Source organism: Rhizorhabdus phycosphaerae, from assembly GCF_011044255.1.
Lineage (GTDB): Bacteria > Pseudomonadota > Alphaproteobacteria > Sphingomonadales > Sphingomonadaceae > Rhizorhabdus > Rhizorhabdus phycosphaerae.
The window spans coordinates 3,542,692-3,656,164 of sequence record NZ_CP049107.1 but is presented as its reverse complement, the minus strand read 5'-3'; the positions used below and the strand labels follow the sequence as shown (position 1 = coordinate 3,656,164).

The 113,473-nt window shown below is 66.2% G+C and carries 102 protein-coding genes (2 of these 102 running past the window's edge); 67 read left to right on the top strand and 35 right to left on the bottom strand.

Annotated features, from left to right (window positions below):
• From G6P88_RS17015 to G6P88_RS16990, 6 genes are all read left to right on the top strand, one after another.
• Window positions 1-1,298: the 3' portion of an ABC transporter ATP-binding protein gene (locus G6P88_RS17015; protein WP_165324244.1), read on the top strand. The gene continues 394 nt to the left of window position 1, outside the view; 1,298 of the gene's 1,692 nt are visible here — the last part of the coding sequence; the start codon falls outside the window, past its left edge; the stop codon is at window positions 1,296-1,298.
• A complete protein-coding gene (locus G6P88_RS17010; protein ID WP_165324243.1) occupies window positions 1,282-2,346 on the top strand; it encodes an efflux RND transporter periplasmic adaptor subunit in 1,065 nt (354 codons plus the stop codon). Before G6P88_RS17015 ends, G6P88_RS17010 begins: the two co-directional genes overlap by 17 nt.
• Entirely contained in the window at window positions 2,343-3,743 is a 1,401-nt protein-coding gene (locus G6P88_RS17005) for a TolC family protein (RefSeq protein ID WP_165324242.1), read from the top strand. The genes G6P88_RS17010 and G6P88_RS17005 overlap by 4 nt, the downstream gene beginning before the upstream one ends.
• 108 nt (window positions 3,744-3,851) lie before the next feature.
• A complete protein-coding gene (gene rpe, locus G6P88_RS17000) occupies window positions 3,852-4,514 on the top strand; it encodes a ribulose-phosphate 3-epimerase (protein ID WP_165324241.1) in 663 nt (220 codons plus the stop codon).
• A 9-nt stretch (window positions 4,515-4,523) separates the two neighbouring features.
• On the top strand, window positions 4,524-6,245 hold the full coding sequence (locus G6P88_RS16995; protein ID WP_165324240.1) for a heparinase II/III family protein: 1,722 nt from the start codon (window positions 4,524-4,526) through the stop codon (window positions 6,243-6,245).
• 70 nt (window positions 6,246-6,315) lie between these two features.
• Complete coding sequence (locus G6P88_RS16990; protein ID WP_165324239.1) at window positions 6,316-6,843, top strand: glycine cleavage system transcriptional repressor; 528 nt, start codon at window positions 6,316-6,318, stop codon at window positions 6,841-6,843.
• 12 nt (window positions 6,844-6,855) lie between these two features.
• Here the strand turns inward: G6P88_RS16990 and G6P88_RS16985 are convergent, their stop codons facing one another.
• Complete coding sequence (locus G6P88_RS16985; RefSeq protein ID WP_165324238.1) at window positions 6,856-7,518, bottom strand: DsbA family oxidoreductase; 663 nt, start codon at window positions 7,516-7,518, stop codon at window positions 6,856-6,858.
• 28 nt (window positions 7,519-7,546) lie between these two features.
• Complete coding sequence (dinB, locus tag G6P88_RS16980) at window positions 7,547-8,677, bottom strand: DNA polymerase IV (RefSeq protein WP_206335806.1); 1,131 nt, start codon at window positions 8,675-8,677, stop codon at window positions 7,547-7,549.
• Window positions 8,678-8,802: 125 nt separating this feature from the next.
• Here dinB and G6P88_RS16975 point away from each other — a divergent pair, with 125 nt between their 5' ends.
• Window positions 8,803-9,267, top strand: a complete 465-nt coding sequence (locus tag G6P88_RS16975) for a hypothetical protein (RefSeq protein ID WP_165324237.1) — start codon at window positions 8,803-8,805, stop codon at window positions 9,265-9,267.
• Window positions 9,268-9,472: 205 nt separating this feature from the next.
• Here G6P88_RS16975 and G6P88_RS16970 read toward each other — a convergent pair whose 3' ends face one another.
• A complete protein-coding gene (locus G6P88_RS16970) occupies window positions 9,473-10,738 on the bottom strand; it encodes an MFS transporter (protein WP_165324236.1) in 1,266 nt (421 codons plus the stop codon).
• A 203-nt stretch (window positions 10,739-10,941) separates the two neighbouring features.
• Here G6P88_RS16970 and pgsA point away from each other — a divergent pair, with 203 nt between their 5' ends.
• From pgsA to G6P88_RS16920, 10 genes are all read left to right on the top strand, one after another.
• A complete protein-coding gene (pgsA, locus tag G6P88_RS16965) occupies window positions 10,942-11,493 on the top strand; it encodes a CDP-diacylglycerol--glycerol-3-phosphate 3-phosphatidyltransferase (protein ID WP_165324235.1) in 552 nt (183 codons plus the stop codon).
• 10 nt (window positions 11,494-11,503) lie between these two features.
• Entirely contained in the window at window positions 11,504-11,761 is a 258-nt protein-coding gene (gene moaD, locus G6P88_RS16960; RefSeq protein ID WP_165324234.1) for a molybdopterin converting factor subunit 1, read from the top strand.
• A complete protein-coding gene (locus G6P88_RS16955; protein WP_165324233.1) occupies window positions 11,758-12,213 on the top strand; it encodes a molybdenum cofactor biosynthesis protein MoaE in 456 nt (151 codons plus the stop codon). The genes moaD and G6P88_RS16955 overlap by 4 nt, the downstream gene beginning before the upstream one ends.
• Window positions 12,213-12,740, top strand: a complete 528-nt coding sequence (locus tag G6P88_RS16950) for a sigma-70 family RNA polymerase sigma factor (protein WP_165324232.1) — start codon at window positions 12,213-12,215, stop codon at window positions 12,738-12,740. Before G6P88_RS16955 ends, G6P88_RS16950 begins: the two co-directional genes overlap by 1 nt.
• The gene (locus tag G6P88_RS16945) at window positions 12,733-13,434 is read left to right on the top strand and encodes an anti-sigma factor (protein ID WP_165324231.1); all 702 of its coding nucleotides are present in this window, start codon (window positions 12,733-12,735) and stop codon (window positions 13,432-13,434) included. Before G6P88_RS16950 ends, G6P88_RS16945 begins: the two co-directional genes overlap by 8 nt.
• A 58-nt stretch (window positions 13,435-13,492) precedes the next feature.
• Window positions 13,493-14,176 (top strand): TetR/AcrR family transcriptional regulator, encoded by a 684-nt coding sequence (locus G6P88_RS16940; protein ID WP_165324230.1) that lies wholly within the window; start codon window positions 13,493-13,495, stop codon window positions 14,174-14,176.
• 183 nt (window positions 14,177-14,359) lie between these two features.
• Window positions 14,360-16,804 (top strand): TonB-dependent receptor, encoded by a 2,445-nt coding sequence (locus tag G6P88_RS16935; protein ID WP_165324229.1) that lies wholly within the window; start codon window positions 14,360-14,362, stop codon window positions 16,802-16,804.
• 68 nt (window positions 16,805-16,872) lie between these two features.
• Window positions 16,873-17,385, top strand: coding sequence for a nuclear transport factor 2 family protein (locus tag G6P88_RS16930; protein ID WP_165324228.1), 513 nt, complete (start codon window positions 16,873-16,875; stop codon window positions 17,383-17,385).
• A 23-nt stretch (window positions 17,386-17,408) separates the two neighbouring features.
• The gene (locus G6P88_RS16925) at window positions 17,409-18,170 is read left to right on the top strand and encodes an SDR family NAD(P)-dependent oxidoreductase (protein WP_165324227.1); all 762 of its coding nucleotides are present in this window, start codon (window positions 17,409-17,411) and stop codon (window positions 18,168-18,170) included.
• A 29-nt stretch (window positions 18,171-18,199) separates the two neighbouring features.
• Complete coding sequence (locus G6P88_RS16920) at window positions 18,200-19,537, top strand: aromatic ring-hydroxylating oxygenase subunit alpha (protein WP_165324226.1); 1,338 nt, start codon at window positions 18,200-18,202, stop codon at window positions 19,535-19,537.
• An 82-nt stretch (window positions 19,538-19,619) separates the two neighbouring features.
• On the opposite strand, the gene G6P88_RS16915 is transcribed toward G6P88_RS16920, so the two are convergent.
• Entirely contained in the window at window positions 19,620-20,306 is a 687-nt protein-coding gene (locus G6P88_RS16915; RefSeq protein WP_165324225.1) for a glutathione S-transferase family protein, read from the bottom strand.
• A gap of 32 nt (window positions 20,307-20,338) precedes the next feature.
• Complete coding sequence (locus G6P88_RS16910) at window positions 20,339-21,238, bottom strand: hydrogen peroxide-inducible genes activator (protein ID WP_165324224.1); 900 nt, start codon at window positions 21,236-21,238, stop codon at window positions 20,339-20,341.
• 105 nt (window positions 21,239-21,343) lie between these two features.
• On the opposite strand from G6P88_RS16910, the gene G6P88_RS16905 reads away from it, so the two are divergent.
• The 4 genes from G6P88_RS16905 to G6P88_RS16890 all read left to right on the top strand — a co-directional run bounded on the left by G6P88_RS16905 (window position 21,344) and on the right by G6P88_RS16890 (window position 23,743).
• Window positions 21,344-21,889 carry a peroxiredoxin gene (locus tag G6P88_RS16905; RefSeq protein WP_165324223.1) on the top strand — a complete coding sequence of 182 codons (546 nt, stop codon included), beginning with the start codon at window positions 21,344-21,346 and terminating at the stop codon, window positions 21,887-21,889.
• 132 nt (window positions 21,890-22,021) lie between these two features.
• Window positions 22,022-22,543, top strand: a complete 522-nt coding sequence (gene ahpD, locus G6P88_RS16900; RefSeq protein WP_165324222.1) for an alkylhydroperoxidase, AhpD family — start codon at window positions 22,022-22,024, stop codon at window positions 22,541-22,543.
• A gap of 163 nt (window positions 22,544-22,706) precedes the next feature.
• Entirely contained in the window at window positions 22,707-23,408 is a 702-nt protein-coding gene (epsC, locus tag G6P88_RS16895; RefSeq protein WP_165324221.1) for a serine O-acetyltransferase EpsC, read from the top strand.
• Entirely contained in the window at window positions 23,408-23,743 is a 336-nt protein-coding gene (locus G6P88_RS16890; protein WP_165324220.1) for a DUF2794 domain-containing protein, read from the top strand. Before epsC ends, G6P88_RS16890 begins: the two co-directional genes overlap by 1 nt.
• A 4-nt stretch (window positions 23,744-23,747) precedes the next feature.
• Here G6P88_RS16890 and G6P88_RS16885 read toward each other — a convergent pair whose 3' ends face one another.
• The 4 genes from G6P88_RS16885 to G6P88_RS16870 all read right to left on the bottom strand — a co-directional run bounded on the left by G6P88_RS16885 (window position 23,748) and on the right by G6P88_RS16870 (window position 27,536).
• Window positions 23,748-24,803, bottom strand: coding sequence for a hypothetical protein (locus tag G6P88_RS16885; protein ID WP_165324219.1), 1,056 nt, complete (start codon window positions 24,801-24,803; stop codon window positions 23,748-23,750).
• Between the two features lie 67 nt (window positions 24,804-24,870).
• The gene (phoB, locus tag G6P88_RS16880) at window positions 24,871-25,569 is read right to left on the bottom strand and encodes a phosphate regulon transcriptional regulator PhoB (protein ID WP_165324218.1); all 699 of its coding nucleotides are present in this window, start codon (window positions 25,567-25,569) and stop codon (window positions 24,871-24,873) included.
• Entirely contained in the window at window positions 25,569-26,267 is a 699-nt protein-coding gene (gene phoU / locus G6P88_RS16875) for a phosphate signaling complex protein PhoU (protein WP_165324217.1), read from the bottom strand. The genes phoB and phoU overlap by 1 nt, the downstream gene beginning before the upstream one ends.
• A gap of 69 nt (window positions 26,268-26,336) precedes the next feature.
• Window positions 26,337-27,536 carry an ATP-binding protein gene (locus G6P88_RS16870; RefSeq protein ID WP_226946620.1) on the bottom strand — a complete coding sequence of 400 codons (1,200 nt, stop codon included), beginning with the start codon at window positions 27,534-27,536 and terminating at the stop codon, window positions 26,337-26,339.
• 181 nt (window positions 27,537-27,717) lie between these two features.
• Between G6P88_RS16870 and G6P88_RS16865 the strand changes: the two genes are divergently transcribed.
• The 6 genes from G6P88_RS16865 (at window position 27,718) to G6P88_RS16840 (ending at window position 35,556) form a co-directional block, all read left to right on the top strand.
• Window positions 27,718-28,158, top strand: a complete 441-nt coding sequence (locus tag G6P88_RS16865; RefSeq protein ID WP_226946619.1) for a hypothetical protein — start codon at window positions 27,718-27,720, stop codon at window positions 28,156-28,158.
• Between the two features lie 19 nt (window positions 28,159-28,177).
• Window positions 28,178-28,477, top strand: coding sequence for an HPr-rel-A system PqqD family peptide chaperone (locus tag G6P88_RS16860; RefSeq protein WP_165324214.1), 300 nt, complete (start codon window positions 28,178-28,180; stop codon window positions 28,475-28,477).
• Complete coding sequence (locus tag G6P88_RS16855; protein ID WP_165324213.1) at window positions 28,465-29,331, top strand: HprK-related kinase A; 867 nt, start codon at window positions 28,465-28,467, stop codon at window positions 29,329-29,331. The genes G6P88_RS16860 and G6P88_RS16855 overlap by 13 nt, the downstream gene beginning before the upstream one ends.
• Window positions 29,328-30,353, top strand: coding sequence for a nucleotidyltransferase domain-containing protein (locus tag G6P88_RS16850; RefSeq protein WP_165324212.1), 1,026 nt, complete (start codon window positions 29,328-29,330; stop codon window positions 30,351-30,353). The genes G6P88_RS16855 and G6P88_RS16850 overlap by 4 nt, the downstream gene beginning before the upstream one ends.
• A 60-nt stretch (window positions 30,354-30,413) precedes the next feature.
• Window positions 30,414-34,835 (top strand): ATP-binding protein, encoded by a 4,422-nt coding sequence (locus tag G6P88_RS16845; protein ID WP_206335804.1) that lies wholly within the window; start codon window positions 30,414-30,416, stop codon window positions 34,833-34,835.
• 103 nt (window positions 34,836-34,938) lie between these two features.
• The gene (locus G6P88_RS16840) at window positions 34,939-35,556 is read left to right on the top strand and encodes a TetR/AcrR family transcriptional regulator (RefSeq protein WP_165324211.1); all 618 of its coding nucleotides are present in this window, start codon (window positions 34,939-34,941) and stop codon (window positions 35,554-35,556) included.
• Window positions 35,557-35,562: 6 nt separating this feature from the next.
• Here the strand turns inward: G6P88_RS16840 and G6P88_RS16835 are convergent, their stop codons facing one another.
• The gene (locus G6P88_RS16835; protein ID WP_165324210.1) at window positions 35,563-36,015 is read right to left on the bottom strand and encodes a MarR family winged helix-turn-helix transcriptional regulator; all 453 of its coding nucleotides are present in this window, start codon (window positions 36,013-36,015) and stop codon (window positions 35,563-35,565) included.
• A 77-nt stretch (window positions 36,016-36,092) separates the two neighbouring features.
• Between G6P88_RS16835 and hppD the strand changes: the two genes are divergently transcribed.
• Genes hppD through fahA form a run of 3 tightly spaced genes read left to right on the top strand, consistent with a single transcriptional unit; the run spans window position 36,093 to window position 39,758 of the window.
• Entirely contained in the window at window positions 36,093-37,169 is a 1,077-nt protein-coding gene (hppD, locus tag G6P88_RS16830; protein ID WP_165324209.1) for a 4-hydroxyphenylpyruvate dioxygenase, read from the top strand.
• 58 nt (window positions 37,170-37,227) lie between these two features.
• The gene (hmgA, locus tag G6P88_RS16825) at window positions 37,228-38,487 is read left to right on the top strand and encodes a homogentisate 1,2-dioxygenase (protein ID WP_425594498.1); all 1,260 of its coding nucleotides are present in this window, start codon (window positions 37,228-37,230) and stop codon (window positions 38,485-38,487) included.
• Window positions 38,484-39,758: a fumarylacetoacetase gene (gene fahA, locus G6P88_RS16820; protein ID WP_165324208.1), complete on the top strand. Its 1,275-nt coding sequence runs from the start codon at window positions 38,484-38,486 to the stop codon at window positions 39,756-39,758. Before hmgA ends, fahA begins: the two co-directional genes overlap by 4 nt.
• Window positions 39,759-39,788: 30 nt before the next feature.
• On the opposite strand, the gene G6P88_RS16815 is transcribed toward fahA, so the two are convergent.
• A complete protein-coding gene (locus G6P88_RS16815) occupies window positions 39,789-40,223 on the bottom strand; it encodes a nuclear transport factor 2 family protein (RefSeq protein ID WP_165324207.1) in 435 nt (144 codons plus the stop codon).
• 23 nt (window positions 40,224-40,246) lie between these two features.
• Window positions 40,247-41,575 (bottom strand): aromatic ring-hydroxylating oxygenase subunit alpha, encoded by a 1,329-nt coding sequence (locus G6P88_RS16810; RefSeq protein ID WP_165324206.1) that lies wholly within the window; start codon window positions 41,573-41,575, stop codon window positions 40,247-40,249.
• A 171-nt stretch (window positions 41,576-41,746) separates the two neighbouring features.
• On the opposite strand from G6P88_RS16810, the gene G6P88_RS16805 reads away from it, so the two are divergent.
• Both G6P88_RS16805 and G6P88_RS16800 read left to right on the top strand, forming a co-directional pair.
• Window positions 41,747-42,298: a VOC family protein gene (locus G6P88_RS16805; protein WP_226946618.1), complete on the top strand. Its 552-nt coding sequence runs from the start codon at window positions 41,747-41,749 to the stop codon at window positions 42,296-42,298.
• 19 nt (window positions 42,299-42,317) lie between these two features.
• Entirely contained in the window at window positions 42,318-42,758 is a 441-nt protein-coding gene (locus G6P88_RS16800; RefSeq protein WP_165324205.1) for a nuclear transport factor 2 family protein, read from the top strand.
• A gap of 119 nt (window positions 42,759-42,877) precedes the next feature.
• Here G6P88_RS16800 and nadS read toward each other — a convergent pair whose 3' ends face one another.
• A complete protein-coding gene (nadS, locus tag G6P88_RS16795) occupies window positions 42,878-43,168 on the bottom strand; it encodes a NadS family protein (protein WP_165324204.1) in 291 nt (96 codons plus the stop codon).
• 17 nt (window positions 43,169-43,185) lie between these two features.
• A complete protein-coding gene (locus G6P88_RS16790) occupies window positions 43,186-43,539 on the bottom strand; it encodes a type II toxin-antitoxin system RelE/ParE family toxin (RefSeq protein ID WP_165324203.1) in 354 nt (117 codons plus the stop codon).
• A gap of 165 nt (window positions 43,540-43,704) precedes the next feature.
• Here G6P88_RS16790 and G6P88_RS16785 point away from each other — a divergent pair, with 165 nt between their 5' ends.
• Window positions 43,705-44,607, top strand: a complete 903-nt coding sequence (locus G6P88_RS16785; protein ID WP_165324202.1) for a TauD/TfdA dioxygenase family protein — start codon at window positions 43,705-43,707, stop codon at window positions 44,605-44,607.
• Complete coding sequence (locus G6P88_RS16780; RefSeq protein ID WP_165324201.1) at window positions 44,604-46,307, top strand: N-acyl-D-amino-acid deacylase family protein; 1,704 nt, start codon at window positions 44,604-44,606, stop codon at window positions 46,305-46,307. The genes G6P88_RS16785 and G6P88_RS16780 overlap by 4 nt, the downstream gene beginning before the upstream one ends.
• A gap of 3 nt (window positions 46,308-46,310) precedes the next feature.
• Here G6P88_RS16780 and G6P88_RS16775 read toward each other — a convergent pair whose 3' ends face one another.
• Window positions 46,311-49,109: a porin family protein gene (locus G6P88_RS16775; protein WP_226946617.1), complete on the bottom strand. Its 2,799-nt coding sequence runs from the start codon at window positions 49,107-49,109 to the stop codon at window positions 46,311-46,313.
• A gap of 161 nt (window positions 49,110-49,270) precedes the next feature.
• Here G6P88_RS16775 and G6P88_RS16770 point away from each other — a divergent pair, with 161 nt between their 5' ends.
• The 6 genes from G6P88_RS16770 (at window position 49,271) to G6P88_RS16745 (ending at window position 56,954) form a co-directional block, all read left to right on the top strand.
• Complete coding sequence (locus G6P88_RS16770) at window positions 49,271-50,833, top strand: ATP-binding protein (protein WP_165324200.1); 1,563 nt, start codon at window positions 49,271-49,273, stop codon at window positions 50,831-50,833.
• An 85-nt stretch (window positions 50,834-50,918) separates the two neighbouring features.
• Complete coding sequence (locus G6P88_RS16765; protein ID WP_165324199.1) at window positions 50,919-51,953, top strand: helix-turn-helix transcriptional regulator; 1,035 nt, start codon at window positions 50,919-50,921, stop codon at window positions 51,951-51,953.
• A 115-nt stretch (window positions 51,954-52,068) separates the two neighbouring features.
• A complete protein-coding gene (locus G6P88_RS16760) occupies window positions 52,069-52,983 on the top strand; it encodes an alpha/beta fold hydrolase (RefSeq protein WP_165324198.1) in 915 nt (304 codons plus the stop codon).
• Between the two features lie 14 nt (window positions 52,984-52,997).
• A complete protein-coding gene (locus tag G6P88_RS16755; protein ID WP_165324197.1) occupies window positions 52,998-55,223 on the top strand; it encodes a TonB-dependent receptor in 2,226 nt (741 codons plus the stop codon).
• A 56-nt stretch (window positions 55,224-55,279) separates the two neighbouring features.
• Window positions 55,280-56,500, top strand: a complete 1,221-nt coding sequence (locus G6P88_RS16750; protein WP_165324196.1) for a spinster family MFS transporter — start codon at window positions 55,280-55,282, stop codon at window positions 56,498-56,500.
• Window positions 56,501-56,603: 103 nt separating this feature from the next.
• Window positions 56,604-56,954 (top strand): DUF952 domain-containing protein, encoded by a 351-nt coding sequence (locus tag G6P88_RS16745; RefSeq protein ID WP_206335803.1) that lies wholly within the window; start codon window positions 56,604-56,606, stop codon window positions 56,952-56,954.
• 6 nt (window positions 56,955-56,960) lie between these two features.
• On the opposite strand, the gene G6P88_RS16740 is transcribed toward G6P88_RS16745, so the two are convergent.
• Window positions 56,961-57,887 (bottom strand): DUF481 domain-containing protein, encoded by a 927-nt coding sequence (locus G6P88_RS16740; RefSeq protein WP_165324195.1) that lies wholly within the window; start codon window positions 57,885-57,887, stop codon window positions 56,961-56,963.
• An 18-nt stretch (window positions 57,888-57,905) separates the two neighbouring features.
• Window positions 57,906-59,639, bottom strand: a complete 1,734-nt coding sequence (locus G6P88_RS16735; protein ID WP_165324194.1) for a DUF885 domain-containing protein — start codon at window positions 59,637-59,639, stop codon at window positions 57,906-57,908.
• A 101-nt stretch (window positions 59,640-59,740) separates the two neighbouring features.
• Between G6P88_RS16735 and G6P88_RS16730 the strand changes: the two genes are divergently transcribed.
• Genes G6P88_RS16730 through G6P88_RS16720 form a run of 3 tightly spaced genes read left to right on the top strand, consistent with a single transcriptional unit; the run spans window position 59,741 to window position 63,235 of the window.
• Window positions 59,741-61,273, top strand: coding sequence for a peptide ABC transporter substrate-binding protein (locus tag G6P88_RS16730; protein WP_226946616.1), 1,533 nt, complete (start codon window positions 59,741-59,743; stop codon window positions 61,271-61,273).
• Entirely contained in the window at window positions 61,270-62,766 is a 1,497-nt protein-coding gene (locus G6P88_RS16725) for an ABC transporter substrate-binding protein (protein WP_165324192.1), read from the top strand. The genes G6P88_RS16730 and G6P88_RS16725 overlap by 4 nt, the downstream gene beginning before the upstream one ends.
• Window positions 62,767-62,800: 34 nt before the next feature.
• Window positions 62,801-63,235, top strand: coding sequence for a DUF4112 domain-containing protein (locus G6P88_RS16720; RefSeq protein ID WP_165324191.1), 435 nt, complete (start codon window positions 62,801-62,803; stop codon window positions 63,233-63,235).
• 72 nt (window positions 63,236-63,307) lie between these two features.
• On the opposite strand, the gene G6P88_RS16715 is transcribed toward G6P88_RS16720, so the two are convergent.
• The 4 genes from G6P88_RS16715 to G6P88_RS16700 all read right to left on the bottom strand — a co-directional run bounded on the left by G6P88_RS16715 (window position 63,308) and on the right by G6P88_RS16700 (window position 68,608).
• Window positions 63,308-63,487, bottom strand: coding sequence for a CsbD family protein (locus tag G6P88_RS16715; RefSeq protein WP_165324190.1), 180 nt, complete (start codon window positions 63,485-63,487; stop codon window positions 63,308-63,310).
• Between the two features lie 110 nt (window positions 63,488-63,597).
• On the bottom strand, window positions 63,598-64,344 hold the full coding sequence (locus G6P88_RS16710; RefSeq protein ID WP_165325256.1) for a DsbA family protein: 747 nt from the start codon (window positions 64,342-64,344) through the stop codon (window positions 63,598-63,600).
• 14 nt (window positions 64,345-64,358) lie between these two features.
• Window positions 64,359-65,732 (bottom strand): M48 family metalloprotease, encoded by a 1,374-nt coding sequence (locus tag G6P88_RS16705; RefSeq protein ID WP_165324189.1) that lies wholly within the window; start codon window positions 65,730-65,732, stop codon window positions 64,359-64,361.
• Window positions 65,733-65,815: 83 nt separating this feature from the next.
• Window positions 65,816-68,608: a ribonuclease E/G gene (locus G6P88_RS16700; RefSeq protein ID WP_165324188.1), complete on the bottom strand. Its 2,793-nt coding sequence runs from the start codon at window positions 68,606-68,608 to the stop codon at window positions 65,816-65,818.
• Window positions 68,609-69,086: 478 nt separating this feature from the next.
• On the opposite strand from G6P88_RS16700, the gene G6P88_RS16695 reads away from it, so the two are divergent.
• The 4 genes from G6P88_RS16695 (at window position 69,087) to G6P88_RS16680 (ending at window position 74,518) form a co-directional block, all read left to right on the top strand.
• Window positions 69,087-70,319, top strand: a complete 1,233-nt coding sequence (locus G6P88_RS16695; RefSeq protein ID WP_165324187.1) for an N-acetylmuramoyl-L-alanine amidase — start codon at window positions 69,087-69,089, stop codon at window positions 70,317-70,319.
• A 92-nt stretch (window positions 70,320-70,411) separates the two neighbouring features.
• On the top strand, window positions 70,412-72,886 hold the full coding sequence (locus tag G6P88_RS16690; RefSeq protein ID WP_165324186.1) for a penicillin-binding protein 1A: 2,475 nt from the start codon (window positions 70,412-70,414) through the stop codon (window positions 72,884-72,886).
• A 102-nt stretch (window positions 72,887-72,988) separates the two neighbouring features.
• Entirely contained in the window at window positions 72,989-74,116 is a 1,128-nt protein-coding gene (gene prfB, locus G6P88_RS16685; RefSeq protein ID WP_165324185.1) for a peptide chain release factor 2, read from the top strand.
• A 117-nt stretch (window positions 74,117-74,233) separates the two neighbouring features.
• Window positions 74,234-74,518, top strand: coding sequence for a hypothetical protein (locus tag G6P88_RS16680; protein WP_345719171.1), 285 nt, complete (start codon window positions 74,234-74,236; stop codon window positions 74,516-74,518).
• A 45-nt stretch (window positions 74,519-74,563) separates the two neighbouring features.
• Here the strand turns inward: G6P88_RS16680 and G6P88_RS16675 are convergent, their stop codons facing one another.
• Both G6P88_RS16675 and G6P88_RS16670 read right to left on the bottom strand, forming a co-directional pair.
• Window positions 74,564-75,088: a CAP domain-containing protein gene (locus G6P88_RS16675; RefSeq protein WP_206335802.1), complete on the bottom strand. Its 525-nt coding sequence runs from the start codon at window positions 75,086-75,088 to the stop codon at window positions 74,564-74,566.
• Window positions 75,089-75,126: 38 nt separating this feature from the next.
• The gene (locus G6P88_RS16670; protein ID WP_165324184.1) at window positions 75,127-76,299 is read right to left on the bottom strand and encodes a hypothetical protein; all 1,173 of its coding nucleotides are present in this window, start codon (window positions 76,297-76,299) and stop codon (window positions 75,127-75,129) included.
• A gap of 298 nt (window positions 76,300-76,597) precedes the next feature.
• Between G6P88_RS16670 and G6P88_RS16665 the strand changes: the two genes are divergently transcribed.
• The 5 genes from G6P88_RS16665 to G6P88_RS16645 all read left to right on the top strand — a co-directional run bounded on the left by G6P88_RS16665 (window position 76,598) and on the right by G6P88_RS16645 (window position 83,621).
• Window positions 76,598-77,755, top strand: coding sequence for an efflux RND transporter periplasmic adaptor subunit (locus tag G6P88_RS16665; RefSeq protein ID WP_206335801.1), 1,158 nt, complete (start codon window positions 76,598-76,600; stop codon window positions 77,753-77,755).
• 10 nt (window positions 77,756-77,765) lie between these two features.
• The gene (locus tag G6P88_RS16660; RefSeq protein ID WP_165324182.1) at window positions 77,766-80,912 is read left to right on the top strand and encodes an efflux RND transporter permease subunit; all 3,147 of its coding nucleotides are present in this window, start codon (window positions 77,766-77,768) and stop codon (window positions 80,910-80,912) included.
• The gene (locus tag G6P88_RS16655) at window positions 80,912-82,384 is read left to right on the top strand and encodes an efflux transporter outer membrane subunit (protein ID WP_165324181.1); all 1,473 of its coding nucleotides are present in this window, start codon (window positions 80,912-80,914) and stop codon (window positions 82,382-82,384) included. Before G6P88_RS16660 ends, G6P88_RS16655 begins: the two co-directional genes overlap by 1 nt.
• Window positions 82,385-82,427: 43 nt before the next feature.
• Window positions 82,428-83,153: a hypothetical protein gene (locus G6P88_RS16650; RefSeq protein ID WP_165324180.1), complete on the top strand. Its 726-nt coding sequence runs from the start codon at window positions 82,428-82,430 to the stop codon at window positions 83,151-83,153.
• 72 nt (window positions 83,154-83,225) lie between these two features.
• On the top strand, window positions 83,226-83,621 hold the full coding sequence (locus tag G6P88_RS16645; RefSeq protein ID WP_165324179.1) for an EF-hand domain-containing protein: 396 nt from the start codon (window positions 83,226-83,228) through the stop codon (window positions 83,619-83,621).
• 38 nt (window positions 83,622-83,659) lie between these two features.
• On the opposite strand, the gene G6P88_RS16640 is transcribed toward G6P88_RS16645, so the two are convergent.
• A complete protein-coding gene (locus G6P88_RS16640) occupies window positions 83,660-85,762 on the bottom strand; it encodes a malate synthase G (RefSeq protein WP_165324178.1) in 2,103 nt (700 codons plus the stop codon).
• A gap of 191 nt (window positions 85,763-85,953) precedes the next feature.
• On the opposite strand from G6P88_RS16640, the gene G6P88_RS16635 reads away from it, so the two are divergent.
• On the top strand, window positions 85,954-86,157 hold the full coding sequence (locus G6P88_RS16635) for a hypothetical protein (RefSeq protein ID WP_206335799.1): 204 nt from the start codon (window positions 85,954-85,956) through the stop codon (window positions 86,155-86,157).
• Window positions 86,158-86,161: 4 nt separating this feature from the next.
• On the opposite strand, the gene G6P88_RS16630 is transcribed toward G6P88_RS16635, so the two are convergent.
• On the bottom strand, window positions 86,162-86,866 hold the full coding sequence (locus tag G6P88_RS16630) for an anti-sigma factor family protein (protein ID WP_165324176.1): 705 nt from the start codon (window positions 86,864-86,866) through the stop codon (window positions 86,162-86,164).
• Window positions 86,863-87,354: an RNA polymerase sigma factor gene (locus G6P88_RS16625; RefSeq protein ID WP_226946615.1), complete on the bottom strand. Its 492-nt coding sequence runs from the start codon at window positions 87,352-87,354 to the stop codon at window positions 86,863-86,865. The genes G6P88_RS16630 and G6P88_RS16625 overlap by 4 nt, the downstream gene beginning before the upstream one ends.
• Before the next feature lie 123 nt (window positions 87,355-87,477).
• Between G6P88_RS16625 and G6P88_RS16620 the strand changes: the two genes are divergently transcribed.
• Together G6P88_RS16620 and G6P88_RS16615 are read left to right on the top strand one after the other, a co-directional pair.
• Window positions 87,478-88,773, top strand: coding sequence for a S8 family serine peptidase (locus G6P88_RS16620; protein WP_165324174.1), 1,296 nt, complete (start codon window positions 87,478-87,480; stop codon window positions 88,771-88,773).
• A gap of 100 nt (window positions 88,774-88,873) precedes the next feature.
• On the top strand, window positions 88,874-89,686 hold the full coding sequence (locus G6P88_RS16615; protein WP_206335797.1) for a hypothetical protein: 813 nt from the start codon (window positions 88,874-88,876) through the stop codon (window positions 89,684-89,686).
• A 115-nt stretch (window positions 89,687-89,801) separates the two neighbouring features.
• Here G6P88_RS16615 and G6P88_RS16610 read toward each other — a convergent pair whose 3' ends face one another.
• From G6P88_RS16610 to G6P88_RS16595, 4 genes are all read right to left on the bottom strand, one after another.
• Window positions 89,802-91,175, bottom strand: coding sequence for an alginate export family protein (locus tag G6P88_RS16610; RefSeq protein ID WP_165325253.1), 1,374 nt, complete (start codon window positions 91,173-91,175; stop codon window positions 89,802-89,804).
• Window positions 91,176-91,301: 126 nt separating this feature from the next.
• Window positions 91,302-91,886: a Smr/MutS family protein gene (locus G6P88_RS16605; RefSeq protein ID WP_165324173.1), complete on the bottom strand. Its 585-nt coding sequence runs from the start codon at window positions 91,884-91,886 to the stop codon at window positions 91,302-91,304.
• A complete protein-coding gene (gene mltA, locus G6P88_RS16600) occupies window positions 91,864-93,105 on the bottom strand; it encodes a murein transglycosylase A (protein WP_425594497.1) in 1,242 nt (413 codons plus the stop codon). Before mltA ends, G6P88_RS16605 begins: the two co-directional genes overlap by 23 nt.
• Complete coding sequence (locus tag G6P88_RS16595) at window positions 93,105-93,755, bottom strand: Tim44/TimA family putative adaptor protein (protein WP_165324171.1); 651 nt, start codon at window positions 93,753-93,755, stop codon at window positions 93,105-93,107. The genes mltA and G6P88_RS16595 overlap by 1 nt, the downstream gene beginning before the upstream one ends.
• 227 nt (window positions 93,756-93,982) lie before the next feature.
• Between G6P88_RS16595 and secB the strand changes: the two genes are divergently transcribed.
• The 3 genes from secB (at window position 93,983) to trpS (ending at window position 97,181) form a co-directional block, all read left to right on the top strand.
• Window positions 93,983-94,483 carry a protein-export chaperone SecB gene (gene secB, locus G6P88_RS16590; RefSeq protein WP_165324170.1) on the top strand — a complete coding sequence of 167 codons (501 nt, stop codon included), beginning with the start codon at window positions 93,983-93,985 and terminating at the stop codon, window positions 94,481-94,483.
• A gap of 66 nt (window positions 94,484-94,549) precedes the next feature.
• Window positions 94,550-96,127 carry a murein biosynthesis integral membrane protein MurJ gene (gene murJ / locus G6P88_RS16585; protein WP_165324169.1) on the top strand — a complete coding sequence of 526 codons (1,578 nt, stop codon included), beginning with the start codon at window positions 94,550-94,552 and terminating at the stop codon, window positions 96,125-96,127.
• A gap of 58 nt (window positions 96,128-96,185) precedes the next feature.
• A complete protein-coding gene (gene trpS, locus G6P88_RS16580; protein ID WP_165324168.1) occupies window positions 96,186-97,181 on the top strand; it encodes a tryptophan--tRNA ligase in 996 nt (331 codons plus the stop codon).
• Window positions 97,182-97,227: 46 nt separating this feature from the next.
• On the opposite strand, the gene topA is transcribed toward trpS, so the two are convergent.
• The 3 genes from topA to plsY form a co-directional block, all read right to left on the bottom strand.
• Window positions 97,228-99,816 (bottom strand): type I DNA topoisomerase, encoded by a 2,589-nt coding sequence (gene topA, locus G6P88_RS16575; protein ID WP_165324167.1) that lies wholly within the window; start codon window positions 99,814-99,816, stop codon window positions 97,228-97,230.
• A gap of 115 nt (window positions 99,817-99,931) precedes the next feature.
• Complete coding sequence (gene dprA / locus G6P88_RS16570; protein WP_165324166.1) at window positions 99,932-101,059, bottom strand: DNA-processing protein DprA; 1,128 nt, start codon at window positions 101,057-101,059, stop codon at window positions 99,932-99,934.
• The gene (plsY, locus tag G6P88_RS16565; RefSeq protein ID WP_165324165.1) at window positions 101,028-101,615 is read right to left on the bottom strand and encodes a glycerol-3-phosphate 1-O-acyltransferase PlsY; all 588 of its coding nucleotides are present in this window, start codon (window positions 101,613-101,615) and stop codon (window positions 101,028-101,030) included. Before plsY ends, dprA begins: the two co-directional genes overlap by 32 nt.
• 145 nt (window positions 101,616-101,760) lie before the next feature.
• Between plsY and murI the strand changes: the two genes are divergently transcribed.
• On the top strand, window positions 101,761-102,555 hold the full coding sequence (murI, locus tag G6P88_RS16560; RefSeq protein ID WP_165324164.1) for a glutamate racemase: 795 nt from the start codon (window positions 101,761-101,763) through the stop codon (window positions 102,553-102,555).
• A gap of 128 nt (window positions 102,556-102,683) precedes the next feature.
• The gene (gene hemA / locus G6P88_RS16555; RefSeq protein WP_165324163.1) at window positions 102,684-103,898 is read left to right on the top strand and encodes a 5-aminolevulinate synthase; all 1,215 of its coding nucleotides are present in this window, start codon (window positions 102,684-102,686) and stop codon (window positions 103,896-103,898) included.
• 34 nt (window positions 103,899-103,932) lie between these two features.
• Here the strand turns inward: hemA and G6P88_RS16550 are convergent, their stop codons facing one another.
• Complete coding sequence (locus G6P88_RS16550) at window positions 103,933-105,483, bottom strand: methyl-accepting chemotaxis protein (protein ID WP_165324162.1); 1,551 nt, start codon at window positions 105,481-105,483, stop codon at window positions 103,933-103,935.
• A gap of 278 nt (window positions 105,484-105,761) precedes the next feature.
• On the opposite strand from G6P88_RS16550, the gene rimP reads away from it, so the two are divergent.
• The 6 genes from rimP (at window position 105,762) to rbfA (ending at window position 112,010) form a co-directional block, all read left to right on the top strand.
• On the top strand, window positions 105,762-106,286 hold the full coding sequence (gene rimP, locus G6P88_RS16545) for a ribosome maturation protein RimP (protein ID WP_165325252.1): 525 nt from the start codon (window positions 105,762-105,764) through the stop codon (window positions 106,284-106,286).
• 6 nt (window positions 106,287-106,292) lie between these two features.
• The gene (gene nusA / locus G6P88_RS16540; protein ID WP_165324161.1) at window positions 106,293-107,897 is read left to right on the top strand and encodes a transcription termination factor NusA; all 1,605 of its coding nucleotides are present in this window, start codon (window positions 106,293-106,295) and stop codon (window positions 107,895-107,897) included.
• Window positions 107,898-107,903: 6 nt separating this feature from the next.
• Window positions 107,904-108,134 carry a tautomerase family protein gene (locus G6P88_RS16535; RefSeq protein WP_165324160.1) on the top strand — a complete coding sequence of 77 codons (231 nt, stop codon included), beginning with the start codon at window positions 107,904-107,906 and terminating at the stop codon, window positions 108,132-108,134.
• The gene (locus G6P88_RS16530) at window positions 108,121-108,858 is read left to right on the top strand and encodes a DUF448 domain-containing protein (RefSeq protein WP_165324159.1); all 738 of its coding nucleotides are present in this window, start codon (window positions 108,121-108,123) and stop codon (window positions 108,856-108,858) included. The genes G6P88_RS16535 and G6P88_RS16530 overlap by 14 nt, the downstream gene beginning before the upstream one ends.
• A 28-nt stretch (window positions 108,859-108,886) precedes the next feature.
• Window positions 108,887-111,487, top strand: a complete 2,601-nt coding sequence (infB, locus tag G6P88_RS16525; protein WP_165324158.1) for a translation initiation factor IF-2 — start codon at window positions 108,887-108,889, stop codon at window positions 111,485-111,487.
• A 112-nt stretch (window positions 111,488-111,599) separates the two neighbouring features.
• On the top strand, window positions 111,600-112,010 hold the full coding sequence (gene rbfA / locus G6P88_RS16520; RefSeq protein WP_165324157.1) for a 30S ribosome-binding factor RbfA: 411 nt from the start codon (window positions 111,600-111,602) through the stop codon (window positions 112,008-112,010).
• Window positions 112,011-112,026: 16 nt separating this feature from the next.
• Here rbfA and G6P88_RS16515 read toward each other — a convergent pair whose 3' ends face one another.
• Window positions 112,027-112,749 (bottom strand): HPP family protein, encoded by a 723-nt coding sequence (locus G6P88_RS16515; RefSeq protein ID WP_165324156.1) that lies wholly within the window; start codon window positions 112,747-112,749, stop codon window positions 112,027-112,029.
• Window positions 112,750-112,887: 138 nt separating this feature from the next.
• Here G6P88_RS16515 and G6P88_RS16510 point away from each other — a divergent pair, with 138 nt between their 5' ends.
• Window positions 112,888-113,473, top strand: the 5' portion of a protein-coding gene (locus G6P88_RS16510) for a thymidine kinase (RefSeq protein ID WP_165324155.1). Its footprint extends 14 nt past the window's final position; 586 of the gene's 600 nt are visible here — the first part of the coding sequence; its start codon is at window positions 112,888-112,890; the stop codon falls past the right edge of the window.

Genomic DNA, 113,473 nt, shown 5'->3' with positions numbered 1-113,473 from the left:
TGACGGTGCAGAAGGCGCTACCCAGCCTGATCATCGGCGGCTTCACCATCGCCCTCCAGGGCATCATCGGCCTGGCCGTCACGAGTTTCTACCATCCGTTCTTTCTCGCGTTCAACGCCGTGTTGGTGCTGCTCCTTTTCATCGTCTGGCAGTTCTGGGCGTCGGGCGCGATTTCCAGCGCCGTCGAAAAGAGCCAGGCGAAACACAGTGCGGCGCACTGGCTCGAAAGCGTCGGCAGTTCCAACGGCTTCTATAAATCGAGCCGCCACCTGACGCATGCCATCCAGCGTTCGGAAGCGCTCACGGCCGGATATGTCGCAGCCCATCGCAAACATTTCAGCTACACCTTCGCCCAAACGATCGCCCTGCTGTTCATCTACGCGCTGGCCAGCGCCACGCTGCTCGCGCTTGGGGGATGGCTGATCATCCGCGGAGAGCTGTCGATCGGTCAGCTCGTCGCGGCAGAGCTGATCCTTTCGGGGGTCTTTTACGGCATCTCGCAGTTCGGCACCTATCTCGAAGCGCTGTACGAGTTCGCCGCAGGCCTCGAGGAACTGTCGCTGTTCTGGGAAATCCCGCAGGAACAGGGGCAGACCGGCGGGACCGGACCGGCCGACGGATCGGTGAAGCTGCGGGGTGCCGAATATGGCGATCATCGCTTCGACTTTGCGATCGAAAGCGGGGAGCAGCTGGTCGTCATGGCAGCCGCGGGCGTGGAAGGCTCCCTGTCCCGCCTTCTCAAGCGCCACACCCTTGCCAGGCGCGGGATGGTCCTGATCGGCGGAGGGGATATTTCGGGTTTCGACATGTACCGGCTGCGCGCCGATATCATGGTGTTCGACCGACCCAGCTTCGTGGAGATGTCGATCCGCGACTATTTGCGCCTGGCCGCATCCGGTACGCAGGACGGCATGATCGGCGTGCTGGAGACGGTCGATCTGGCCGGGCGGATCAGCAGCCTCGAGAAGGGCCTCGATACGATCATCTCCAGTTCGGGCTGGCCGCTCTCGGTGGGCGAGCTGATGGCGCTCAAGCTTGCGGCGGCATTGCTCGCACGCCCCAAGCTGCTGGTGCTGTCCCCGCTCTATGATCTGTTGCCCCCGGACTGTCTGAACCGTGCTCTGGACAGGCTCCGCGAAAGCGGAACGACCGTGCTGCAATTCACCCGTCGTCCGGAAGGCATTGTGCGCGACGGCTATCTGTGGATTGGCGCAACCAGCCAGATGCGCTGCGAAACCGATGCCGACCTCATGGAAACGGCCAAGCGGGAAGGATCGGCAAATGCCCTTCAAGCCTGAACATATCCGGCATTTCCACACGCTCGCCTCGCTCCAGCCGCCGAGGATGGCGCGGGTCATCGCGTGGATACTGAGCGTTGCCATCGGGATCATCGCGATCCTGCTGTTCATCGTGCCCTGGGTGCAGACATCCGCCGGAACCGGGCAGGTCATAGCCCTGTCACCGCTCGACCGCGTCCAGCCGATTACCGCTCTGGTGCCAGGCCGGGTCGAGAAATGGTTCGTGCAGGACGGCCAGGTGGTCGCAAAGGGCGACAAGATTGCCCTGCTCGTCGACAACGACCCCAATCTTATTGCGCGGTTGCAGGCCGAACGGGCGCAGGTGGCGGCCGAAGTCGCCTCGGTCCAGCAGGCGATCGCGGTCGCGCAGCTCGATGTGAACCGCTCGGCACAGCTCTTTTCCGAGGGGCTGATCGCGCGGCGCGACTACGAAGCCACGCAGATCAAGGTCGCCGAACAGCAGGCAAAGCTGGCAGAATCGCGCGCCAAGCTGAACCGCGCCGACCTGGCCCTGAACCGCCAGTCCGCGCTGCTCGTCACTGCGCCGCGCGACGGACGGATACAGTCGATCAACGCGGTCGCCGGCGCCACGCTCGTCACCGCGGGCAGCCAGCTCGCGATGCTCGCGCCCGAAACCCCGGCACGGGTTATCGAGCTCATGATCGACGGCCGCGACATCGCGCTCGTCCGGCCCGGCCGGACGGTCCGCCTCGCCTTCGAAGGCTGGCCCGCGATCCAGTTCAGTGGCTGGCCATCGGTCGCGCAAGGCATGTTCGACGGGCGCGTCCGCTCGATCGACCCGTCGGCTCAGGCGACGGGCCTGTTCCGTGTCATCGTCGAGGAAGCCCCGGGCAAGGCCCCCTGGCCGGCGGCCGCCTATGTGCGGGTCGGCGCGAAAGTGCGCGGCTGGATCCAGATGGAAACCGTGCCGCTCGGTTACGAGCTGTGGCGCCAGCTCAACGACTTCCCGCTCGAGTTCCGCCGTCCCGCCCAGGAGTCCGAAGCCGGCTATCCTTCTGTCGCGACGAGCAAGGATCAGGGCAAATGATGCGTTGGCTCGTGACGGTGCTGGCAGCAATGGCGGCGCTCTTGCCGGCGCAGGTGGGAGCCGCTCCGCTGACGCTGGAGGAGCTGCTCCGCTCCTCCGCACAGCACGCGCCGGCCATCCTCGATGCCATCGCCAAACAACGCCAGATGGAGGGCCGCCGCCTCTCCGCGCAGGGCGCTTTCGACCTGCTGTTCGAAGCCGACGCGACCAGCCGGCTGACCGGCACCTATGACGGCACGATCATCGAGGGCAAGGCCAGTCAGCCGCTGCTGAGCAATGGCGGCGGCCTCTATGCCGGCTACCGGGTCTCGCGCGGCGACTTCCCCATCTATGAGGACAAATCCTTCACCAACCGGCTGGGCGAGGTAAAGCTCGGAGGCTATTTCGCGCTGCTCCGGGACCGTTTCATCGACGACCGGCGGGCGAAGCTGTCGCTGGCGGAGCGCGACATCGATATCGCCAAGCTCGACCGGGACATGGTGGCGATCGGGGTCCAGCGACGCGCGATCGACGCCTATCAAAACTGGGTCGCCGCAGGGCAGCGCGTTGCGATTTATCGCGACCTGCTGAAGCTTGCGACCGATCGTCAGCAATCGATCGAACAACAGGTAAAACGGGGCTCGCGGCCGGAGATTCTCGCGACCGAGAACCGCCAGAACATGATCCGGCGCGAAGCACTGCTGGTGCGCGCCGAGCAGGACCTGGCGGCTGCCGCTAACGCATTGTCGCTGTTTCTGCGCGACGAGGCCGGCACCCCGGTCGTGGTCGATCGCGGCCGGCTTCCAGAGAGCTTTCCGACCTTCAGGCTCCCGCCGACGAGCGCCCTCGAAGGCATGCCTGTGTCACGGCCCGATCTCGATGCCATATTGGTGCGCCTCGATCAGACACGCACCAGGATTCAGCTTGCCGAAAACGAGATGTCGCCCCGTCTCGACGTCCGCGCCGAGACCAGCAAGGACATCGGCCCCACCGGGCTCGGCGGGTCCAGCCGATCCCCCACCGAGACGATCGTAGGCCTGCGCTTTTCGGTTCCCCTGCAGAGACGCCAAGCGCGCGGGCGCATCGCCGAGGCCGAGGCCGAGGCGGAAAGCCTTGCCCTGCGCCGCAAGCTGCTCACCGAACAGATTCAGGTCGAGATCCGCGCCTTCTCGATCCAGGTCGACGCCACATCCAAGCTGGTCGGCCTGGCCGCCGACGAAAGCCGGCTGGCGAACCGCATGGCGGAGGCCGAGCGCCGCCGGTTCCAGCTGGGGGCGAGCGACTTCCTGCTGGTCAACCTGCGCGAGGAATCGGCCGCCGACGCGCGGCTTCGCCAGATCGACGCCGAATATCGGCAGGCTGCGTCCCGCGCCGAGCTGGTCGCGGCCACGGTCGACCGCGAACAGCTGGGGCTCTGAGCAGCGCCCCTCGATCACCGGCGATCTTCCCGATGGGAGACAGACGGTGTGCGTGGCACGACCCTCCGACCTTGCCCGCCCCTGCCCACATGGCTAATCGGAACGGATATGACCCAGCCCGTAAAGATCTCGCCCTCCATCCTCTCCGCAGACTTCGCCCGACTGGGCGAGGAAGTCCGGGCCATCGACGCGGCCGGCGCCGACTGGATTCACGTCGACGTGATGGACGGGCATTTCGTGCCGAACATCACGATCGGCCCGGCCGTCGTGAAGGCGCTGCGCCCGCACACGACCAAGCCGTTCGACGTGCACCTGATGATTTCGCCGGTCGATTCCTTCCTGGAGGACTTCGCCAATGCAGGCGCGGATATCATCACCGTGCACCCCGAAGCGGGGCCGCACACGCATCGCACCGTCCAGCGGATCAAGGCGCTCGGCAAAAAGGCCGGCATCTCGCTCAACCCGGCGACCCCGGCGAAGATGCTCGATTATCTGATCGAGGACATCGACCTCGTGTTGGTGATGAGCGTAAATCCGGGCTTCGGCGGGCAGAGCTTCATCGAAAGCCAGCTGCGCAAGATCGAGGCGATCCGCAAGATGATCGACAAGACCGGCAAGCCTATCGAGCTGGAGGTGGACGGCGGCGTCGATGCCAACACCGCGCCGCGCGTGATCGCGGCCGGAGCCACCGCTCTGGTTGCCGGCACGGCGACCTTCCGGGGCGGCCCCGACTGCTACGCCGCCAACATCGCCGGCCTCAGGAAAGGCTGAGCATAAGGCATGAGCGACGGGCCCGGCTTCGACGACGGCGTTGAGCCCGGCCGGCGCCTGATCCGCGTCGAGCATGACCGCAGCCATTCGCTCGCAGAGCGCGTCGCCGGACGGCTCCACGCTTTGTCCTGGCGCACGCCGGTTCACAATTTCCGGTTACGGGGCCGCTATCCGCTCAAGCTGCTCGACGTGCCGGTCGATCCGATCGAAGGGCTCGTACGCCTGGGCGGAGCGATGCTGGACGGCGAGATCGTCTGGCAGGGCGAGAGCGTCGCGATCGAGACGTTCGACTTCCGGCCCCGCACCATCTCCGCCGCGTTCAACGACCATCTCCAGAGCTTCGCCTGGCTGCGCGACCTGAGCGCGGCAGGCCCCCGGCTGCGGGTGGCGCCGATCGCCGAGTTGCTGACCCGGCGCTGGCTGGAGAATTGCGGCCGGCAGGTTCATGAAGCGGCCTGGCGTCCCGACCTGTGGGGGCGCCGCATCCTGTTCTGGGGATGCCATGCTCCGCTGATCGTCTCCACCGACGAGTTGCGCGGCCCGGTGCTGAACACGCTGAGCCGTGGTGCCAAGCATCTCGATCGCAGCGCAGAAAAGGCCGCCCCCGGCCTACCGCGCGTGGCAGCCTGGGCGGGCGTGACCGCTGCGGGACTGCTGATCCCGGGCGGCGAACTGCGCCAGCTCCACGGAGAACAAGGCCTCACCCGCGCATTGGAGGCGGCGCTCCATCCCGATGGCGGAATTGTAAGCCGCTCCCCGGTGGAGCAGATCGACCTTGTCGGCCTGCTCGCCATGCTGCGCAAATATTATGAGATGCGTGGCCAGCGATTGCCCGCACCGCTGCTGGACGCGCTCAACCGGGCCGTGCCACCGCTGCTCGGTCTCACCATGGGCGATGGCGGCCTGTCGAGCTGGCAGGGCACGGCGCCGATCGATGGGGGCCGGATCGACGCGGTGGTCGCGGGATCGGGGATCCGCGGTCGGCCGCTGCGGCAGTCGCGCGACTGGGGTTATCAGCGACTGGCGAACGGCCATACGCGGATCATCGTCGACGCCGCACCGCCGCCCGTGTCGCGCTTCGCACGCAACGCCTGCGCCTCGACGCTGGCTCTGGAGATGTCGGACGGGCCCTGGCGGCTGATCGTCAACTGCGGCGGCGGGCGCGGCGCGAACAATGCGCTCCACCCGGAGCTCGCCCAGGCGCTGCGCAGCACCGCCGCCCATTCGACGCTGGTGCTGGCCGACAGCAATTCGACCGCCGTCCATGACGACGGAACACTCGGCAAGGGCGTCACCGAGGTCGAGGTGGAACGGCGCGAGGACATGCAGGGAAGCCGCATCGACATGCGCCATGACGGCTATGTCCGGCGCTTCGGCTTCGCCCACCGGCGGGTCATCCAGATCGGCCAGGGCGGTCGGCAGGTGAAGGGCGAGGATCATCTCCTTCCCTCCGGTCGCCGCTCGAAACAGACCGAGACCAGCTACGCCATCCGGTTCCACCTCGCGCCCGATGTCGACGTTTCCGCGACGGCCGATGGCAGCGGGGCGCTGCTGCGCATCGCGGAAGGCGCGCTGTGGCGCTTCAGGGCGAGCGGCGGAGAGGTCGCTATCGAAGACAGCATATGGATCGATTCCCGCGGCAGGCCGCAGTCTATCCGCCAGTTGGTGATCGCCGGATCGGTCCCGGCCGAGGGCATCGAGATCGGCTGGAGCCTTCTGCGTTCGGAATGAAAGCGTGTCGGGCCACGGCATCACATAAGCGCTGCGGCTTGGCCGACAACAAAGAATGGAGAGTGAAGCCATGAACCAGAGCGTGATCCTGACGGTTGTCGGCAGCGATCGTCCCGGCCTGACCAAGGCCCTCGCCGATGCGGTCTATCAGGTCGGTGGGAACTGGCTCGAAAGCCATTTGTCGCGCCTCGGCGGGCAATATGTCGGGTCTGTACTGGTCGAGCTTCCGGCCGGACGCCTGGGCGATCTGGAAGCTGCTGCGCAGGCGATCGACGCGACCGGCCTGTCGGTTGCGATCTCTCCGTCAGTCGCCCCCGCCACCGACCGCGCCGGAGACGTTCTGGCGATCGAGATCGTCGGCCAGGACCGCCCCGGCATCGTCCGCGAGGTCACGACGGTGCTCGCGGGGCTTCACGTCAACATCGAGGGATTTTCGAGCGAGATCGAAGGCAGCGCCTGGTCCGGCTCTCCTCTGTTTCGCGGGCAGGCGCAGCTGCTGCTCCCGCCGGGACTGTCGGTCGATCGCCTGCGCGAGGCGCTCGAGGACATATCCGGCGAGATCATGGTCGACTTTCCCGATGGTCGCTCCAACGACTGAGCGAGAGAGCGCTCAGCTGGCGGCCTTCTCGGCGGCGATCGACCGCAGCGCTTTCTCGAACGCCTCGGGCGGCTGCCCGCCCGAGATGAGATAGCGGCCATCGACGACCACCGCCGGAACCGAGCTTATCCCCTGGCGCTGCCAGAGAAGCTCGGCCTCCCGCACGGCTTCTGCATAGGCGTCGGAATCGAGGATCGAAGCGGCCTGATCGCGGTCCAGCCCGACCCGGCCGGCCGCTTCGATCAGTGCATCGCGATCGGCGGGATTGCCGGCGTCGGTGAAATAGAGCGCGAACAGGGCGTGCTTCAGCGCCCTCTGCCGATCAAGGTCTTGCAGACCGGCCCAATGGAGCAGGCGGTGCGCGTCGAAGGTGTTGTAGATGCGGCTGTCCGGGCCCATCGCCATCACGAAACCGAGCGCCGCCGCCCTGCTCCGGATCATCTCGCGCAGATCAGCCGATTTTTCCGGGCTGCTGCCATATTTGCGCTGGATGTGCTCGCCGATATTCTCGCCCTCGCGCGCCATCCCGGGATTGAGTTCAAACGGCTGAAAGCGAATGTCCGCCTCGACCTCCCCCTGGAGCAGGTCGAGCGCCTGTTCGAGCCCGCGCAACCCGATGACGCACCAGGGACAGGAAACATCCGAGACGAAATCGATGGTCAGCGTGGTCGTCATGGTGGGCTCCCTCTGCCTTTGCAGCAGCTTAGGCCCATTCGAGCGCCAGCGCCAATTGCTCGGCGGTCACCGACAGCTCTTCCTCGCCTTCGCCCAGGTTGGACAGCGTCACGCCCAGAAGCCGCACGCCCTGCTCCACGGGCTCGAGCGGCGCGAGCAGTTCCAGCGCCGTGCGGTAGAGGCTGTCCGCATCGGAGACGGGAGCCGGCAATGTCCGCGCCCGGGTCAAGGTGCGGAAGTCGGCGTAACGCAGCTTGATCGACACGGTCCGCCCCGCCTTGCCGGTCCGCGCGGCATGGCGCGCCACGGTATCGCTCGACTCGCGCAGCGCTGCGGCGAGATCGTCATGGGCGAACAGATCGTGGAAGAAGGTATTCTCCGAGCCGATCGACTTGCGCACGCGATCGGGGCGGACCGGCCGATGGTCGATCGCACGCGCGGCCAGATAGAAATAGTCGCCGGACTTGCCGAACTGCTGCGCAAGAAACTCGCGGCTGCACCGTCGCAGATCGGCGCCGGTGTGAATCCCCAGCTTCTCCATGCGCGCCGCGGTGACCGGGCCGACCCCGTGGAAACGGCCCACGGCGAGCGGGGCAAGGAAGGCGAGCCCCTGGTCGGGCCGGACTACGCATAGCCCGTCGGGCTTGTTGTGGTCCGACGCCAGCTTGGCGATGAACTTGTTGTACGACACCCCGGCGGACGCCGTCAGACCGGTTTCGGCCTTGATCCTCGCGCGGATCATCCGCGCAACCTCGGTGGCGGTGGCCGCGCCCTGGTGATTGCTCGTCACGTCCAGATAGGCCTCGTCGAGCGACAGCGGTTCGATCAGATCGGTGAACTCGGCGAAGATCTCGTGAATCTGGCGCGACACCTCCCGGTAGACTTCGAACCGCGGCCGGACGAACAGAAGATCGGGGCACAGGCGGCGTGCAAGGCCCGACGCCATTGCCGAGCGTACGCCGAAGCGCCGCGCCTCGTAGCTCGCCGCCGCGACCACCCCGCGTTCGCGCGTGCCGCCGACGGCGACAGGCTTGCCGCGCAGCGACGGATCGTCACGCTGTTCGACCGACGCGTAGAAGGCATCCATGTCGATATGGATGATCTTGCGGCCGCCCTCCGCGGCGGTCGGTTCGAAAGAGGATGGCTCGGGCCCGTCCATGGAACAAAGGAGATACAGGCATGATGAACCTCATGCCAGCACCGACAGCAGCCATTCAGCATGCCGATGTCAGGAACCCTCGCTGTCCCCGGGCGTTTTATCGGCGAAATATATGGAGAAGAACTATGGCTACCAGGACGACCAGCACTGGCGCGCGTTCGACCGGGACCCGCGCGACCGCAAAGCGTAACGGCACCAAGACGGCGACGACGGCTCGTAAGCGCGCGGCGCCCAAGGCGGCACAGTCGAGCCAGCCCGAAACGCTCGCAGGCGAGGCGCAGAAGATGGTGCGTTCGGTGCGCACCCGAGCAAGCCGGGCAGCACGCAATGTTCCGACCGACCGGACCAGCCTCTCGATCGCGGCAGGCGTCATCGCCGGTCTCGTGGCTGCGGGCGTGGCCATTTTCATGAACCGCGACCGCGTGCGCAGCGTCATCCACGACGGCACCGACAAGCTGCGCAAGGCGACCGACGATCTCTCGCGCAAGGCGCATGAGCGGATCGACGAGGCGCGCGACAATATCGAGAAGCTTCGCCAGCGCAACGACACGACCGGCAATGGCGCGGATTCGGTCGCAGCGATGCACTGATCATGGTTCGTCCGTCCTTTCGCGGGACAGGACGGGCGGAAATATGCGGGCGGCATGGCTTTACGGCTTTGCCGCCCGTGTCGCATGTGGTGCCGATGCGGTTCGACCCAACCACCGATCGCTGGCGCTATGACCTGCGGCTGTTCCTGTTAGCCTATGTCGCCGGACTGATCGCTTTTGGCGCGCTGATCCCCTGATAAGCGGCTCAGTCGCAGGCCTTGTGCAGCCTCCAGGCCAGCAGCGACGCACCCAAGCTTCCCACCGCGACCATCAGCAGGGTTTCGGCGACCGAAACGCCGAGATGCACGAGCCCTGCCAGCAGCAGCGTTGCGGTCACCATCGCCCCGGAATTGACGATGTTGTTCGCCGCGACCGTGCGTGCTGTCTGGGCTTTCGCCACGGTGGTGGTGAGAAACGCATAGAGCGGGACGACGAAGATGCCGCCGGCGATCGCGACGCCCAGCAGATCGAACAGCACGCGCTCGGCATTGGGCATGGCCATGAACTCGGAGAGCCCCCGCAATGCGCCTTGCGGGTCGGGCCAATGGTGCGAAGTCCACCAGAGATCGCAGACGAAAGCGCCCATCACCAGCGCGGCGACCGGCGAACAGCGCGCCGACACCGCGCCCTTCAGGATACGGTTGATGGCGATCGAGCCGATCGCGACGCCCACCGAGAATATGCCAAGGAACATCGTCGCCACGTCCTGCTTCGCTCCCAGGACATTTTTGACCAGCGGCGGAAACTGCGCCGCCAGAATCGTCCCCTGCGCCCAGAAGAAGCTGATCGCGAGGATGGCGAGGAAGAGGCGGCGGACGTGCATCGTGTCCGACACCAACCGGATCGACGAGCGAATGACGTGGAAATCGACGCGGGCGTCGGTCGTCATCGGCGGTGCAGCGGGCACCTGTCGTCCGGCGAACCAGCCAAGCGCGGCGACCAGAAGCACGCCGACCGCCGCATGTTCGGACGCAATTATTCCGCCGGTGATCGTCCCTGCGAGAATGGCGATATAGGTCCCGGCCTCGACCAGCCCCGTCCCGGGAAGCACCTGATCGTCCTCCAGATGCTGGGGCAGAATCGCATATTTGATCGGGCCGAAGAAGGTGGAGTGCGCGCCCATCGACAAGAGCGCGATCAGCATCATCGGCACATTCTGGAGGATCAATCCGCCAGCACCCACCACCATGATCGCGATTTCGGCGGTCTTGACGATCCGGATGATGCGGGCCTTGTCATGGCTGTCCGCCAGCTGGCCTGCCATCGCCGAAAACAGGAAGAAGGGCAGGATGAACAGGCCACCGGCAACCGCCGAGAAGGCGGCTTCGCGCGCCGGATCGTTGTAGATCTTGTAGATGACCAGCATGATCATCGCGGTGCGGAAGAGATTGTCGTTGAACGCGCCGAGGAACTGCGTGACGAACAACGGCAGAAACCGCCGTTTGGCCAGAAGCCGGAAGGTCGGGGTCATGCGGGGATACTGCGCCTTATATTTCGTTTACGGGCATCTCTCGGTCACCCTCCCTTAGCCGACGGGAGCATCAAGGACCAAGCCGATAACGTGAAGCCATGTACGATATGTGACGCGCCTTTCTTCCCATAGGCTTAAGCTTTTATCGGCTGCGCAGCGGGGGGCTTATGTCGGCGCCGCTTCCGCGCTAGAGCAGGAGGCGCATGCTGACCCTGCCGAACATATTGACGCTGTCGCGCATCCTCGCGGTCCCGATCCTCGTCTTCCTGCTGTGGCCGGATCCCAGCCGGCTCGAATATGGTGTCGCCTTCGGCCTCTATTCGCTGATGGCGATAACCGACTATTTCGACGGCTATCTGGCGCGCGCGCAGGGCACCGTATCGAAGCTCGGCGTCTTCCTCGACCCGATCGCCGACAAGATCATGGTCGCGGCGGTCATCCTGATGCTGGTGCTGAACCGGGACGTGTCGGGCTATGCCACGATCGCCGCGCTGGTGATCCTGCTGCGGGAAATCGCCGTTTCGGGGCTGCGTGAGTTCCTCGCAGGCGTGCAGGTATCGATTCCCGTCAGCCAGCTCGCCAAATGGAAGACGACCTTCCAGCTGATCTCGCTCGGCGCGATCATCCTCGGCAATGCCCTGCCCGCCTGGGCCTGGATCGAGACGACCGGGCTGTTCTGCCTGTGGGCCGCCGCCGTCCTCACCCTGCTGACCGGGTGGGATTATCTGCGCGTCGGCATCCGGCATATGGATTGACCACCAGCCGATGACCATCGAGCTGCTCTATTTCGCAAGGGTGCGCGAAGCGATCGGGCGCAGCGCCGAAAGCGTTTCCCCTCCGGACGGCATCGCCACGATCGGTGCGCTGATCGCTTGGCTCGCCACCCGCGGCGGCGGCTATGCCGAGGCCTTTGCAGATCCGGCCCGCATCCGCGCCGCAGTCGGCGAGGACTTTGCCGATCTCGACAGCCCCATCGCCAATGCCAGGGAAATCGCCCTGTTTCCGCCGGTGACCGGGGGATGAGCGCCGCGCTGCACATCGATGTCCGCGCCGGCGACTTCGATCCGGGTGCCGAACTCGCCCGGCTGGAGGCGCTCGGCGGCGGCGGCGTGGCCAGTTTCACCGGCGTCGTTCGGGGCGGCAACGGCCTGGCGGCGTTGGAGCTGGAGCATCACCCTGCCATGACCCAGGCGATGATGACGCGGATCGCGCAAGAGGCCGCCACCCGCTGGCCGCTGCTCGGGGTAACCGCGATCCATCGTCATGGTCGCCTGCTGCCGGGGCAGCGCATCGTGTTCGTCGCGGCCGCCTCCCCGCACCGCGCCGCGGCGCTGGAGGCCACCGCCTTCCTGATCGACTGGCTCAAGACGCGCGCGCCCTTCTGGAAGAAGGAGCATTTCGCCGACGGGTCGAGCCAATGGGTCGATGCCCGCAAGGAAGATGACGAAGCCGCCGCGCGCTGGGAGAAACACTGATGGCAGCCGAGGATCTCCCGGATCTGCTTCTGGCGATCGCGCAAGGCGATCGGGACGCCTTCGCCCGCTTCTATCAGCGCACCTCGGCAAAACTTTTCGGGGTCATCCTGCGTATCTTACCCGAACGGTCGATGGCGGAAGACGCGATGCAGGATGCCTATGCGAAGATCTGGCGCAACGCCGCGGGGTTCGATGCCCAGCGCGGCAGCCCGATCACCTGGGCGGCGACGATCGCCCGCAACGTCGCCATCGACCTGCGTCGGCGCGAACGTCCTGCCGGCCGCCAACGCGACGATGATTTCGACTTCGACATGCTCGCCGACGGCGGCGTTTCGGCGGAGCAGCTTGCAGCGCTCCGGGTCTGTCTGGACCGGCTCGATCCCGACCAGCGTTCGCTGATCCTGTCGGCCTATCTCAACGGCGAGAGCCGCGAGGAACTGGCGGAGCGGCTCGGCCATCCCACGGGAACGATCAAGAGCTGGCTGCACCGCGGCCTCGCCCGGCTGAGGGGCTGCCTCGATGGCTGACGATCTCGACCCGATCGCGGGCGAATATGTGCTCGGCACGCTCGACGCCGAGGAACGGCGCGCCTTTCAGCGCAGGCTGCTGACCGATCCGGCCGCCGTCGCTGCGGTCGCGGCGTGGCAGGACCGGCTTGCCCCCCTGCTGCTGACGGTCGAAGCGGTCGAACCGCCCGCCAGCATCTGGGCACGCGTGGCGACCAGCGGGCAGCCCGCCAACGACAATGCCGTGGTGCGCCGCTGGCAAATGGCGACTGCAGCTGCAGTCCTCGTCGCCATGGGTAGCATCGGCATGGCTCTGCGACCTCCGCCACCATCCCCCGCCCCCGCCACGCAGGTTGCGGAGCGTGGAGGAGCGACAATTCAGTCGGTCGCTGCTCTCAGCGAAAAGGGCGGCACCCCGGCGCTGCTCGTGACCTATGACCAAGCCTCGGGCCAGCTTCAGGTGACCCCCGTCAACGTCGCGGACAAGCCAGGCCATAGCATGGAATTGTGGGTGATCGCGGGCAAGGCCGCGCCGAAGTCGATCGGCCTGATGCCCGACGACGGCAGCCCTGCGCTCGAACGGCTTCGGCTCGACACTGCGGAGGATATGACGATCGCCGTTTCGGTCGAGCCCAAGGGCGGATCGCCGACCGGCCTGCCGACCGGCCCGGTCGTCTATTCCGGCCAGATGGTGCGGCTTCCGACCAGGAGCTGAAGCGCCCGACGACGGCGCCGTCTTGGCAAGACGGTGATTAGCCGCCATGGCTCGCGCCATGTCCGCGCTTCCCAGAACCGCCAAGCTGACGCCGCGCAAGGCCGCGCGGCACGAACGCATCCTCGACGTGGCCTGCCGGCTGACCGGCCTCCACGGCCATGACGGCGTCTCGATGCGCACGATCGCCGCCGAGAGCGGGACGACCGAAAAGACGCTCTACAATGTCTATGGCAGCAAGAACCGGCTGATCGCCACGGCAGCGCGCGAACGCAGCGCCAAGCTGTTCGAGGCCGCCGTGGAAGCCGCGCCGGAAGGCGGATGGCCGATGCTGCGCACCTTTGCGCGGATGGCCGCCGAACTGACGCTCGCCGATCCCCCCATGGCCCGCGCATTGGCGACGGTCCTGCTCGAGCATTCGGATCTGGTGGGGCTCGAGGCGGTCTATGAAGGCCGCGTGGCGCTGGCGCTGGAACAAATGGCCGAAGCGGGCGATCTCGATCCGGCCTATCCGCACGCCCTGCTCATCCGGATGATCCGGCTCGGCGTGACGGCCGCCGTCCTGTTCTGGTCGAAGGACGAACTCAGCGACGCCGAGCTCGAACCCTATGTCGCCACCCGGATTGTCGAGACATTGCTGCCCTATGTCCCCGCACCTCGACAGCAACCCATGCGGGCCCTGCTCGACGACGCCCGCCAAAGGCTGGCCGTTGCACCAGCCAGAGCGCCCAAAACGGACCTGTGACTTTTTACAGTCTCCTGTAAAAATATTTGACGACTCCCCGGCGACGTGGTTCCTGACAGCCAGTCCGCAAAGCAAATGCTGACGTCGCGAGAGGGTGTTCTGAATCTGAGGGTGTTCGGCCGGGAAAGCCGTCCCCTCCCGCGCGTCCCGGACAGATAACAAGATTGTCTAGGGAGTGACGACATGCCTGAATACCGCCCCTTCGGCACCCTGATACGCAGCATGCTCCTGGGCAGCGCGATGCTGCTCCCGCTCGCAGCCGCGCCCGCCTTTGCTCAACAGGCCCCGGCCCCGCAGGCAGCAGCAGAAGAGGGCGGCCTCACCGAGATCGTCGTCACCGCCCGGCGGCGCGAGGAAAGCCTGCAGGACGTTCCCGTCTCGGTCACGGCGCTATCGGCCGCGCAGATCCAGAAATATGACATGACGAGCCTGGAGAAGATCTCCACCCAGACGCCGCAGTTCACCATCGGCCGCTCTTCCAATGGCTCGGGTGCCCAGCTGACGCTGCGCGGCATCGGCTCTTCCTCGACCTCGATCGGTATCGAGCAGTCGGTCGCGGTCGTGCTCGACGGCGTCTATTATGGCCAGGGCCGCGTGATCAACGAGGGCTTCCTCGACCTCGCCGGTGTCGAGATGCTGAAGGGTCCGCAGGCCCTGTTCTTCGGCAAGAACGCGACCGCCGGCGTGATCGCGATCCGCTCGGCCGACCCCACCTCCAAGCCCGAGTTCATGGGCCGCCTGGGCTATGAATTCCGGGGCAAGAATCTGGTCGGCGAAGCGATGGCCTCGGGCCCGCTGACCGACACGCTCGGCATCCGCGTCGCGCTGCGCGCGTCGAACATGTTCGGGGGCTATTTCAAGAATCGCGGCACCGACAAGACCTACAACACCTTCGACATCGCGACCGGCGTAACCACGCCGCACCTCGCCCGCGCCTCCACCCGCGACAATCCGGGAGAACAGGAACTGCTCGGCCGCGTGACGCTGAAGTGGGAACCGGTCGACCAGCTGACGATGACGCTGAAGGCCAATCTGTCGTCGAACGACACCGACAACAACAGCTGGAACTATGTGCCCTTCGCCTGCGCGGCCGGCACCTATGCGCTCAACCCGAACGTGAAGTGCGAGCGCAAGTTCAACGTCTACCAGAACAACATTCCGGTCGACATAGCCGGGAACCAGCCGTTCAGCCGCAAGGACGGCGCGCTGTATAACCGCTATCGCAGCTGGGCGGTCACCGGCACGGCCGAATATGCGCTGGACGGACTGACACTGACCTGGATCAACAATTATAACGAGAACAACAACCGCTGGTCGTGCGACTGCACCTTCGTCTCGTCGAACCTCGCGGCCGCGCCCTCTTCCGAAAAGTCGAAATATCACGCCTTCTCGTCCGAGTTCCGCGCGCAGACCAGCTTCGACGGCCCCGTCAACCTGCTCGCGGGCGCCTATTATCAATCGACGAAGCGCGACCACACCCAGACCGGCGCCTTCGCCAATATCGAGGATAGCTCGCAGCCGGCCAATCTGCGCTACCTTGCCTATCTGAAGCGGTCGGAAACCGAGGGCGAGACGCTGTCCGCTTATGGCCAGGTGTCGTGGAAGATCGTGCCGACGCTCGAATTCGCGACCGGCGTCCGCTACACGCACGAGACCAAGGACAGCTTCCTGGTCCAGCCCTATGTCAACGCCGCGATCCAGGGCATCTTCCTGCAGAACAGCACGATCTTCGGCGACCAGACCTTCAACAACTGGTCGCCCGAAGCCACGCTGACCTGGCAGCCGACCCGCGACATCACCGTCTATGGCGCCTACAAGACCGCCTATAAGTCGGGCGGCTTCTCGAACAGCGGCTTTGTCAGCGGCACCACCATCCCCAGCGACGTCGCCTTCAACCCGGAGCGCGCGCGTGGCTTCGAAGGCGGTATCAAGACGACCCTGTTCGACCGCCAGTTGCGCCTGAACCTGGGCCTCTACAGCTACAAATATCTCGACCTGCAGGTCGACTATTTCAACTCGGCGACCTTTGCCTTCATCACCACAAATGCCGGTTCGGCGCGGACCAAGGGCGTCGAGCTCGAATTCCAATATGCGCCCCGCGCGCTGGCCGGTTTCGACCTGCACGGCTCGCTCAACTATAACCGTGCCCGCTACGGCAGCTATATCGCGCCCTGCTATGGTGGCCAGTCGATCGCGGCCGGCTGCGACACGAGCTTCCAGGGTGCGCTCGGCCAGGACCTGTCGGGCAAGCCGACGGCCGTCGCCCCGAAATGGACCGGGTCGCTCGGTGCCAGCTACGACACGCCGCTGTCGGGCAATGCCATTCTCGGCCTGTCGGTCGATACGCGCTACTCCAGCTCCTATCTCGCCTCCAGCTTCGCCCACCCGCTGTCGCGCCAGCCCAAATATCTGACGATGGACGGCACGGTGCGGGTCAAGTTCGACGACAGCCGCTACGAAATCGCGCTGATCGGCAAGAATCTGACCAACCGCTTCGTGGTCGGCGGCGTGGTCGATGCGCCGAACACCGGTGTCGGCACCGGCACCAACGCCGCCACCCCGGCGGACCAGATCGGCTTCGTCTCGCTTCCGCGCACGGTGCAGTTGCAGTTGACCGCGCGCTTCTAAGGCTCCTCCCTGGTACCGGCCGCCGTCCAAAGCGGCAGCCGGTACCTTTTTCTTGCGAAGGACAAGGCATGGACGCACTGGAAATGCTGGTCGCCAAGGATGCGATCCGGGATCTGCAATCACGCTACATGCGCGGGCAGGACCGGCTGGATGCCGAGATGCAGCGCGACTGTTTCTGGCCGGACGCCACGACCGACTATGGCATCTTCAAGGGATCCGGCCACGACTTCGTCGCCTTCGCGCAGGACCTGCTCCAGGGCCACAAGGCGAACCAGCATCTGATCGGCCAGTCGCTGATTGAGATCGAGGGCGATATCGGCTTCGGCGAGGTCTATTATTTCGCCTTCCACCGCGTCGAGATCGACGGGCAGGACCGCGACATGATCATCGCCGGCCGCTATATCGACCGCTATGAGCGGCGCGACGGCGTGTGGAAGTTCGCGCATCGCACCGAACTGGTCGACTGGGGTCGAATGGACCCCGCTGCCGACGGCTTCCTCGCCGATTTGACCGGCATCATCATGGGTGCGCGCGGCGCCGAGGATCGCTCGGCGCAGCGCGACTGGCTCCGCACCGCCTGAATTACCACAAGGATCTTCGAACTATGACATTGCAAGGCAAGACGGCTCTGGTCACGGGCGCCGCATCCGAAATGGGCCTGGGCTTCGCGACCGCGCGGATGATGGCGCGGGCCGGGGCGAAGGTGATGATCACCGACATCGCCGCCGATGCGGTCGCCGCGCGTGCGGAGGAACTGCGCGCCGAGGGCCATGAGGTAGCAGCCCTGCCGCAGGACGTGACCGACGCCGCCGGCTGGGATGCGGTCGTCGCGGCGACGGTCGAGCGCTTCGGCGGGCTCGACATCCTCGTCAACAATGCCGGCATCGCGGTCCTGAAGTGGATGGACGCGCTGGAGCCAGCCGACTGGCAGCGCCAGATCGACGTCAATCTGAGCAGCGTCTATCTCGGCTGCCGCGCCGCGCTGAAGCAGATGCGCGTGCAGGGGCGCGGCGGATCGATCGTCAACCTGTCGTCGGTCGCGGGCCTCGTCGGCATCCCCGGCGCCGCCGCCTATGCCGCATCCAAGGGCGGCGTCCGGATCATGACCAAGGCGATCGCGATGGAGTGCGCCAAGGAGAATATCCGGGTCAATTCGGTGCAGCCCGGCGTGATCTGGACCGACATGCAGCAGGTCGCGATCAAGGACAATCCGGACCAGTATGACGCGATCAACGCCGCGATCCCGATGGGCCGCATGGGCGAGCCCGACGACATCGCCGCGATGATCAGCTTCCTCGCTTCCGATGCCGCCAAATATGTGACCGGCGGCGAATTCACCGTGGACGGCGGCCTGACCGCCCAGTGATGCACCCGACCATCTGAAGGAGTGCCGCCATGGGCCAGCCCGATCTCCATCCCCTGACCATCGACGGTCGCGATCCCGCCAATCTGCGCGGCGATCCGATCACCGGGGACCGCTACACCAGCCGCGACTTCATGGAGCGCGAATGGGAGCATATGTGGACGCGCATCTGGCACGTCGCCGGGCGCACTGCGGAACTGGAGGAGCCGGGCGACTATGTCGTGCACGACTTCCGGCACGAGAGCGTCATCTGCATCCGCCAGGACGACGGCTCGATCCGCGCCTTTTACAATGCGTGCGGGCATCGCGGCATGCGGCTGACCGATGCGAGTTCGAGCACCGAGGCCTTTCACTGCCCCTATCATGGCTGGAAATGGGGCAAGGACGGGCTGCTCGAACATGCCCAGGACGCGCATGATTTCCCGCAGGGCAATCCCTGCGGCAAGCTGCGCCTGCGCGAGCTGCGCTGCGACATATGGGGCGGCTTCGTCTGGTACACGATGGACGACGAGGCGCCAGCGCTGCTCGACTATCTCGCGCCCATTCCCGAGCTCTACAAGAACTACCCGATGGAGACGGCTGTCCGCGTCTTCTGGATGAAGATCAACCTCAACACCAACTGGAAGTTCGCGACCGACAATTTCTCGGAGAGCTACCACACCCGAACCGCCCACCCGCAGGTCCCGCCGTGGATCGACCAGGACGTCGATACCGCGCGGCACGAGATGTACCCCAACGGCCATGGCCGTACCGTGCAGCCGATGCGCCCCTCGCTCAGCGACCGCCTGCCCGAGGGCGTGCCGCACCCGTTCGATCATATCCTGCGCCAGTGGGACATCGATCCGGACACCTATCCCGATTACGAGACCAAGGCGATGCAGGGCTGGCTCGATCTGAAGGCGGCGAAGAAGCGGCTGTGGCGCGAGCGCGGCTATGTCCATTATGAGCATATGGACGACGAGGAGATCACAGACAGCCCGCACACGGTGATCTTCCCCAACGTCACGATCAGCTTCCTGCCCGACAATCTCATCTTCTTCCGGACCGAACCCCATCCGGAGGACCCCGGAAAATGCACCTTCGACCTGTGGTGCATGGCCTTCCCTGTCGAAGGGCAGACCGAAGTGGAATCGATCATGGCCGGCCCCCAGCCGCTGCGCGAGGCGGAGATGCAGGTCCGCGACTTCGACAATGGCCGCGGCGTGCCCGAAATCGAAGGGCAGATCGTCTATCAGGACATGATGCTGGCCGAAGGCATGCAACGCGGCATGCACTCACGCGGCTATCGCGACGCCTATCTGACCGGGCAGGAAACGCGGGTGCGCTTCTTCCACGAGGTGCTCAACGATTATCTCGAAGGGCGGCGCTGAAGGGGGGGCAATCGAGGCATCAGTTCGGACGAGGGTGCACTTCCCATGTTGCCGTGAAATCAGGATTGTGCACCAATTCCCCTTAGTTACTGTCTTCGTTTAATTGCCGAAGGTCCTGAAGGATAACCCCCGCCCGCAGAGCCTCTTCCTCATGCGGAGGGTCGCGATAGGGTTCGGCCAGTGCCGCCGAATACCATGCCTTCATATCCGGCAGATCGAGCAGGCGCCGGGCGTAGCTGTCGCATAGCTTGTCCAGCGCTATTCCATAGGTCTGGAAGCGGAAGGCGACCGGGGCGAAGAAGGCGTCCACGGCGGAGAAGTCGGGGCCGGCGAGCCAGGGTCCGCCGAAACGCGACAGACCTTCGCTCCACAGGCTCGCAATGCGCGCGATGTCGCGGTCGAGCGCAGGCGGCCGCTCTTTCAGCTGGACACGGATGCCGCAGTTCATCGTGCAGACCTCGCGTAAGGCCGAAAAGCCGGAGTGCATCTCGGCCGCCGCGCAGCGCGCCCAAGCGCGTGCCTCGCGATCGGCTGGCCAGACTGCTGGGTTTTGCTCGGCAAGATATTCGGCGATGGCCAGCGAGTCCCATATCACCGAGGTGCCATCCACCAGGCAGGGCACCTTCCCCGTCGGCGAAAAGGCGTCGAAGGCGCCCTCTCCGAACGGGACAAGGACCTCCTCGAACCGGATCCCCAGCTGGCGCATCAATATCCAGGGGCGCAGCGACCAGGACGAGTAATTCTTGTTGCCGATGAAAAGCCTGTACACCCCGCCCTCCCGGCTAGCGTCTTAACCCGCGCTTACTCCACACCCCGCAGCGCGTCCGCCAGCAGGCGGAACTCCTTCTCGCGCGGGCTGCCGCGGCGCCAGGCGAGGGCAATGCGGCGGGCCGGGTGGTCGGCGGAGAGGGGCTTGGCCTGAACATGGGTGTTCTCCAAAATGCCGGCATCCAGCGCCATCTTCGGCAGCAGGGTGACGCCCAGCCCATTGTCGACCATCTGCACCAGCGTGTGGAGCGAGGTGCCCAGCATCGCCGCCTCGGCGCGCAGCTCGGGGCGGTTGCAGGCCGCGAGTGCGTGGTCCTTCAGGCAGTGGCCGTCCTCCAGCAGGAGGAGGCGGCTCTCATCGATGTCGTCGGCGCTGATGTTCGCCGACAGCGCGTCCATCTCCCCCTCGGGATAGGCGACGAACAGCCGGTCGAGGAACAGGTCGACCGATTCCACGTCACCGCAATGATAGGGCAAGGCGAGCAACACGCAGTCGAGATGACCGCGATGGAGCGAGTCACAGGCGGCGCTCGTCGTCTCCTCACGCAGGTAGAGCTTGAGGTCGGGCCAGGCGGCGCGGAGCTTCGGCAGGATGCGCGGCAGCAGGAAAGGCGCGATGGTGGGGATGACCCCCATGCGCAGGTCGCCCGACAGCGGCTTGCCGGCCGCCCGCGCGAGATCGCCCAGTTCTTCCGCCTCGCGCAGCACGCGCTGCGCCTTCTCGGCGATGCGCAGCCCGAGCGGAGTGAAGCGCACGACGCGGCGGGTGCGCTCGACCAGAGTGATGCCGATCAGCGATTCCAGCTCGCGAAGGCCGGCGGACAGCGTCGACTGGGTCACGAAACAGGCCTCGGCCGCGCGGCCAAAATGGCCGTGATCCTTGAGCGCGACGAGATATTGCAGCTGCTTCAGCGTCGGAAGATAGGTTGCCATTCATCGCCTCTATCGATCAATTGGCGAGAAATAATCAATTTGCACGTTGACGTCCACCCTGCCATTCAGCCGGCTCCAACCTACCCTGTGCATAGGAGAATCATTGTGGCTCTTACCGTTGGTGACAAGTTTCCCGCCTTCGTCCTTCCGGTCCAGCAGGGGATTTCGGCTCTGCCTGCGGGCGAGACGATCGACACCGGCGACACCGGTGGCAAGTGGAAGGTCGTGTTCTTCTGGCCGAAGGACTTCACCTTCATCTGCCCGACCGAAATCATCGGCTACAATGAGCTGAAGAAGGATTTCGAGGATCGTGACGCCGTCCTGATCGGCGCGTCGACCGACACCGATTTCGTCCACTTCGCCTGGCGCAAGTCGGATGAGCGTCTGGCCGCCTGCGACTTCCCCTGGATCGCCGACAACCAGAAGAAGCTGTCGAACGCGCTGGGCATCGTCGATCCGGAGGCCGGCGTGACCTATCGCGCGACCTACATCGTCGACCCGCACAACGTGATCCAGCACGTCACGGTCAACGGCCTGAACCAGGGCCGCAACCCGGCCGAGGCGCTGCGCGTTCTCGACGCGCTGCAGACCGACGAGCTGTGCCCGTGCAACTGGAAGGCCGGCGAAGAGGTTCTGAAGCCGGCTGCCTGACCCCCTTTCCGGGCAGCCAGGCCGGGCCGCGTCATCGCGGCCCGGTGAAGGGGGGCGCGGCGGGTCGGTAGCCGATCGCCGCGCCCCTTTTTCTTGCCCGCCGATTTCACCCGAATAGTTGAGGAACATCCGATGTCGCTCAAGGAATTTTCTGACTCGCTGCCGGATTATGCCAAGGATATCCGGCTCAACGTCGGGTCGCTGCTCGGTGACCAGACGCTGACCGACCAGCGCAAATATGGCCTTCTGCTCGCCTGCGCGCATGGCACCGGCTACAAGCCGATCGTCGACGCAACCGAAGCCGAGGTCGCCGGCAAGCTGAGCCCGGAAGCCGCCAACGCCGCCCGCGCATCGGCCGCCGTGATGGCGATGAACAATGTCTATTATCGCTTCGTCCATCTCGCCTCGAACAAGGACTATGGGCAGATGCCGGCGAAGCTGCGGATGAACGTGATCGGCTCGCCCGGCATCGAAAAGGACGATTTCGAGCTGTTCAGCCTCGCCGTCTCGGCCATGAACGGCTGCGGCATGTGCATCGACAGCCATGAAAAAGTGCTGCGCCAGCATGGCGTCGGATCCGACGTGATCCAGACCGCTGCCCGCGTCGGCGCCGTCATGAAGGCCGCCGCGACGGTTCACGCGACCGCCGTCTGACCTCCGGCAGCGCCGGCCGTGCCTTGCGGCCGGCGCCCCGCAGACCCCGATCCTTCGGGCGCATCCGGCCCGCTCTACTACGTACCGCTCAGGAACATCTTTGCAGGCGGAACCTTCGCGCCTATATTGCGCTCTTGCCGGGAACGGGCCTGAAGGACCTGCGATGTTCGACTCTCTCATTTCCTATCTCGACTCGATCAAGGCCCGCGATCCTGCCCCGCGCTCTCGGTGGGAGATATTGCTCTACCCCGGCGTCTGGGCGCTGGGTCTGCACCGGGTCGCGCACTGGCTCTTCCAGGCCGAGCTGTTCTTCCTCGCCCGGTTCGTGAACCATGTCGCGCGCATGCTGACCGCGATCGATATCCATCCGGGCGCGCAGATCGGCCGCAACCTGTTCATCGATCATGGATTCGTGGTGATCGGCGAGACGGCGGTCATCGGCGACAACGTCACCATGTATCAGGGCTCGACCCTCGGTGGCACCAACCCTACCAACGGCCAGGGCGGCAAGCGCCACCCGACGATAGGCGACGGTGCAATCATCAGCCTCGGCGCCGCCATCCTTGGCCCGATCATGATCGGACCGCGGGCGCGGGTCGGCGCCAATGCGGTCGTCACCAAGGACGTTGCCGAGGGGCAGGTCGTGGTCGGCATACCCGCCCGGCCGATGCTGGTGGACGCGCGCGAATATCAGAAGGGCTTCGTTCCCTATGGCACGGCATGCAGCGAGCGCTTCGACCCGCAGACCCAGCAGCTGGAAATCCTTCGCTGCGAGCTGGAAACGCTGCGTGGCCGGATCGGTGAGCTGATCGACGAGCGTGACGCGGCGCGGGCGAAACTCGACGAGGACCGCGAACGCGCCTGATGGGCACCGTCGCTCCCTTCCCCGGCAAGCCGCTGCAGGTCGGCTTCGATCGGGTGGAATTGATGCGTATCCTCGACCTCTACGGGCGTATGGTCGCTGCCGGCCTGTGGAAAGATTATGCGATCGACCTCGGCAAGGAGGCGGCCTGTTTCGCGGCCTTTCGCCGGGCCGCCGAGCGCCCCGAATATCGCATCGAAAAACGCCCCGCCCTGCGCAACCGCCAGGGCATGTGGGCGCTGATCGGCGAAGGCGGTGCCGTGCTCAAGCGCGGGCAGGAACTGGGGCCGGTGCTCGCCCCGGTCGAACGCCGGCTGATGAAGCTGGTCGACGACTGAGGCGTCAGGCGGTCACCCGCCGGTCGATCATCGGCAGGCGCCTTGCAAGCGCATCCGGCAGACGGTCGACCACCCGCGCACGGGCGACGGTCCAGAAGGCGGAAAGCAGCAGCAGCGCCGATCCGATCACGAAGGCCGTGATGCCGAAACTGCCGCCATCGCCACTGCCCTGATCGATCAGATGTCCGATCGCGTAAAGCACATAGGCGAGCGCGGAGACCATCAGCGCGCGGCGGTCGATCGCCAGCGCCACGAGCCCGAGCAGACAGTAGAGCAGGATCACCAGCGGAGCGCCGATATCGCTGCGCGGACCGAAGGCCGAGAAGATCGGGTGGACCAGCATCGGCGCGGCGAGCAGGTGCAGCCAGAAGGCCACGTCCGACCGGCGTGTCGTCCGCGTGCGATCGCTCATGTCCCAGCGCATGGCGAGCGCGAACACCGCAATGCCTGCCAGGAAGATCAGCGGCGAGACATAGTCCACCACCGCCGGTACCGCCGCCAGCACGAGACCGATCGAGACCGCAGCGAGTGCAGCCGCAACGGCCGCGATCGTGATCGGGACCTGGAATCGGCGCCAATGCAGCCACACGCCACCGGCCGTCACGGCTGCCGAGGCCGCCACGAGCAGCGACATGACCCGGTCGTTGCCGTCGGGCACCAGACCGAGCAGCGACGACAGCAGCATCATCGTCCCGACGCCCAGCCCACCGGTGAAGGCCAGCAGAAGCAATATGCTCGGCAAGGCCATCCGGCGCCGACGGGTGAAATATTCGGCCAGCCCCCAGGCGCCGCCCGCGACCGCGAGGCCGGCGAGAGGCGATGGGGCGCCGCTCTGCGCAAGAAGGCGCACCGAATTGCCGATCCAGCCAAGTGCGACGAGCATGAGCGCGGCAGCGATCGCGACGAAGATGTCGTTGAAGCCGGTCAGGAAGCGGAAGCTCTCCTGATCGACCGCCGGCACCGCGCGCATCTCGGCGACATGCGTCCGAAAGGCCTCGGCGGCCTCCGGAGCCAGCACGCCCGCGACGACGGCGGAATCGATGTCGCTCTCACTGTACAAGGGCCATTCTCCTGCGGCGAAGACCCGCAGGATAGTCCAACCGTATTATATTAGCAATACAGCCAGGTCAGGACAGCCCCTCGCTGTCGAGCGCATAGCCCGCCGAACGAACCGTGCGGATCAGATCGGGCGCATCGGCGACGTTGATCGCCTTGCGCAGCCGCCGGATATGCACGTCGACGGTGCGCGGCTCGATGTCGCTGTCGCGGCCCCAGACCGAGTCCAGCAGCCGCTCGCGCGAGAAGACCCGGCCCGGATGCTCGAGGAAATGCTTGAGCAGGCGGAACTCGGTCGGCCCCAGGCTGATCGCCGCGCCGCCGCGCCGGACGCGGTGGCTGGCCGTGTCCATCTCGATATCGGCATAGGACAGGCGCTCACCCGCCAGCGCCGGACGCACGCGGCGCAGGACCGCGCCGACGCGAGCGACCAGCTCGCGCGGGCTGAACGGCTTGGTGACATAGTCGTCGGCGCCGGTTTCCAGACCGCGCACACGGTCCTCTTCCTCGCCGCGCGCGGTAAGCATGATGATGGGGACGTTGGCGGTGTCGCCCATGCGGCGCAGCTGGCGGCACACCTCGATGCCGGAGACGCCCTCGATCATCCAGTCGAGCAGCACGAGATCCGGCGGATTCTCGCGGGCGAGGAGAATGGCTTCCTCGCCGTCGGCGGTGCGTTCGACTTCGAAATCCTCGCGCTCGAGATGCCAGCTCACCAGTTCGGCCAGCGCCGCATCGTCTTCAACCAGCAATACCCGAGCGCGTGTCATCAACCGTCTCCAAGAAGGGGATCTTCGCCCTTCGTCCGCTCCGCCATCTGCCGCCCGGTGGCGGCAAAATAGACCATCTCCGCGACGTTGGTCGCGTGGTCGCCGATCCGCTCGATATTCTTGGCGATGAACAGCAGATGCGTCGACGCCGTGATATTGTGCGGATTTTCCATCATGTAGGTCAGCAGCGTGCGGAACAGGCTGTTGTAGAAATCGTCGACGGCGCGATCACGCTCCGACACCGCGACCGCCGCCTCGGCATCCCGCAGGACGAAGGCGTCGAGCACGTTGCGAACCATCTCCGCCGCGACACGGCCCATGGCGGGCAGCACCGACATGGCGTCCATGCCGCGCGCATCCTGCAGCACCGCGACCCGCTTGGCGATATTCTTGGCATAGTCGCCCATGCGCTCGACGACGCCAGCGATCTTCAGTGCCGCGAGCACCTCGCGCAGATCGTCCGCCATCGGCGCACGCAGCGCGATCAGGCGCACCACCTGACGCTCGACCTCGGCCTCGAGTTCGTCGATGCGCTGGTCGCCCTCGACGATCCGGGCTGCGGAATCCAGGTCGCGATGAACCAGTGCTTCAAGCGCGCCGGTGATCGCTGCCTCTGCGCGTCCGCCCATTTCGGAGATGAGCGCACGAAGCTGACCGAGATCCTCGTCGAACGCCTTGACCGTATGTCCGGTAACCATCGCTTTTCATCCCTCCGGTCCCGTTCGCCGGCGCCGCAATGGCGCGGCCTATGGGGGTAACGTGTTGCACTATGATGACAATGACCCGGGGGCGATAGCGGGAAATGTGACAGTCACGGTCGTCCCGACGCCGAGCTGCGAAGCGATGTCGAGCGTCGCGCGATGTCGCTCGACGATGTGCTTGACGATCGCCAGGCCAAGGCCGGTCCCGCCGATCGAGCGGCTGCGCCCGGAATCGACGCGGTAGAAGCGTTCGGTGAGGCGCGGCAGATGCTCGGGCGCTATGCCCTCGCCCTCGTCGGCCACCTTCAGGCGGACCTTGCCCTGCACCATATCGAGCGAGACCCGGATCGCCCCACCGGGCTTGCCATATTTCAGCGCATTGCCGATCAGATTGTGGAGAACCTGGCCGATCTGCACCCGGTCGGCACGCACCTCGGCGCAGGGCGATGCCTCTACCCTTATCCGGTCGGGATCGTCGCGCAGGCCGGAACGGATGACCCCGACCACCTCGTCGACGACCGCGCCGAGGCGGAGCGGCGTCTGCGGGATCGAGAAGCGGTCGGCCTCGATCCGCGACAGCGAGATCAGGTCGTCGACCAGCTGCTGCATGCGCTTCGCCTCGCCCATCATGATGCCGAGGAAGCGTTGCCGCACCGCCGGATCGTCGCCGGCGCCCCCCTCCATCAGCGTCTCGACGAAGCCCAGGATCGTCGCCAGCGGCGTCCGCAGTTCGTGGCTTGCATTGGCGACGAAATCGACGCGCATCCGTTCGGCGATCCAGCTGTCCGTCCGATCGCGCAGCGTCACCAGCTTGGCGCCCTCGCTGATCCGGCGGATGGTCATCATCCAGCGTCGATCGGCCTCGACCAGGCCGGCGATCTCCACCGGAGCCTCGGTCTCGCGGTCTGCGGCGATCAGTTCGGCCGCGGTCGGATGGCGGATCGCCAGACGGAAGTCGCCTTGCACCCGCTCGGCACCGAACAGGCGGCGCGCCGCCTGATTCGCATGGGTGATCCGCTGCCGCTCGACGATCAGGAGGACGTCGTCGACCGCATCGATCACGTCCTGCGTCCGGTCGACCAGCTGGACGACCGGCGGCGGCAGCAGAGCGGGCGCCTCGGAGGCTGGTGCCGAGGAAATCCAGGTGAGAAAGGCCGCGATCAGCCCGACGACCAGCGCCGAAACGAGAGGAGCGGAGAGCAGCCAGCCCGCGAACGCGACGACGACAAGGGCCAGCGCCGCGCGCGCCCCTCTCCTTCCCGTCATGTCGTTTTCCTGGCCAGCGTCGGGCAGGGCTTCATGCTTCATCCGATCCCGTCTACGCGCCGAATGTGAAATCTATCGGACATAAAAGCCAGAGGTCGTCGTAACCGAAATTGACATAAACTTTCTCGCCACCCGCTGGGAATGCCGGTAAGATGGCAGGACCAGTGTTTGGGGGATGGTGATGCGTAGCGAAGACGAACGGCCGGAGTGCCAGACGAAAGCCGGGGACGAGACCGTCCAGGCTCCGGACCTGGCGACACGCCGCTCGATGCTGCGCCTGTCGGCCCTTGGTGCAGCGGCAGTCTTCACGGTTCGCCCCGGCGCGGGCCTTGCCCAGGCCGCCGTTTCCGGCATCACATGTTCGATTCCCGTTCCCCAGACCAGCCAGGCGGGCAAATGGATCAAGAACGACGGCACGGTGGTGAACGCGAACACCGCCAACAGCTTCAAGCCGCCGTCGACGCCGCTGCGCGGCGAGGACGTCAAGAATTCGCTCGCTTATGGCACCCGCTATAGCGGCTACAATCAGAACGCGACCAATGCGTTCAACAACTATATCAAGAAGCTGACCATGGGTAAGCAGGGCTATACCTGCTATTCGTCGATCCAGAGCCGTCCCTGATCGCAAGATCCGTCGCGGGATGGTGACGAGCGCCCCGATCTACCGCACGGATTATCCGGACAGCTGCCGTATCGAGGCGGTGGACGGCATGGTGCTGATCTTTCACCGCCCGTCGGGCACCACGCACTTCCTCGACGTGCCGCTGCCCGACCTATTGTCCCTTCTCGCCGAAGCGCCCGGCGACGCGGACAGTCTCTGCGACAGGCTCTGCGCACGGCTGGGCATCGAACGGGACGGCGAGGCGCAGGCGGTGGTCGACCGGCGCCTCGACGAGCTGGCAGCCGCCGGCCTGGTCTGGATCGATCGATGCACGGTGTGACCGTCAGGATAGGCCCCGTCTCCTATCGGCTGGGGTCGCCCTGGCGAGCACCGCTGGACGCGATCCGTGCACTTTACGCAGACTATCCGGCACCACCGGACGGCATCGCGACGGTGACAGCGCGGATCGACGCACCGTCCCCTCTTCGCCGCTGGTTTCGTCCCCAGGTCTTGATCGAAGGGGATCATCGCCTCGACGGAACCGTGCCGATGGCGCTGCGCCACGGCCTGCTCGCGCTGGAGATGGCGATGAACATGCAGGTGGCGCTGGGCGAGCGCCGGCACCTGCTGATCCATGCGGCGGCGGTCGAACGCAACGGCCGCGCCATCATCCTGCCCGGCGAGTCCGGATCGGGCAAATCGACGCTCGGCGCGCTTCTGGGGGAGAAAGGCTGGCGATTGCTGGCGGACGAGTTCGTGATGATCGAGATAGACAGCGGGCTGATCCGTCCCTTTCCGCGCGCCATAAGCCTGAAGAACGAGTCCATCGCAGCCATGGAGGCGGTGGTCGCCGATCCGGGCCGCTTCGGTCCGCGTCTGACGGGCACGCCGAAGGGCGAACTGCGTCATTTGCGGCCCGCGCCCGATGCCATCGCCCGGATGGACGAGCCCGCCGAGCCGGCGCTGATCCTGTTCCCGACTTTCGGGCCCATGGCAGCGGTGGAAGGCGTCAGCCGGTCCGAGCTGTTCGCCCGCATCACCGAGGGATCGACCAATTACAGCGATCTCGGCGAGCCGGGCTTTCTCTGCCTGTCGCGCCTCGTCCACGCGGTCCCGGCGGTCCGCTTCGCCTATCCCGACGGGCCGACCGGCCTCGCCATCGTCGAGCAGTTCTGCGCCGAGGCGGGGCTGTGAGATCCGCGCTGCCGCTCGCCCGGGTGCTGGCCGACCCGGTGTCGGCGCTGTCGCTCGGCCCGGCGGACTGGCCGGCGCTGCTGTCGATCGCGCGGCTCGAGCGGCTCGACGGCAGCCTTGCCTATCGCCTCGCCGATCTTCCCCTGCCCCCGGCCATCGGTCGCTGCCTCGAAACCATCCGCTCGGCATCGGTGGTTGCCGAGCGGCAGGCGCTCTGGGAGGTAGAGATGGCGAGGCGCGCGCTGGCTTCGGCGGGCATATCGCCGATCCTGCTCAAGGGCAGCGCATTCGCCTTTGCAGGGCTGCCGCCGGCGCCCGGCCGGCAGGTCGGCGACCTCGACATTCTCGTTCCGCGCGACCAGCTGGACGCAGCGGAAGCCGCCCTGCTCCGGGCCGGCTATGCGTGGGTCAAGGACGATCCCTACACCCAGGCCTATTATCGCAACTGGATGCACGAACTGCCCCCGCTTGTGCACGAGGAGCGGGGCAGCATGATCGACCTGCACCACAGCATATTGCCGCTGACGGCACGCCGGACGCCCGACGCCGAAGCGCTCGTGCGCGACAGCATGGAGATCGCCGATGGCGTGCGGATCCTGGCGCCGACCGACATGATCGTTCACGCGGCCGCGCACCTCTTCGCCGATGGCGATCTCAGCGGCGGGCTACGCAACCTGTGGGACGTGGATCGACTGCTGCGCCTGTTCGGCAGCGACCGCGATTTCTGGCCATTGCTGCGCGAGCGTGCGGCGCTTCACCAGGTTCGAGGGCCGGTGGCTCTGGCGCTGCGGCTCGCTAACCGGCTTTTCGCAACCCCGGTAGAGCCCCGACTGGCGGGCCACGACAGGATGCGGGACATGCTGTTCATACACCGATTGCTGGCACGCGATGGGTGGGGACGCCCGACCCGCCCCTTCTCGCGCCTCGGCTTCTATGTCAGATCACATTGGATGCGGATGCCGCCCGCCATGTTGGCCCGGCATCTTTGGATCAAGTCGTTAAAAAGGCACGGAGCAGCGTAACATATCAGCCGGAACTTCCTTGACTTCGACGGGTTGGCAACGGTTCCGGGGGGAGAGCTGATGGCGGGTAGCGGCGATGGCGAAACCAGGACGCCCGATTTCGACGTCCTGGCCGGCGGCGGAGAGCTGGGCGCGCGGATGCGTGCCTTCGACTGGGCGTCGAGCCCGCTCGGACCGCCGGAAGACTGGCCGCAGAGCCTGAAGGCGACAGTCAGGATCATGCTCACGTCCCGCCAGCCGATCTGGATCGGTTGGGGACCTGAACTTACCTATCTCTACAACGACGCCTATAAATCGATCATCGGCGCGCGGCACCCTTGGGCACTGGGCAAGCCTACGGCGAGCGTGTGGGATGAAATCCGCTCGGATATCGAGCCCATGCTGGCAAAGGCGATGGGCGGCGACGAAGGCATTTATGTCGAGGAACAGCTCCTGATCATGGAGCGTAACGGCTATCCGGAAGAGACCTACTACACCTTCTCCTACAGCCCCATTCCCGATGACGACGGCCGCCCAGGCGGGATCATCTGCGCAAACAGCGACGACACCGCCAAGGTGATCGGAAAGCGCCAGCTGGCGTTGCTTACAGATCTGGCTGGCCGGGCGATGAAGGCGGAGACCGGGCGCGAGGCTTGCGAAGCGAGCGTCGCCGCGCTGGCCACCAACCCGCGCGACGTGCCGTTCGCGGTCCTCTACCTCGAAGCAGCCGAGCCGCAGACGTTCGAGCTCGTCGCCGCCTATGGCGTCCCCGCAGGATCGGCGCTCGCTCCGCAGCAGCTGCGCGACGGTACGCCTTACGTGGACGGTATTCCCTTTTCTTCCCAACGGACCGAACCCATCGTGATCGACCGGATTGCCGATCTGGTGGGCCCCGAGGCGAGTGCCGTATGGGGAAGACCCCCGCAGCGCGCGCTCATGATTCCCGTCGCGGCAGCCGAACGGCGGGGACTGCTGATCGCGGGCATAAGCCCGGTGCGCCAGCTCGACGCCGATTATCGCGACTTCCTCGCTCTGGTCGCGGGCCAGATCGGCACCGCCGTAGCCAAGGCCGACGCTTATCAGGCGGAGCGGCAACGGGCCGAGGCGCTGGCAGAGATCGACCGGGCAAAGACGATCTTCTTTTCGAATGTCAGCCACGAGTTCCGCACACCGCTGACGCTCATGCTCGGGCCGGTCGAGGAACTGCTCAAATCGACCGCAGGCGCACCGCGCGAACTGGCCGCCATGGCCCATCGCAACGGGCTTCGGCTACTTCGCCTGGTCAACACCCTGCTCGACTTCGCGCGTATCGAGGCCGGTCGGGTCGAAGGCCGTTTCGAGCCTACCGATATCGCCGTGGCGACAGCCGAGCTCACCAGCAACTTCCGCTCGGCTTGCGAGCAGGCGGGGCTCACCCTGGAAACCCGCGTCGGGCCCGTGCCCCAGCCGGTCTATCTCGACCGCTCGATGTGGGAGAAGGTCATGCTTAACCTGCTGTCGAACGCGTTCAAATATACGCTGCACGGCGGGATTGCAGTGGAGGTCCGCGCTGAAGACGACGAGGCGGTGGTCGTCGTCGAGGATAGCGGCGTCGGCATAGCGCGCGACGAACTGCCGCGGCTGTTCGACCGCTTCCATCGCGTGGAAGGTCAGCCCGGCCGCACGCAGGAGGGCACCGGAATCGGCCTCGCGCTGGTCAAGGAACTGGTCGGGCTGCACGGCGGGACCATCGCGGTCGAGAGCGAGGTCGGTCGTGGCACGCGCTTCACCATCCGCCTGCGTCTGGGCTGCACGCATCTCCGCCGCGAGCAGGTCGTCGCCCAGACGGCAACGCCCTATGCCACGGCAGTCACAGAGGCTTTCGTCGAGGAAAGCCTTCACTGGTCGCCACCGCCATCGCCCCCCGTGGACGGTGATCCGCTCGCCGCAGCCGATGCGGAGACGATCGCCCATATCCTGATCGCCGACGACAATGCCGACATGCGCGACCATATCGCGCGGCTGCTCAGGCAGGCGGGGTATGAGGCCGAAATGGCCGGCGACGGCGAGGCCGCGCTGGCCGCGATGCGCACTCGCAAACCCGATCTGGTGATCTCCGACGTCATGATGCCGCGCCTCGACGGCTTCGGCCTGCTCAGAGAGATACGAGGAGACGCCGAACTCCGCGCGACCCCCGTGCTGATGCTGTCGGCGCGGGCCGGCGAGGAGGCGACGGTCGACGGGATCGAGGCCGGAGCCGACGATTATCTGACCAAACCGTTCGCCGCGAGCGAGCTGATCGCCCGGGTCAGCGCCAATCTGTCAGTGGCGCGAACACGCATGGCCGTGGCGGAGCAGGTCCGTGCGAACGAGCTGCGACTGCGGCGCCTGTTCGAAAATGCACCGGGTTTCATCGCCATCCTCAACGGCCCCGATCTGGTCTTCGAGTTCGTCAACAAGACCTATGTCCGGATGTTCGGTAACCGCGACTATCTCGGCAGACCTTTTGAGGAGGTCTTCACGGAACTGGGTTCCAGCACGATCATCCGTAACGTCTTTCAGACGGGCGAGCGCTATCGCGCCGTAGCAGTGCCGGCGCGCCTCGAAGGCGGCATCAGCTATGCGCTGGACTTCGTCGTCGAACCGATCCGCGACGCGGACGGGATCGTGACGGGCGTGTTCCTGGAGGGCCATGACGTCAGCGAACGCAACCGGGCCGAGACGGCACTGCTCGAGGAAAGCCGGACGCTCGACACGCTCAACCGCAGCGGGATCGCGATCGCCGCCGAACTCGATCTGTCGCGACTGGTGCAGATGGTGACCGACGCCGGGGTCGACGTGACCGGTGCTCAGTTCGGCGCCTTCTTCCACGTGGTGGCCGGTGAGGGATCCGACAGCTACATGCTCTACAGCCTGTCGGGTGTGGATCGCTCAGAGTTCGAGCACTTCCCCATGCCTCGCCAGACGGGCGTTTTCGGCCCGACCTTCCGGGGCGAACGGGTCATCCGGTCGGGCGACATCACCCGGGATGCGCGCTACGGCAAGAATGCCCCCCATCGCGGTATGCCGGAGGGCCATCTGCCCGTCCGGTCCTATCTCGCAGCACCGGTCCGGTCGCGATCCGGGGAGATATTGGGGGGGCTCTTCTTCGGTCATGCCGAGCCGGACCGCTTCAACGAGCGGCATGAGCGCCTCATAGTGGGCATAGCGGCGCAGGCCGCGATCGCGATGGACAATGCGCGCCTGTTCGACGCTGGGCAACGCGAAATCTCGGAGCGCAAGCGCGCCGAGGAAGAGCTGCGCGAGCTCAACGACACGCTCGAACGGCGCATCGCCGAGGCGCTGGCCGAGCGGGAGGTTGCCGAGGAGGCGTTGCGCCAGTCACAGAAGATGGAAGCCGTCGGCCAGCTGACCGGCGGGGTCGCGCACGATTTCAACAATCTGCTGACGATCATCACCGGCAACCTCGACATCATGCTACGCGCCATGGACCGCGGCGACGAGGCACGCGTGCGCCGGGCGATCGAAAGCGCGCAGAAGGGCGCCGACCGCGCTGCTTCGCTGACGCAAAGACTGCTCGCCTTCTCGCGTCGCCAGCCGCTGGCGCCCAAACCTATCGATGTCGACCAGCTGGTCTCCGGAATGTCCGAACTGCTGAGTCGCGCGCTGGGCGAGACCATCTCGCTGGAGGTGGTCACCACCCCCGGCCTTTGGCGGGTGGAGGCCGATCCGAACCAGCTGGAAAACTGCCTGATCAATCTCGCGGTCAACGCGCGCGATGCCATGCCCGGCGGTGGCGCGCTGACCATCGAAACCGCGAACACCCTCCTCGACGAGAGCTACAGCGCCGCGCACGCCGAGGTCGCGCCGGGCCAATATGTCGTCATCGCCGTGTCCGATACCGGGGTGGGCATGTCACGCGAGGTCGTCGCGCGGGTGTTCGAGCCTTTCTTCACGACGAAGGAAGTCGGGCGCGGCACCGGCCTGGGCCTCTCGATGGTCTACGGGTTCGTCAAGCAGTCCGGCGGCCATGTGAAGATCTACTCCGAACCGGGATCGGGCACGACGATCAAGATCTACCTCCCCCGCCTGGTCAGCGACGTCGACCCGGCAGAGTGCGAAGGTGAAACGCTCCAGGACGGCCAGGGACATGACGAGGTCATCCTGGTGGCGGAGGACGACGACGATGTCCGCGCCTACACGGCCGAAATTCTGCGCGAGCTGGGCTATAATGTGATCGAAGCCCCCGATGGCGCGGCGGCCCTTGCGTTGATCCAGCAAGCCGACCAGCCGATCGACCTGCTGTTCACCGATGTCGTCATGCCCAACATGTCGGGCCAGGAACTGGCGGAACGCGCGCAGGCGATACGGCCCGGCCTCAAGGTTCTTTACACCAGCGGCTACACCCGCAACGCGATCGTCCATAATGGCCGCCTCGACGCGGGGGTGGAAATGATCGCCAAGCCCTTCACCTACCAGGCCCTTTCGGCGCGCGTGCGGCAGATACTGGATTCGACGAACTGACGAGGTGGCGGAAAACAGCGATGTTGAATAACAGGTACCGAGCTGTTACATGACAGAGTGACGACATTGAACGGCCACGAACGAGACGGGATTGCCTGTGCCAGTGACCAAAAAGGCCGTCTGCTGCGACGCTGACGGATCGCCGACCAAGAAGACCGCAGCCACCCGGGTGTTCGAGGCCGCGCGCGACCTGTTCTATCACCGTGGAATCCGCGCCGTCGGCGTCGACGAGATCGTCTGCAAGGCCGGCGTTACCAAACCCAGCCTTTACCGAGCCTTCGCGTCCAAGGACGAGCTGATCGCCGCCTGCCTGGAGGAAAGTGGCCGCGAGGGCCGCGCTGCGCTGTGCGAAGCTATCGAGACCGCCGGCAGCGACGCCGGCGACCAGCTTCGCGCCGTCGTCCGCTATTTCGCGGCCAAGGTTGCCTCCCCCGATTTTCGGGGCTGCCCGATGAGCAACACTGCGGTCGAGATCCCTGAACCCGGCCATCCGGGACGCGCGGTGCTCGAGAGCTGCAAGGCCGACATGCGAGCGACGATCGTCGAGATCAGCCGCCGCTTCGACACCGACCGGCCCGAGGATCTGGCCGACGGGCTTGTGCTGATCATCGAAGGCGGCATGGCCGCGCACCATATCTTCGGCAGCCAGGGGCCCTGTGCCGCGATGGTCTCGGCCAGCGACGCGCTGATCGACTCCTACCGGCTTCGCGCGCGCGCCTGACGAGGCCTAGCCGCCGCCCAGTTCCAGCGCCCGGGCTTCGATCGCACGCAGCATCCGCATGAAGTCTTCCAGTTCGCGCGCGTCGAAGCTGGAGAATATCTGCTCCTCGAATTGCAGCGCCTTGGGCGCGACCTGCGCATAGAGCGACTGCCCGGCCTCGGTCAGCGCCAGCAGGCGCGATCGGCGATCGGCACGGTTCGGCGCGCGCGTCACCAGCCCGCGATTGACCAGCGCGATCGTTGCCCGACTGACCGTCACCTTGTCCATGCGGGTCGCCGTGCAGATGCCCTGCTGCGTCACGCCGTCGCGCTCGGCGACGACCGCTATGACCCGCCACTCCGGAATTGAGAGATCGAACAGCGCCTCATAGGCCTTGGCGATCACGTCGCTGACGACGTTGGTCGTCACCGAGAGGCGATAGGGAAAAAACTGGTCGAGCACGAGGCGATCACTGGCCATGGGCGTTGGTAACATTTGACACGACTCGGTTCAAATCCCTATTAGTTTCGTTTGTTACCATATTCCGAGGAAGCGCCATGACCGATCCGTCCCTGGAACCGCACGCCAACCCGCTCGGCCTCGACGGCTTCGAGTTCGTCGAGTTCACCGGTCCCGATCCGCTGGCGCTGGCCGAACTGTTCGAGGCGATGGGCTTCACCCATCTCGGCAACCACCGGTCGAAAAATGTCCGCCGCTATCAGCAGGGCGACGTGAACTTCATCCTGAACATGGACGCGAGCGGCCAGGCGGCCGAGTTTCGCGAGGCGCATGGGCCGTCCGCCAACGCCATGGCCTTTCGCGTCCATGACGCGACCAAGGCGTTCGACAAGGCGGTCAAGCGCGGTGCCACGCCGGTCCAGGGGCCGGTCGGGCCGATGGAACTGAACATCCCGGCGATCAAGGGCATTGGCGGGTCCAACCTCTATCTGGTCGACCGCTATGGCGCGCAGGAGATCTACGATGTCGACTTCCGCCCGGTCGAGGGCATGGCGCGCGACCAGCGCTCGGTGGGTCTCCACACGCTCGATCACCTGACCCACAATGTGATGCGCGGGCGGATGAACCACTGGGCGGGCTTCTACGAGAGCGTCTTCAACTTCCGCGAGATCCGCTATTTCGACATCGAGGGAAAGGCGACCGCGCTGCTGAGTCGCGCGATGACCGCGCCCGACAACAAGATCCGCATCCCGCTCAACGAGAGCCAGGACGACAAGAGCCAGATCGAGGAATTCCTGCGCGAATATAAGGGCGAAGGAATTCAGCATCTGGCGCTGGCGACCGACGACATCTTCGCGACGGTCGACCGGCTGCGCGCCAACGGCGTCCGCTTCCAGTCGACCCCCGACACCTATTATGAGGCGATCGACCAGCGCCTGCCCGGCCACGGCCATGACATCGAGGAGATGCGCAAGCGCGGCATCCTGATCGACGGCGCGCCCGAGACCGGCGGCGGTATCCTTCTCCAGATCTTTACCGAGAATATGGTCGGCCCGATCTTCTTCGAGATCATCCAGCGCAAGGGCAATGACGGCTTCGGCGAAGGCAATTTCAAGGCGCTGTTCGAGTCCATCGAACGCGACCAGATCCGCCGGGGCGTGCTCAAGGTCGATTGAGCCTGCCCGCGCCCTTCAAATGTCCGATCGATCGGGGACTGCGATGAGCGACCAGTATATGACCGGCTTCGGCAACCATTTCGCGACCGAAGCCGTCGCGGGGGCACTGCCGATCGGGCGCAACTCGCCGCAGCGCCCCGCCTTCGGCCTCTATGCCGAACAGCTGTCGGGCAGCGCCTTCACCGCGCCGCGGTCGGAGAACCGCCGCAGTTGGCTCTACCGAATGCGGCCCGCCGCCAATCATCCGCCTTTCCGGCCTTATGAGGGTCGGGCGCGTCTCTGCGCCGCGCCTTATACCGAGGCGCCCGCCAACCCCAACCGGCTGCGCTGGGATCCGCTGCCCCTGCCCGTCGAGCCGACCGACTTCGTCGACGGGCTCGTCACGCTGGGCGGCAATGAGGGGATCGGCATCCATCTTTATGCGGCCAACCGCTCGATGGTCGACCGCGCCTTCTTCGATGCCGATGGCGAGTTGCTGATCGTGCCGCAGTCCGGTGCGCTGCGGGTCGTCACCGAAATGGGTGTCCTCGACGTCGAGCCGCTGCAGATCGGCCTGATCCCGCGCGGGGTGCGCTTTCGCGTCGAACTGCCGGACGGCGAAGCGCGCGGCTATGTCTGCGAGAATCACGGGGCAGCCTTCCGCCTACCCGACCTCGGCCCGATCGGCGCAAATGGCCTGGCCAATGTGCGCGACTTCGAGACGCCGGTCGCCTGGTTCGAGGATATCGACGCCCCCTGCGAACTGATCCAGAAATATGAGGGGCGTCTCTGGTCGTCCACGCTCGACCACAGCCCGTTCGACGTCGTCGCCTGGCACGGCAATCTGGCGCCCTGCCGCTATGATCTGCGCCGGTTCAACACGATCGGGACGGTCAGCTTCGACCATCCGGATCCGTCGATCTTCACCGTGCTCACCTCGCCCAGCGACACGCCCGGCACCGCCAATTGCGACTTCGTGATCTTCCCGCCGCGCTGGATGGTGGCGGAGGATACGTTCCGCCCACCCTGGTTCCACCGCAATGTGATGAGCGAATATATGGGCCTGATCGCTGGCGCCTATGATGCCAAGGCGGGCGGCTTCCTCCCCGGCGGCGGATCGCTGCACAACCGCATGTCGGGCCATGGCCCCGACCGTGCGAGCCATGAAGCGGCGACGAACGCCCGGCTCGCCCCGCACAAGATCGAGGACACGATGGCGTTCATGTTCGAAAGCCGCTCGGTGATCCGCCCCACCCGCTTTGCCCTGGAGACCCCGTTGATGCAGCTGGACTATGACGATTGCTGGTCGGGCTTCGCCAAGGCGGAGCTGCCGCGATGAGCATCGATGCGACCCATGATCCCGCGCTGACCAGCTGGGTGCCCGGCGCAGACGGTCATCCCGACTTTCCGGTCCAGAATCTGCCTTATGGCATCTTCTCGCTCGGAGATGGAGAGCGTCGCCCGGCGGTGGCGATTGGCGACAGCCTGCTCGACCTCCAGGCGATTTCCGGGCTGCTGCCGGTGGAGTTGCACGGACCGACGCTCAATGCGCTTTTCGCGATGGCACCCGAACGCCGGACGGCGCTACGCAACAAGCTGTCCGAACTGCTGTCGGTCGAGAGCCACCGTCCTGCGCTCGCGCCGCATATCCGCGCACAGGCCGACGTCACGCTGCACCTGCCCGCGACCATCGGCGATTACACCGACTTCTATGTCGGCATCCATCACGCGATGAACATCGGCAAGCAGTTCCGGCCCGACAATCCGCTGCTACCCAACTACAAGCATGTGCCGATCGGCTATCATGGCCGCGCTTCCTCGGTGCGTCCCTCCGGCGTGCCCGTCGTCCGGCCTAAGGGACAGCGCAAACCGCCCGAGGCCGAGACGCCGGTCTTCGGCCCGTCCGCGCGGCTCGACTATGAGCTCGAACTGGGCGTCTGGATCGGGCGGGGGAACGAGCTGGGCGATGCCATTCCGATCGAGGAAGCGCCCCGCCACATCGCCGGCTTCTGCCTGCTCAACGACTGGTCGGCGCGCGACTTCCAGGCGTGGGAATATCAGCCGCTCGGGCCCTTCCTCGCCAAGAATTTCCACACGAGCGTCTCGCCCTGGGTGATCACGCCCGAGGCGCTGGCCCCCTTCCGCACCGCCCAGCCGCCCCGCCCCGAAGGCGATCCCCGGCCCCTGCCCTATCTGTGGGACGAGGCCGACCAGGCGAGGGGAGCGCTGGGCGTCGAACTCCACGCTTATCTGACCACCGCGCAAATGCGCGAGCAGGGCCTCGCCCCGCACCAGCTGAGCCGGGGGCCCGCCTCCAACATGTACTGGACGGTGGCGCAGATCGTGACCCATCACGCGTCGAACGGTTGCGACCTCCGCCCCGGCGACCTGCTCGGGACCGGCACCATCTCCGCCCCCAGCGAGGACGGCTTTGGCAGCCTGATGGAGATTTCGCGCGGGGGCGCACAGCCGATCCGGCTCGAAAGCGGCGAGGAGCGCAGCTTCCTGCAGGACGGTGACGAGATCATCCTGCGCGCGACGGCCTCGGCGCCGGGCTTCGCGTCGATCGGCTTCGGGGAATGCCGGGCGGTGATCCTGCCCGCGCGCTAAGGTCGGGCGGGCGACACCGCCCGCGCCGCCTCACTCCATGTAGAAGATGCGATATTCGCGCCGGGTGAACAGCCAGCGCCCATCGATCTTCGCGAGCACGTCGTCATAGCGGCCGCGCACACGCTTCAGATCACCCGTCCCCGGCTCCTCGAAGATCTCCGAGGTGTAGCAGACCGCCTTTGCGCTATCGCCGTCCACCTCGATGCTGCCGGGGGTGGCGATATAGACCATCGGCTTGGTGCAGCCGTCGAGGCCGTAAGCCTTCATCGATTCGACCCAGGCGGAGACGATCGTCTCCTTGCCCGAAAAGCCGCCGAGATCGGGAAATTCGGGCAGCGCCCAATAGGCGTCGTCGGCCCAGGCCGTCGCCCACAGCTCGGCATCCTTGGTCATCACCGCATGGGCATAGCTTTCCATCAGCTCGCGGATCAGGATCCGGTCTTCGAGCGGGCCGGTATAGGGCATGGTCTGTCTCTCCTGCGTCGGGGTCAGCGCCGGCCTTCGAGCCAGTCGTTCAAGGTTTCGTGGAAGAAGCGGACGCGGGTCTCCTGCGCCGGCAGATAGGCGTCCTGATAGCCCAGCGAATGCATGCCCGCCTGCATGTCCTCGGCCAGTTCCATGTCCTGATACACGATCTGCCCCGCCAGTTCGGGAATGCCCCGGCCGCCGTCGAAGTCGCGATGCTCGCACTGCTCGACTTCGCGCAGCGGGCGCGTGCCGGCCATGATCGATTCCACCTCGGACTGGCCCTCGACCGGGAAAGCCATGCACCACAGGTCGAACCAGCATTTCTCCGGATCGTCGGGATGCGGCTCGCTGCGGAAGAAGATGAGGTTATCGGGCAGGAAGCTGATCGTGACGTTGGGGAAGATGACCGTGTGCGGGCTGTCGGTGATCTCCTCATCGTCCATATGCTCATAATGGACATAGCCGCGCTCGCGCCACAGCCGCTTCTTGGCGGCCTTCAGGTCGAGCCAGCCCTGCATCGCCATCTCCTCATAGGAGGCATAGCGCGACGGATCGATGTCCCACTGGCGCAGGATCATCTCGAACGGATGCGGCACGCCGTCGGGCAGGCGATCGCTCAGCGAAGGGCGCATCGGCTGCACCGTCCGGCCATGGCCGCGCGGCCACATTTCGTGCCGGGCGGTATCGACGTCCTGGTCGATCCACGGCGGCACCTGCGGATGGGCGGTGCGGGTGTGGTAGCTCTCCGAGAAATTGTCGGTGACGAACTTCCAGTTGGCGTTGAGCGCGATCCGGTACCAGGCGACGCGCACCGCCGTGTCCATCGGGTAATTCTTGTACAGCTCGGGCATCGGATCGAGATAATCGAGCAGGTCGGGCGCTTCCGGGTCCATCGTGTACCAGACGAAGCCGCCCCATGTGTCGCAGCGCAGTTCGCGCAAGCTGAGCTTCCCGCACGGATCGCCCTGAGGGAAATCATGCGCGTCCTGCGCCTGCTGGAGGACGCCGTCGATGCCCCAGCGCCAGCCATGATAGGGACAGGTGATCGCCTCGACCGACGAACTCTGGCGCACCATCCGCATGCCGCGATGCCGGCAGCTGTTGTAGAAGGCCCGGATCGATCCGTCATCCTGGCGGATGCAGATCACCGACTCCTTCAGGAAATTGTGGACGACGAAGTCGCCGGGTTCGGGAAGTTCGGCGGTGCGGCCGGCGACGTGCCAGATCCGCTTCCACAGCCGATCCCACTCCTTGGCCGCGAATTCCGCAGAATAATAGCGCTCCCCGCTGATCGGGTCGCCGCGTAACGCGGACGGGTCGCGCCCATCCAGCCTCTCGTCCAGGCTCATCTCTCTCTCCTGCTCCGCCGTCGCGGATATTCAGAGGAAGGTGCGGGATGCAGCCAGGGCTTGGTACTGGCAATAAGGTCAGATCACGGCCGCTACGGCATGGTCCACCTTGCCAGGCCAGAGACGCACCCACCGCAGAGTCGCGTCCGGAGAGAATGCCAGGAGAGTGATATGTCGATTTCGGTGACCCCGGGCGTGCCCGGACCGCACCTCATGCAGGCGGCTTTCATCGTCGAGGATCTCGACGCGGCGATCGATGCCTGGATCAGGACGACGGGCATCGGCCCCTTCTTCGTCGTGCCCCATATCGCCCTGGCCGAGCTCGACTATCGCGGGCAGCCCAGCCGCGATCTCGATTTCTCGGTCGCCCTCGCCCAATCGGGCGGTGTGCAGGTCGAACTGATCCAGCAGCATTCGGACGGCCCGTCCGCCTATCGCGACCTGATCGCCAAGGGGCAGCAGGGCTTCCACCATTTCTGCATCTACACCAGCGACTATGACGCGACCCGCGAACGCTATCTCGCAACAGGCGCCCAAAGCGCACTCGACGGCCTCTTCGGCGAGGTCCGCTTCTGCTATATCGACACCAGCCCGACGATCGGCTGCATGATCGAGCTGGTCGAGGAACATCCGCTGGAAAGCGCCTTCTTCGCCCGCGTCGCCGAGGCCGCACGCGACTGGGACGGCGTCACCGATCCCGTCCGCCTCGCCTTTCCCGCCTGACCCGAAGGAGCGGATCCCCATGCCGAACTGCCCGATCGAAGACCGTCTGGCGATGCAGGACCAGATGATCGCCTATGCCCATGCGGTCGACTCCATGCACGACATCGACGGCATCTGCGCGGTCTTTACCGAGGACGCCATATTCGACCTGACCCGCATCGGCCTGATCGAGCATCACGGCCATGCCGGCATCCGCGCGCTGTTCGAAAGCGTCTTCGCCTCGATGTCGCACCACGGCCATTATCTGTCGAACTTCGCCGTCACCGCCTACACCGCCGACCGCGCCTCGATGCGCGCCTATGTCGACGCCAAGGGCCTGGGCAAGGACGGCAGCTCGCTGAACGTGCTGGGCCGCTACTATTTCGATTTCCGCCGGACCGCCGATGGGTGGAAGGCGGAGCGCTACACGCTGGACCTGCTGCTTCCGCCGGCGGGGTCGCTCGACAAGATCAGGGCGTGAGGGGGAAGTAGGCGGCGCCGTCCTGAGTCACGGAATTACGCCGAATGACGTTGACACCGTAAACCCTGCTCGCCCTCCTCGTACCGTAGCCGACATCTAAGAGGCATGATCCCGAATGATCAGGCCGCGCGCAGTGCCTCTCGGGCTTCTCCCGGCAACTGGGCGATGACCGAGAGGTAGGCGCTGGCGGTGGCATCGGGCTGACGGCGGCCCTGTTCCCAGCCTTTGAGGGTCGCGAGCGGAATCCGGTAGGCGCTGGCGAACGCCTGCTGCGACAGGCCCAGCTCTTCCCGGATCGCGCGCACGTCGGGAACCTCGATGGTGTGGACGCGCGCCACCTTCCCCTTACCCTGAGCGTGCGCGGCAGCCTCTTCCATCGCCGCGATCAGGTCCTTGCCAAAGTCCGACATCGTCATGCTCCTTACACTCAATCCACCCCAGTGGCTTTTGGGCCCCTGATCGTCGCCGCGAAGGCGGCCACCGCCTTCTTCTCGTCCGCGCTCAGGTCCGTCGCCTGCGCCTTGACATAAGCCAGCAGCAGGTAGAGCGGACAATCGGGACGGTAGTAGAAATAGACCACCCGCGCTCCGCCACGCTTGCCGCTTCCCGAGCGCGCCCAACGTAGCTTCCTGACTCCACCGGTGCCGGGGATCACGTCGCCCGCCTGGGGGTTATGAGCAACAAAATCGACCAGCTCGGCCCGTTCCTCCTCGCTCCAGATCCTTTCGGCCGAGCGTGCGAAAGCCTGCGTCTCGACAACGGTGATCGGCCGGATCTTCACCGTGGCTATATACGTCAATGACGCCCAACGCGCAAGCCGATGCCGACCAAGGCCCGCTTCCCGCCGCAGCTTTGTACTGGGTCTGTCTGCTAATCCATTTGAACCATGCACTCCCCCGCCGCCGCGCCTATCATCCTCGCGACTGCCGAGGAGAGGATGCGCAGCATGGGATTCGAGCTTCGGCCGCTGGGCGGTCCGATCGGGCGGGAGCTTGTCGGGCTGGATCTCGAACGCGACGTGCCCGCTGCCACGGCAGCGGCGGTGCGGCAGGCGTGGCTCGACCATGGCATGCTGCTCGTGCGCGGGCCGGGGACGTCGCCCGAGGCGCAGTTGCGGCTCAGCCGCTGCGTCGGCACGCTCGAGCCGCATGTCATTCCGAAGTTCCGCCATCCGGACAATCCGGACCTGATCCTGCTGACCAACAAGGATGGGCCGTCGGGGCCGGTCTATGAGCATGACGGGGTGGCGATCCACGGGCGGATTCCGTGGCACAGCGACGGCGCCTTCGTCACCACGCCCAATGCCGGGGCGGTGCTGCGCATGGTGCAGCGGACGCGCGATGGCGGGCAGACGGGCTGGCTCGACCTCGCCGCCGCCTATGACGCGTTGGACGAGGCGACCAAGGCCGAAATCGAGGGGCTGGAGGCGGTCTATCTGTTCCGTGCGGGGCTGGAGGAGATGCGATTCAACAATCCCGGCGGCCGCCGGATCAGCCCGCGCAACGACAGCTATCCCGATTTTCCGCCGGTCGCCGTGCCGCTGGCCTGGGCGCATCCCGAGACCGGCCGCAGGCTGCTGGCGCTCAGCACGCTCAACGTCGACCGCATCCTGGGCATGGACCGCCCACGCAGCGATGCACTGATCCAGCGGCTGATCGAGCATATCGTCCAGCCGGCTTTCCATTATATCCATGACTGGCAGAACGGCGACATGGTGCTGTGGGACAATCGCACCATGCTCCACGCCGCGCTCGGCCATCCGGTCGACCAGATACGGATCGTCCACCGGACCACGATCAAGGGCACGCAGGCGACCGGGCGGCTGCTCGATGCGGAGGAAGCGGCATGAGCGATTTCGACCTGACGATCCGGGACGGCCTGATCGTCGACGGCAGCGGGGCCGAGCCTTTCCGAGCCGACATCGGCATAAGGGACGGGCTGATCGCGGCGATCGGCGACGATCTGCCCCCGGCCGCGCAGGACATCGACGCATCGGGCCTGATCGTCACGCCCGGCTTCGTCGACCTCCACACCCATTATGACGGGCAGGTAACCTGGGAGGAGCGGCTGACCCCGTCCTGCTATCATGGTGTCACCACGGCGGTGATCGGCAATTGCGGGGTCGGCTTCGCGCCCTGCCTGCCCGAGCGGCGCGAGTTGCTGATCCGGCTGATGGAGGGGGTCGAGGACATCCCCTATCCGGTGCTGGCCGAGGGGCTTCCGTGGAGCTGGACCAGCTTCACCGACTATCTCGATGTGATCGCGGCGCGGCGCTACGACATGGATGTCGCCGCCTATGTCCCGCACGCGGCATTGCGGGTCCATGTGATGGGCGAGCGCGGCGCCGCGCGCGAGGCGGCGACCGCCGAGGATCTGGCGGAGATGGCGCGGCTGCTGGGCGAGGCGCTCGACGCGGGGGCGCTGGGCATCGCCACGTCGCGCACCTTCTTCCACCGGTCGAGCGACGGGCAGGCCATCCCCACCTATGGCGCGGCCGATGCGGAGATGCTGGCGCTGGCGCGGGTTCTCCGGGACAAGGGCAAGGGCGTGTTCCAGATCGTCGAGGACGTCCATTTGCCCGACCGGTCGATCGCCGCCCTCGCCGATATCGCGCGCGAGGCGGAGCGTCCGCTCACCTTCTCGATGGGGTGCAGCAACAGCGGGCCCTATGCCTGGCCCCGCCTGCTCGAACAGCTGAGCGCGGCCAATGCGGGCGGCGCGGTGGTGAAAGCGCAGCTGATGCCCCGGGCCATCGGGATGCTGCTGGGCTTCGAACTTACGCTCAACCCCTTCTATACAACCGCCACCTATAAGCAGCTGTCGGCGCTGCCACTGGCCGAACGGCTGGCCCGGCTGCGCGATCCGGCGATCCGGGCGGCGATACTGGCCGAGCCGGTCGATCCCGATCCCGCGTTGGTGCTGGGCCGGATGGTGCGGCAGTTCGACACGATGTTCGTGCTGGGCGAACGGCCCGATTATGAGCAGCCGCCCGAGCGCAGCATCGCGGGCATGGCGGCCAGCCGTGGGATCAGCCCTGAAGCGCTCGCCTATGATCTGATGACCGAGGGCGAGAGCGGCGGGAAGCTCTACCTCGCCATGGCCAATTTCGCCGACGGCAAGCTCGACGCGGTCGGGGCGATGCTCGATCATCCCGATGTCGTGCTGGGCCTCGGCGACGGTGGCGCGCATGTCGGCACGATCTGCGACGCCAGCTATTCGACCTTCGCGCTGACGCACTGGGTGCGCGACCGGGCGCAGGGGCGAAAGCCGCTGGCCGACATCGTGCGGCGGATGACCTCGGCTACCGCTTCGATCGCCGGCTTCGATGATCGCGGCTTGCTGAAGCCCGGCCTGCGCGCCGACATCAACCTGATCGACCTCGACGCGCTCGCACTGCGCGAACCGGAACTGCGCTACGATCTTCCAGGCGGCGGACGGCGGCTGATCCAGCGCGCCGACGGCTATCGCGCCACCATCGTCAAGGGCGAGGTGGTCAGCCGCGACGGCGAGCCGACCGGCGCCCGGCCCGGCCGGCTGATCCGGGCCTGACCGTCAGAAGAAGGCCTTGCGAAACTCGATGCGGATCGCGCGGCCGACCGGATCGAGAAAGCTGCCCTGATAGCGCGACGGCGTGGCGCCGGTCGCGTCGCGCACGCGGGGCAGCGTGTCGAACAGATTGTCCACACGCAGCGAGACGCGCGCGCCCTGCGCCCAGTCGGCATTGGCGAGCGCCGGTATCTGGGCGAGGTTGACGAACAGCCGGGCATTGACTTTCGCCAGCGACCCGAAACGCAGATCGCCCGTGGGCGAACCCGGTGCCGCGTTCACCGTCGTCCCCTGCTGCCAGTTTCCGGTCAGGCGCAGGCCGAGACCATTGTTGGAATAGGTGAACTGCGCTTCCAGCTCATGGCGCGGCGTGCCGCCGGTCGCGCCGATCGCATCGCCGTCGAGCAGGTCGAGCACCGGCAGGCCCCGGCGAATGAGGATCTCTTCCTTCAGATGCCAGGTGTGGAACAGCGAGACCTGCAGCCGTCCGCCCTGCCCGCCGCCCGGACCACGAAAGCCCGGAGGGCCGCCGGGGCCGCCCGGTGCCTGCGGGCCGCCAGCCTGCGCAGGCCGATCGGGCGGCGGCGCACCAGGCGCGGCACCATTTTCGCCACCCGGCCTGCCGCCTGCCGCTTCGCCCCTTTTCGCGGCCTCCGCGCGCCGCTCGGCGAAGCGACGCGCCATCGCGCCCGAACGCATCGCGTCGATCACCGACTGGGCGGTCTTCAGCCTTTTGGTGAAGGTCAGCCCCCAGCGCAGCTGGCTCTGCTCCTGACGGTCGAAATTGACCGCGCGGCCGTCGATCCGGACCAGATCGCCATCCTCGTCGCGGACGAAGCGATCGGCGAAGGCGGCGGCGATGGCCGGGGTCGGCTCGGGGAAGCCCGCAATCGCGTTGCGGATGCGGCTGTGGACATAGTCGGCCGAGAGGGTGACATCCTCCTTGAACGGCTTGAGCGTGAGGCCGAGCTTCATCACCCGGCGCCGGTCGGCGAGAAGATCGGGATTGCCACCGCCCAGCTGGGCAATGTCTACCGTCACGCCCCGCAGATAGTCATAGGTCCGGACGTCGGGGGTCAGGACCAGCGGATTGCCGAGTTGCTGGACCGACGGCGCGTTGCGATCATGCGTCATCGAGAAGATCAGGCTGATTCCGTCGCGCGGCTTCCACGTCGTGCCATAGCCATAGGCGCCGAGCGCGCCGAAATCGGAATAACGATCGACCGCCGCGTTGACGTTGATCGACAGGTCGCCGATCGCCGGGAGAACATCGTTGCGGCGGCTGGTCAGCGGCAGGTCGAGGCTGACGCGGCCGTTGACGTCGGTTCGCGACAGGTCCGCCGTGCTGAGAATACCCGACCGGGTAGACCGGCTGTCGAGGCCGAGCGCGCTGAACCCGCCCTTGACGCTGGCGTTGAGCGGTCCCGCCGGCAGCTCGAGCAGCGGGCCGTTCGCAACCAGCTGAATGTCCCCGCTGTCCGAGGTCGAGCGCGCCCGATCGACGATGCGCGTGTCGAGATAGCCGCCGGCGATCGGGCCGAACGGATTGACCGACGCATTGCCCGCGAGGATCGCGCTTTGCAGGTCGGTCAGGTCATAGCCGCGCCAGGTCCGCGTGCGGCTGACGACATGGTCGTAATTGCCGGTCAGCGACAGCTTCCACTTCGCCACATCCTTGTCGAGCGAGAAGCCGAGATGCCCGGTCCAGCCGGAACTCGCCTGGGTCAGCGGATCGTCACCGAGATAGCGCAGCAGCGACACGTCGGTGCCGAAGGGGGAGAAGGGGTTGGACGACGGCAGCTGCAACGCCGAGCCGGGCAGGCCGCGCAGGCTGTCGCTGTCCGAGACGTTGAGATTGGCGTTGAGCGTCGCCGCAACATTGTCGAGGATCGTCCGCGAATAGACGCTGTTCACGTCGAGCGTGCGGGTGCGCGGGCGGATCGTGCGAAAGCGGCCGACATCGCTGCTGTTCGGACGGTTGGCGCCGGCCACGAAATCGGACAGCGCCGGTGCGCCGGACGCCGCACTGGCAGGCACGCCTGCCACGGTGACGGGCTGACCCGCCAATATGCTGAGCGCCGGATCGATTTCCGAGCCGCGCGTCGCGGCCTCGACATTGCCGACCGCGTCGAAGCTGCGGCCGCTGCGCGAGACCAGGTTGCGATCCGCCTCGGTGATGGCGGCGCTATGCTCATATTCGATGTTGACGTTGAGGCGCTGGTCGCGGCGGATGTGGAGCAGATTGACCTCCGCCTCGCCGGTTTCGGCCCCGCCCCGCGTCGAAAGCCCGCCCTCGACCTCGCCCGTGATCGCGCGAAAGCGGCGGCGCAACACGATGTTCACCACGCGCTGGTTGGCGCTGTAGCCATATTTGAGGGCGACCTCCTCGGGCAGGATGTCGACGCGCTCGATCGCCTCGGTCGGAATGTCGCGTATTTCGCGGAAGCCCGAAATGCGCCGGCCGTTGAGCAGGGTAACCGGTGCCTCGCCGCCCCGCCCCTGACCGCTGCGCGTCTGCGGTGCCAGTTCATCGAGCAGTTCGGCGACCGAATTGACGCCCAGCGCGCGGACGTCGCCGCCATTCAGCTGCTGGATCGGCGGAATATCGCCCGTCACCGCGCCACGCTGGCGCTGCCCGGTCACGAGGATAGGGTTGCTGTCCTCATAATCGGCTTCGTCACCCGACTCGTTCGGCCGCTGCTCGGTCCCCGTCGGGGCGGCCTGCTGCGCCTGGACAGCGTCGACGCCGCCCAGAAGGAGACCCAGTGCCGCGACGCCGCCATATCCAAAATTGCGCAAGCTCAACCTCTGTTCCGATACCGATTCCCGCTGTCGCTCATATCGCGGCTTTCTGACGGGATATGTCAGGACTGCAATATAGGCTGCACCCTTCCCCTTGTTTTGCTTCCGGTCCCGCGGCCTATGGTCTACCTTGCAACGAGCCGCGCAGCAGGGGTGTCACCGCGATGTTCGAGACGTTCCGTGAACTGGCCAGTGGCCGCTATGCGCCACATGGCTATTGCCTTCTGTGGGACCCATGGCTGGTCTGGACGATGGCGCTCTCCGATATCCTCATCGCCCTGGCCTATTTCTCGATTCCCGTAGCCCTGGTCATTTTCGTCCGCCGTCGCCGCGATGTGGCCTTTGGCGGGATTTTCTGGCTGTTCGCGCTGTTCATCACCGCCTGCGGGCTGACCCACCTGATCGCGCTCTGGAACCTCTGGAACGGCGCCTATGAACTGGAAGCCCTGGCGAAGGCGGTGACCGCGATTGCATCGGTGCTGACGGCGGCCTTGTTGTGGCCTCTTCTGCCAAAAGCCGTCGCCCTTCCGTCTCCGGCAAAGCTGCGAGCGGCGAACGCCGCGCTGCGCGAGGAGATCATCCAGCGCGAAAAGGCCGAAGCGGCTCTGGTCCAGTCCCGAAAGATGGAGGCGATGGGCCAGCTGACGGGCGGAATCGCGCATGACTTCAACAATCTGCTGCAGGTCATCGGCGGCAGCCTCGACCTGATCAGCGCCCGGTCGCGCGGTGACGAACGTCTCCAGCGGCTGAGCGGATCGGCGCTCGCCGCGCTCGAACGCGGCCGGCGGCTGACCAGCCAGCTCCTCTCCTTCTCGCGCATCCAGCGGATCGAGCTTCGGCCGGTGCGCCTCGACGAGATGCTCGCAGGGCTGAAGGAGCTGCTGGCCCGCACGATCGAACCGGCCATCGCCCTGGAATTTCGCACCGAGGACGCCCCGGAGGCCGTCATCACCGACGCCGTCCAGCTCGAGCTCGCCCTGCTCAACCTCGCCTTGAACGCCCGCGACGCAATGCCCGAGGGTGGCAGACTCACGATCACGGTCGATGCAGTGTCGATCTCCGGCCGCGACGACCTCGCCGACGGCGACTATGCCACCTTCAGCGTGACCGACACGGGAACGGGCATGGACGAGGCAACGCTGTCGCGCGCGTTCGAACCCTTCTTTACCACCAAGGCCGTGGGCAAGGGCTCCGGCCTTGGCCTCAGCATGGTTTTCGGCATGGCGACGCAGAGCGGCGGAACCGTGACGATCGATTCCGCGCCGGGACGGGGCACCACCGTGACCATCTTCCTGCGCCGGACGGCAGGCGGCGCAGCGGCGCCCGCCGAAGATCGATCCGCCTCGCCCCCGGATCGCCAGGCGCTGGAAGGGCTGCGCGTATTGGTGGTCGACGACGAGCCCATCGTGCGCGAAGTGGTCGCCGACATGCTTGCCGATCTCGGCTGCAAGGTGACGGTCGCGGACAATGGCCGGGCCGCACTCGAGCTGATCGAGCGCGATACGCCAACGGCCCTGCTGCTCGATTTCGCGATGCCCGACATGAACGGCGCCGATCTGGCGGAAGCGGCCCTGCGGCTGCATCCGACGATCAGGATCGTTTTCGCGACCGGCTTCGCGAAGTCCGATGCCATCGAAGCGGTGCTCGGCGACCGGGCGATCGTCCTACGCAAGCCCTTCTCCCCCAGTTCGCTTGCCCAGGCGCTCCAGGCGGCGCTGGTTCAATGACATTCGCAATGTCCCGACCTTGATACCGCCCGTCGGGCGGGACAAAAGCGAGCGGGTGAAAGAGAGCGCCATCACGCCCCGGGACATGGCAGCTTCGGCCCCATCGCTCACGATCGGGTCGGTGCGACCGCTGCTGTCGATGATGGAAGCGAGCGGTCTGGCTCCCGCCAATATCCTGCGCCGCGCCGCTCTGCCGGCAGACCTGTTCGAGGGTGCAGCGGCAGCGCCGCTTCGTCTCTCCGACTATTTCCGTATCTGCGAGCAAATGGCGCTCCAGGGCGGTGACGAGAGCTGCCACGTGTCGCTCAGGCCCCTCATGGTCGGCACATCCGATCTGGTGCAGTCCCGCCTGCGCGGGTGCGCCACCATCGGCGAGGTCATGGAGGTGCTGGCGAGCAGCTACAACATCATCCACGGCAACCGCTACAATCAGGTGCAAAGACGGGGCGGCAATATCAGCTACACCATCGACGACGCCGATTTCCCCTATGCGCTCGATCCGGACGACGCGTTCGTCATCCTCTCGCTCGAATGCCTGCTCGTCTATGTCCATGTGCTGATCGCCTCGCTCGCCCCATCCGGCGCATCGGTCAGTCTCCGTTCGATCCGGACAAGGGGGCCGGCGACGGAACGCGCGCATCTCGGCTTTCTCGGGGTCGCGATCAGGCCCTCGGCGGGTGCCTTCGGGCTCGACTATGACAGCGCGACCGGAGCGCTTCCCGCGGCCACGGCGGGCAGCCCCGTCCTCTCGGCACGGACGATATATGGCGGCGTGGCCGACATGCTCGACCGGCTGGAAATCATGGCGCCCGACGGGCTGGACATCGTCACGCGGGTCGAACGCGAACTGGCCGCCGGTCGCTTCGAGCAGAGCGAGGTCGCTTCGGCCATGGGCATGAGCGTCGCTACCCTGCGTCGCAGGCTCGGCGAAAGCGGCACCGCCTTCCGGATGGTGCGCGCAACCTTTCTCAATCAGCTCGCACGCGCCGCGCTCGCCGAAGGGAGCAGCATCGCGGACGTAGCCGAAAATCTGGGATTTTCGGACGGGAGAAGCTTCGCCCGCGCGTTTCGGCAATGGAATGGCATGGCGCCCGGAGACTATCGCGACGCATCCCGTTGAGCGAAATTGTCCCATAAAAGTTGATCCGAAGCGTCATCGACAGCATCCGTCCCCCGCTTATCCTTTAGGCAAGAATGCGGATTACGACCGCAGTACAGGGAGCAGGATCGTCTCGATGGGGCGCCATCAACTTATCTTTGCCGCATTGGCAGCCGCCTGCCTGGCGGGTGTGGGCGCAGCGCATCCCGAGCACCACTCGGGCGACGCCGTCACGGCTCCGGCGACGCCCGACCGCTTCCTGACCGTCGACGGTGTCCGCTTCCGTCTGCGCGACGAGGGTCCACGCCACGCGCCCGCGATCGTGCTGATCCACGGCTTCACCTTCAGCCTCGACAGCTGGGACGCCTGGGCCGCCGATCTGTCCCGTGACCATCGCGTGATCCGCTTCGACCTGGCCGGGCACGGGCAGAGTGGGCCCGATCCGGACGAGCGCTACGACACCGCCACCCGCGTCCGCCAGCTCGGGCTGCTCCTCGACGCGCTCCACGTCCGGAAGGCGACCGTCGCGGGAAACAGCTTTGGCGGTCTCGTCGCCTGGAATTTCGCGGCGAGCAGCCCGTCGCGCGTCGATCGGCTCATCCTGGTCGACAGCGCCGCCTTCTCGATCAACGGCGTGACCGAAAAGCCAGTCCCCGTGCCGCCCGCGATGCGCGCCTATCTGCTCGCCCCCACCCCTGCGGCGGTCGCCTATTCCACCGCTGCGATCTTCGCTCACCCCGAGCGGCTGTCCCCGGCGCGGCTCGACCAGATGCGCGCGCTGATCGCGCGCAACGGACCGGCGCTGGTCGCCCATCTCGAGCAGTTCACATTGCCCGACCCCAAGCCGCTCCTGACCAAGATCAAGGCGCCGACGCTGATCCTGTGGGGACGCGCCGACAAGGTCGTCCCGGTCGCGCAGGCCGATCAGCTGGCGGCGGCGATCCCGGGTTCGAAGCTCATCATCTACGACGATGTCGGCCACGCCCCCCAGGAGGAAGCCAGCGCCGCCAGCATCGCCGACGTCCGCACTTTTCTGAACGACAGCAAATGACCAGGGAGACTATCATGATCAACAGGACCAGGATGCTCGCACTCCTCTCCGCAGCCACGATGCTCGGCGGCGTGGCACTTCCGTCCGCTGCCTCAGCCCAGGCCGACGCGGCTCCTGCAGAGGCCGCAAATGAAGGCAATGGAGAGATCGTCGTCACTGCACGCCGGCGCGAGGAGAGCCTGATCGACGTGCCGATCTCGGTCACCGCGGTCAGCGGCGACACGCTCCTCCGTACCGGCGCGGTCGATATCACCGCGCTGCAGGACAAGACGCCGAACATGACGCTGCAGGTCGCGCGCGGCTCGAACAGCACGCTGATCGCCTTCATTCGCGGCATCGGCCAGCAGGACCCGGTGTGGGGCTTCGAGCCGGGCGTCGGCCTCTATGTCGACGACGTCTATGTCGCCCGCCCGCAAGGCGCGGTGCTCGATATCTTCGACATCGACCGCGTCGAGGTGCTGCGCGGCCCGCAGGGAACGCTCTATGGCCGCAACACGATCGGCGGCGCGATCAAATATGTCACCCGTCGCCTGGGCAACGAGTTCGAAGCGAAGATCCGCGGCTCTTATGGCAGCTACGACCAGCGCGACATCGTGGCGTCGGTCACGCTGCCGATCACCGAGGGCTTTTCGGTCGGCGGCGCCATTGCCTATTACAAGCGCGACGGCTTCGGTAAAAACCTGTTCACGGGGGCCGAGCATTATAACAAGGACGTGATCGCGGGTCGCGTCTCGGCCGAATGGACCGGCACCGACCGCCTCTCGATCCGCGTCGCCGCCGACTATACGCGCGACGATTCCAATCCGCGCCACGGCTATCGCCTGCTGCCCAACGGGGCGCTGCCCGATTTCCAGCCGATCGGCGACGTCTATGACACGCGCTCGGGTATCGGCGACGACAACCGCGTCGTCACCAAGGGCATCTCCGGCACGATCGAATATGAGCTGAGCGATGCCGTGACGCTCAAGTCGATCAGCGCCTATCGCAAGGGCCACACCGATACAGTCATCGACTTCGACGGCACGCCGGGTCCGGTGCTCGACATCCCGTCCTTCTACAAGGACAACCAGTTCACCCAGGAGGTGCAGGCGCTGATCCAGACCGATCGCGTGCAGGGCGTCGTCGGGCTCTTCTATCTCGACAACTCGGCGTCCGGCGCCTTCGACACGGTGATCGGCAACGCCCTGCTGACGACGCTGACCTCGGGCAAGGTCACGACCAAATCCTATGCGGCCTTCGCCGACTTCTCGGTCGACGTAACCGATCGCTTCTCGGTCTCGGTCGGCGGCCGCTACACCAGCGACAAGCGCGAAGGCACCGTGTTCCGGGCAGACTATGTCGGGCTGCGGTCGCCGCTGTTCGGCCGCCCGACGGCGGTTCCGTTCCGTATCCGGACCAACTACACCAATGACCGGACCGACAAGAAGTTCACGCCCCGCCTGTCGCTCAGCTACAAGCCGGTCGAGGACGTGAACCTCTACGCGTCCTGGTCGCGGGGCTACAAATCGGGCGGCTTCGACCCGCGCGGCGACGCCATCTTCACGCCGGGCACGGTCAACGGCTACAAACCCGAAACCGTCACCGCCTATGAAGCCGGCATGAAGGGCGCCTTCCTCGACCGCACGCTGTTCGTGAACGCGGCGGGCTTCTACTCGCGCTACCGCGACCAGCAGGTGACGACGCAGTTCCTGTCGGGGACGACGGTCGTCTCCTCGGTCGACAATGTCGGCAAGTCGCGCATCTATGGCTGGGAGCTCGAGGTCCGCGCGGTTCCCGATCGCGATTTCCAGGTCAACGCTTCGATCGGCTACACCAACGCCAAGTTCCAGCAGTTCCTGACGCTCGACCCGGTGACGCTGACGGTCAAGGATTTCGCCGACCAGCGCGTCTTCCAGAACACGCCGAAATACACCGCCAACGTCTCGGCGACGCTGGGCAAGGATGTCGACGGGGTGGGCCGTTTCACGATCACTCCGGCCCTGTCGTTCCGCAGCGCCTATTCGCTGTTCGAGGTGCCCAACCCGGTGCTCGACCAGAAGGCCTATGAGCTGGTCGATCTGTCGATCGTCTGGACTTCGCCCGACAAGCAGTTCTCCATCTCGGGCCATGGGCGCAACCTGTTCGACCGCAAATATCGGATCGGCGGCTATAATTTCCCCGGTGCGCTGCTCGGCAATTCGATCATCGGCTTCTATGGTCCGCCGCGCACCTTCACCATCACCGGCGAGGTACGGTTCTGATCGGGACATCTTTCCCCGGGGGTGGCGGGGCGGCGAAAGCCGCCTCGCCCGCTCTCGTGATGGCGATGCTGTTGCTCGCCTACACGCTGAACTTCATCGACCGCCAGATCATCGGCATCCTCGCGGTGCCGATCAAGGCCGACCTGGGTCTCAGCGACGCGCAGCTCGGCCTGATGGGCGGGCTCGCTTTCGCCCTGTTCTATACCGGGCTCGGCATTCCGATCGCGATGATGGCCGACCGCTACGACCGGTCGCGGATCATGACCGCGGCGCTCGCTGTATGGAGCCTGATGACCGCGCTCTGCGGACTCACCCAGAATTTCTGGCAGCTGTTCGTCGCCCGTCTGGGCGTCGGCGTCGGCGAGGCGGGCGGCGTCGCCCCGGCCTATACGCTGATCGGCGATCTGTTCCCGCCGGAGAAGCGCGCCCGCGCGCTGGCGCTCTATTCTTTCGGCATCCCGATCGGCAGCGCGTCGGGCATCGTCTTTGGCGGTGTCATCGCCACGCTGATCGACTGGCGCTCGGCCTTCTTCATCGTCGGCTTCGCCGGCCTTTTGCTGGCCCCGCTGTTCCGACGGGTCGTCCGCGATCCACGCGGCGACCGGCCGGCCGGCACCGCGCATGCCACGCTCGGCACGGTCCTCCGTCTGCTATTCCGCAAGCCGTCCTTCTGGCTGCTCAGCATCGGTGCCGCCTGTTCGTCGATGATGGGCTATGGCCTGTTCTTCTGGCTGCCGAGCTTCCTCGTCCGCAGCTTCGGGCTCAGCCTGCTCGACGCCTCGCTCGGCTATGGCGCCATATTGCTGACCGCCGGGCTCGCCGGCATCTGGATGGGCGGCGCGCTGTCCGACGGTCTCGCCGACCGGTCCAAGGCCTATTACGCGCTGGTCCCGGCCTTCGCGTTCATCGCCACCATCCCCTTCTACGCCATGGGCATTTCCGCAACGTCGCTGACCGCCGCGCTGGCTTTCCTGTTCGTGCCGACCGCATTGGGCCTCGTCTGGCTGGGACCGGTCGTCGCAGCCGTACAGGCCGTCGTGCCCCGCGACATGCGCTCGACGACTTCGGCCATCTTCCTGTTCGTCAACAACCTGATCGGGATCGGCGTCGGTACCCCGGCGATCGGCTGGATCTCCGACCTGCTCAAGGCGCGCTATGGCGACGAAGCGCTGCGCTATGCGATCCTGTCTGGCACCGCCTTCTACGTTGCGGCGACCCTTTTCCTGCTGCTTGCGGCGCTGCGCCTCCCCCGCGACTGGCATGAAGAAGAAGACTGAACCCCGAGGGATATGGGAAAGCCGCAGGCGATCGTCTATCGGTGATATACAATTAGGGTGCGGGGCCGCTTTCTCGCACCGCGAACGCCCCGAGAGCATCCCGATGAGCCAGATGATCTTCAAGATATTGCGCCCCGAGGAATGGGCTGCCTTCCAGGCCTCGGGGCGTTTCGAAGGCAGCGCCGTCGATCTCCAGGACGGCTATATCCATTTCTCGACCGCCGAGCAGACCAGGGAAACGCTGGCCAAGCATTTCGCCGATGCGTCGCGCGTCGCGATCCTGGCCGTCCGCGATGAGGATGTGGCCGCCGATCTCCGCTGGGAGCCATCGCGCGGCGGCGCGCTCTTCCCCCATCTCTATCGACCCCTCATGCTCGAGGAGATCGCTGCCTCGCAGGAGGCCGACCGCGAGGCGATCCTTGCGGGTGACGGTCCCTACTCGATCGACGCCTGAGCCACCTCAGAAGGCATAGACGAGCGAGGCGCGCGATACGGTGTCGGTGCGCTTCTGCCCTTCGGGCGCATCGCGCTCATATTGGACATTGTAGGACAGCCGCCCTTTGAGCGGGCCGAACAGCAACGTCTCGACCGAGGTGGTCGAGGTCGCGGTGCTATTGCCCTTCTCGACATAGAGCGCGACTTCCTGGGCCAGGGTCAGGCGCGAGATCGGCGTCCAGCGTAGATTGAGCCCTCCGCGGCCCGCCAGCCGCTTTTCGCTCTCGTCGGGACCGTAGAAGCTGGTGAAGCGAAAAGCCGGGCCGGCATCGATTTCGAGTCGGAAGCGCGTGCTGTCCGCCAGCACCACGCCGAGGCCCGCGCCAGCCGTCAGACGATGGCGATAACCGAGAAAGCGGTCATGCTCATATTGGGTGAGGCCGAAGGCGTAATAGGAGCGGCTGATCTTGTAGCGCGGCTGCCAGGCGACCACCGCCCGCTCGGTCGTCGCGACATTGTCCGTCTCCTGATAGTCGATCCGCGCCGACAGATCATGCTGCCAATCAAGGCCGGACCGCTTGAGCTTGGCCCCGCCATAGAGTCCGAGGGTGCGCGTATTGCCGGTCGACCAGCTGCCGCCGAGTTCGACCTGCCCGGTCCAAAGCTCTAGCAGACCCGCGCTGGCGAGGCGGTCTCGCTCTTGCTGCTCCTTGCGCGCTTTCGCTTCGGCCAAGGCGCGATCATGGTCGGCGACCAGCGCGTCGATCTCCTCGATGCTTCCGGGATTGGCCTTCTTGGCGACCGACACGACCGCCGCGATCGTCGCCGGCTCGTCGGAAGCGATCGCCGTTTCGATCATCGCGCGCACCGGCTCGGGCAATGGAGCCGCAATCGCCGGCCCGTGCGAGACGAGCAGCCCCACGGCGCATGTCAGCGCTGAATATATCCTCATGACGGACGCCGATGGCGATCAGTTCGGCAGAGGCCAAGGCCCCTTGCCGCCTTCGGCGATGAAACGATCGGTGCGCGCGGTGATCACCGGCAGCGGCACCGACCCCAGCGAGAGCAGCATGTCGTGGAAGGCGCGGATGTCGAACGTCGCGCCCAGCGCCGCTTCCGCACGCGCCCGCTCCTTCTCGATCTGCAGCATGCCCAGATAATAGGACAGCGCCTGACCCGGCCAGCCGATATAGCGATCGACCTCGGTCGTGATCTCATGCTCGCTGAGTGCGCTGTTGTCCCGCAGGAAGGCGATCGATTGCTCGCGCGTCCAGCCCTTGGAATGGATGCCGGTGTCGATCACCAGGCGGGCGGCCCGCCACATCTGGTAGCTGAGCATGCCGAAGCGGTCATAGGGCGTCTCGTACATCCCCATCTCGATGCCCAGCCGCTCGCAATAGAGCGCCCAGCCCTCGCCATAGGCCGAGATATAAGTGTAGCGCCGCCACTCCGGCCGCTCCTCATTCTCGGCCGCCATCGAGGTCTGCCAGCTGTGGCCGGGCGCAGACTCGTGCAGGGTGAGCGCGGTCAGCTGGAACAGCGGGCGCGAGGGCAAGTCATAGGTGTTGAGCAGGTAGCGATCCTGCCCGCCCCGCCCGGCCGTGTAGAAGGGCGCGATGTCATCGGGCACGGGCACGATGCCGAACCGCCCGCGCGGCATGCGCCCGAACCACTGGGCCGCCTTGCCGTCGAACTGCTTGGAAATCCACGCCGCCCGTTCGAGCAGCGCCTGCGGCGTTTTCACATAGAATTGCGGGTCGGTTCGCAGGAAGCGCAGGAAGGCCGGCAGGTCGCCCTCGAACTTCACCTCCTTCATGATGTCGAGCATCTGCGCGCGGACCTTCGCCACTTCCGCGAGACCGATGGCATGGATCTCCTCGGGGCTGAGGTCGACGGTCGCATAAGCGCGGATCTGGGCGCGGTAATAGGCTTTGCCGTCGGGCCATGCTTCCGCCGAAAGCCCCTCGCGCAGCTTCGGCAGATAGTCCTTGCGCATGAAGGCGAGCAGCTTGGCATAGGCCGGGATGATCGACGTCTTGATGATATTCTCGGCTTCGGCGCGCAGAGCATCCTGCCGCGCCTGCGGTATCGACGCCGGCAAGGTGCGGAACGGCGTAAACCACAGCGTGTCGCGCGGCGACTTCGCCTCCGCGATCAGCGCGATCGACTGGTCGCGCCCCGCCATAGTCACTCTGGGCGGCGTGAAGCCACGCTTCAGCCCGGCGCGCATATTCGTGCTGTTCTGATCGAAATAGCGCGGAATATCGCGCATCAGCGACAGCATCGCCTGCGCATCGGCCTCGGTCCGGATCGGCTGCCGCGCGACATAGCCCAGATCGGCCCAGAAGCTGCTGTCCGAGTTCAACGGCTTTTCGAAGTCGCGGAAGCGCTGGGTATCGAGCAAGGTTTGCACCTGGACGCGATAGACGCCATAATCCTCCTGCTTCGCAGGGGACAGGGTCGCCGGATCGATCATATCGAGCTGGCGAAGCACGTCGGTCCAGGTCGCCAGCCTTTCGCTCTGGGTCGCCGCGCTTTCGTCGGGAAGATGGCGGGGGATGCCGCCCTTGTTCGACTCCTCGCTCTGGAAGCTCTTCTGCCGCCACGCCCATTCCTTGCCGCTCAGCGCATCGAAGCGATCGTCGACGGGGTTGGCGTGGAGCGGAGTCGCCAGCAGCAGCGCGCAGCCCAGCAGCAGTCTCATTCATCGTCTCCTTTTGCCGAGCGCGGTATCTTGGCGACGGCCGGACTCATTTGCAAAGAAGGGTTGAGCCCGCATAGCGGATCGGTCCACATCGGATGAAGATGCGCTGGCTTTCGACCCTTTCACTGCTTCTCCTCGTCGCTTGCGGCCAGAGTGACCGAGGCGCGCCACCAGCGGAGCGCATAGTTCGGCTGGCCGACGACGAAGTCAAAAGCCTCGATCCCCAGAAAAGCACCGACCTTGCGACATTGCGCGTGGCGACCGACCAGTTCGAGGGGCTGACCCGCATCGACGGCACAGGTCGCGTGGAGCCTGGCCTTGCGCGAAGCTGGTCGGTCTCGCCCGACGGCCTCGACTGGTCGTTCGAGCTTCGACCGGGGCTGCGCTTCTCCGATGGTACGCCGATCGACGCAGCGGTCCTGGCGGGGAGCTTCGCGCGCCTGCGCGACCCGGCCCTGGCGTCGCCCGGTGCCGCGCTGTTCGACGCGGTGGCAAGTGTCGAGGCGGATGGCGCCACGCGGGTTCGCGTCCGCCTGCGCAATCCGATGCCGTCCTTGCCTGAACTGCTGGCGCTTCCCGCCGTAGCGGCGCTGCCGCTGCACAGAATCGCCGCTCGGGGAGAGGATTGGACGGCCGACCGTCCGCTCGTCACGTCGGGCCCCTATCGCCTGGTCGAGTGGCGACTCAACGAACGCCTCAGGCTGGAGCGCAACCCCCGCTGGCATTCGGGACGCGCGCCAACCGCTGCGGTGGAATGGCGGCCGGTCACCGATCGGCTGACCGCCCTTCGCAGCTTCGCAGCGGGTGAAGCCGATACGACCAACGACTTTCCCCAGACCCGCCTCGCCTGGATCGAGGAACGGCGCCCCGGCACCGCGCGTATCGCACCTTATAATGGAAGCTATTATTTCGTCTTCAACACGATCCGCCCGCCGTTCAACGATGTGCGGGTCCGCCGGGCGCTGTCGCTGGCCGTGGACCGGCGCTGGATCGCCGAGCGATTGATCGGGTTGGGCACCCAGCCAGCCTGGGGCGTGGTGCCCCCGGCCGTTGCCGGTGCTGCCGGGGCGTTGCGTCCAGCCGATTCAAGCTGGAGCAAGGCGCGCCGGCTGGCCGAAGCGCGGCGTCTCCTCGGCATGGCCGGCTTTGGTCCCAACCGTGCTCTCGTCTTCGACATCAGGTTCAACAGCGATGTCGACCATCGCCGCGTCGCGGTCGCCCTGGCGGCGATGTGGCGCCCCCTCGGGGTGACAGCACATCTGCTGAACAGCGAGGCCTCGCTGCATTTCGCGGGGCTCCGGCGACGCGACTTCGCCTTTGCGCGATCGGGCTGGATCGGGGACGTCGGCGCCCCCGAAAACTATCTCGCCATTCATCGCTCGAACGCCGGAGCGGTCAATTATTCGGGCTATGCCAGCCCCGCCTTTGATCGAGCGCTCGACCGCGCGATGGCGACAGCCGAACCCACCGCACGCGCGGCGGCGATGCGTGAGGCGGAGGCAATTCTCGTTGCCGATGCGCCAGTGCTGCCACTTTATCATTATGTCAGCCGCGCGCTGGTTGCCCACCGCGTCGCGGGATGGCACGACAATGCGCCTAATGTTCACCCCTCGCGCCTGCTGACCCTGCGATGAAGCCGCTTCTTCCTGCCCTGCTCATCGGGACGGTCCTGCTTTCGGGCTGCGACAGCGCCAGCCAGGACGAGCGCCTCGACGTGAGCGTGATCGGCCCGGCCGCACGCCTGCGCGATCCGGCGGACGGAATCGACCGAATGCCCGACATCGTCCTCGCGAGCGCGGTAGCCCAGGGGCTGGTCGGGCTGGACGAAGCCGGACAGGTCGTGCCCGGTATAGCGATGCGCTGGGCGATTTCGGACGACGGCCTCTATTATACCTTCCGCATCGCCGACGAGATCATCGATGCGGAACGGGTGGCCGCCCAGCTGCGCGGCCGGTTTCGCAAGCTCGACCAGTCTGATCCATCCGCCATCGCCGATGCCGTGCGCGAAGTGGTCGCGGTGACGCCCGAGGTGATCGAGGTTCGACTATCGGCTCCGCGTCCCGACCTGCTCGCCCTGCTGGCGGGGCCCGACTTCGCACTGGTCAAGAAAGCGGGCGGTACCGGCCCGCTACAGATCGACGGAAAAGTCGGACGAAGCGTGCTGCTCAAGCCGGGGAAGGACGAGGTCCGGGCCGAACAGGATGGGACCGATGAGAGCGTTCCAGACCGACGCCGCATTCGCCTTCGCGGCGAACGGGCGGCTCTCGCCGTCGCGCGCTATGCCGACGGCGGCGCCACGCTTGTTACGGGGGGAGGCTTTGCCGACATCATGTTCCCGGCCATCGCCAAGATTGCCCCGCGCGACCTTCACATTGATCCAGCCAACGGACTGTTCGGATTTCGGGTCGGCCGCGCATCGCCGCCGATGATGGCGGCCGAGATCCGCCAGGCCTTGTCGATGTCGCTAGATCGCGACGCGATAGGCACCAGGCTGGGCGTGACCGGATGGCGGCCGTCGCTGGAGATATTGCCACCCGGCCTGACCGATTTAGCGCAGCCCAGCCGGCCTTTCTGGGCGCAAGCCTTCGCCGATGTCCGGGGTACCGACCAGCGCGCGCTTGCCGCCCGCGTGGCGACAGCCCGGCGTATCATCGGCAACTGGCAGGCACGAGCGGACGAGACCGGAGCGCTGCGTCTCTCGGTAGCGCTGCCCGAGGGCCCCGGGGCGCGGATGCTGTTCGCCGAACTGCGCCGGCAATGGCGGGCGATCAACGTCGACCTTGTCCGCGCCGGCCCCGGCGAGGGCGCCGATCTGCGCCTGATCGACGAGGTCGCGCCGGTCGACCAGGCCGACTGGTATCTTGCCCATTTCCGGTGCGCGCGCGGGCGGCCCTGCAGCGAAGAGGCGGATACCGCGCTGGACGAGGCGCGCCGCTCCACCGACCCTGCCCTTCGTGCGCGTTTCATCGCCGAGGCCGAGCAGCGGCTGACCGCACTGGGCCCGTTCATTCCGCTCGCCCAGCCCGTCCGCTGGTCGCTGGCTCCACCGGGCCTGCGCGGCTTTCAGGCCAATTCACGGGCCATTCACCCGCTGGCCCCATTATTGCGGAACCAGCGCGACAGATAAGCGCTGAAACGGCATGACAGCGGATGACAAGACCATGCGGACAGCCTCAACGACGTTCGACGAGCTTCAGAAGCGCGTTCCGGGCATCTGCGCCGACCCCGCGTCCGTCCGCCGACGCATCGAGGCGATGGAGGGCCTGCTCGAACGCATGTTCGTACTTCCTGGGCTCAACCGCCCCGTCGGGCTGGACGTGATGCTGGATTTCGTCCCGGTCGTAGGACCGGCGATCGGCGCCATAATGGGCAGCTGGCTCGCCTGGGAGGCACGTAACCTGGGCATGTCGAAGTGGCAGATGGCGCGCATGTTCGGCAATGTCGGCATCGATCTTCTGCTGGGAGCCATCCCCTTCGTCGGCGCGATTCCCGACTTCTTCTTCCGGTCGAACAGCCGCAACCTTAAGATCATCAAGCGGCATCTGGAGAAACATCATCCGGCGCATGTCACCATCGACGGTGTAGTGCGCCGCTAAGCCCAGAGGCCGAGTACTGCCAGATCTTGCCGGGCAAGGAAGGGAAGGCGACCCCTCAGGGCCGCCCTCGAGTCAGAAGCGGTTGATCGCGCCCTTCACTTCGCCCTTGGCTTTCTGAAGGTCGCCCTTGGCTTCCTGGGCATCGCCTTCCGCGCGAATGTCCGGCCGATCCAGAGCATCGCCGACGGCGCGCTTCGCCTTGCCGGCCAGCTCGTTGGCGTGACCCTTGATCTTGTCGCTCATCTCACCCATCGCAACTCTCCACCAGACCGCGAGGCATTTCGACGGTCACAGGAAGAACGCCCCAAGGGGCGATGGGCTCCCTCCCAATTGGAAATGGCGGCTTCAGGCTGCGGCGAGGATCAGCTTTTCGCCCTCGCCCGGGCGTCGGCGACGGCCTGTTTCAAAGCATCATAGCCCACCGCGCCCTTCAGCATCTGACCATTGACGACGAAGGTTGGGGTCGCGAGCGAGTCGTCGATCCGGCCGGCGAGCGCCAGATTAGCCCGGATCTCCGTCGCGACCTCCTCGCCGTCCACATCCTTCTGAACCTGCGGCAGGTTGAGCTTCATCGAGCGCAGCACCGCCGAGACCTTGTCTCCATCGGGCCGTCCGGCGGCGAACATCTTCTGATGGAACTCGCGGAACGCGCCCTGTCGCGCCGCCGCCAGGCTGGCTTTCGCGGCGATCTCGCTGCCGGGGCCAAGGATGGGAATTTCGCGCCAGACGACCTTCAGCTTCGGATCGTCGGCCAGCAGCCGGTCGATGTCGGGCAGGCTCGTCCGGCAATAGCCGCACGCATAATCGGTGAACATCACCAGGGTGACATCAGCCTTCGGATCGCCGGCCCAGGCAGAGGCGAAGGGCTTTTCCAGCGCTTCCTTGTTCGCGGCATAGGCGCCCTGGCTCTGCTTCTCGCGATACCGCTCGATCGCCTGGGGAATGATCTCGGGGTGCTCGAGAATATAATCGCGGACGATCGCCTCGACGTCGGCCTTCCGCGAGATGCGCGGCGATGCTCCGGATTGGGCGTACCAGAGCGATCCGATGCCCACCGCGACGACGGCAGCCGTGACGAACGACACGGCCAGACGGTTGTTGTTCTGCATGATCTTCCCGATGTTCACCGCTTGCGGTCACGAGCGGAGGCGCGCGCCGCGAGAGCGATGTCTTCGGCCCGGATATAGTCCGACGTACCACGCGGCAACCGCGACATCGCCGCCTCCGCACTCGCCACGGCCAGCCCCATATTGCCCGTCAGCGCATAGCGCTCTGCGGTGGCCAGCTGCGCCCGGGGCTCGTCGCCCAGCCGCGCATAGGCCATGCCGAGCGTGTACCAGGCGAAGGGATTGTCGCGGTCGCGCGAAACCGCGACCTTGAGGACGTCACGGGCCTCGTCGAGATTGGCGCGATCCTCGGTCGCCAGCAGCGCATGTCCCAGCAGCGATGCGATCAGCGGAGACGCTCGCGATCCCTGCACCGCCATGCGGAGCGGGGCGACGGCCTCCTTCGGGCGGCCGGATTCGAGCAATATCTGTCCCTGAAGCTCGCGAAAATAGGGATCATCGGGCGCCATGGCGACCAGCTTGTCGACCTCCTGCAGCGCCTTGTCGGGATAGGCGCCCCGATGCCAGGCATAGGCACGGGCATAATGCGCCGCCATGCTCTGGTCGGTTTCGGGATATTTTCGCAGTGCCGAGGTCGGATCGTCCATGAAGCCGATCAGCTTCGCCTTGATCCGCAGGAAGCGCGCCTCGATCGCTGGATCGGTGCGCTTCTCATAGGCCGGCGACCGGAGCACGTCCGCCTTCAACGTCGCTTCGCGATCGCCCGATAGCGGGTGCGTCTGCATGAACGGATCAACCGCAGCATAGGTCGATGCGTAGCGATATTCCTCCTGCTTGAGCTTCAGGAAGAAGCTCAGCATCCCCTTGCCGGAGATGTTCGCCTTTTCGAGAAAGCCCACGCCTGCGGCATCGGCACTCGCCTCCTGGACGCGGTTGAAAGCCAGATATTTGCCCATGGCGGCCTGCTGGCCCGCCATCATCACGCCCATTCCCGCCTCGCCCGCTCCGGCCGCCGCCGCAGCGGCGCCGATCAGCAGCGAAAGGATGGAAATGCCGGTGGCCCCTTTGGCGCCCTCTCCGTTGCGGATGATGTGGCCGCCGGTGATATGGCCGAGCTCGTGGGCGATGACACCCTGAATCTCGTTGGTGTTGTCGGCCCGCTCGATCAGTCCGCTGTGAATATAGACGGCCTGTCCGCCGGCGACGAAGGCATTGATTTCCTTGTCACCAATCAGGACGATGTCGACATTGTTGGGCTGAAGACCCGCCGCCGCGATAATGGGCGCTGCGATATCTTTCAGATAGGCTTCGGTTTCGGCGTCCCGGAGAATGGACTGCGCCGCGAGCGGCTGCGTGCCGAGAGCGAGGGTGAGGACGGTAACAAGGAGTCCCCGGACGAGACCGAACCACGAGGATCTGCTGCGCGTCATGCCCATCCTCTTCCAGATACGGGCCTTAACCCGGCGTGAAGCGCAACGGCGGGCCCCGCACGAGCGGGACCCGCCGCACGCCATCAGGCGCCGAAGGTCCGCTGCCACCAGCCGCGGCGCGGCGTGGATGCGGCGCCGTCGTCGGCATCGCTGTCCGCAGGAGCCTCGGCTTCGGCCGCAGCTGCAGGCGCCGTTTCTGCCTGCGGTTCGGCGGCCGGTGTTTCGGCCTGGAGCGCTTCTGCCGGGGCGGACGCCTGGACCGGCTCCTCGCCTGCCACATCCACCACGGCGTCTGCGGTCAGTTCGGCAGCGGCCGGGGTGACCTTCGCCTTGGCGCGGCTACGCCGCTTCGGCGCAGGCTTCTCCTCGGTCGCGGCAACGGCCTCGACCGGCTGCTCGGCTGCCGTTTCGGCTGCGGGCACGGCGACCTCTTCCGTCTTCTTGCGACGGCCACCGCGACGCGGCTTCGGAGCGGCCTCGGCCGTCTCTTGCACATCGGTCACAGCCGGTGCTTCGATGGCAGCGTCGACAGCCGGCTCTGCGACCGGAGCTTCCGCCGCAACGGTTGCGTCGGACTTCCGAGCGCGGGGGCGACGGCGAGCCTTGGGCTTGGCATCTTCCGCACCGACATCGGGTGCGGCCGCATCGGCCGATACAGGCTCCGCCGAAGCCGCTTCGGCCTGAACAGCGTCTTCGCCGACGGGCATGGCATCGGCCGTCTGGCCTTCGCCACCCTCGCCCGCCGTTGCGACGGCCTCGTTCGACGCATCCTCACCGCCCCTCCGGCGGCCAGACCGGCGACCACGGCGACGGCGACGGGGCTCTCCGCCATCTTCGTCGGCGGGCGCATCCGCAGCGCCGGATGCCTTGTCACCATCTTCGGACGCCTCGGATGCTTCACCCGCCTCGGCGGCTTCGCCTTCCTCGTCATCCTGCTGAGCTTCGGACTGACCGTCCTGCTCCCGGCCACGGCCTCCACGACGACGACGACGACGGCGACGGCGACGACCGCCTTCGCCGCGCTCGCCCTCTTCCTGGCTCTCCGCCTCGGCTTCGGTCTCGGCGTCCTCTTCCTCGAACTCCGCCTCATCCTCGTCGAGATCATCGTCCATCTCGATCGGCAGCGGCGCGGGCAGGCGCGGCGCGTGGCTCGGTGGCGGACCGCCGGCCTCGACACTCATCCGCGCGCCTTCCAACGTGCCGTCGGACAGGATCTCGATCATCACGCCATAGCGTTCCTCGATCTCCGCCAGTTCGGCGCGCTTCCGATTGAGGACATAGAAGGCCGCCTCCTGGCTGGCGCGCAGCAGCAGCCGCGATCCGCGACCGCGAGCGGCCTCGTCCTCGAGCATACGCAGCGCGGACAGGCCGGCCGAGGATGCGGTGCGGATCAGGCCGGTGCCTTCGCAATGCGGACACTGACGGGTCGACGCCTCGAGCACGCCCGTGCGCAGGCGCTGGCGGCTCATCTCGAACAGCCCGAAGCTCGAGATGCGGCCGACCTGGATGCGGGCGCGATCGTTCTTCAGCGCCTCCTTCATCGCCTTCTCGACCTTACGGATGTTCGATCCGTTCTCCATGTCGATGAAGTCGATGACGATCAGGCCAGCCATGTCGCGCAGGCGAAGCTGGCGGGCGATCTCATGTGCCGCCTCGAGATTGGTGGCGGTGGCGGTCTGCTCGATATTATGCTCGCGCGTCGAGCGGCCCGAGTTGATGTCGATCGACACCAGCGCCTCGGTCGGATTGATCACCAGATAGCCGCCCGACTTCAGCTGAACGACCGGCTGGTACATCGCAGCCAGTTGGTCCTCGACGCCAAAGCGCTGGAACAGCGGCACCGCGTCGGCGTAGAGCCCGACTTTCTTGGCGTGGCTCGGCATCAGCAGCTTCATGAAGGCCCGCGCCTGACGGTAGCCCTCCTCGCCCTCGACGATGACTTCGTCGATGTCGCGGTTGTAGATGTCGCGGATCGCCCGCTTGATCAGATCGCTGTCGCCATAGATCAGCGCCGGCGCCTGCGAGCCCAGCGTATTCTCCCGAATCTCGTCCCACAGCCGGGCGAGATAGTCGAAATCGCGCTTGATCTCGGTCTTCGTGCGCTGAAGACCGGCGGTGCGGACGATGCAGCCCATGGTCCGCGGCAGCGCGAGCTCGGTCATGATCGACTTGAGGCGCTTGCGGTCCGCCGCGTTCGAAATCTTGCGGCTGATGCCGCCGCCATGGCTGGTGTTCGGCATCAGAACGCAATAGCGGCCAGCCAGCGAGAGATAGGTGGTCAGGGCCGCGCCCTTGTTGCCGCGCTCTTCCTTGACGACCTGGACGAGCAGAACCTGCCGCCGGCGGATCACGTCCTGGATCTTGTAGCGACGGCGCAGGTTCATGCGGCGCTGGCGGAGATTCTCCACTGCGCCGTCATCCGATCCGCCGCCGACCGATTCACGGCGGGGACGCGGGGCGTCCTCGTCGTCACCCTCGCCGCCCTCGGCCCGGTCGTCCTCGTCATGATCGAGATCGGCGTCGGCATCGTCGTCACCGGAATCGCCGTCATCGCTCTCACGGGCGCGCAGCGCCTCTTCCTCGGCGGCATGCTCCGCTTCCTCGCGCAGGAGCGCCTCGCGATCCTCCTTGGGAATCTGGTAATAATCGGGGTGGATTTCGGAAAAGGCCAGGAAGCCGTGGCGGTTGCCGCCATAATCCACGAATGCCGCCTGAAGCGACGGTTCGACCCTGGTTACCTTGGCGAGATAGATATTTCCCTTGAGTTGCTTGCGCTCAGCCGACTCGAAGTCGAACTCCTCAATACGGTTTCCTTGCACGACCGCCACGCGGGTTTCCTCCCGGTGGCGAGCGTCGATAAGCATGCGGGTTGTCATCAAAAGCTCTCCGAACGCGGCGGCTCGTCCATGGACGCTGGCCGCTCGCGCGATGTGCAATGGACGGAACGGGGGCCGACGCGGCAAGCCGCATCGTCACCGAAAATTCCGTCGAAGGTGAAAACTGGGTATGTGCAGCCGTCGCGAAGTCATCTCCGACGCGATGCGCCGGATGGCAGGCTCCGTTCCGAACGCCGGCGCTGAGCCGGCGAACTTCGGAACGGGGCGAATAATGACTCATACGATCGTCAACCTGTTACGCCGCCGCCGAAAGGCAACGGAAAGGCCGGTTCGGCAAGGAGATCCCAACGATATGCGAGGATCGGCCGACGTCCGGACGAAAACTGCTAGCATCCGGCGGCGTTCTCGGCAAGGCATCAGCATGACTGGACAAGCATGGCATGGCTTTGGTTAAACTATTGCCGCTGTTGTGAAGCTGTCGGCCTGTTCGGGCCCAAACGTCGTGCGCGGGACCATTTTGCCAGGATTTGTCATCAGCCAGCGTCTCATCATCGCCCTGACCGCAATTCTGCTCCTGTTTTCGGGAGCGGCGCGAGCAGCATCGACGGTAACCGCGGTCGATATAGCGGATGCCAGCGTGACGCTCCGCTTCGACGCACCGGTGGCGACCGCCTCCGCTTTCGTGCTGACCGGTCCGCAGCGAATCGCGGTGGACCTCCCCGGCGCACGCATGGGACGCGTCTCCGCCTCGGGCGGACTGATCGCTGCGACCCGCCACGGGCAATATGACCCGAACACGGCCAGGGTCGTGTTCGAGCTGACCAAGGCGGCCGTGGTCGGCGATGCGACCTTCTCGGACGACCATCGCGCGCTGACGCTGACGCTCAAGCCGGTCAGCGAGAGCCTGTTCGGGCGGGCCGTCCGCAAGGGCCGCCAGTTGTTCGGGCTCGACGCGCGTGCCGTTGGCGCGCGCGATGCACAGAACGGCGGGATCACCGTGCCGCTGGATCCGCCCAAGCCGCTTCCGGTGCCTGCCGTTTCCGGCGCCCGCGGCACCAGGCGCCCGCTGGTGGTGATCGACGCCGGGCATGGCGGGCACGATCCCGGATCGCAGTCCGCCGACGGACGCCACAAGGAAAAGGACGTGGCACTCGCCATCGCCCGCGCCATAAGGGACGAGCTCGTGTCGTCCGGACGGGTTAGGGTCGCGCTGACCCGGAGCGACGACCGCTTTCTCGTGCTGGGCGAGCGGCGCGAGATCGCCCGCAGGTTGAAGGCCGATCTGTTCATCTCGGTGCACGCCGACAGCGCCGCCAACGCCGCAGCGCGCGGCGCGAGCATCTATACGCTGTCCGAAGTCGCCTCGGATCGCGTTGCCGCCCAACTCGCCGCGAAGGAGAATCGGGCGGACGTCCTCAATGGCGTGGATCTCGGCGGCGAGAACAACGAAGTCTCCTCTATTCTGCTCGATCTCGCCCAGCGCGAGACGATGAACATCTCCTCGCAGTTCGCGACGCTGCTGCAGCGCGAAATGTCGCCAACGATCCATTTCAAGGACGAAGCGCACCGCTTTGCCGGGCTCATCGTGCTGAAGGCGCCGGACGTGCCGTCCGTCCTGCTCGAGACCGGCTATATCTCGAACGATGGCGATCTCGCCCTGCTGCTTTCGCCCCAATATCGGCGCAACATTGCGATCGGCGTGCGCAAGGCGGTCGAAATCCATTTCGCGAAACGGCTCACCGGCGAATGAGCGCCCCGGCCACGCCCTCAGTGCTCGTCGGAAGCGGCTCCGCTCGCCCGGCACGCGCTTCCAAAGCCCCGCAAACCTGCTAGAGCGCGCCGGTGCCGAAGCTTCCCGCCCTTCACAATCCCTTTCCCGGCTGGCGCGACCAGATCCGCCATCTCCGGCAGTTCCGCAGCTGGCGCTGGTCCGGCTATGCCTTGTGGTCGGCGGCGCTCGCCTGGCTGCTGATCTGGTTCTTCTTCGCACGCGGACTGCCCTCAGCCGATGCCCTGCTCGCCTATCAGCCGCCCTTGCCGACCAATGTCCGCGGCTATGATGGCGAACCCATCGCGGATTTCGCGCGCGAGCGGCGTGTGCAGCTCTCTTATCAGGAATTCCCGCCGATCCTCGTCGACGCCTTCATTTCGGCCGAGGACAAGACCTTCTTCAGCCATCCCGGAATCGACTTCGGCGGCCTGGCCGGCGCGGTCTGGGACTATGCGTCGAAGTTCGGCAGCGGACGCCGGGCCAAGGGCGGCTCCACGATCACCCAGCAGGTCGCCAAGAATCTGATCGTCGGCGACGACTATTCGATCGCACGCAAGGTCCGCGAGGCGATCCTCGCCTTCCGGATCGAGGCGGCGTTGTCGAAGCAGCAGATTCTCGAACTGTACCTGAACCAGATTTTCCTGGGGCGGAACGCCTATGGCGTGCAATCCGCCAGCCGCGCCTATTTCCGCAAGGATGTGGGCGATCTGACCCTGCCCGAGGTCGCCTATCTCGCGATCCTCCCCAAGGCGCCGTCGAACTACACCGTCGAACGCCACGCCGAACGCGCGCTGGAACGGCGCAACTATGTCCTGCGACAGATGGAGACCAACGGCTTCATCACCGCGCAGCAACGGGCGGAGGCCTCGGCCGCGCCGCTCGGCATCATGCCGCGCTACGCACCGAAGGCCGGCGTGACGGGCTATTTCATGGAAGAGGTCCGCCGCGCGCTGATCGAGCGCTATGGCGAAGACGCCGAGGACGGACCGAACGGCATCTATGCCGGCGGTCTGTGGGTCCGGACCTCCTATGATGCGAAGGTGCAGGAGGCAGCGGAGAATGCCCTGCGCGACGGACTGGTCCGGTTCGAGGCTGCGCAGGGATGGCGCGGACGGATCGCCAGGATCGATGTGGACGGCGACTGGCAGCGCGCGCTGTCGAACGTCAATGTCGGTCCCGGCTACGCCAATTGGCGCCCGGCGGTGGTCCTCGCCAAGCAGGGATCGCAGGCCGATATCGGCCTGGACGACGGCACGAAAGGCATATTGCCAAGCTGGGGCGCCACGATGCCGCGCGCAGGCGTCGGCGGGCGGGCTTTCGACTTCCTGAAGGTCGGCGACGTGATCGTCGTCCGCCGCGAGGGCGATGCCTGGACCCTGCGCAGCATTCCCTCCATCTCGGGCGGAATGGTGATCCAGAACCCCCATACGGGCCAGGTCCTGGCGATGCAGGGCGGCTTCGACGCGCGGGGCTCCTCGTTCAATCGTGCCACCCAGGCGATGCGGCAGCCGGGATCGACCTTCAAGCCCTTCGTTTATGCGGCGGCGCTCGATAACGGCATGACGCCGGCATCGATCATCATCGACGGACCTTTCTGCGTCTATCAGTCGGCCCGGCTCGGGCAAAAGTGCTTCCGCAACTTTTCCGGCCAGAATGCCGGCGAACAGACCATGCGCTGGGGCGTGGAGCAGTCGCGCAACCTGATGACCGTGCGCACCGCGAGCCAGATCGGCATGGACAAGGTGGTCAAGACCGCCAAGGCGATGGGTGTCGGCGACTATCCTCCCTATCTCGCTTATGCGCTCGGCGCGGGCGAGACGACCGTGCTCAAGATGGTCAACGCCTATTCGATGTTCGCCAATCAGGGACGCGCGCTCAGCCCGACGCTGATCGACTATGTCCAGGATCGTAACGGCAAGATCATCTGGCGCGCCGACAAGCGCGCCTGCGAAGGCTGCAACCTGCCCCGCTATGACGGCCGCCCGATGCCCCGCCCGGCCCTGCGCGCGAAGCAGGTGATCGACCCGATGACCGCCTATCAGATGCTGCACATCATGGAAGGCGTGGTCGAGCGCGGAACGGCGACGGTGCTGCGCGATCTGGGCCGGCCGATGTTCGGCAAGACCGGTACCTCGTCCGGTCCGACCAATGTCTGGTTCGTCGGCGGCTCGGCGGACATGGTCGGCGGTCTGTATCTCGGCTACGACACGCCGCGCTCGATGGGCGGCTATGCGCAGGGCGGCACGATCGCCGCACCGATCTTCCGCAGTTTCGCCGCCAAGGCCATGGCGGGGATGCCCGTGGTGCCCTTCCAGGCCCCTCCGGGAATCCGCATGATCCGCATCGACCGCAAGTCGGGCCGGCGGATCTTCGGCGCCTGGCCCGACGGCAGCTATTACAGCTCGGTCATCTGGGAGGCGTTCAAGCCCGAAAGCGAACCGCGGCGGACGATCCGTCGCGACGAGATCGCGAGCCGCGCCGCCCAGCAGCCGGCACGGGCGACGACAGACAGCGAGTTCTTGCAAAGTCAGGACGGCATCTACTAGGGCCGTTTGTCCGGCGGATCGCCGCCATCGGGGAATCGACTCCCGCTCGGGTCCGCGCCGGCAACGGCGCCGATCGGGTTCGCACAAGATTTGGAGTGTCCTATGCGCGCCGAAGCGCAAGCCAGTGTCGATCAGATCAACCAGGCGATGGCGCTCGTCCGCCGCTTCCTGGACTGGGACCGCGCGCTGCGCCGGCTGGATGAGCTGAACGCGCGCGTCGAGGACCCGAAGCTTTGGGACGATGCCAAGGCCGCGCAGGAGGTCATGCGCGAGCGGCGGCGCCTCGACGAAGCCATTTCGGCGGTGAAGGCGATCGAGCAAGAGCGCGACGACACCGTCGAGCTGATGGAAATGGCCGAGGCCGAAGGCGACCAGTCGCTGGTGGACGACGGCATCGCTGCGCTGGCTGCGCTGGCGGAACGCGCCGAGAAGGACAAGATCGGCGCCCTCCTGGCCGGCGAAGCCGACGGCAACAATACCTATATCGAGGTCAATTCGGGCGCGGGCGGCACCGAGAGCCAGGATTGGGCGGGCATGCTCCAGCGCATGTATTCGCGCTGGGCGGAACGCCATGGCTACAAGGTCGAACTGGTCGACTTCCACTCGGGCGAGCAGGCCGGCATCAAGTCGGCGACGCTTCTGGTCCGCGGCGAGAACGCCTATGGCTATGCCAAGACCGAAAGCGGCGTGCACCGGCTGGTGCGGATCAGCCCCTATGACTCGGCCGCGCGCCGCCACACCAGCTTCGCCAGCGTATGGGTCTATCCCGAAGTCGACGACGACATCGACATCGAGGTTCTGGAAAAGGACCTGAAGATCGACACTTACCGCTCGTCGGGTGCGGGCGGTCAGCACGTCAACACGACCGACTCGGCGGTGCGCATCACCCACGTCCCGACCGGCATCATCGTCGCCTGCCAGAACCAGCGTTCGCAGCATAAGAACAAGGCCGAGGCGATGAAGCAGCTCAAGGCGCGCCTCTACGAGCAGGAGTTGCAGAAGCGCGAAGCCGAGGCGATGGCCGGCTATGCCGCCAAGACCGAGATCGGCTGGGGTCACCAGATCCGCTCCTATGTTCTGCAACCCTATCAGATGGTGAAGGACCTGCGGACGGGCGTGACCTCGACCGCGCCATCCGACGTGCTCGACGGCGATCTCGACCGGTTCATGGCGGCGGCGCTGTCGCAGCGAGTCACGGGCGAGAGCGTCGAGGTCGAGGACGTCGACTGACGCCCGGCGGCGGCGCCGCCAAGCTGTACCGCCGATGAAGCACTCGTTCAGCGAGGCTCAGGCCAGGGTCCGCTAACCTTCTCCCGTCCGGTCATGCCGGGTGAGAGGAGAGTGACCATGAAGATCAGGATGATATTTGCCGCGATCGGCCTCGCCGTGACGGCGATTGGCGCCAGTGCGCCCGCGCAGGCGCATGACCGCTGGGACGACCGGCGCTGGAGCCATGATCGGCGCTGGGACGGCGATCGCCGCTGGGACCATGATCGCCGCTGGGATCGCGACCGCCGGTGGAAGCAGGATCGGCGCTGGATCAACGAGCGGCGCTGGTATCGCGACCGCCACTATCGCGCCCGCTGCTGGAACGAGTGGCATCGTGGCAGGAGCGTCCGGGTCTGCCGCTGATCGGTTCGGCCCCCCTGCCTGCGGGAAGGGGGGCACACCGCGCCTTCAATAGGCGCGGTCGCCCATGATATTTCCGCCTTCCATATAGCGGCAGACCATCACTTCGTCGCCGCCGGCGGCATCCGCGACGGCACAGCCGACCAGCGTGGTCGAGCGCCAGACGACCTGCGTATAATGGCCGACGTCGCCGATATCCCCGGTGATGCTGACGTCCGGAATGGGGTTGTTCCGGAAGGCCCGCTTCTCGTCTATCCACAGCTCGACCATATCTTCGGGCGTGTAGGCGCCTTTCGTGCCCCGCCACAGATTCTCACCTTCCACATCCAGCGTCTCGTCATGTTCGAGATCGGACAGCCTCGAAATCCGCGCCGCCCATCGCGACGCATTCGCGGCGAGGGCATCACTCCAGGCCAGCGGTCCGACGCCGAGGCCGGCCCGTTCCTTGTTGTGCATCGCCAGCACGCGCTCCTTGAAGCTCGCGAGGCGACTGGACGGGGTTGCAGCGGACGCGGCCGATCCGGCTACGGCGGCCGCCGTCATGGCCAGAAGAATGAACAGGTGCTTGTGCATGCCATAGCTCCTTCGTGGATGACGAGGGTCTGTGCGGCTCAGGCCGCGAGGCGCATCTTTCCTAGTTCGAAGCGTTCGATCAGATATTGCGAGCTCCACGCATTGTTGGCGAAGGTCGGGAAGACGAACCGCTTGGTTCCGGTCGGGTCGAGTTGTCGGACGAGCCCGTCGCCAAGCGCCGCTCCGGCCGCCATCTGATGGGGATTGAAGGTGTTGCGGACGGTCTTCATCGTCTTCGTGACCCACGCACGCTCGGTCTCGTTGAGATCGGTGGCCAGCCCGACACCATAGGGCGTCCCGTCGGCGATAAGCTTGGCGACCGCCGCGAAATCGTCCCGCGTCATCTCGAGCCAGACCGGTTTAGCGGCCATCTGCTTGGGCCGGAGAATCATTGCGGTCGCCCAGACGATCCCGCCGCTGAGGTAGACCTCTTGCCGGCGCTGCAGCGCCGGCGTGGCCTCGATCTGGGGGCGCATCTGGGGTCCGATCGTGTCGGCGTAGAATTCTGCTGCGCGGGCTCCGAAATCGAAGGTCCGAACATCCGGCCAGCGGAGCTTTACCGCACCGGCCGTGGTTTTCGTGCCGAATGGCGCACTTAAGTCGCGGAACGGCGCGCGCCTGCCGCTGCCATCGTAGATGCCACCCTTCAGATTGCCGCTGCCGATGTCGAACAAAGCCACCTCTGCCCGCTTGCGCTGGCGGACCACCCAGTCGAACGTAAGGCGTGCCTCGTCGCGCGCCGTGATCACATCCAGATGCTGGCCGGTCCGCGCCCGCAGCCTTGCGTCGATGATCCGGATCAGGGGAGCCGAGAAGCTGGCGACGCCGCTCGAGGCGATCACGCACACATCGGCCGGGGCGATGCCCTGTTCGTCCGAAAGGCGCTTGATCAGGCCGGCGACCAGTTCCACCGTCTCCTCGGCAGCGCTGTCTTCGGCGCCCGGACGCAGCGGACTGGCGAGGACCGAAAAGGCATCGCCGACGCGGCGCGGCGCGAGGCGCTCGAAGCCTGAGGCGCCACTGCTGCCCGCCAGCATCTCGCGTGACAGATGGTAGACCGACACGGTGATGCCGCTCGCCGAAATCTCGATCATGCCGTAGGTCTTGGCCGAAGGTGCAGCGGCAAGGACCACGCCCGCCCGCCCGGCCAGCGACCCGGCCACCGACACTGCCGCCGTCCCCAACAGAACGTCACGCCTGTTCATGCTCATGGACGAAAATCCTCCCCCATCGGCGCGTCGATGCCGACCGTAGCCGGCCAGCATAATAGGCCGACTCACGACCATCGTTCCACAGGCGAAATAGCCATTATGGAAGATTTCGGATCGGCCTTGCCGTTACGTCACGTTGCGCCGCAACATTGCTCTGTACAGCTGGCCCTAGGGGAAGCTAGTTTATCACCGGAAACACGTGTTTCCTGTTGCATTCGCAATCATATACCAATTGTGTTGCCAGCTTGACACAGCTAGCAGGAACACCGTGCCGGCGGCTCTTCGCGAAGGTTTCATCATGACGATTTCTTGGGCGGCCAGAAGCGGCTGGCTCCTCCTGACCGGGACGCTGCTCGTCGCCGGATGCGCGAAGGAAAAGCCTACGCCCCCGCCACCCGAGGCGGGCTATGTCGCCGTGAAGACCGAGTCGGTGCCGCTGTTCATCGAATTGCCGGGTCGCACCGCCGCCTTCGAGATGTCCGAAGTGCGCCCCCAGGTGACCGGCGTCGTCAAGGCACGGCTGTTCACCGAGGGCGCGATCGTTCGCGCTGGCCAGACCCTGTATCAGATCGATCCGAGCCTCTATCGCGCCGCGGTCAACCAGGCGTCCGCAAATCTCGAGAGCGCCCGCGCCCTGCGCGAGGCGGCCGAAGCGAAGGCGAAAAGGTTCGAACCGCTCGCCAGGATCGAAGCGGTCAGCAAGCAGGACTATGCCGATGCCCTTGCTGCGGCGCGTCAGGCAGCAGCGTCCGTGGCCCAGAATTCAGCACAGCTAGAAACGGCGCGGGTCAACCTGCGCTTCACCGATGTGCCGGCCCCGATCAGCGGCCGGATCGGCCGTTCGCTCGCGACGACGGGCGCGCTGGTGACCGCCGGCCAGGCCGATCCCATGACCACGATCCAGCGCCTCGACCCGATCTTCGTCGACATGCAGCAGTCCAGCGCCGATCTGCTCGCCCTCCGCCGTCAGCTGGCGAGCGGCGGTGCGTCGCGATCCTCGGCAAGCGTCAGCCTGACCCTGGAGGATGGCAGCGAATATGCCCGCAAGGGCCGCGTGGAGTTTGCGGAGGCGATGGTCGACCCGCAGACCGGCACAGTTACGCTGCGCGCCCGCTTTCCCAATCCGGACGGGCTCCTCCTGCCCGGCATGTTCGTCCGCGCGCGTTTCTCCCAGCTGACCGCGACCAAGGCGATACTCGTGCCCCAGGCGGGGGTCGCCCGCAGTCCCAAGGGCGAAGCCACGGTCATCCTGGTCGGCGCCGACGGCAAGGCCGTCCTGCGGACCATTTCGGCCGATCGCACGGTCGGCGACAAATGGCTGGTGACCTCCGGGATCAAGCCGGGCGACAAGGTGGTGATCGAGGGGCTGGGCAAGATCCGGCCGGGCCAGCCGATCAGGCCTGTTCCCGCCGGATCCCCGCCGTTGCGCCCGACGCCGCCGGCGCCGGCCCGCTGAGCCGCGACAGATGATCTCCAGGATATTCATCGACCGCCCGATCTTCGCCTGGGTGATCGCGATCGTGATCATGCTGCTCGGCGCGGGCGGACTGCTCAGCCTACCGATATCGCAATATCCCAACGTCGCGCCGCCCTCGATCAACATCCGCGCCAACTATCCCGGGGCATCGGCCGAAACCGTCGAATCCAACATCACGCAGATCATCGAGCAGCAGCTGTCGGGCATTGACGGCCTGCTCTATTTCTCGTCCTCGTCGAGTTCGACCGGACGCTCCGACATCACCGTGACGTTCGACAAGGGTGTCGATCCGGATATCGCCCAGGTGCAGGTCCAGAACCGGGTGCAGCAGGCCCTCCCGCGCCTACCGGCGCAGGTGCAGCAGCAGGGCCTGGTCGTCACCAAGTCGAACAGCGACTTCCTGATGGTGGTCAGCGTGTTCGACGAGAGCGACCGCAGCACCAATCGCGACGTGGCCGACTATCTCGTCTCCAACCTGCAGGACGGGATCGGCCGAATCCAGGGCGTCGGCGACGTCAACGTGTTCGGCTCATCTTATGCGATGCGCATCTGGCTCGATCCCTACAAGCTCGCCTCGGTCGGCCTCACGACGGCCGACGTGACCACGGCGATCGAGGGCCAGAATGCCCAGGTCGCGGCGGGCCAGATCGGCGGCGTGCCCTCGTCCGACGACCAGATGCTCAACGCGATCGTCACCTCGCGGTCGCGCCTGACGACCGTCGACGAGTTCAAGGCGATCATCGTCAAGAACCAGAATGACGGCTCCAAGGTCCTGCTGAAGGATGTGGCGCGCGTCGAACTCGGCAGCGAGTTCTACAATGTGGTGGGCCGTATCAACCGGCATCCCGGCGTCGGCCTAGCCGTGCTGCTGGCGCCGGGGGCCGATGCCCTCAAGACGTCGGAACTGGTCCGCGCCTATGTCGACAACGCGTCGAAGAGCTTTCCGCCCTATTACAAGCATGCCTTCCTGAACGACGCGACGGCCTTCATCAAATTGTCGATCGAGGAGGTGGTGAAGACCCTCGTCGAGGCGATCATCCTGGTGGTCATCGTCATGTTCGTGTTCCTGCAGAGCTGGCGCGCGACGCTGATCCCGGCGATCGCCGTGCCGGTCGTGCTGCTGGGCACATTTGGCGTGCTGGCCGTCGCCGGTTTCTCCGTGAACACGCTGACGCTGTTCGGCCTGGTGCTGGCGATCGGCCTGCTCGTCGACGACGCGATCGTGGTCGTCGAAAATGTCGAGCGCGTGATGGAGGAGGATCCCGACATCAGCCCGCGCGAGGCCACGATCAAGTCGATGTCGGAAATCAACACGGCACTGGTCGCGATCGCGCTGGTGCTGTCGGCGGTGTTCCTGCCCATGGCGTTTTTCGGCGGATCGACCGGCGTCATCTATCGCCAGTTCTCGATCACCATCGTCGCATCGATGGTGCTTTCGGTGGTGGTCGCGCTCGTCCTCTCGCCCGCGCTTGCGGCGACGCTGCTCAAGCGCCCGAACCATGAGGATCGCGAGCGGCGCACGGGCCTCGTCCGCCGCGCTTATGACTATGGCGACCGGTTCAACGCCTGGTTCCGGCGGTTCACCGAGCGCTATGTCGCGCTGGTGAAGCGGCTGTTCGGCCATGTCCGCAGCGCGCTGATCGTCTTCGTCCTGCTGCTCGTGGCACTGGGCGTGGTCTTCTTCCAGCTGCCGACCGGTTTCGTACCCACCGAAGATCAGGGCAACGCCCAGCTGCAATTCTCGCTTGCCCCGGGCGCCACGCTCAACCGCACGGTCGAGGTCGCCAAGCAGATCGAACAGCGGCTCAGCGCGACCGAACCCGATACCATCGTCAACTATGGCCTGATCAGCGGATCGGGCTATGGCGGGCAGAGCCAGAATGTCGGGCGCGGCTTCATCGGCCTGGCACCCTGGGACGAACGCAAGGGCAGCGAAAATGCCGCGCAGGCGATCGCCACCCGTGTGACGCGCAATCTGTCCGACATTCGCGAGGCGCAGATCTTCGTCCTCACGCCACCCGCGATTCCGGGTCTCGGCCAGACGTCGGGCTTCTCGATGGAGTTGCTCAACAGCGGCAATCTCAGCCGCGAGGAATTCAAGGCGCGCAAGGACCAGCTGCTGGCCGCCGCCGCCGCCGATCCCGATCTCGCCAATGTCCGGCTGAACTCGCTCGAGGACACCGCGACGCTGGCGGTCGACATCGACTCCGAAAAGGTCGGCGCCCTGGGCATCAGCCAGGCGAGCGTGAACCAGACGCTGTCGGCGGCCTGGGGCGGCCAATATGTCAATGATTTCGTCGATCGCGGACGGGTCAAGCGCGTCTTCATCCAGGGCGACGCGCAATATCGCAGCAAACCCGAAGACCTTGCCGCATGGCATGTCCGTTCGGCGACGGGACAGATGATCCCCTTCTCGGCCTTCGCCACCGTGCGCTGGGCCCAGACGCCCAATGTGCTCACGCGCTTCAACGGCATTTCCAACTTCACCCTTCAGGGACAGGGCGCGCCGGGCAAGAGTTCGGGTGACGCGATGAAACGGATCGAGGAACTCGCCGCACAAGTCCCGGGCGTATCGGTCGACTGGTCGGGGCTGAGCTATCAGGAACGCATCTCCGGCGGCCAGGCGCCGATCCTCTATGCCCTGTCGGTGCTCGTCGTCTTCCTGTGCCTCGCCGCATTGTACGAGAGCTGGTCGGTCCCGACCGCCGTGATCCTGGTCATCCCGCTGGGCTTGATCGGCGCTACGCTGGCGGTGCTGTTGCGCGGTCTGGAGAACGACATCTTCTTCCAGGTGGGACTGGTCACGACCATGGGGTTGAGCGCCAAGAACGCGATCCTGATCGTGGAGTTCGCCATTGCTGCGGAAAAGGAAGGCAAGACACCCCTCGACGCTGCGATCGAAGCCTCGCGCATCCGGCTTCGGCCGATTCTGATGACGAGTTTCGCCTTCATGTTCGGCGTGGTGCCACTCGCCATCTCGACCGGCGCGGGCGCACAGGCGCGGGTCGCTATCGGCACCGCAGTGCTCGGCGGCATGTTCACCGCGACTCTGCTTGCGGTTTTCTTCGTTCCACTCTTCTATGTCCTCATCCGGCGAATCTTCCCGGACAAGGCGGGGCACGGGGCAAGCGCTTGATGCGGAGACGTCTGACATCCATCCTCCTCCTGGCGACGACGAGTGCCTGCACGCTGGCGCCGGACTATAAGCGCCCCGTCGCCGCAATTCCGGCGGCACTTCCCGATCCGGGCATAGGGGCGCAGGCCGAACGACCGGCCGCCCTCAGCTACCGAGACATATTTCGCGACGAGAAGCTGGTCGCGCTGATCGACCAGGCGCTTGCGAACAACCAGAACCTCAAGGCTGCCTATGCCAATACCCGCGCCGCCCGGGCGCAGGTGACTGTCGCCCGTTCCGCGCTTTTCCCGCAGATCGACGTGTCGGCGGACGTCACCAAGGCCGACAGCTCGAACGAAATCCAGGTGGGCGGCAATGCCAGCGTCGCCACCCGCGGCCGCAGCACCGGCGGCCCCATCGCCACCTTCCGGACAGACGCCCAGGCCAGCTGGGAAATCGACCTGTTCGGCCGGGTGCAAAGCCTCTCCGATGCGGCCCTCAACGAATATCTCGCGACCGAGGCCGCCCGGCGGGGGGTGCGGCTCAGCGTCGTCGCCGGGGTCGCAAATGCCTATGCGACCCTTGCCGCCGATCGCAGCCTGCTCAAGGTCGCGAAGGAGACCAGCGCCGCCGCAGCCAAGAGCGTCGAACTGACCCGATCGCTGCTCGAAGGCGGCGTCGCGCCCCGCACCGACCTGCGCCAGGCCGAGACCATCCTCGCACAGGCGCAGTCCGACCAGGCCAATCTCGAGACGCTGATCGAGCAGGACCGCAATGCGCTGCAGCTGCTGGTCGGCGCACCGATCGCCGATTCCCTGCTCCCCGCATCGATCGAAGCGGTGGAGCCCCGGATCGGGGAAGTGCCGGCGGGCATCGATTCCTCGATCCTGCTGCGGCGCCCCGACGTGGTGCAGGCCGAATATGGGCTGCGCGCCGCCAACGCCCGGATCGGTGCCGCCCGTGCCGCTTTCCTGCCGCGCATCGCCCTTACCGCGCTGACCGGCTTTGCCAGCACCACGCTGTCCGACCTGTTCGTCCGCGGCGCACGCACGTGGAGCGTGGCCCCATCCGCCACGCTGCCGATCTTCACCGGCGGGGCCAATGTCGGCAATCTGAAGGTCAACAACGCCCAGCGCGACCAAGCCGTCGCGCAATATCAGACCGCCATCCAGACCGCCTTTCGCGACGTGTCCAACGCCCTTGCCCGGCGCGCGACCATAGACGAGCAACTGGCGGCGAGCAGCAAGCTCGACGCTGCGGCGAAGGATTCGCTGTTCCTCGCCGATGCCCGCTACCGGAACGGCATCGATGCCTATCTGACCCTGCTCGACGCCCAGCGCACAGCCTATGCAGCCGCCCGCACGCTTGCGCAGACGCGCCTGCTCAAGGCGCAGAATCTGGTAGCGATCTACCAGTCGCTCGGCGGAGACGAATTGATCGATGCCACGCCCGGCCAGCGCAACCAGCTTGCGCTGACCCGAACGGCGGATTGATTCGGCCAGCCAGCGTTCAGCCTTCCAACCACACAGGCCCCTCATGAATGTCCGTCGGGCCCTCCACGACCGGCTCGCCAACCGGGATATGCTCGGACGGCGCGCCTTCAGCCTGCTGCTGGTCGGCATCATCCATCTGCTCGGCTTCCTGCTGCTGCTGTCGCTTGCACCGGACATGGTCCGCAAGCTGACGCCCGAGCTGAAGAGCTTTCCGCTGTTGTCGATCTCCGAAGAGCCCGCGCCCAAGGTCGCAGCAACGTCCAGCGCACCACGCCGCCAGGTGAAGGTGACGCCGCCCACGCCACCGACCACCCCCGAAGTCCCCAAGCTGCCATCGAACATCATCTGGATGACGTCAGAGCAGTTCCGCGCCACCGACATTTCCAAGCTGTCGCCGCGCGTGGCGAAGGATGCCTCGGGTACGGGCGGAGAGTCGACCGCTGAGGCGCAGGGCGTGGGAGAAGGCCCCGGCGGCCAGAAGCTCTACCCCGCCGACTGGTATCGTGAGCCCACGACCGCCGAAATGGCCTTTTACCTAAAGGGCAAGCGCCAGGCCGGCTGGGGCATGATCGCCTGCCGGACCGCACCGCAGTTCCGGGTCGAGGATTGCCAGGAGATCGGCGAGTCCCCGACCGGCTCAGGGCTGGCCAATGCGCTTCGCCAGGCGTCGTGGCAATTCCGCGTCCGACCGCCCAGTATCGGGGGCAAGCCCCAGGTCGGCGCCTGGGTCCGCATCCTCTTCGACTTCCAGTTTGGCGTCATGAAATAGGCTGAGGCAACCGTTCAGCATGTGGTCAGTTGATCTCGCACAAAGACCTCGCGAGGCCATGGGACCATAGAGATGACCAGGTTGTTCTTCGTTGCGTTGCTTTCCGCGGCCCTGACCGGCCCCGCACTGGCCCAGCTTCAGCTGGGCGAACGTCCGATCAAGCGGACTGAAGTCGCCGCCGTGGCGAAGGCGCAGTTCGCCGAGATGGATGCCGACAAGGACGGCTCGGTAAGCCCATCCGAATTCGAACGCTATCGCGCCAAGCAGAATGCCGGCCCCGATCAGGGGCGCGGGCTGACGCATATCGGCCGAAGCTGGTTCGACAAATGCGATACCGACGGCGACGGTCGGGTCAGTGTGGCCGAAGCTATCGCCCGCCCGCTGGGCCTGTTCGACATGGCCGATGCCGATGGCGACGGAGTCGCCAGCCTGGCCGAGCAACAGCTCGCCTCGATCTTCATCAAATGACGCCGACCGTCCCCGGCTACACCGGGGACGAACGGACGCTAGCCGGCCGCCTTGACCTTCAGGCGGAAGGCGTGGAGCAGAGGCTCCGTATAGCCATTGGGCTGATCGACTCCCTCAAAGACGAGGGCGCGCGCCGCCTGGAAGGCCAGGCTCTCCGTCTCGCGGCCCGCCATCGGCTGGTAGAGCGGATCGCCGGCGTTCTGGGCATCGACCTTCGCCGCCATGCGCGACAGGGCCGCATCGACTTCGTCGGCGGATGCGACGCCATGCAGCAGCCAGTTGGCCATGTGCTGCGACGAGATGCGCAACGTCGCGCGATCCTCCATCAGGCCGACATCATGGATGTCGGGCACCTTGGAGCACCCGACGCCCTGGTCGACCCAGCGGACGACATAGCCGAGGATGCCCTGGGCGTTATTGTCCAGTTCGGCACGGATATCTTCAGGCGTCCAGTTCTGGCCGTGCGCGATGGGAACCGAAAGCAGACGGTCGAGGCTGGCAACCGGCTCAATGCGGCGCTCGTCCTGCCGGGCGAACACGTCCACCTCATGATAATGGGTTGCGTGCAGCGTTGCCGCCGTCGGCGACGGCACCCAGGCGGTGTTGGCGCCTGTCCGGGGATGGCCGATCTTCTGGACGAGCATGTCCCCCATCCGGTCGGGCGCCGCCCACATGCCCTTGCCGATCTGCGCCTTGCCTGACAGGCCACAAGCGAGGCCGATCTGGACGTTGCGATCCTCATAGGCCGCGATCCAGTCGCTCGTCTTCATGTCGCCCTTGCGGATCATGGGGCCGGCCCGCATCGAGGTGTGCATCTCGTCGCCGGTGCGATCGAGGAAGCCGGTGTTGATGAACATGATCCGGTCCTTCACCGCCGCGATGCAGGCGGCGAGGTTGGCCGAGGTGCGGCGTTCCTCGTCCATCACGCCGACCTTGAGCGTGTGGCGGTCGAGACCGAGCAGATCTTCGATCGCATCGAACAGCCGGTTGGTGAAGCCGGCTTCCTCCGGGCCATGCATCTTCGGCTTGACGATGTAGATCGACCCCTTCGCGCTGTTGCGGAAACGGCCCAGACCCCGCACGTCATGCAGCGCGATGAGACTGGTGACGATACCGTCGAGAATGCCTTCCGGCGCCTCGCTCCCATCGGAGAGGAGCACTGCCGGCGTGGTCATCAGGTGCCCGACATTGCGCACGAACACCAGGCTGCGCCCCGGCAGGGTGAAGGCCGAACCATCGGGTGCGACATAGTCGCGGTCGCCGTTGAGGCGCCGGGTGACTGTCCGTCCGCCCTTTTCGAAGCTCTCCTCCAGATCGCCCTTCATCAGGCCGAGCCAGTTGGAATAGGCGAGGACCTTGTCCTGCGCATCGACCGCAGCGACTGAGTCCTCGAGATCGCAAATCGTCGTGAGCGCGGCTTCGAGGACCACGTCCGCCAGGCCTGCCGGATCGTCGCGCCCGATCGGATGAGCACGGTCGATGATCAGTTCGATATGCAGGCCGTTGTGGCGCAGCAGCAGATTGTCCCCTGCACGGCCGACCAGCTGGGCCGGGTCCGCGAGCACGGGCGTCCCGCCGGCCCAATCGGCCCAGCTTCCATCGGCAAGCGGAACCGCACGGTCGAGAAAGGCCTTCGCCCAGGCAATGACCTGGGCTCCGCGCGCGGGATCGTAGGCCGGACCCGCCGGGGACCCCGGAATGGCATCGGTTCCGTAGAGCGCGTCGTACAGGCTGCCCCAGCGCGCATTGGCGGCGTTGAGGAGAAAGCGGGCGTTGAGGATCGGCACGACAAGCTGGGGCCCGGCCGTCGTCGCCAGCTCCGCATCGACATTCGCGGTGCCGACAGTGAAAGGCGCGGGCTCCGGCACGAGATAGCCGATCGACAGCAGAAATGCCTTATAGGCGTCCATGTCGATCGCCTGACCGGCACGGTCCTGGTGCCAGGCATCGATCTGCGCCTGCAGTTCGTCGCGTCGCGCGAGCAGCGCACGATTGTCGGGCGCGAAGCGCGCAAAGATGTCCGCGGTGCCCGCCCAGAAGGTCGAGGCGTCGATCCCCGTTCCGGGCAGCGCCTGTTCCTCGATGAAACGGACGAGCTCGTCCGCGACCTTCAGACCCGCCCTGTCCACCATCGTCGTCATGTCAGCCTCGCCACCAGATGAGAGGCGAGACGCTTAGCGCAGGCGTGGATTGGAAACTATGGAGATAATATGCGCGACATTCATTCTTATAGAGAACGAATTAGCCGCCCATACGTCCCGTCCGGAACCAGCGGCGGGACGAGCCCAGCCGCATGAGTTCGCACCCGCAATGTCGACATACCGCATGGGTGATGCCGTTGATCTCGGCGCGGCTGCCGCTCACGGCGGAATGGCGGCCGTTCTCGCAGGCAAGAGCGCTGGCTTTTCCGGGTGCGACGGAACTCGGCAATCTGGAGACCGAGGTAAGAGGCATGGCGGACATCCTTTCCACCGGGTTGGTGTGGACGTCCTGTGCGAGCGCGATTTTGCCGCCTTATTTCACGGGTGAAACCTGACTGCTCATTTTCCGTCGGGAAGCCAGTGCATGTCGCGCGCACGACGCTCGGCTGCCGCGTCCAGCGGTTCGCCGGTCATCATTTCCTGAGCCTGCGCCATGATCGTGGCTTCGGCGGAGCCGGCCTGGCGATAGGTGCCGCGTTCCGACTGGCCGCCCGCCACATAACGCTGGACCCTCCAACCCTGGCTCGCGCGGCAGCCGATCCCGGCGCCGGCCGGCCCCGCAAATGTTCGGCAGAGCGTCCCTTGCGGGCCAGCCGGGAAGCTCACGCCGATCCGATAGGCGCCCGAAGGAGCGGAGGCGAGCTGCCGGTCCAGGGCAGTCGCCAAATCGCCCTGAGCCAGCAGCACGCCGGCACGATCGACAATGGGTCCGCTGTTCCGGTCGGGCAGTTGCTGCCCCAGCATGATTCCCGCGACGAGTGCTGCGGCCAGGGCTGTCGCCGCCCGGAAATAGGACCTCTTGGCCCGCCCTCGCGCCGGTAGTGCCAGGACATTGGGGCGATCGTCGAAAACGCCTGCGAGACGACCGGGAACAGGTTCCTCGGCGACCGGCGCGAAATGCCCGGCGATCGTCTGTCGCAAGGCGACGTGGCGGCGCACCTTCTCTGCAAGCGCCGCATCGGTCTGCATGCGTTTTTCAAAACGCAGCCTTTCGAGCGGCGACAGTTCGCCATCGACATAGGCCATGATCTCTTCGTCCGTCATGCCTGTTCTCCCAGCAATTCCATCAGCGCCTGGCGCCCGCGAACGAGACGCGACGTCACGGTTCCCATGGGCAGGTCCAGCAATTCGGCGGCTTCGCGATAGGCGAGCCCCTCCACGAGAACGAGCGCGATCACCTCGCGCTGCTCGGGCGGCAAGGCCGACATCGCCCGGTCGACATTGTTCAGTTCCGCGCGTGCCTCCATCTGGCGATCGCCGGCGTCGGGCAGGTCGAAACCGTCCACATCGATGGCCACAGTCTCTCCCCGGCGCCGCCGTGAACGGAGTTCGTCGATCCAGCAATTGCGGATGATCCGGTACATCCAGGAATCGAGCCGTGTTCCCTTGGCCCACTGGTTCTCAGCCTTGAGTGCCCGCTCCAGGGCAAGCTGACAAAGATCGTCGGCGTCGGCGGCATCCAGCGTCAGCGATCGCGCGAAGCGCCGCAAACGGGGCAGAAGATCGAGCAAGTCCCGTTCGAAACCCGTCACATTCCCTGTCCTCCACAACCAGCCGCTGTGGGATGAAACGATGGCGGGGCGACGTTTCATCCCAGGCAACCGACAAAAGCGAACGGCGTTCTGTCGTAACGGCCATGAAAGGAATCCGATCCGATGCTCCCCCTTCGCACCAGCCTGGCGCTCGGTATCGCGATCCTGTCGGCTTCGGCGGCTGCCGCGCAGTTGCTGCCACAGCTTTCGCCTCCGCTGGGGACGACAATCGGACGAACGCTCGACGATGTCACACAGACAGCGAGCCAGGCCGGCCGGCCCCTCGGATCGGGCCTGGGCGAGATCGACAGCGCGTTGGAGCGGCTCAGGCGCACCCGACTGGACAATCTTTCGGCGCTGGTCCGACAGCATCCTGACGATCTTGCACTCGACCTTCGCGGCGATCCAGCCGTCAGCGACGAACTCCTGTTGCTGGATCCCGACGCCGAGGCGCTTGATGCCGCGCGGAAGGCCGGTTTCGGCGTGATCGGCGATGACCCTGTGGAAGGTCTCGATATCCGCACCGTCCGGCTACGCGTTCCCGGAGGCATGGATCTTGCGCGAGCCGAGCGACGGCTTCGTCAGGTCGTGCGCGGCGCCACGATTCAGTCGAATCCCATCTACCGTCCCATGGACATTGCCGCACCGCGGATCGGGTCGAAACCTATTGCTCGAACAACGGCACCAGCGCGTGCCGTGGTCGGGCTGATCGACGGCGGCGTCGCCAGTCTGCCGTCCTTTTCCGGAGCCGTGACGTCGCGGGGGTTTGCGGCGGGTGCGCCCGTCGCGAACGATCATGCCACCGCCATCGCGTCGATCCTCCTCGGCCATGGCAAGATTCCTGCGCTGGTCCCCGGCGGCTCGCTGCTGTCGGCCGACGTCTATGGCCGCGATCCGCGCGGCGGCAGCGCGCTATCGATCGCCCGCGCTCTCGGATGGCTGGCCGGCTCCGGAGTACGGATCGTCAACATCAGCCTTGTCGGCCCCGACAATCCCCTGCTGGCCAAGGCCATCGCCGCTGTCGACAAAAGGGGCGTGGTTGTCGTCGCGGCGGTCGGCAATGACGGGGCCGCTGCACCTCCGGCCTATCCCGCCTCCTACCCCCAGGTCATCGCCGTCACCGGGGTCGATGCGAAAGGCAGGCCGCTGATCGAGGCCGGTCGCGCCAAGCATGTCGACTTCGCCGGCCCAGCCGCCGACCTGCTCGGGGCCAACGCTGCTGGAGGCTACCGGCTTCTGCGGGGAACATCCTATGCGGCCCCATTCGTTGCCGGAACGCTGGCCAATCTCGACCCCCGTCAAAGGGCAAACCGAAGCGCCGCCGTGGCTGCGCTGATCCGCCTTGCGGTCAGGCCCGCCAATGTCCGCGGCGCACTGGTGGGCCGGGGCGTGGTCTGCTCCAAATGCGCTACGCGATGAGCCGCTCATAAAAATTTCGGGCAGGGCGGATTAAAGATCGACGAGCCCTCGTTGCCTCTTCGGGATGGCGGACACGCCACCGAAGCGAAAGGACGAGAGCATGACGAACATCATGAAGACCATCATGTGCGGCGCGGCCGCGGTGATTGCGATGAATGCGGTTCCTGCCCAGGCCCAATTGCTGGGCGGCGGCGGACTGGGTGGAGCGATCGGCGGTGGCGTCGGAGGCATGATCGGCGGGACGCTGGGCGGTTCCGATCTGACCGGCGGCGTTGGCCGCGTCGGGTCGTCGCTGTCCGGCACGGTCGACGGCGCTGGCTCGGCCACGGCTTCGCATTCGGTCGATCGTCGCAAGGGCAAGGCTTCTGCAAGTGGCGGTGCGACAGGTTCGCTCGGTGCCGCTGCCGGTGGCACCGCTGCCGCTCTGACCGGCTCGGCGGCAGGCAGCGCCGATGCCCAGCTGGTCGGCACCGACGCCGTGCGCTCTGCGGCAGGCGCCGCGCGGTCAACTGTCGGGCAGACCGTCGCAAACGCCCAGACCGCCGCTTCAAGCGCGACGACTGCGGCGAGTGGCACGTCGAGCGCCACCGCCAACGGCGCCGGTCGGGCCGGTCTCGGTCAGCTTGCGCTCGCCGGCAGTGCCGCCGCCAATGCGGCCGGCAGCTTTGACGTGGCGCCGGGAATGGTGGTCCGCGACATGGCAGGGAAGGCCATCGGCACCGTCAGTGACGTGCAGACCACGGCGCAAGGCGCGGTTCAGTCGGTGGTGATGGAAGTGGGCAACAGCACCGCAACTCTTCCGGCCGCCAATTTCAGCGGTTCAGGCAATGTGCTGCTGTCGGCCATGACCAAGAATGAGGTCAAGCAGACCGCCCGCCGGCAGGAAAAGTCCGAGACGCAACCCAAGAGCTAGAAACGACGGGAGCGGGTCGGCCCCCCATCTGCTCCCGCCGCTATCGGCACCCGTCTCACGGGCCCGAGGAGGCCGTGCCGTCTGGAGGCGGCACGGCCTTTTCGATCATCGAAGCTCAGATCGACAGGATGAGGTCGAGATAGAGGACCTTGGCATCGCCGGTCGCGGGCGCATTGGGGGCGTTCTTGAGCAGCGAGGATTTGAACAGCCAGGCAGCACCGGTGTCGACCTGTACGCGCTGCGGCACGATCCAATAGCGGAAGCGCCCCTCGGCCTGGTAACCCGCAAAGCTGCCCGATCGGCCCTGCGCGTCGACGACGCCCGTCTGGGAGAAGCTGTCGCGGCGGCTTTCGGTCCAGGCCGCACGAACCATGACGAAGGCATCCCAGGTCTTGCTCGGTGCAATTTCGAAGCGGACGCCCGGCGAAACGATGTTGGCACGGCCAAGCGGACCATAGAGGCTGGTCGGACCGAACTCGAACCGCCGCGCGCCGTAGAGCGTGTCGAAGCGACCGAATTTTCCTGGCTCGCGCTTGTCGCCCGAAGCGACATCCATGTGAGCCGACAGCCGTGACTTGAGCTTGTCGGCGAATCCATAGCCGACCTCCGCATGGGCAAACCAGGCCTCGACATCGAGGTCGCTAAGGTCGGTGACGCCGGTGGTCCGCCGGGTCTTGCCGAACTGGTACGCCGCCTCGATGTCATGATCCCATTTGCCCTTGGCCGGCTTGCGGAAGGCGCGGGCGCCCACGGTCCACAGGCGACGGTTCCGCGTCAGCCGGCCTGGGCTGTCCTTCTCGCGAAGGCCGAAGCCATAGGCCTCGACGACGCCGCCCAGCAGCTTGGGCATGGTGAGGTGGGCGCCGAAGAACTGCAGGTCGGTGGTCTCCTGGTCCCATTCGACGCCCTCGTCGCGGATCCCGTCGGCATCTTCAGGCAGGCGGATCTGTGGCATCGACCACAGCAACTGCAGATGGTAGTTATTGGACGTCGTCCAGTCCGCAAACACGCCGGTGTACGCATTGGTCGTGTTACGGTAGCGCTGGCGCGAAACGAGACGGCGCGAGCCGATATCGAGCGTGAAGCGGCCGGCCATGATCTTGCCGTGGCCCGTTTTGGCCCCCTTGGAGTCGTCGCCGAGCTTAACGCCCGCATAGGCCTGGATCAGTTCCAGAGCGTTGACCTCGCTCGTGCCTGCGCTCGACAGTCGGTCCTGCCCATAGGTCCTGGCGTCCCAGAGCTCCCCGCCGAAAAAGACGTCGCCGCCGTCATATTCTGCGGCAAGCGTCGTCTTGAGCGAGAGCATCTCGTCGCTGTTCGCACGTCCCCGCCGGAACTGGCCGCCAAACGCCTCGAACCGGGTTCGCATGCCCGCAGTGATCGTCAGATTATCGGGCGCGCCCAGGGCGGTGGCGAGCGGCCCGCGCTCCGCAACTGCCGGAGAGGACAGCAGTGCAAGCAGCAGCGTGGCGGGCAGGAAGCGAGTCATTTTCACGATAGTTGTTCCCGGTTCGGATAGCTGCTTCGGGCCTAGCGAAAAAAGCTTAACCGCCGCCTTTCGCCACGCCTCCCCGTCGGCCTCCTGCCTAAGACTTTGGTATAGCCGCTTTCTGGCCTAGCGACCGATCTCTCTCGCGCGTCGGAGTATCACATAGAGCGCTCCCGATCCGCCATGGCGAGGGTGCGCATTGCGGACCGCTGCAATCCGCGAGGCGTGGCGAGAACTCTCCAGCCATTGCCCGATCGAGGCGCGAATGAGCCCCCGGCGCGGCCGGCCATCCCAGTCGCGATCGGTTTGCCGGGGCGGCTTTCCCGTGATGACCAGAAGAACGCGGACACCCTCGGCAATCGACTGGTCGAGGATTCGATCGAGCAGGCGCTGCGCGCTATCCAGCGTGTGGCCATGCAGATCCACGGTCCAGTCGGGAGCCGCGATGCCCCGGCGGAGACGCCGATCCCATCCTCCATCGAGCGTATCGGGGAGGGGTTTCTGCTGTGTCACGGGCGTCGAAGGAGGCACCCGCAACGGCGGAACCCTGCCACGCTGCGCTCTGGGCACGGCTGGCTCGACTGGTGGCGGCGGGGTCAGCGGCGCAGCAACCTTGCCTTGGCCCTTCGCAACCCTGCCCGGGAGCGGCTTCACAGTGGCGGTCACGCGCTGCCAGAGCGCGGCCTCGTCAGGATCGAGCCGCCTGCTCATGCCGGTCCGCCAGCCGCGCCGCAGCGGTGCGCGGGATGAGGAGCCAGGCCTGACCTCGCCCACTCATGCCGCCGGCAATGGTGCGGGCCTGCTCGCCCGCGCCCCAGAAAGTGTCGAACCGGTTCGCGCCCTTGATCGCGCCGCCCGTATCCTGAGCGACCCACAGTCCGCTGGCCTCGGGCCGGTCGAGCTGCAGGATCACCGGCGCCCCCAGCGGGACGAAAGCCGGGTCGGCCGCCACGGTCACCCGGCCCGTCACGGGCACGTTGAGCGCCCCGATCGGTCCTGCACCGGTAAGTTCACGAAAGAAGACCCAGCTCTTATTCTCGCGCATGATCGCGCGGCCTTCTTCCGGATTGGCGCGTAGCCACGCCATCACGCCCTGCATAGAAAGCTGGCCGGGGCCGAGCAGCCCACGGTCACGCATCAGCTTGCCGATGCCGACATAGTCACGCCCATTCTGCCCATCATAACCGATGCGCATCACCGAGCCGTCGGGAAGGCGCAGCCGGCCGGAGCCCTGGACCTGCAGGAAAAAGAACTCCACCGGGTCCGCCGCCCAGCCGATCTCCAGCCCCCGCCCCTTCAGTGCGCCGTCTTCGATCTCGCCGCGATCGGGATAGGGCAACAGCTTTCCGCCCTGAACGCGACCGCGGATCTTCTTGCCCTTCATGTCGGGGAAGAAATCGCCGAGATCGCCCTCGACCAGATCGGAAGGACGCTTGTAGACGGGGACATCGAAGCCGGGTGCCGGCGTGCGGGACCCGGCGATCTCGGGCTCGTAATAGCCGGTCGCATAGGCCTTGCCCCCGGCTATCTGCACCACGCTCAACTGGCTGCCGAAGAAACCGGCGGCATCGCTGTCGGGCCATCCCGCGGCACGGACACAGGCCTCCGTCCAGTCGCCCGACTGGGTGAGGCCGCTCTGGTCAGTTCGCCGCTGGAGCGCGGGACAGGAGGTGCGGAAAGCCGCAAGCGCAGCGCGGGCAGCACCGCCGTCGATGCCGAAGGTGGCGAAGGCCGGTCCGGCCAGCACGCCGCTTTCCACCGCCGTACGCGGAGCCGCAGGGGACTGTGGGATATTGCTTCCCGGACTCGTCGACGAAACGGCCGGAGGCCGGACAGCCGGCGGGGATGGAGCGGCGATCTGAGGCTTGGGAACGACGGTACAGGCCGAAAGGGCGGCGAGCGCGGACAGCCCCGCGACGAGGCGGCGGATCACGCGGCCTCGTCGGTTTCGACCAGCATCCAGTTCGGATCGTCCGCGCGCACGTGGCGGCTGAACGTCCACACGTCATGCGTGGGGACCGCGTCCGACAGCGAACCGGCGAGCACATTGCCCTCGGCATCGCGCGTAACGGCAGCGATATCGGCATCGAAACGGACAGTGACATGGGCCATCTGCCCGTTCATGCGCGCCTGCTCTATCACCGCATTCTCGATCGAGACCAGGCGATTGTCGAGCGTCTCGCCCGCTGCCTTGCGATCGTCGATCGCTGCGGAAAAGGCGTTGAACACATCATCCTCGACCAGCCGGCGAAGCGTATCGACATCTCCGCGCCAATAGGCCTCGAGGATCATGCGATAGGCCGAACGGGCGCCATCGAGGAACTGCGCGGGGTCGAAGCTGCCGTCGGCTGCCTGGATCGCGCGGACGCCGGCTTCGGCACGCGGCTCGACGGTGGCCGGGCGCGCCGGGGCTAGCGGCGCCGCGCTGTCCGGCAGGGATCGTCCGGCACCGATGGAAGCGGGCGCAGTCTCGGCGGGACGCGCGATCGTCTGCTCATGGCCCGTGCGACGGCCCAGCACGCTCCACAGGCGAAACGCCACGAAGAGGAACACCATCGCGAGAATGACAATCGTGGTCACCAGACCTCCAACACGCTACGAGAGGACAGTACATAGGGACAAAGGTGCCAAGTTTCAAATGACTCGGCCCGGCTGACCTTTCGGGTAGCCTTGGCCGGTCGCCGACAGAGGCTTGATGATGGCAATGGTGCCATTGCCCGCCCCGGCCCTGCCTGCTAGGCGCGGAGCGCATCGCCGGGCGCGGGCGGCCCCTGCTCCGGCTCAACGAACCAATGGAAAGACGTGCAATGAGCGAAGAGACGGGCGCTACCGAAACGCTGGGTAATGGCCAGGACAATCTGCCGCAGGTCGCGATGATCGCCCAATATGTCAAGGATCTGTCCTTCGAGAACCCGAGCGCTCCCGGCATCTATCAGGCGCCTGAGCAGCCGCAGATCGACGTCCAGTTCAACATCGGTTCGCAGCTCGCCGGCGAGGACGTCTACGAAGTCGCGCTGAAGATCGAGATCAAGGCGACCCAGGGCGACCTGACCTCCTACGTCGTCGATCTCGTCTATGCGGGCCTTTTCGGTATCCGCAACGTGCCCGAAGAGCATATCCCCGTATTCCTGTTCGCCGAGGCCCCGCGTCTGCTCTTCCCGTTCGCCCGCCGCGTCGCCGCCGATGCGATTCGCGACGGCAATTTCCCGTCGCTGGTCCTCGAACCGATCGACTTCGGCGCGCTCTACATGCAGCAGGCGCAGCAGCAGCAGGAACTGGCCGAAGCTCAGCCGGCCGGGGAAGCCTGAAATCAGAATGGACCCGTCTGACCGCCCTTCCCGCCCCGCCGGGAAAGGCGGCCGGGGACTGATCGCATGAGTCTGCTCAAAGCCAGCGCAACCATCGGCGGGCTGACGCTCGTCAGCCGCATCGCCGGCTTCGTCCGCGACATGCTGATGGCGCGCTTCGTTGGGGCCGGCTTCGCGTCCGACGCCTTCCTGATCGCCTGGCGCCTGCCGAACCTGTTCCGCGCTCTCTTCGCGGAAGGCGCCTTCTCGGCGGCCTTCGTGCCGATGTTCAACCGGACCGTGGCGGAAGCCGACAAGGAAGCCCCTGGACAGGGGCTGCCAGTGGCGCTGCACTTTGCCGAGGACGTGCTCTCCGTCCTGCTGCCGATTCTCATCGCCTTCACGGTGGTCATGATGCTGGCCGCCGGGCCGATCGTGTGGGCGATGACCGGCGGCTTTCGCGACGGCGGTCCCGAGAAATTCGCACTCGCGACAGAATATACGCGGATCACCTTTCCCTATCTCATGCTGATCTCGCTGGTGTCGCTGCTCGGCGGCATCCTCAACTCGCTCAACCGTTTCTGGGTCAACGCCGCCGCGCCGATCCTGCTCAACCTGTGCCTGATCGCGGGCCTTCTGTTCTTCCGCGGGCATAGCGACGTCGACACGGCGCGCACCCAGGCGATCGCCGTAACCGTGTCTGGCGCCCTGCAACTGGCTTGGCTGGTCCTGGCCTGCTGGCAGGCCGGTGTCCGGCTGCGCGTGCGCCTCCCGCGCCTCAGCCCGGAGGTGAAGCGCCTGCTCAGGCTGATCGGCCCGGCCGCGCTCGGTGCCGGCGCGGTCCAGTTCAACCTGCTGATCTCGACCACCCTCGCCGCGCGCTTCCTGCCCGAAGGATCGGTGTCCTATCTCTACTATGCAGACCGGTTGAACCAACTCCCGCTCGGCCTGATCGGCATCGGCGTCGGCACGGCGATGCTGCCCAGCCTGTCGCGCCAGCTGGGGGGCGGCGACCGGCAGGCGGCGCTGGATACGCAGAATCGTGCGATAGAACTCGTTCTGTTGCTGACTCTGCCCGCGACCGCGGCGCTCATGGTCTCGGCCACGCCATTGATCCGAGCACTGCTCCAGCATGGCGCCTTCACCCCCGCCGACACGATCGCAAGCGCGCGGGCACTTGCTGCCTTCTCGCTCGGCTTGCCCGCTTATGTGCTGATCAAGGTGCTCACCCCGGGCTTCTATGCGCGGGCCGACACGAGAACCCCGGTCCGCATCGCGCTGGTGGCGATGCTCGTGAATCTCGTGCTCAATCTGATCCTGATCTGGCCGCTTGCCCATGTCGGCCTGGCGGTTTCGACCGCGATCTCCGCTTGGGTGAATGCCGGCCTGCTCTATGTGACGCTGCGCCGCCGCGACCATTTCGCGGTCGACGACAGGCTCCGTCGGACGGGCATCCGGTTGATCGCGGCCACCCTGGCCATGGGCGCCTTGCTGTTCTTCCTGAATCCCTGGATCGATCCCTGGACCGGACGCAGCCTGCTCGAGCGCGCGGCGGCGCTCGGCGTGATGATCGCTGCGGCTATGCTGGTCTATTTCGGCCTCGTCTTCGGGTTGGGGGCCTATTCGCTGAGCACGCTGAAGGGGCAATTGCGGCGCCGCCGATGAGCGCGTCGGGGACGGCGCGCTTGACTCGGTCGGGCGTCGCCCCAATAGCCCGGCTGTCATGACTCATAAGCGCACAGTCTCGGGCATCCAGCCCACCGGAAACCTTCATCTCGGCAACTATCTCGGCGCGATCAAGCGCTGGGTACAGATGCAGGACGAGGGTGAATGCCTGTTCTTCCTCGCCGACCTGCACGCCATCACCGTGCACAACGAACCGGCGATGCTGACGAACAATATCCGTGAGATGGCGGCGGCGCTCGTCGCCTGCGGGATCGATCCCGACAAGGCGGTCCTGTTTCGCCAGCGGGACGTTCCCGCCCATGCCGAGCTCTGCTGGCTCCTCAACGGCACCGCGCGGATCGGCTGGCTGAACCGGATGACCCAGTTCAAGGAAAAGTCGGGTAAGAACCGCGAGGGCGCCTCCATCGGCTTGTACGCCTATCCGGTGCTGCAGGCGGCGGACGTGCTGCTCTATCAGGCGACCCATGTTCCGGTCGGCGAAGACCAGAAGCAGCATCTGGAACTGGCGCGCGACATCGCCACCAAGTTCAACACCGATTTCGGGGTCGAACTGTTCACCCTGCCCGAACCCGTGATCGGCGGCCCGGCCGCCCGCGTGATGAGCCTGCGTGACGGGTCTTCCAAGATGTCGAAGTCCGACCCGTCGGACATGAGCCGGATCAATTTGACCGACGATGCCGAGACGATCATGTCCAAGGTTCGCAAGGCGAAGACCGATCCGGAGCCGCTGCCGGATAGCGTCGACGGGCTGGAAGGGCGGCCGGAAGCGCGCAATCTGGTCGGCATATACGCCGCCATGACCGACACGACCCCGGCCGATGTTCTCGGCCAGTTCGGTGGCCAGGGCTTTGGCAGCTTCAAGCCGGCGCTCGGCGAATTGCTCGCCAGCAAACTTGGCCCGATCGCCGAGCGGCTGCGGGCGCTGAAGAGTGACCCGGCCGAGCTGGACGCGATCCTCGCCAAGGGGGCCGAGAAGGCGCGCACGCTCGCCGCACCGACGCTCGCCAGCGCCTATCGGGCGATGGGCCTGTAATCAGCCGGGTTCAGGCGGCACCCCGACCGGGGTGCCGCTTCCTGGCTCAAGCCTTTGCGGCTGCCTTCTTCGCCGGAGCCTTCTTGGCTGCCGGCTTCTTTTCGGCGGTCGTCTTCGCCGCCGCCTTCTTCGGAGCCGCAGCCTTTTTGGGGGCCGCCTTTTTCTTGGCCTTGGTCCCCGGCCCCTTGGCTGCGCGCGCGGCGAGCAGCTCCAGCGCCGCCTCCAGAGTCATCTCGTCGGGATTGGCGGTCTTCGGGAGCGTCGCGTTGGTCTCGCCATCGGTCACATAGGGACCGAAACGCCCGGCCATCAGCTTGACCTCGGCGTTGGTCACCGGGCTCGTGCCGAACTGCTTCAGCGGCTCGGCCTTGCCGCGCTGACGCCCGCCACCCGCAGCGGCTTCCGCCAGCTTGACCACGGCGGCGTTCATGCCGGTTTCGAAAACCTCTGCCGTCGACGCGAGGCGAGCATATTTGCCATTATGCGCCAGATAAGGTCCGAAGCGGCCGATCGACGCCGTGATCGGTTCGCCGGACTCGGGATGCGGACCGATCAGGCGCGGAAGCGACAACAGCTTCATTGCCCATTCCATGTCGAGCGCGTCGGTGCCGACGTCCTTGGGTATCGACGAACGCTTGGCATCCTTGCCGTCGCCGAGCTGGATATAGGGACCGAAGCGGCCTGCGCGGCGCGAGACCTCCAACCCGGTCTCCGGGTCGGTACCGAGCACGACAGGCCCAGCATCGGCACCCGCATCCGCAGCCCCAGCCTGGGCGAAGCGGCGCGTATATTTGCAGTCCGGATAGTTGGAGCAGGCGATGAACGCGCCGAAGCGTCCGCCGCGCAGCGACAAGCGTCCGGCCTCGCACACCGGACATTGGCGCGGATCGCTGCCATCTTCTTTGTCAGGGAACAGATAGGGCGCCAGGAACTCGTCGAGCGCCGCCGTCACTTCGGACGGCTTCTGGTCCATGACCTCGGCAGTCTTCGGCTTGAAGTCCTTCCAGAAGGCTTCCAGCACGGCCTGCCAGCCCGCCCGCCCGCCCGAGACGTCGTCAAGACTCTCCTCGAGATGGGCGGTGTAATCGTAGCTGACATAGCGCTCGAAGAAGCGCTCCAGGAAGCTCGTCACGAGGCGTCCGCTCTCGCTCGGCTGGAAGCGGTTCTTCTCGACCGTCACATATTCGCGGTCCTTGAGCGTCTGCAGGATCGAGGCATAGGTCGACGGGCGACCGATGCCGAGCTCCTCCATCTTCTTGACCAGGCTCGCTTCCGAATAGCGCGGCGGCGGCTGGGTGAAATGCTGCTCGGAATTGACCTTCTTCTTCGCGGGGGCATCGCCCTCCTTCATGCGCGGCAGGCGACGGCTCTCGTCGTCGGCCTCGTCGTCGCGGCCCTCTTCGTAGAGCGCCAGATAGCCGGGAAACAGGACGACCTGGCCGGTCGCCCGAAGCGCCTGCTGGCCGGTGCCGTCGGTCATGTCGACCGTCGTGCGTTCGAGCCTGGCCGACGCCATCTGGCTGGCGAGCGCACGCTTGAAGATGAGGTCATAGAGGCGGCCATGGTCGCCGCTGCCGGCACGGTCGCGGGAGAAATCGGTTGGGCGGATCGCCTCGTGCGCTTCCTGTGCGTTCTTTGCCTTGGCGGTGTACTGGCGCGGCTTGTCGGGCACGTAGGACGCATCGTAGCGATTGGCGATCGCCCCGCGCGCGGCGGTGATGGCGCTGCCGTCCATCTGCACGCCGTCGGTCCGCATATAGGTGATGGCGCCGTCCTCGTAGAGCGCCTGCGCCAGCCGCATCGTGTGGCTGGCCGAGAAGCCGAGCTTGCGGGCAGCCTCCTGTTGCAGGGTCGACGTCGTGAACGGCGGCGGCGGGTTGCGCGTGAGGGGCTTTGTCTCGACCGTGGCGACCGAGAAGCGTCCCGCCTCGACCGCCGCCTTCGCCGCCTGGGCATCCTGGCCGTTGCCGATCGTCAGCCGGTCGATCTTTTGGTCGTTCCAGCGCACGAGACGCGCGAGGAAGGGAATGCCGTCATGCTCCATGTCGGCGGTGATCGACCAATATTCCTGGGGCCGGAACAGCTCGATCTCGCGCTCGCGATCGACCACGAGGCGCAGCGCCACCGATTGGACTCGACCGGCGGACTTGGCGCCCGGCAGCTTGCGCCAGAGCACCGGCGACAGGGTGAAGCCGACCAGATAATCGAGCGCGCGCCGCGCCCGATAGGCGTCGATCAGATCCTCGTCGAGTTCGCGGGGATTGGCCATTGCCTCGGTCACGGCGGGCTTGGTGATGGCGTTGAAGGTCACGCGCTGGACCGTCTTGGGAAGGGCCCGGCGCTTGCCGAGCACCTCCTTCACATGCCAGCTGATCGCCTCGCCCTCGCGATCAGGGTCGGTCGCAAGGATCAGGACATCCGCGTTTTTCGCCTCGTCGGCGATCGCCTTGAGCTGGCGGGTCTTATCGGCATAGGCCTCCCATTCCATCTCGAAGCCGTTGTCCGGATCGACCGAGCCGTCCTTGGCGGGAAGGTCGCGGACATGTCCATAGGACGCGAGAACGCGGTGGCCCGGACCAAGATATTTTTCGATGGTCTTGGCCTTGGCGGGCGATTCGACGACGACAAGCTTCATGATGGTTACAGGCTATCCTCTTCGGGAGCACATAGGCCGGTGGCTTACGTACGCGTACACGTACGAAGGTGGCTAGACCGGCGGACGCTCGTCAAGGGCAGGCATCCCGGAAATGTCATGCGGTCAGGCTGACCTTGCCACCGGCGTGGCGCTCCAGCCGGCCGGCGAGTTCGAGATCGAGCAGCACGGCATGAACCGCCGGTGCATCGAAGCCACCCAGGCGGATGAGTTCGTCGACGGGCAAGGGAACGGGGCCAAGCAGACCGAGCAGCGCATCCCGTGCCGCCTCGTCCACATCCCGCTGCGGCCGGGCGACGAAGAGCGGCGTCGGCGGCACCGATACCCCGCCGATGGGCGACAGCGACTCGATGATATCCTCGGCCGACTGGACCAGCGTCGCCCCCTCACGGATCAGCAGGTTGCAGCCCTGCGCACGCGGATCCAGCGGCGAGCCGGGCACCGCCATCACGTCGCGGCCGAATTCGCCGGCAAGGCGCGCGGTGATCAACGAACCCGACTTCGGCGCCGCTTCCACGACGACCGTGCCCTCGGCCAGCCCTGCGATGATCCTGTTGCGGTGGGGGAAATGCCGCGCACGGGGCTCGACGCCGGGTGGCTGTTCCGCGATCAGCACGCCCCATTCGGCGATCTCCGCCTGCAGCCGGTCATTTTCCGGCGGGTAGACGACGTCTATTCCCCCGGCGATCACCGCCGCGGTTCCATGCTCCAGCGCCCCGACATGGGCGGCGGTATCGATGCCGCGCGCCAGGCCCGATATGACGAGCCAGCCCCGGGCGGAAAGATCGTGCGCCAGCATCCGGGCAAAGCGCATCGCCGCGCCGCTGGCGTTCCGCGCGCCGACCATGGCAACCGCCCGCCGCGCGAGCAGCGACGGATTGCCGCGCATCACCAGCAGGGCGGGCGCGCCATCGCAGCGGTCGAGCCAGGCGGGATAGTCGCCTTCGCCGCGAAAGACCTGCCGCGCGCCGAGCCGCGCCACCTGCTCCATCTCGAGCAGGGCAACAGAAGGTTCCGGGATAGCCGGCGCTGCGCCGCCATTGCGCCGGACGAGGTCGGGCAGTTCCTCGATCGCGGCGCGCGCACTCCCGAAACGCGCGATGAGCTGCGCATGCGCGACGGGTCCGACGCGCGGCGTGCGGATCAGGCGAAGCCGGGCAAGCCGCTCGTCATGATCCAGCTGGCCGGACAGCTCAGCCCTCTCCCACCTTGGGCTCGGTGCCATCGAGCAGCCGCGCGATATTGCCGCGATGCTTCCACACCAGCAGAAGCGTCATGCCGAGCATCACGAGCACAGCGTCGGACTGACCGCCCATGGCGGCCGCGATCGGCGCGGCGACGGCACCCGACAGACCGCCGACGGACGAGCGCCGACTGATGGCGAGCATGGTCAGCCAGACGATGGCGAAGGCCAGACCGGCCGGCCACCAGGCCGCCAGCGAGACGCCCAGCATGGTCGCGACGCCCTTGCCGCCGGCAAAACGCAGCCAGACCGGATAGAGATGGCCGAGAAAGGCCGCGCCGCCGGCCCAGAGCGCGGCCTCGGGCTGCACCGCGCCGGCAATCAGGACCGCCGCCGCGCCTTTTCCGCCATCCAGCAGCAATGTCGCTGCGGCCAGCCCCTTGCGGCCGGTGCGCAGGACATTGGTCGCGCCGATATTGCCCGAACCGATCTTGCGGAGATCGCCGGCACCGCCCCACCGCGTCAGCACGACACCGAAGGGGATGGATCCGAGAAGATAGCCGCCCAGCAGCAACAGGATGGTCGTCAATGACAGCATTCAGTGAACCCGTTCCCCCACATGGTTCGGTCCAGCATAGTCGATGCCGGTCGCGGCGCAACCGACGTGACCGGCAAAGGCGCCCGACGGGCGGGCTGGGCATAAGCCGTTGCGATGCCGGCGCGGGCCTCCTAAGTGAGCCGCGATGGCCGATGATCGTCCGATCCTGATGTTCGATTCCGGGGTGGGCGGCCTGTCCGTACTCGCCCCGACCAGAGCGCTGCTGCCCGCCGCTTCCTATGTCTATGTCGCCGACAATGGCGGCTTCCCCTATGGAACGAAGAGCGAGGCGGAAATCGCCGCGCGCGTGCCCGCACTTTTGGGGCGCCTGGTCGAACGCCACCGGCCCCGGCTCGTGACGATCGCCTGCAACACCGCCTCCACGATCGTGCTGGCCGCCGTGCGTGCCGCGCTGGACCTGCCGGTGGTGGGGACGGTGCCCGCGATCAAGCCGGCCGCCGAACAGTCGGTCACCCGCGCCTTCGGGGTGCTTGGTACCGATGCGACCGTTCGCCAGCCCTATGTCGACGACCTGTCCGCCCGTTTCGCTGCCGACTGCCTCGTGCTGCGGCATGGTTCCGCACGGCTCGTCGAGCTGGCCGAAGCGAAGTTGCGCGGCGACCGGACCTATGTCGACGATTATCGGGCGGTGCTCTCCGGCCTGCTCGATCAGCCGGGCGGAGAGCGCATCGACACGGTCGTGCTGGCCTGCACCCATTTCCCGCTGGTCGCGGAAGAACTGGCCGCTGCGGCTCCCAGGCCGCTGCGCTTCGTCGATGGCGGCCCGGGAATCGCGCGGCGCATCGCCCATCTGACCCAGGGGCAGTGCTGGCCCAAAGCTCCGTCGGGCGAGGCGGTGTTCACCGCGCCGATCGAAACCTCCGATGCCCTGCGTTCGGCGCTTGCGTCGCACAGTCTGGACCGGCTCTCGATCCTGTGATCGAGAATGCGCGATTCTGTGATCGGGAATATTAGGAATTGTTCGCACTGGTATTTGGCTGACCCTCGCCGTAAAAGGCCGGGTGTTTAGCCCTTTGGCGAAAGCCGGGGCGCTGGGGAGCAGGGCTCTTGGATTATCAGCGCGTATTCACCCAGGCGATCGATCGTCTGCACGCGGAAGGTCGCTACCGCGTTTTCATCGATATCCTGCGCAACAAGGGCATGTTCCCGAACGCGCGCTGTTTCGCAGGCCATAACGGTCCGAAGCCGGTCACCGTCTGGTGCTCGAACGACTATCTCGCCATGGGCCAGCATCCTTCGGTGATCGCGGCGATGGAAGAAGCGCTGCATGACGTCGGCGCCGGATCGGGCGGCACGCGCAACATCGGCGGCAACACCCATTATCACGTCGACCTCGAGGCCGAACTGGCCGACCTGCACGGCAAAGAAGGCGCGCTGCTCTTCACCTCGGGCTATGTGTCGAACGAAGCGACGCTGTCGACGCTCGCCAAGGTGCTGCCCGGCTGCGTCATCTTCTCCGACGAGCTCAACCATGCGTCGATGATCGCCGGCATCCGCAATTCGGGCTGCGAGAAGCGGGTCTTCCGGCATAATGACCTCGCCCATCTCGAAGAGCTTCTTGCTGCGGAAGATCCGGATGTGCCGAAGCTCATCGCCTTCGAGAGCGTCTATTCGATGGACGGGGACGTCGCCCCGCTGCATGCGATCTGCGATCTCGCCGACAAGTATAACGCGATCACCTATCTCGACGAAGTCCATGCCGTCGGCATGTACGGCCCGCGCGGTGGCGGCATTTCCGATCGGGACGAGGCAGCCAGCCGGATCACCGTGATCGAAGGCACGCTGGGCAAGGCCTTCGGCGTGATGGGTGGCTATATCGCCGCCGATCAGATGATCATCGACGTCATCCGCAGCTATGCGCCGGGCTTCATCTTCACGACCTCGTTGTCGCCGGTGCTGGTCGCGGGAGCGCTGGCCAGCGTCCGGCATCTCAAGGCATCGTCGGAAGAGCGCGACGGACAGCAGGCCGCCGCCGGCACGCTCAAGAAGATGTTCGCCGATGCCGGACTGCCGGTGATGCAGACCACGACCCACATCGTCCCGCTGATGGTCGGCGATCCGGTCAAGGCCAAGAAGATCTCGGACATTCTGCTCGCCGAATATGGCGTCTATGTGCAGCCGATCAATTATCCGACGGTGCCGCGCGGGACCGAGCGACTCCGCTTCACGCCGGGACCGGCGCACAGCGAAGAGATGATGCGCGAACTGACGCAAGCGCTGCTCGAAATCTGGGACCGGATGGAGATGCGCCTGGCGGCGTGATCCGCCGACGGTCACCGTCTCGCGAAAGCCGGGTTCAGGCCGCGCGGAGCTGGGATACGAAGCGCTCGGTAACCTGCTGCAGCTGGCGGGACTGGTCCAGCAGATCTCCGGCGGCGCCGCGAACCTGGCTCGACAGCTGACCCGCCTCGCTCGCGACCGCCGCGACGTGATTGACGCGGGCGAGCATTTGGTCCGCATCCTCGGCCGTATGGCGCGCATTGGCTTCGAGCAGTTGGGCGGTATCGCGTTGCGCCGCCAGCATCTCACGTATCCGCGCGGCAGCGACGCTGAGCTCCTCCACCACGTCGAGCACGTCCCCCAGAGAACTTTCCGCGACACGCGCGCCGGCGTGAACACCGTCGATCAGCGCACTGATTTCCTCGGTCGCGCGCGAGGCCTGTGTTGCCAGGCTCTTTACCTCGGTGGCGACGACGGCAAAGCCCTGCCCGGCCTCTCCGGCGCGGGCCGCTTCGATCGTCGCGTTCAACGCCAGCAAATTGGTGTTCGATGCGATAGACTGGATCTTGCCGGTGAACTCGCCAATGTCGGTGGCGCGTTCCGAAAGCGACCGCACCGCCTTGTCGCCGGTGGCGGAGTTCGCCCGCGCCCGGTCACTAAGCTGCGCCTGCCGGTCGACGCTCGCCGCAATGCCGGATATCGAGTGCGAAAGATGGCCGACGCTCTGCGCTACCGTGCGGGCGGCATCCGACGCCCTCGCGGCCTGCAGTGCGACAGCTGCGCTTTGGTGGCTGCTGTCATGGGCGAGTTCGTTGAGCGCCGATGCCGCCGCTTCGAGCTGGAGCGCCGCGTCTCCGAGCGAGGTCACCACCCCGTGCACCGACGATTCGAACTCGCCGGCAAGCGCCACCAGCTCCTGCCGGCGGGCAAGCTGCAACTCCTGCTCGCGCTCTTCGCGCCTGCGCCGCTCCGCAGCCGTACGCGACTCGGCCGCCGCGACTGCCGCCAGCGCCCGCTCGGCCGCATCCTGCGCCGCACGCGCTTCACCTGCTGCGGCTTCCGCCTCGCGCGCAAGGATATCGCTTTCGTGCCGCGCCTGTCCCTGGCGGATCAGCAGATCCGCGAGCTGCATCCCGATATGGCTGAGCAGCGCGCATTGCAGAACGACGGCGGCGCCGTGGACGAAGACGCGCATGAGATTGCCGTCACCGGAAAACACCCATTGGGGTGCCACCACATCGAGAATCAGGTGATGGAGCGCGACAAGAGCCGATGCGAGGACGATCGGCCGCCAGTCGCAGAGGATCGTCAGGCTCGCCAGCGCGACGAAGAAATACATGTGCATGTCCATCTGCCACTGATGACCGGACATGCTGTAGACTAGGATCGCCGGCTGCGCGGCCGCAAGCGCGCCGACGATCATCCTGCTCTTCGCGTCATGCCGCTTCCGCACCACGGCGCGCATGGGTAGCACATTGACCAGGGCCGACAGCAGGACCGCCATAGGTGAAGGCGCGAGCAGTCCGAAGGACATTGCCAGGGCCAGCAGCGCGGTGAAGGCGGCGCTGCTCCAGCTGATCAACTTGATCCCGCGCTGGCGCAGGACGTCGAGTTCGACAATACGCATCGGATCTCCGGTAACGACCGCCGGCACTGCGAATCGGACGATCCACGGTTCCGGGCGGAAATCTCGGCTTCCTTCCTAGGCTTACGGGGTTAGCGAATGCCTAATGCGGCCATGCACCAAGAGGCTGGAGCGATTTTCGGCCTGACGTCGACGTCGCATATTGCCGCCCGCGACGCTTTCGCCTATATCACGCTCACCTCTCGACATTGGAAACTCTGACGAGGCCGGTAGCGAAAGCTTCCGGCGCAAGAACTGCTGCGTTTCAAACAGGAGCCATGATGGCGGATATCGCCGCGCTGACCACGTTGATCGAGCCCGAAGCGAAAGCTCTGGGGCTGGAGCTCGTGCGCGTCGCCTTTTTCGGCGGCAAAAGCGATCCGACGCTGCAGATCATGGCGGAGCGTCCGGATACGCGGCAGCTGGACATATCCGATTGCGAGGCGCTTTCGCGGCGCATTTCCGAGAAGTTCGACGAATTGGACCCGATCGAGGAAGCCTATCGGCTTGAGGTCAGTTCCCCCGGCATCGATCGCCCGCTGACCCGCGTTCAGGACTGGATCGACTGGGCCGGCTTCGACGCACGGGTCAAGCTCGCCTCGCCGCTCGACGGCCGCAAGCAGTTCGACGGGCGCATCATCGCGAGCGATGGCGACTCGGTGACTCTCGGTGTAAACAAATTGGGTGAGGTGGCGGTACCGCTGGCGCAGATCGCCAGCGCGAAGCTGATCCTGACCGACGCTCTCATCAAGGCCACCGCGCCGCTCTCGACCGAGGGCGCGGACAAGATTCAACTGGAAGGATAAGTCGTCATGGCCACCGCCATCTCCGCCAACCGGGCCGAGCTTCTCGCAATTGCCGACGCCGTCGCCCGCGAAAAGCTGATCGATCGCGAAATCGTGATCGAGGCGATGGAGGACGCGATCCAGCGGGCTGCCCGCGCACGCTATGGCGCCGAGAACGATATCCGCGCGAAGATCGACCCCAAGAGCGGCGACATGCGCCTGTGGCGCGTCGTCGAGGTGGTCGAGCAGGTCGACGACTTCTTCAAGCAGGTTTCGGTCAGCGACGCTCAGAAGCTGCAAAAGGGCGCGGAGATCGGGGATTTCATCGTCGACCCGCTGCCCCCGATCGAATTCGGCCGCATCGCCGCGCAGGCAGCCAAGCAGGTGATCTTCCAGAAGGTCCGCGATGCAGAGCGTGAGCGTCAATATGACGAGTTCAAGGATCGCGCCGGCGAGATCATCACTGGCGTGGTCAAGCGCGTCGAGTTCGGCCATGTCGTCGTCGACCTGGGGCGCGCCGAGGGCGTCATCCGCCGCGACCAGCAGATTCCGCGCGAAGTCGTTCGCGTCGGCGATCGCGTCCGCAGCCTGATCCTGAGCGTCCGTCGCGAGAATCGCGGCCCGCAGATCTTCCTGAGCCGCGCGCACCCCGACTTCATGAAGAAGCTGTTCGCGCAGGAAGTGCCCGAAATCTACGACGGCATCATCGAGATCAAGGCCGCCGCCCGCGATCCGGGCAGCCGCGCCAAGATCGGCGTGATCAGCCACGACGGTTCGATCGATCCGGTCGGCGCCTGCGTCGGCATGAAGGGCAGCCGCGTTCAGGCGGTCGTCCAGGAAATGCAGGGCGAGAAGATCGACATCATCCCCTGGTCGCCCGACACCGCGACCTTCGTCGTCAACGCGCTGCAGCCTGCCCAGGTCTCGCGCGTCGTCATCGACGAGGAGGAAGAGCGCATTGAGGTGGTCGTTCCCGACGACCAGCTCAGCCTCGCCATCGGCCGCCGGGGCCAGAATGTCCGTCTCGCCAGCCAGCTGACCGGCAAGGCGATCGACATCCTGACCGAGGCCGACGCCAGCGAGAAGCGCCAGAAGGAGTTCATCCAGAACTCCGAGATGTTCCAGAACGAGCTCGACGTCGACGAGACGCTGGCCCAGCTGCTCGTGGCCGAGGGCTTCGGTGCACTCGAGGAGGTCGCCTATGTCGATCTCGACGAACTCGCCTCGATCGAAGGCTTCGACGAGGAACTGGGTGCAGAGCTGCAGAGCCGCGCGCAGGAGGCCCTCGAGCGCCGTGAAGCGGCCGCTCGCGAGGAGCGCCGGACGCTGGGCGTCGAGGATGCGCTCGCCGAGCTGCCCTATATGACCGAAGCCATGCTGGTCACGCTGGGCAAGGCAGGCATCAAGACGCTCGATGACCTTGCCGATCTCGCCACCGACGAGCTCATCCAGAAGAAGCGCGCCGACCAGCGCCGTCGCCAGAACGACCGCGGGGACCGTGGCGATCGGGGCGATCGCGGCGGCGAAGACAGCAACAAGGGTGGCGTGCTGGCCGAATATGGCCTGAGCGAAGATCAGGGCAACGAGATCATCATGGCGGCCCGCGCCCATTGGTTCACCGACGAGGCCTGATCGCACATGCCCTTCGTCGACATCCGCATCGCCGGCACAGCCAGCCGCGCCCAGAAAGCCGCCATCGTCGCGGACGTGACGGCGAGCCTTGGCGTGCATCTTGGCAAGCCGGCGAGCGCGGTCCAGGTCACGATCACCGAGGTGTCGACGGAGAATTACGGTGCGGGCGGCATACTGATCGCCGATCGTCCGGCCAGTCCAGCGCAGGAGGTCGCTTCTGCGAATGGCCCACGATGACCATGATCCGCTAAACGCCGCGACCGCCGCACCTCGCCGTTCCGGTGGGGGCAGGCAGGCCGCGCCTGAACGCAAGTGCATCCTGTCGAACGAGCGCGACTCCCCCGACAGCTTGATTCGCCTTGCCTTGTCGCCCGATGGGGCGGTTCTCCCCGACCTGAGGGCGAAGGCCCCCGGGCGCGGCGCGTGGATCGGCGTGGATCGCCCGACGCTTGAGACGGCGCTCGCCAAGGGCAAGCTCAAGGGAGCCCTGTCCCGCGCGTTCAAGACCGGCGAGATTACCATCGCGCCCGATCTGCCCGAACGCATCGAGGATGGCCTGCGCCGGGCCGCGCTCGATCGCCTCGGCCTGGAAATGCGCTCCGGCTCGGTGCTGACCGGCAGCGACCGGATCGCCGATGCGGCGCGACGTGGACAGCTGACGCTGCTGATCCACGCCGCCGACGCCTCCGAGGACGGCAATCGCAAGCTCGATCAGGCCTATCGCATGGGGCTCGATGCCGAAGGCGAAGACCTGCGCGGGGTAGTAATTCCGGCGGATCGCACCATATTGTCGATGGCGCTCGGGCGCGACAATGTGGTACATATAGGTGTGACTGTGCCGGCATCCGCCGCGCGCGTCGCAGACGCTTTGAGCCGCTGGTGCGGTTTCATTGGACGTTCGGAAAGCGCTACAGCCTTGCGGAACCTCTCCGCAGGGTCCATCCGCGCTACGGAATTTTGAAGTTCGAAGTGAAGGGTTCGGTTACCAGATGAGCGATAACGACAAGCCGAAACTGGGAATGCGCGCGCCGCTGGGCCTCAAGCGCACGGTCGAGACGGGTCAGGTGAAGCAGAGCTTCAGCCATGGCCGGTCGAACACCGTCGTCGTCGAGGTCAAGCGTCGCCGCGTCCTCGGTCGGCCGGGCGAAGCCGAGCCCAACGTGGTCGAGGAGGTCGCGGCACCCGCGCCCGCCGCCCCGGCGCCGGCCCGTGCGCCAGCTGCTGCGACCCCGCCTGCACCGCGCCCGGCGGCTCCGCCGCCTGCAGCGCGCCCCGCGCCCGCACCGATCACGCGCGCGATGTCCCCGCTCGAGCGCCGCGAGATGCAGGAGCGTCTGCTGCGCGAGGCCGAGGAAGCTCGGATGGCCTCGCTCGAAGAGACGCGTCGTCGCGAAGAGCGTGCCAAGGCTGAAGCCACCGAGGAAGAACGCCGTCGCGCAGAAGAGAATCGTCGCGCGGAGGAAGAGGCCGGACGGACAGCCGTGGAGCCGGCGTCCCAGCCTGCGGTGGAGGAGGCCCCGGCCCCCGCACCCGCGCAGGAGAACGCATCCGCTCCGGCAGCGCCTGCAGCCGAGACCGCCGCACCGGCCGAGCGCCCGACCAGCAGCGTTCCCCCGCCCCGTCGCTTCACCCCGGTAACCCCGGCCAAGCGCCCCGAGCCGCCGCGTCCGCAGCAGCGTGACCGGAAGGGCGACGATCGCCGCCAGTCGGGCAAGCTGACCGTGACCCGCGCGCTGGACGACGACAGCGGCGCCCGCGCGCGTTCGCTGGCAGCGCTCAAGCGCGCCCGCGAAAAGGACAAGCGGGCCCACCAGGCCGGCACGGTCCAGCAGAAGCAGGTCCGCGACGTGGCCGTCCCCGAGACGATCACCGTCGGCGAGCTCGCCAACCGCATGGCCGAGCGTGGCGCGGATCTGGTCAAGGCGCTGTTCAAGATGGGCATGCCCGTCACCGTCAACCAGTCGATCGACCAGGACACCGCCGAGCTGCTCGTCACCGAGTTCGGTCATAACATCAAGCGCGTGTCCGACTCCGACGTCGACCTCGTCACCGCCGACGACGTGGATTCCGACGACACGCTGGTCACGCGTCCGCCGGTCGTCACGATCATGGGCCATGTCGACCACGGCAAGACCAGCCTCCTCGATGCCCTGCGCGGCACCGACGTGGCATCGGGCGAAGCCGGTGGCATTACGCAGCACATCGGCGCCTATCAGGTGCAGGTGAAGAGCGGCAGCAAGATCACCTTCCTCGATACGCCGGGCCACGAAGCATTCAGCGACATGCGCGCACGCGGTGCGAACATCACCGACATCGTCGTGATCGTCGTTGCGGGCGACGACGGCCTGCGTCCGCAGACGATCGAGGCGATCAGCCACACCCGTGCGGCGGGCGTGCCGATGATCATCGCGATCAACAAGATGGACAAGCCGGGCTCGAACCCCCAGCGCGTCCGCGAAGCGCTGCTGCAATATGACGTGCAGGTCGAAAGCATGGGCGGCGACGTCCAGGAAGTTGAAGTTTCGGCACTGAAGAAGACCGGCCTCGAAGAGCTGATCGAGAAGATCGAGCTTCAGTCCGAACTGCTCGAACTCAGGGCCAATCCCGACCGCGCGGCCGAAGGCACCGTCGTCGAGGCGACGCTGGACAAGGGCCGTGGCGCCGTCGCGACCATCCTGATCGGACGCGGCACGCTCAGGGTCGGCGACATTTTCGTCGTCGGCGCGGAGAGCGGCAAGGTCCGTGCGCTGATCGACGACAAGGGTCGCAACGTGAAGGAAGCGGGACCGTCGCTGCCCGTCGAGGTTCTGGGTCTTTCGGGCGTCCCGAGCGCCGGCGATCAGCTGTCGGTCGTCGAGAACGAGGCCCGCGCACGCGAGGTCGCGGCCTATCGTGCCGGCGTCATCCAGCAGAAGCGGACCACCGCCGCCCCGGCCAGCCTCGAATCGATGTTCTCCGCCCTGCGCGAGCAGAAGGCGCAGCAATATCCGGTCGTGGTCAAGGCGGACGCCCAGGGCTCGGTCGAAGCTATTGTCGGCTCGCTCAACAAGATCTCGACCGATCTCATCCAAGTCCGCATCCTGCATGCCGGCGTGGGCGGCATCACCGAGAGCGACGTCACGCTGGCGGCAGCTTCGCGCGCGCCGATCATCGGCTTCAACGTGCGCGCCAACGCCAAGGCCCGCGAGATTGCGACGCGCGACGGCGTCGCCCTCAAATATTATGACGTGATCTACGATCTTCTCGACGAGATCCGGGCAGCGATGGCCGGCCAGCTCGGTCCGGAATATCTGGAGCATGTCGTGGGCCGCGCCGAAATCCGCGAAGTCTTCTCCGCGGGCAAGCACGGCAAGGCCGCCGGTCTGCTGGTTCTGGAAGGCTATATCCGCCAGAAGCTGCGCGCTCGCATCCTGCGCGACGACGTCATCATCTACAACGGCTCGATCTCGTCGCTGCGTCGCTTCAAGGACGACGTTCCTGAGGTTCGCGCCGGCCTGGAGTGCGGTATCACGCTGGAAGCCACGACCGACATCAAGCCCGGCGACATCGTCGAGACCTTCGAGGTCGAGGAGCGCGCACGCACCCTGTAAGGGTGCGGCCGGGCCGGGTCCTGCCGATCGCACCATGCCGGGCGTCGTAATATGCGCGTCCGGCATGGCGCCGTCCGGCCGATGACCTCATATCAGCGGGAAAGGTTCAGCCATGCGGCGCAACGAGACACAGGAAGGGCGTTCGGTTCGCCTGCTTCGCGTCGGCGAGCAGGTTCGCCATGCGCTGTCCGACATCCTGGCGCGGGGCGAGGTGCATGATGACGTGCTCGCCCGGCACATGGTATCCGTGACCGAGGTCCGGATGTCGCCCGATCTGCGCCACGCGACCATCTTCGTGAAGCCACTGCTCGGAACCGACGAGGAGGCCGTACTCAAGGCGCTGCGCACCAACACCGCCTTCCTCCAGAGCGAGGTGGCCCGCCGCGTGAACACCAAATATGCGGCGAAGCTGAAATTCCTGGTCGACGAGAGCTTCGACGAGGGCAGCCATATCGACAGCCTGCTGCGCGCACCGACCGTAGCGCGCGACCTCCATCGCGATGAGGCGTCCGAAGGCGAGTAAGGCGCCCGCCTTGCTCTCAGCGAAACGCGCGACGCCGCTCGACCGCATGCGTCTCGGCGGCATGAAGCAGCTGTTCCAGATCCTCCACATTGACGTCGAGCAGGTCGGGATAGTCGTCTATTGCCCGCAGCAGATCAGTCCGGGTGAACTCCAGGGGGCTGGTGACTGCCACCGGGCGCGCCGTCGCGACATGCGGATAGCTGTGCCCTGAAAAGCGGTGATAGGCCCAGGCCGCGAGGAACAGCAGCAGCGTGCCCACCGCCACCGGCATCACCACGAACGCATAGCCGCTCGCCATGGTCTCCGGAGCTCCCAGCACGGCGGTCAGCGCGACCGCTCCGCCAGGGGGATGAAGGCAACGCAGCAAGGCCATGCCACATATAGCGCCACCGACCGCCAGGCCGGCAGCCAGCCACGGATCGAGCCCCATATGGGCGACCGTTACTCCAATCAGCGCAGACACCAGATTGCCCCCGAACAGGGCCCAGGGCTGGGCCAGAGGGCTTGCAGGAACAGCGAAGACGAGGACCGCAGCGGCGCCCACCGGCGCGATCAGCAAAGGCCCATGGCCGCTGCCGACCAGCCGGTGCAGCAACCAGGCGAAGGCCGCGATCCCGACGAACGCACCCACCCCCGCCACGATGCGCTCATTGGTCGCGCGATCTCCGGCCAACCGTCCCAGGGCGCGCCGGAGGTGCGCGAAGGCGGATGATGCCGCGCCGGTGATATTGGAGCTCATCCGCCCGCCTATTCCCCGAAAGGGGCTCCTCCGCCAGCAAAGACTCTTTAAGCCGAGCCAATCCCCGCTACTGTCGGCAGCCGGGGGGTTGGCGCTCGCGACGATTGCTGCGACGCCGACGGACGCTAGGATGGGGACATGGCGAAACTCTATTTCTATTATGCCGCGATGAATGCGGGCAAGTCGGCCACCCTGTTGCAGGCTGACTTCAACTATCGTGAACGGGGCATGCGGACGCTGCTTTTCACCGCCGCCTTCGACGACCGGTTCGAGCCCGGCAAGATCACGTCGCGGATCGGGCTCTCCGCCCATGCCGCTGCGATCGACGAGGATACCGACCTGTTCGAGGAGGTAGGCATCGAGATAGCCGAAAGTCCCGTTCATGCGGTGCTCGTCGACGAAGCCCAGTGGCTGACCCGTGCGCAGGTCTTCCAGCTTGCGGCTGTGTGCGACGAACTCAATATCCCCGTCGTCGCCTACGGCCTGCGGACCGACTTCCAGGCGAAGCTCTTCCCGGGCAGCGCGGCGCTGCTCGCGATTGCCGACACTCTGGTCGAATTGAAAGCGATCTGCGCCTGCGGTCGCAAGGCGACGATGAACCTCCGGATCGACGATCAGGGTTACCCCGTCAAACAGGGCGAGCAGATCGAGATCGGCGGCAATGAGCGCTACGTAGCTCTATGCCGGCGGCACTACGCCGAACAGATGGGCCTGCGGCGGGGCA

Excerpts from the sequence above, each read along its gene's own strand:
- G6P88_RS17010 (WP_165324243.1), top strand. The coding sequence starts at position 1,282 with ATGCCCTTCAAGCCTGAACATATCCGGCATTTCCACACGCTCGCCTCG.
- G6P88_RS17005 (WP_165324242.1), top strand. The coding sequence starts at position 2,343 with ATGATGCGTTGGCTCGTGACGGTGCTGGCAGCAATGGCGGCGCTCTTG.
- rpe (WP_165324241.1), top strand. The coding sequence starts at position 3,852 with ATGACCCAGCCCGTAAAGATCTCGCCCTCCATCCTCTCCGCAGACTTC.
- G6P88_RS16995 (WP_165324240.1), top strand. The coding sequence starts at position 4,524 with ATGAGCGACGGGCCCGGCTTCGACGACGGCGTTGAGCCCGGCCGGCGC.
- G6P88_RS16990 (WP_165324239.1), top strand. The coding sequence starts at position 6,316 with ATGAACCAGAGCGTGATCCTGACGGTTGTCGGCAGCGATCGTCCCGGC.
- G6P88_RS16985 (WP_165324238.1), bottom strand. The coding sequence starts at position 7,518 with ATGACGACCACGCTGACCATCGATTTCGTCTCGGATGTTTCCTGTCCC.
- dinB (WP_206335806.1), bottom strand. The coding sequence starts at position 8,677 with ATGGACGGGCCCGAGCCATCCTCTTTCGAACCGACCGCCGCGGAGGGC.
- G6P88_RS16975 (WP_165324237.1), top strand. The coding sequence starts at position 8,803 with ATGGCTACCAGGACGACCAGCACTGGCGCGCGTTCGACCGGGACCCGC.
- G6P88_RS16970 (WP_165324236.1), bottom strand. The coding sequence starts at position 10,738 with ATGACCCCGACCTTCCGGCTTCTGGCCAAACGGCGGTTTCTGCCGTTG.
- pgsA (WP_165324235.1), top strand. The coding sequence starts at position 10,942 with ATGCTGACCCTGCCGAACATATTGACGCTGTCGCGCATCCTCGCGGTC.
- moaD (WP_165324234.1), top strand. The coding sequence starts at position 11,504 with ATGACCATCGAGCTGCTCTATTTCGCAAGGGTGCGCGAAGCGATCGGG.
- G6P88_RS16955 (WP_165324233.1), top strand. The coding sequence starts at position 11,758 with ATGAGCGCCGCGCTGCACATCGATGTCCGCGCCGGCGACTTCGATCCG.
- G6P88_RS16950 (WP_165324232.1), top strand. The coding sequence starts at position 12,213 with ATGGCAGCCGAGGATCTCCCGGATCTGCTTCTGGCGATCGCGCAAGGC.
- G6P88_RS16945 (WP_165324231.1), top strand. The coding sequence starts at position 12,733 with ATGGCTGACGATCTCGACCCGATCGCGGGCGAATATGTGCTCGGCACG.
- G6P88_RS16940 (WP_165324230.1), top strand. The coding sequence starts at position 13,493 with ATGTCCGCGCTTCCCAGAACCGCCAAGCTGACGCCGCGCAAGGCCGCG.
- G6P88_RS16935 (WP_165324229.1), top strand. The coding sequence starts at position 14,360 with ATGCCTGAATACCGCCCCTTCGGCACCCTGATACGCAGCATGCTCCTG.
- G6P88_RS16930 (WP_165324228.1), top strand. The coding sequence starts at position 16,873 with ATGGACGCACTGGAAATGCTGGTCGCCAAGGATGCGATCCGGGATCTG.
- G6P88_RS16925 (WP_165324227.1), top strand. The coding sequence starts at position 17,409 with ATGACATTGCAAGGCAAGACGGCTCTGGTCACGGGCGCCGCATCCGAA.
- G6P88_RS16920 (WP_165324226.1), top strand. The coding sequence starts at position 18,200 with ATGGGCCAGCCCGATCTCCATCCCCTGACCATCGACGGTCGCGATCCC.
- G6P88_RS16910 (WP_165324224.1), bottom strand. The coding sequence starts at position 21,238 with ATGGCAACCTATCTTCCGACGCTGAAGCAGCTGCAATATCTCGTCGCG.
- ahpD (WP_165324222.1), top strand. The coding sequence starts at position 22,022 with ATGTCGCTCAAGGAATTTTCTGACTCGCTGCCGGATTATGCCAAGGAT.
- epsC (WP_165324221.1), top strand. The coding sequence starts at position 22,707 with ATGTTCGACTCTCTCATTTCCTATCTCGACTCGATCAAGGCCCGCGAT.
- G6P88_RS16890 (WP_165324220.1), top strand. The coding sequence starts at position 23,408 with ATGGGCACCGTCGCTCCCTTCCCCGGCAAGCCGCTGCAGGTCGGCTTC.
- phoB (WP_165324218.1), bottom strand. The coding sequence starts at position 25,569 with ATGACACGCGCTCGGGTATTGCTGGTTGAAGACGATGCGGCGCTGGCC.
- phoU (WP_165324217.1), bottom strand. The coding sequence starts at position 26,267 with ATGGTTACCGGACATACGGTCAAGGCGTTCGACGAGGATCTCGGTCAG.
- G6P88_RS16870 (WP_226946620.1), bottom strand. The coding sequence starts at position 27,536 with ATGACGGGAAGGAGAGGGGCGCGCGCGGCGCTGGCCCTTGTCGTCGTC.
- G6P88_RS16865 (WP_226946619.1), top strand. The coding sequence starts at position 27,718 with ATGCGTAGCGAAGACGAACGGCCGGAGTGCCAGACGAAAGCCGGGGAC.
- G6P88_RS16860 (WP_165324214.1), top strand. The coding sequence starts at position 28,178 with ATGGTGACGAGCGCCCCGATCTACCGCACGGATTATCCGGACAGCTGC.
- G6P88_RS16855 (WP_165324213.1), top strand. The coding sequence starts at position 28,465 with ATGCACGGTGTGACCGTCAGGATAGGCCCCGTCTCCTATCGGCTGGGG.
- G6P88_RS16845 (WP_206335804.1), top strand. The coding sequence starts at position 30,414 with ATGGCGGGTAGCGGCGATGGCGAAACCAGGACGCCCGATTTCGACGTC.
- G6P88_RS16835 (WP_165324210.1), bottom strand. The coding sequence starts at position 36,015 with ATGGCCAGTGATCGCCTCGTGCTCGACCAGTTTTTTCCCTATCGCCTC.
- hppD (WP_165324209.1), top strand. The coding sequence starts at position 36,093 with ATGACCGATCCGTCCCTGGAACCGCACGCCAACCCGCTCGGCCTCGAC.
- hmgA (WP_425594498.1), top strand. The coding sequence starts at position 37,228 with ATGACCGGCTTCGGCAACCATTTCGCGACCGAAGCCGTCGCGGGGGCA.
- fahA (WP_165324208.1), top strand. The coding sequence starts at position 38,484 with ATGAGCATCGATGCGACCCATGATCCCGCGCTGACCAGCTGGGTGCCC.
- G6P88_RS16815 (WP_165324207.1), bottom strand. The coding sequence starts at position 40,223 with ATGCCCTATACCGGCCCGCTCGAAGACCGGATCCTGATCCGCGAGCTG.
- G6P88_RS16810 (WP_165324206.1), bottom strand. The coding sequence starts at position 41,575 with ATGAGCCTGGACGAGAGGCTGGATGGGCGCGACCCGTCCGCGTTACGC.
- G6P88_RS16805 (WP_226946618.1), top strand. The coding sequence starts at position 41,747 with ATGTCGATTTCGGTGACCCCGGGCGTGCCCGGACCGCACCTCATGCAG.
- G6P88_RS16800 (WP_165324205.1), top strand. The coding sequence starts at position 42,318 with ATGCCGAACTGCCCGATCGAAGACCGTCTGGCGATGCAGGACCAGATG.
- nadS (WP_165324204.1), bottom strand. The coding sequence starts at position 43,168 with ATGTCGGACTTTGGCAAGGACCTGATCGCGGCGATGGAAGAGGCTGCC.
- G6P88_RS16785 (WP_165324202.1), top strand. The coding sequence starts at position 43,705 with ATGGGATTCGAGCTTCGGCCGCTGGGCGGTCCGATCGGGCGGGAGCTT.
- G6P88_RS16780 (WP_165324201.1), top strand. The coding sequence starts at position 44,604 with ATGAGCGATTTCGACCTGACGATCCGGGACGGCCTGATCGTCGACGGC.
- G6P88_RS16770 (WP_165324200.1), top strand. The coding sequence starts at position 49,271 with ATGTTCGAGACGTTCCGTGAACTGGCCAGTGGCCGCTATGCGCCACAT.
- G6P88_RS16765 (WP_165324199.1), top strand. The coding sequence starts at position 50,919 with ATGGCAGCTTCGGCCCCATCGCTCACGATCGGGTCGGTGCGACCGCTG.
- G6P88_RS16760 (WP_165324198.1), top strand. The coding sequence starts at position 52,069 with ATGGGGCGCCATCAACTTATCTTTGCCGCATTGGCAGCCGCCTGCCTG.
- G6P88_RS16755 (WP_165324197.1), top strand. The coding sequence starts at position 52,998 with ATGATCAACAGGACCAGGATGCTCGCACTCCTCTCCGCAGCCACGATG.
- G6P88_RS16745 (WP_206335803.1), top strand. The coding sequence starts at position 56,604 with ATGAGCCAGATGATCTTCAAGATATTGCGCCCCGAGGAATGGGCTGCC.
- G6P88_RS16740 (WP_165324195.1), bottom strand. The coding sequence starts at position 57,887 with ATGAGGATATATTCAGCGCTGACATGCGCCGTGGGGCTGCTCGTCTCG.
- G6P88_RS16735 (WP_165324194.1), bottom strand. The coding sequence starts at position 59,639 with ATGAGACTGCTGCTGGGCTGCGCGCTGCTGCTGGCGACTCCGCTCCAC.
- G6P88_RS16730 (WP_226946616.1), top strand. The coding sequence starts at position 59,741 with ATGCGCTGGCTTTCGACCCTTTCACTGCTTCTCCTCGTCGCTTGCGGC.
- G6P88_RS16725 (WP_165324192.1), top strand. The coding sequence starts at position 61,270 with ATGAAGCCGCTTCTTCCTGCCCTGCTCATCGGGACGGTCCTGCTTTCG.
- G6P88_RS16720 (WP_165324191.1), top strand. The coding sequence starts at position 62,801 with ATGCGGACAGCCTCAACGACGTTCGACGAGCTTCAGAAGCGCGTTCCG.
- G6P88_RS16715 (WP_165324190.1), bottom strand. The coding sequence starts at position 63,487 with ATGGGTGAGATGAGCGACAAGATCAAGGGTCACGCCAACGAGCTGGCC.
- G6P88_RS16710 (WP_165325256.1), bottom strand. The coding sequence starts at position 64,344 with ATGCAGAACAACAACCGTCTGGCCGTGTCGTTCGTCACGGCTGCCGTC.
- G6P88_RS16705 (WP_165324189.1), bottom strand. The coding sequence starts at position 65,732 with ATGACGCGCAGCAGATCCTCGTGGTTCGGTCTCGTCCGGGGACTCCTT.
- G6P88_RS16700 (WP_165324188.1), bottom strand. The coding sequence starts at position 68,608 with ATGACAACCCGCATGCTTATCGACGCTCGCCACCGGGAGGAAACCCGC.
- prfB (WP_165324185.1), top strand. The coding sequence starts at position 72,989 with ATGCGCGCCGAAGCGCAAGCCAGTGTCGATCAGATCAACCAGGCGATG.
- G6P88_RS16680 (WP_345719171.1), top strand. The coding sequence starts at position 74,234 with ATGAAGATCAGGATGATATTTGCCGCGATCGGCCTCGCCGTGACGGCG.
- G6P88_RS16675 (WP_206335802.1), bottom strand. The coding sequence starts at position 75,088 with ATGCACAAGCACCTGTTCATTCTTCTGGCCATGACGGCGGCCGCCGTA.
- G6P88_RS16670 (WP_165324184.1), bottom strand. The coding sequence starts at position 76,299 with ATGAGCATGAACAGGCGTGACGTTCTGTTGGGGACGGCGGCAGTGTCG.
- G6P88_RS16665 (WP_206335801.1), top strand. The coding sequence starts at position 76,598 with ATGACGATTTCTTGGGCGGCCAGAAGCGGCTGGCTCCTCCTGACCGGG.
- G6P88_RS16660 (WP_165324182.1), top strand. The coding sequence starts at position 77,766 with ATGATCTCCAGGATATTCATCGACCGCCCGATCTTCGCCTGGGTGATC.
- G6P88_RS16655 (WP_165324181.1), top strand. The coding sequence starts at position 80,912 with ATGCGGAGACGTCTGACATCCATCCTCCTCCTGGCGACGACGAGTGCC.
- G6P88_RS16650 (WP_165324180.1), top strand. The coding sequence starts at position 82,428 with ATGAATGTCCGTCGGGCCCTCCACGACCGGCTCGCCAACCGGGATATG.
- G6P88_RS16645 (WP_165324179.1), top strand. The coding sequence starts at position 83,226 with ATGACCAGGTTGTTCTTCGTTGCGTTGCTTTCCGCGGCCCTGACCGGC.
- G6P88_RS16640 (WP_165324178.1), bottom strand. The coding sequence starts at position 85,762 with ATGACGACGATGGTGGACAGGGCGGGTCTGAAGGTCGCGGACGAGCTC.
- G6P88_RS16635 (WP_206335799.1), top strand. The coding sequence starts at position 85,954 with ATGCCGTTGATCTCGGCGCGGCTGCCGCTCACGGCGGAATGGCGGCCG.
- G6P88_RS16630 (WP_165324176.1), bottom strand. The coding sequence starts at position 86,866 with ATGACGGACGAAGAGATCATGGCCTATGTCGATGGCGAACTGTCGCCG.
- G6P88_RS16620 (WP_165324174.1), top strand. The coding sequence starts at position 87,478 with ATGCTCCCCCTTCGCACCAGCCTGGCGCTCGGTATCGCGATCCTGTCG.
- G6P88_RS16615 (WP_206335797.1), top strand. The coding sequence starts at position 88,874 with ATGACGAACATCATGAAGACCATCATGTGCGGCGCGGCCGCGGTGATT.
- G6P88_RS16610 (WP_165325253.1), bottom strand. The coding sequence starts at position 91,175 with ATGACTCGCTTCCTGCCCGCCACGCTGCTGCTTGCACTGCTGTCCTCT.
- G6P88_RS16605 (WP_165324173.1), bottom strand. The coding sequence starts at position 91,886 with ATGAGCAGGCGGCTCGATCCTGACGAGGCCGCGCTCTGGCAGCGCGTG.
- secB (WP_165324170.1), top strand. The coding sequence starts at position 93,983 with ATGAGCGAAGAGACGGGCGCTACCGAAACGCTGGGTAATGGCCAGGAC.
- murJ (WP_165324169.1), top strand. The coding sequence starts at position 94,550 with ATGAGTCTGCTCAAAGCCAGCGCAACCATCGGCGGGCTGACGCTCGTC.
- trpS (WP_165324168.1), top strand. The coding sequence starts at position 96,186 with ATGACTCATAAGCGCACAGTCTCGGGCATCCAGCCCACCGGAAACCTT.
- topA (WP_165324167.1), bottom strand. The coding sequence starts at position 99,816 with ATGAAGCTTGTCGTCGTCGAATCGCCCGCCAAGGCCAAGACCATCGAA.
- dprA (WP_165324166.1), bottom strand. The coding sequence starts at position 101,059 with ATGGCACCGAGCCCAAGGTGGGAGAGGGCTGAGCTGTCCGGCCAGCTG.
- plsY (WP_165324165.1), bottom strand. The coding sequence starts at position 101,615 with ATGCTGTCATTGACGACCATCCTGTTGCTGCTGGGCGGCTATCTTCTC.
- murI (WP_165324164.1), top strand. The coding sequence starts at position 101,761 with ATGGCCGATGATCGTCCGATCCTGATGTTCGATTCCGGGGTGGGCGGC.
- G6P88_RS16550 (WP_165324162.1), bottom strand. The coding sequence starts at position 105,483 with ATGCGTATTGTCGAACTCGACGTCCTGCGCCAGCGCGGGATCAAGTTG.
- rimP (WP_165325252.1), top strand. The coding sequence starts at position 105,762 with ATGGCGGATATCGCCGCGCTGACCACGTTGATCGAGCCCGAAGCGAAA.
- nusA (WP_165324161.1), top strand. The coding sequence starts at position 106,293 with ATGGCCACCGCCATCTCCGCCAACCGGGCCGAGCTTCTCGCAATTGCC.
- G6P88_RS16535 (WP_165324160.1), top strand. The coding sequence starts at position 107,904 with ATGCCCTTCGTCGACATCCGCATCGCCGGCACAGCCAGCCGCGCCCAG.
- G6P88_RS16530 (WP_165324159.1), top strand. The coding sequence starts at position 108,121 with ATGGCCCACGATGACCATGATCCGCTAAACGCCGCGACCGCCGCACCT.
- infB (WP_165324158.1), top strand. The coding sequence starts at position 108,887 with ATGAGCGATAACGACAAGCCGAAACTGGGAATGCGCGCGCCGCTGGGC.
- rbfA (WP_165324157.1), top strand. The coding sequence starts at position 111,600 with ATGCGGCGCAACGAGACACAGGAAGGGCGTTCGGTTCGCCTGCTTCGC.
- G6P88_RS16515 (WP_165324156.1), bottom strand. The coding sequence starts at position 112,749 with ATGAGCTCCAATATCACCGGCGCGGCATCATCCGCCTTCGCGCACCTC.